General features: G+C 41.5%; 109 protein-coding genes (2 of these 109 cut by a window edge). 44 read left to right on the forward strand and 65 right to left on the reverse strand.

The features are described from left to right. Positions 1 to 111, forward strand: the 3' portion of a protein-coding gene (locus BUC20_RS06450; protein WP_073228839.1) for an aldo/keto reductase. It extends 891 nt beyond the left edge of the window; only the last 111 of its 1002 coding nucleotides appear in the window; its start codon lies beyond the left edge, outside the window; its stop codon occupies positions 109 to 111. A 151-nt stretch (positions 112 to 262) separates the two neighbouring features. On the opposite strand, the gene BUC20_RS06455 is transcribed toward BUC20_RS06450, so the two are convergent. From BUC20_RS06455 to BUC20_RS06470, 4 genes are all read right to left on the reverse strand, one after another. Beyond that, positions 263 to 2002 (reverse strand): thiamine pyrophosphate-dependent enzyme, encoded by a 1740-nt coding sequence (locus BUC20_RS06455; RefSeq protein ID WP_073228841.1) that lies wholly within the window; start codon positions 2000 to 2002, stop codon positions 263 to 265. Between the two features lie 107 nt (positions 2003 to 2109). Beyond that, complete coding sequence (locus tag BUC20_RS06460; RefSeq protein ID WP_084528592.1) at positions 2110 to 2658, reverse strand: lysozyme inhibitor LprI family protein; 549 nt, start codon at positions 2656 to 2658, stop codon at positions 2110 to 2112. A 23-nt stretch (positions 2659 to 2681) separates the two neighbouring features. Beyond that, positions 2682 to 3335: a YceH family protein gene (locus BUC20_RS06465; protein WP_073228846.1), complete on the reverse strand. Its 654-nt coding sequence runs from the start codon at positions 3333 to 3335 to the stop codon at positions 2682 to 2684. A 2-nt stretch (positions 3336 to 3337) separates the two neighbouring features. After that, on the reverse strand, positions 3338 to 3814 hold the full coding sequence (locus BUC20_RS06470) for an Lrp/AsnC family transcriptional regulator (RefSeq protein ID WP_073228848.1): 477 nt from the start codon (positions 3812 to 3814) through the stop codon (positions 3338 to 3340). A gap of 155 nt (positions 3815 to 3969) precedes the next feature. Here BUC20_RS06470 and BUC20_RS06475 point away from each other — a divergent pair, with 155 nt between their 5' ends. Beyond that, positions 3970 to 5112, forward strand: a complete 1143-nt coding sequence (locus tag BUC20_RS06475; protein ID WP_073228851.1) for a histidine decarboxylase — start codon at positions 3970 to 3972, stop codon at positions 5110 to 5112. 58 nt (positions 5113 to 5170) lie between these two features. Here the strand turns inward: BUC20_RS06475 and mgrA are convergent, their stop codons facing one another. The 3 genes from mgrA to def all read right to left on the reverse strand — a co-directional run bounded on the left by mgrA (position 5171) and on the right by def (position 7230). Further along, positions 5171 to 6163 (reverse strand): L-glyceraldehyde 3-phosphate reductase, encoded by a 993-nt coding sequence (mgrA, locus tag BUC20_RS06480; protein WP_073228852.1) that lies wholly within the window; start codon positions 6161 to 6163, stop codon positions 5171 to 5173. A gap of 79 nt (positions 6164 to 6242) precedes the next feature. Beyond that, on the reverse strand, positions 6243 to 6422 hold the full coding sequence (locus tag BUC20_RS06485; protein WP_073228855.1) for a histone H1: 180 nt from the start codon (positions 6420 to 6422) through the stop codon (positions 6243 to 6245). A 151-nt stretch (positions 6423 to 6573) separates the two neighbouring features. Next, positions 6574 to 7230: a peptide deformylase gene (gene def / locus BUC20_RS06490; protein ID WP_084528594.1), complete on the reverse strand. Its 657-nt coding sequence runs from the start codon at positions 7228 to 7230 to the stop codon at positions 6574 to 6576. A gap of 444 nt (positions 7231 to 7674) precedes the next feature. On the opposite strand from def, the gene BUC20_RS06495 reads away from it, so the two are divergent. The 3 genes from BUC20_RS06495 (at position 7675) to BUC20_RS06505 (ending at position 9105) form a co-directional block, all read left to right on the forward strand. Next, complete coding sequence (locus BUC20_RS06495; protein ID WP_073228857.1) at positions 7675 to 8055, forward strand: GreA/GreB family elongation factor; 381 nt, start codon at positions 7675 to 7677, stop codon at positions 8053 to 8055. A gap of 134 nt (positions 8056 to 8189) precedes the next feature. After that, positions 8190 to 8654: a type II RES/Xre toxin-antitoxin system antitoxin gene (gene parS / locus BUC20_RS06500; RefSeq protein WP_084528596.1), complete on the forward strand. Its 465-nt coding sequence runs from the start codon at positions 8190 to 8192 to the stop codon at positions 8652 to 8654. Between the two features lies 1 nt (position 8655). Further along, positions 8656 to 9105, forward strand: a complete 450-nt coding sequence (locus BUC20_RS06505; RefSeq protein ID WP_073228860.1) for an RES family NAD+ phosphorylase — start codon at positions 8656 to 8658, stop codon at positions 9103 to 9105. Positions 9106 to 9128: 23 nt separating this feature from the next. Here the strand turns inward: BUC20_RS06505 and BUC20_RS06510 are convergent, their stop codons facing one another. Next, complete coding sequence (locus tag BUC20_RS06510; RefSeq protein ID WP_073228862.1) at positions 9129 to 9896, reverse strand: queuosine precursor transporter; 768 nt, start codon at positions 9894 to 9896, stop codon at positions 9129 to 9131. 67 nt (positions 9897 to 9963) lie between these two features. Here BUC20_RS06510 and BUC20_RS06515 point away from each other — a divergent pair, with 67 nt between their 5' ends. The 7 genes from BUC20_RS06515 to BUC20_RS06545 are packed head-to-tail and all read left to right on the forward strand — an operon-like array spanning position 9964 to position 19447. Continuing rightward, on the forward strand, positions 9964 to 11109 hold the full coding sequence (locus BUC20_RS06515; protein WP_073228864.1) for a methionine aminotransferase: 1146 nt from the start codon (positions 9964 to 9966) through the stop codon (positions 11107 to 11109). Between the two features lie 24 nt (positions 11110 to 11133). Beyond that, positions 11134 to 11937 carry a nitrilase family protein gene (locus tag BUC20_RS06520; protein ID WP_200800892.1) on the forward strand — a complete coding sequence of 268 codons (804 nt, stop codon included), beginning with the start codon at positions 11134 to 11136 and terminating at the stop codon, positions 11935 to 11937. A gap of 26 nt (positions 11938 to 11963) precedes the next feature. After that, positions 11964 to 12998 carry a glycosylasparaginase gene (locus BUC20_RS06525; protein ID WP_073228867.1) on the forward strand — a complete coding sequence of 345 codons (1035 nt, stop codon included), beginning with the start codon at positions 11964 to 11966 and terminating at the stop codon, positions 12996 to 12998. Positions 12999 to 13028: 30 nt separating this feature from the next. Continuing rightward, the gene (locus tag BUC20_RS06530; RefSeq protein ID WP_234994458.1) at positions 13029 to 13760 is read left to right on the forward strand and encodes a copper homeostasis protein CutC; all 732 of its coding nucleotides are present in this window, start codon (positions 13029 to 13031) and stop codon (positions 13758 to 13760) included. Then, entirely contained in the window at positions 13760 to 16693 is a 2934-nt protein-coding gene (locus tag BUC20_RS06535; protein ID WP_073228872.1) for a GH92 family glycosyl hydrolase, read from the forward strand. The genes BUC20_RS06530 and BUC20_RS06535 overlap by 1 nt, the downstream gene beginning before the upstream one ends. A 30-nt stretch (positions 16694 to 16723) precedes the next feature. Next, on the forward strand, positions 16724 to 18511 hold the full coding sequence (gene lepA, locus BUC20_RS06540; protein WP_073228875.1) for a translation elongation factor 4: 1788 nt from the start codon (positions 16724 to 16726) through the stop codon (positions 18509 to 18511). A 54-nt stretch (positions 18512 to 18565) separates the two neighbouring features. Beyond that, positions 18566 to 19447, forward strand: a complete 882-nt coding sequence (locus BUC20_RS06545; RefSeq protein ID WP_073228878.1) for a bifunctional 5,10-methylenetetrahydrofolate dehydrogenase/5,10-methenyltetrahydrofolate cyclohydrolase — start codon at positions 18566 to 18568, stop codon at positions 19445 to 19447. A 77-nt stretch (positions 19448 to 19524) separates the two neighbouring features. Here BUC20_RS06545 and BUC20_RS06550 read toward each other — a convergent pair whose 3' ends face one another. Beyond that, positions 19525 to 19857, reverse strand: coding sequence for a Rieske (2Fe-2S) protein (locus BUC20_RS06550; protein WP_073228880.1), 333 nt, complete (start codon positions 19855 to 19857; stop codon positions 19525 to 19527). A 102-nt stretch (positions 19858 to 19959) separates the two neighbouring features. Between BUC20_RS06550 and BUC20_RS06555 the strand changes: the two genes are divergently transcribed. Further along, complete coding sequence (locus BUC20_RS06555) at positions 19960 to 20583, forward strand: 7-carboxy-7-deazaguanine synthase QueE (RefSeq protein WP_073228883.1); 624 nt, start codon at positions 19960 to 19962, stop codon at positions 20581 to 20583. Positions 20584 to 20636: 53 nt separating this feature from the next. After that, a complete protein-coding gene (locus tag BUC20_RS06560; protein WP_073228885.1) occupies positions 20637 to 22532 on the forward strand; it encodes an OmpA family protein in 1896 nt (631 codons plus the stop codon). On the opposite strand, the gene BUC20_RS06565 is transcribed toward BUC20_RS06560, so the two are convergent. From BUC20_RS06565 to recQ, 4 genes are read right to left on the reverse strand one after another with little or no spacing between them, the layout of a single operon-like run. Next, on the reverse strand, positions 22529 to 23116 hold the full coding sequence (locus BUC20_RS06565; protein ID WP_073228887.1) for a hypothetical protein: 588 nt from the start codon (positions 23114 to 23116) through the stop codon (positions 22529 to 22531). The two genes, BUC20_RS06560 and BUC20_RS06565, sit on opposite strands and share 4 nt — an antisense overlap. 54 nt (positions 23117 to 23170) lie before the next feature. Continuing rightward, positions 23171 to 23545, reverse strand: a complete 375-nt coding sequence (locus tag BUC20_RS06570; protein WP_073228890.1) for a hypothetical protein — start codon at positions 23543 to 23545, stop codon at positions 23171 to 23173. Between the two features lie 40 nt (positions 23546 to 23585). Further along, positions 23586 to 24401: a 3-deoxy-8-phosphooctulonate synthase gene (gene kdsA / locus BUC20_RS06575; RefSeq protein ID WP_073228893.1), complete on the reverse strand. Its 816-nt coding sequence runs from the start codon at positions 24399 to 24401 to the stop codon at positions 23586 to 23588. Positions 24402 to 24416: 15 nt separating this feature from the next. Next, complete coding sequence (gene recQ / locus BUC20_RS06580) at positions 24417 to 26606, reverse strand: DNA helicase RecQ (RefSeq protein WP_073228895.1); 2190 nt, start codon at positions 26604 to 26606, stop codon at positions 24417 to 24419. 89 nt (positions 26607 to 26695) lie between these two features. On the opposite strand from recQ, the gene BUC20_RS06585 reads away from it, so the two are divergent. From BUC20_RS06585 to BUC20_RS06595, 3 genes are all read left to right on the forward strand, one after another. Further along, a complete protein-coding gene (locus tag BUC20_RS06585) occupies positions 26696 to 27661 on the forward strand; it encodes a KpsF/GutQ family sugar-phosphate isomerase (protein ID WP_073228897.1) in 966 nt (321 codons plus the stop codon). Positions 27662 to 27675: 14 nt separating this feature from the next. Beyond that, positions 27676 to 28767, forward strand: coding sequence for a mannose-1-phosphate guanylyltransferase (locus tag BUC20_RS06590; protein WP_073228900.1), 1092 nt, complete (start codon positions 27676 to 27678; stop codon positions 28765 to 28767). Positions 28768 to 28867: 100 nt separating this feature from the next. Continuing rightward, the gene (locus tag BUC20_RS06595) at positions 28868 to 30139 is read left to right on the forward strand and encodes an Hsp70 family protein (protein ID WP_073228902.1); all 1272 of its coding nucleotides are present in this window, start codon (positions 28868 to 28870) and stop codon (positions 30137 to 30139) included. 76 nt (positions 30140 to 30215) lie between these two features. On the opposite strand, the gene rlmB is transcribed toward BUC20_RS06595, so the two are convergent. After that, the gene (gene rlmB, locus BUC20_RS06600) at positions 30216 to 30983 is read right to left on the reverse strand and encodes a 23S rRNA (guanosine(2251)-2'-O)-methyltransferase RlmB (protein WP_073228905.1); all 768 of its coding nucleotides are present in this window, start codon (positions 30981 to 30983) and stop codon (positions 30216 to 30218) included. A gap of 210 nt (positions 30984 to 31193) precedes the next feature. Here rlmB and dnaB point away from each other — a divergent pair, with 210 nt between their 5' ends. Continuing rightward, positions 31194 to 32762, forward strand: coding sequence for a replicative DNA helicase (dnaB, locus tag BUC20_RS06605; protein WP_073228906.1), 1569 nt, complete (start codon positions 31194 to 31196; stop codon positions 32760 to 32762). An 8-nt stretch (positions 32763 to 32770) separates the two neighbouring features. On the opposite strand, the gene chrA is transcribed toward dnaB, so the two are convergent. Together chrA and BUC20_RS06615 are read right to left on the reverse strand one after the other, a co-directional pair. Further along, entirely contained in the window at positions 32771 to 33970 is a 1200-nt protein-coding gene (gene chrA / locus BUC20_RS06610) for a chromate efflux transporter (protein WP_073228908.1), read from the reverse strand. Positions 33971 to 33981: 11 nt separating this feature from the next. Beyond that, entirely contained in the window at positions 33982 to 34317 is a 336-nt protein-coding gene (locus BUC20_RS06615; protein ID WP_073228911.1) for a tetratricopeptide repeat protein, read from the reverse strand. 45 nt (positions 34318 to 34362) lie between these two features. On the opposite strand from BUC20_RS06615, the gene BUC20_RS06620 reads away from it, so the two are divergent. The 5 genes from BUC20_RS06620 (at position 34363) to BUC20_RS06640 (ending at position 39195) form a co-directional block, all read left to right on the forward strand. Next, positions 34363 to 35100: an electron transfer flavoprotein subunit beta/FixA family protein gene (locus tag BUC20_RS06620; RefSeq protein ID WP_073228914.1), complete on the forward strand. Its 738-nt coding sequence runs from the start codon at positions 34363 to 34365 to the stop codon at positions 35098 to 35100. Positions 35101 to 35144: 44 nt separating this feature from the next. Continuing rightward, positions 35145 to 36116: an electron transfer flavoprotein subunit alpha/FixB family protein gene (locus BUC20_RS06625; protein WP_073228917.1), complete on the forward strand. Its 972-nt coding sequence runs from the start codon at positions 35145 to 35147 to the stop codon at positions 36114 to 36116. 46 nt (positions 36117 to 36162) lie between these two features. Continuing rightward, a complete protein-coding gene (locus tag BUC20_RS06630; RefSeq protein WP_073228920.1) occupies positions 36163 to 36780 on the forward strand; it encodes a bifunctional nuclease family protein in 618 nt (205 codons plus the stop codon). Positions 36781 to 36852: 72 nt separating this feature from the next. After that, a complete protein-coding gene (locus tag BUC20_RS06635; protein WP_073228923.1) occupies positions 36853 to 38118 on the forward strand; it encodes a NupC/NupG family nucleoside CNT transporter in 1266 nt (421 codons plus the stop codon). A gap of 3 nt (positions 38119 to 38121) precedes the next feature. Further along, positions 38122 to 39195 (forward strand): DUF3667 domain-containing protein, encoded by a 1074-nt coding sequence (locus BUC20_RS06640; protein ID WP_073228925.1) that lies wholly within the window; start codon positions 38122 to 38124, stop codon positions 39193 to 39195. 77 nt (positions 39196 to 39272) lie between these two features. Here the strand turns inward: BUC20_RS06640 and BUC20_RS06645 are convergent, their stop codons facing one another. The 14 genes from BUC20_RS06645 to BUC20_RS06710 all read right to left on the reverse strand — a co-directional run bounded on the left by BUC20_RS06645 (position 39273) and on the right by BUC20_RS06710 (position 53043). Beyond that, positions 39273 to 40559 (reverse strand): citrate synthase, encoded by a 1287-nt coding sequence (locus tag BUC20_RS06645; RefSeq protein ID WP_073228928.1) that lies wholly within the window; start codon positions 40557 to 40559, stop codon positions 39273 to 39275. Between the two features lie 125 nt (positions 40560 to 40684). After that, the gene (locus BUC20_RS06650) at positions 40685 to 41224 is read right to left on the reverse strand and encodes a DUF3347 domain-containing protein (RefSeq protein WP_073228930.1); all 540 of its coding nucleotides are present in this window, start codon (positions 41222 to 41224) and stop codon (positions 40685 to 40687) included. A 134-nt stretch (positions 41225 to 41358) separates the two neighbouring features. Further along, entirely contained in the window at positions 41359 to 41862 is a 504-nt protein-coding gene (locus tag BUC20_RS06655; RefSeq protein ID WP_073228932.1) for a hypothetical protein, read from the reverse strand. A gap of 45 nt (positions 41863 to 41907) precedes the next feature. After that, on the reverse strand, positions 41908 to 42843 hold the full coding sequence (gene miaA, locus BUC20_RS06660; protein ID WP_073228934.1) for a tRNA (adenosine(37)-N6)-dimethylallyltransferase MiaA: 936 nt from the start codon (positions 42841 to 42843) through the stop codon (positions 41908 to 41910). Next, complete coding sequence (locus tag BUC20_RS06665; protein WP_143166721.1) at positions 42844 to 43701, reverse strand: hypothetical protein; 858 nt, start codon at positions 43699 to 43701, stop codon at positions 42844 to 42846. It lies immediately after the preceding gene. After that, positions 43689 to 44069 carry a DUF1801 domain-containing protein gene (locus BUC20_RS06670; protein ID WP_143166722.1) on the reverse strand — a complete coding sequence of 127 codons (381 nt, stop codon included), beginning with the start codon at positions 44067 to 44069 and terminating at the stop codon, positions 43689 to 43691. Before BUC20_RS06670 ends, BUC20_RS06665 begins: the two co-directional genes overlap by 13 nt. A 311-nt stretch (positions 44070 to 44380) precedes the next feature. Then, positions 44381 to 45457 carry an MBL fold metallo-hydrolase gene (locus BUC20_RS06675; protein ID WP_073228939.1) on the reverse strand — a complete coding sequence of 359 codons (1077 nt, stop codon included), beginning with the start codon at positions 45455 to 45457 and terminating at the stop codon, positions 44381 to 44383. Between the two features lie 18 nt (positions 45458 to 45475). Continuing rightward, a complete protein-coding gene (locus BUC20_RS06680) occupies positions 45476 to 47359 on the reverse strand; it encodes a DNA topoisomerase 3 (RefSeq protein WP_073228941.1) in 1884 nt (627 codons plus the stop codon). Positions 47360 to 47361: 2 nt separating this feature from the next. After that, positions 47362 to 48261, reverse strand: a complete 900-nt coding sequence (locus tag BUC20_RS06685) for a histone deacetylase family protein (RefSeq protein WP_073228943.1) — start codon at positions 48259 to 48261, stop codon at positions 47362 to 47364. Then, positions 48262 to 49122, reverse strand: coding sequence for a bestrophin family protein (locus tag BUC20_RS06690; protein ID WP_073228946.1), 861 nt, complete (start codon positions 49120 to 49122; stop codon positions 48262 to 48264). Continuing rightward, entirely contained in the window at positions 49119 to 50408 is a 1290-nt protein-coding gene (gene kynU / locus BUC20_RS06695; protein WP_073229571.1) for a kynureninase, read from the reverse strand. The genes BUC20_RS06690 and kynU overlap by 4 nt, the downstream gene beginning before the upstream one ends. Before the next feature lie 134 nt (positions 50409 to 50542). Further along, positions 50543 to 51661: a peptide-N-glycosidase F-related protein gene (locus BUC20_RS06700; RefSeq protein WP_200800893.1), complete on the reverse strand. Its 1119-nt coding sequence runs from the start codon at positions 51659 to 51661 to the stop codon at positions 50543 to 50545. A gap of 307 nt (positions 51662 to 51968) precedes the next feature. Continuing rightward, positions 51969 to 52574 carry a DNA-3-methyladenine glycosylase gene (locus BUC20_RS06705; RefSeq protein WP_073228949.1) on the reverse strand — a complete coding sequence of 202 codons (606 nt, stop codon included), beginning with the start codon at positions 52572 to 52574 and terminating at the stop codon, positions 51969 to 51971. Next, positions 52567 to 53043, reverse strand: a complete 477-nt coding sequence (locus tag BUC20_RS06710) for a GAF domain-containing protein (protein ID WP_073228950.1) — start codon at positions 53041 to 53043, stop codon at positions 52567 to 52569. The genes BUC20_RS06705 and BUC20_RS06710 overlap by 8 nt, the downstream gene beginning before the upstream one ends. Before the next feature lie 106 nt (positions 53044 to 53149). Here BUC20_RS06710 and BUC20_RS06715 point away from each other — a divergent pair, with 106 nt between their 5' ends. The 3 genes from BUC20_RS06715 to BUC20_RS06725 all read left to right on the forward strand — a co-directional run bounded on the left by BUC20_RS06715 (position 53150) and on the right by BUC20_RS06725 (position 56580). Further along, complete coding sequence (locus BUC20_RS06715) at positions 53150 to 55318, forward strand: S46 family peptidase (RefSeq protein WP_073228953.1); 2169 nt, start codon at positions 53150 to 53152, stop codon at positions 55316 to 55318. A gap of 66 nt (positions 55319 to 55384) precedes the next feature. Next, positions 55385 to 55636 carry a hypothetical protein gene (locus BUC20_RS06720; RefSeq protein WP_073228955.1) on the forward strand — a complete coding sequence of 84 codons (252 nt, stop codon included), beginning with the start codon at positions 55385 to 55387 and terminating at the stop codon, positions 55634 to 55636. A 338-nt stretch (positions 55637 to 55974) separates the two neighbouring features. Further along, positions 55975 to 56580, forward strand: a complete 606-nt coding sequence (locus BUC20_RS06725; RefSeq protein WP_143166723.1) for a hypothetical protein — start codon at positions 55975 to 55977, stop codon at positions 56578 to 56580. A 70-nt stretch (positions 56581 to 56650) separates the two neighbouring features. On the opposite strand, the gene BUC20_RS06730 is transcribed toward BUC20_RS06725, so the two are convergent. Continuing rightward, entirely contained in the window at positions 56651 to 56875 is a 225-nt protein-coding gene (locus tag BUC20_RS06730; protein ID WP_073228968.1) for a CDGSH iron-sulfur domain-containing protein, read from the reverse strand. Between the two features lie 413 nt (positions 56876 to 57288). On the opposite strand from BUC20_RS06730, the gene BUC20_RS06735 reads away from it, so the two are divergent. The 4 genes from BUC20_RS06735 to BUC20_RS06750 all read left to right on the forward strand — a co-directional run bounded on the left by BUC20_RS06735 (position 57289) and on the right by BUC20_RS06750 (position 70532). Further along, positions 57289 to 57450: a hypothetical protein gene (locus tag BUC20_RS06735; RefSeq protein WP_233602992.1), complete on the forward strand. Its 162-nt coding sequence runs from the start codon at positions 57289 to 57291 to the stop codon at positions 57448 to 57450. Between the two features lie 518 nt (positions 57451 to 57968). Next, positions 57969 to 64574, forward strand: a complete 6606-nt coding sequence (locus BUC20_RS06740; protein ID WP_073228969.1) for a type I polyketide synthase — start codon at positions 57969 to 57971, stop codon at positions 64572 to 64574. A gap of 2 nt (positions 64575 to 64576) precedes the next feature. Further along, a complete protein-coding gene (locus BUC20_RS06745; RefSeq protein ID WP_073228972.1) occupies positions 64577 to 69811 on the forward strand; it encodes a non-ribosomal peptide synthetase in 5235 nt (1744 codons plus the stop codon). A gap of 16 nt (positions 69812 to 69827) precedes the next feature. Continuing rightward, positions 69828 to 70532 carry a 4'-phosphopantetheinyl transferase family protein gene (locus tag BUC20_RS06750; protein ID WP_143166724.1) on the forward strand — a complete coding sequence of 235 codons (705 nt, stop codon included), beginning with the start codon at positions 69828 to 69830 and terminating at the stop codon, positions 70530 to 70532. 12 nt (positions 70533 to 70544) lie between these two features. Here the strand turns inward: BUC20_RS06750 and BUC20_RS06755 are convergent, their stop codons facing one another. Together BUC20_RS06755 and BUC20_RS06760 are read right to left on the reverse strand one after the other, a co-directional pair. After that, the gene (locus BUC20_RS06755) at positions 70545 to 71711 is read right to left on the reverse strand and encodes a glycosyltransferase family 2 protein (protein ID WP_073228976.1); all 1167 of its coding nucleotides are present in this window, start codon (positions 71709 to 71711) and stop codon (positions 70545 to 70547) included. A 9-nt stretch (positions 71712 to 71720) separates the two neighbouring features. After that, positions 71721 to 72632 (reverse strand): glycosyltransferase family 2 protein, encoded by a 912-nt coding sequence (locus BUC20_RS06760; RefSeq protein WP_073228979.1) that lies wholly within the window; start codon positions 72630 to 72632, stop codon positions 71721 to 71723. A gap of 280 nt (positions 72633 to 72912) precedes the next feature. Here BUC20_RS06760 and BUC20_RS06765 point away from each other — a divergent pair, with 280 nt between their 5' ends. Genes BUC20_RS06765 through BUC20_RS06780 form a run of 4 tightly spaced genes read left to right on the forward strand, consistent with a single transcriptional unit; the run spans position 72913 to position 76050 of the window. Continuing rightward, positions 72913 to 73794 (forward strand): beta-1,6-N-acetylglucosaminyltransferase, encoded by an 882-nt coding sequence (locus tag BUC20_RS06765; protein ID WP_073228982.1) that lies wholly within the window; start codon positions 72913 to 72915, stop codon positions 73792 to 73794. After that, the gene (locus tag BUC20_RS06770; protein ID WP_073228985.1) at positions 73773 to 74147 is read left to right on the forward strand and encodes a sugar 3,4-ketoisomerase; all 375 of its coding nucleotides are present in this window, start codon (positions 73773 to 73775) and stop codon (positions 74145 to 74147) included. Before BUC20_RS06765 ends, BUC20_RS06770 begins: the two co-directional genes overlap by 22 nt. Beyond that, positions 74122 to 75219: a DegT/DnrJ/EryC1/StrS family aminotransferase gene (locus BUC20_RS06775; protein WP_073228988.1), complete on the forward strand. Its 1098-nt coding sequence runs from the start codon at positions 74122 to 74124 to the stop codon at positions 75217 to 75219. Before BUC20_RS06770 ends, BUC20_RS06775 begins: the two co-directional genes overlap by 26 nt. Before the next feature lie 12 nt (positions 75220 to 75231). After that, the gene (locus tag BUC20_RS06780) at positions 75232 to 76050 is read left to right on the forward strand and encodes a methyltransferase, TIGR04325 family (protein ID WP_073228991.1); all 819 of its coding nucleotides are present in this window, start codon (positions 75232 to 75234) and stop codon (positions 76048 to 76050) included. Positions 76051 to 76068: 18 nt separating this feature from the next. Here the strand turns inward: BUC20_RS06780 and BUC20_RS06785 are convergent, their stop codons facing one another. Beyond that, positions 76069 to 77769, reverse strand: coding sequence for a hypothetical protein (locus BUC20_RS06785; RefSeq protein WP_143166725.1), 1701 nt, complete (start codon positions 77767 to 77769; stop codon positions 76069 to 76071). 263 nt (positions 77770 to 78032) lie between these two features. Here BUC20_RS06785 and BUC20_RS06790 point away from each other — a divergent pair, with 263 nt between their 5' ends. The 3 genes from BUC20_RS06790 (at position 78033) to BUC20_RS06800 (ending at position 81513) form a co-directional block, all read left to right on the forward strand. Further along, on the forward strand, positions 78033 to 78896 hold the full coding sequence (locus tag BUC20_RS06790; protein ID WP_073228996.1) for a beta-1,6-N-acetylglucosaminyltransferase: 864 nt from the start codon (positions 78033 to 78035) through the stop codon (positions 78894 to 78896). Positions 78897 to 79006: 110 nt separating this feature from the next. Further along, positions 79007 to 79753 (forward strand): class I SAM-dependent methyltransferase, encoded by a 747-nt coding sequence (locus BUC20_RS06795; RefSeq protein WP_073228999.1) that lies wholly within the window; start codon positions 79007 to 79009, stop codon positions 79751 to 79753. 353 nt (positions 79754 to 80106) lie between these two features. Beyond that, a complete protein-coding gene (locus BUC20_RS06800; RefSeq protein WP_073229002.1) occupies positions 80107 to 81513 on the forward strand; it encodes a hypothetical protein in 1407 nt (468 codons plus the stop codon). Positions 81514 to 81540: 27 nt separating this feature from the next. On the opposite strand, the gene BUC20_RS06805 is transcribed toward BUC20_RS06800, so the two are convergent. The 15 genes from BUC20_RS06805 to BUC20_RS06875 form a co-directional block, all read right to left on the reverse strand. Next, entirely contained in the window at positions 81541 to 82890 is a 1350-nt protein-coding gene (locus BUC20_RS06805) for a lipopolysaccharide biosynthesis protein (protein ID WP_073229005.1), read from the reverse strand. 25 nt (positions 82891 to 82915) lie between these two features. Beyond that, the gene (locus BUC20_RS06810) at positions 82916 to 83755 is read right to left on the reverse strand and encodes a glycosyltransferase family 2 protein (protein ID WP_073229007.1); all 840 of its coding nucleotides are present in this window, start codon (positions 83753 to 83755) and stop codon (positions 82916 to 82918) included. 8 nt (positions 83756 to 83763) lie between these two features. Then, positions 83764 to 85455: a GMC oxidoreductase gene (locus BUC20_RS06815; protein ID WP_073229009.1), complete on the reverse strand. Its 1692-nt coding sequence runs from the start codon at positions 85453 to 85455 to the stop codon at positions 83764 to 83766. Positions 85456 to 85461: 6 nt separating this feature from the next. Beyond that, positions 85462 to 86037: a gluconate 2-dehydrogenase subunit 3 family protein gene (locus BUC20_RS06820; RefSeq protein ID WP_073229012.1), complete on the reverse strand. Its 576-nt coding sequence runs from the start codon at positions 86035 to 86037 to the stop codon at positions 85462 to 85464. 31 nt (positions 86038 to 86068) lie between these two features. Continuing rightward, the gene (locus BUC20_RS06825) at positions 86069 to 86683 is read right to left on the reverse strand and encodes an acyltransferase (RefSeq protein ID WP_073229015.1); all 615 of its coding nucleotides are present in this window, start codon (positions 86681 to 86683) and stop codon (positions 86069 to 86071) included. A gap of 8 nt (positions 86684 to 86691) precedes the next feature. Then, the gene (locus tag BUC20_RS06830) at positions 86692 to 87894 is read right to left on the reverse strand and encodes a glycosyltransferase (RefSeq protein WP_073229017.1); all 1203 of its coding nucleotides are present in this window, start codon (positions 87892 to 87894) and stop codon (positions 86692 to 86694) included. A gap of 10 nt (positions 87895 to 87904) precedes the next feature. Continuing rightward, the gene (locus BUC20_RS06835; RefSeq protein ID WP_073229020.1) at positions 87905 to 89059 is read right to left on the reverse strand and encodes a glycosyltransferase; all 1155 of its coding nucleotides are present in this window, start codon (positions 89057 to 89059) and stop codon (positions 87905 to 87907) included. A 156-nt stretch (positions 89060 to 89215) separates the two neighbouring features. Beyond that, a complete protein-coding gene (locus tag BUC20_RS06840; protein ID WP_073229021.1) occupies positions 89216 to 90667 on the reverse strand; it encodes an O-antigen ligase family protein in 1452 nt (483 codons plus the stop codon). A gap of 85 nt (positions 90668 to 90752) precedes the next feature. Beyond that, positions 90753 to 92921 (reverse strand): GumC family protein, encoded by a 2169-nt coding sequence (locus BUC20_RS06845; RefSeq protein WP_073229024.1) that lies wholly within the window; start codon positions 92919 to 92921, stop codon positions 90753 to 90755. 22 nt (positions 92922 to 92943) lie between these two features. Then, positions 92944 to 93624 (reverse strand): TolC family protein, encoded by a 681-nt coding sequence (locus BUC20_RS06850; RefSeq protein ID WP_073229026.1) that lies wholly within the window; start codon positions 93622 to 93624, stop codon positions 92944 to 92946. Positions 93625 to 93689: 65 nt separating this feature from the next. Beyond that, positions 93690 to 94766, reverse strand: coding sequence for a sugar transferase (locus BUC20_RS06855; protein ID WP_073229029.1), 1077 nt, complete (start codon positions 94764 to 94766; stop codon positions 93690 to 93692). Next, entirely contained in the window at positions 94766 to 95269 is a 504-nt protein-coding gene (locus BUC20_RS06860; protein WP_234994461.1) for a response regulator, read from the reverse strand. The genes BUC20_RS06855 and BUC20_RS06860 overlap by 1 nt, the downstream gene beginning before the upstream one ends. A 51-nt stretch (positions 95270 to 95320) precedes the next feature. Next, positions 95321 to 95692: a hypothetical protein gene (locus BUC20_RS06865; RefSeq protein ID WP_073229031.1), complete on the reverse strand. Its 372-nt coding sequence runs from the start codon at positions 95690 to 95692 to the stop codon at positions 95321 to 95323. A 459-nt stretch (positions 95693 to 96151) separates the two neighbouring features. Further along, a complete protein-coding gene (locus BUC20_RS06870) occupies positions 96152 to 96634 on the reverse strand; it encodes a YMGG-like glycine zipper-containing protein (protein WP_073229578.1) in 483 nt (160 codons plus the stop codon). A 128-nt stretch (positions 96635 to 96762) separates the two neighbouring features. Beyond that, on the reverse strand, positions 96763 to 96969 hold the full coding sequence (locus tag BUC20_RS06875) for a hypothetical protein (RefSeq protein ID WP_073229034.1): 207 nt from the start codon (positions 96967 to 96969) through the stop codon (positions 96763 to 96765). Between the two features lie 175 nt (positions 96970 to 97144). On the opposite strand from BUC20_RS06875, the gene BUC20_RS06880 reads away from it, so the two are divergent. The 4 genes from BUC20_RS06880 (at position 97145) to BUC20_RS06895 (ending at position 101322) form a co-directional block, all read left to right on the forward strand. Continuing rightward, on the forward strand, positions 97145 to 97351 hold the full coding sequence (locus BUC20_RS06880) for a cold-shock protein (protein WP_062548063.1): 207 nt from the start codon (positions 97145 to 97147) through the stop codon (positions 97349 to 97351). A gap of 86 nt (positions 97352 to 97437) precedes the next feature. Then, positions 97438 to 98283 carry an SDR family oxidoreductase gene (locus BUC20_RS06885; protein WP_073229037.1) on the forward strand — a complete coding sequence of 282 codons (846 nt, stop codon included), beginning with the start codon at positions 97438 to 97440 and terminating at the stop codon, positions 98281 to 98283. Positions 98284 to 98321: 38 nt separating this feature from the next. Then, on the forward strand, positions 98322 to 99719 hold the full coding sequence (locus BUC20_RS06890; protein ID WP_073229039.1) for an MBL fold metallo-hydrolase: 1398 nt from the start codon (positions 98322 to 98324) through the stop codon (positions 99717 to 99719). Positions 99720 to 99969: 250 nt separating this feature from the next. Then, positions 99970 to 101322, forward strand: coding sequence for an OmpA family protein (locus BUC20_RS06895; RefSeq protein WP_073229042.1), 1353 nt, complete (start codon positions 99970 to 99972; stop codon positions 101320 to 101322). A gap of 121 nt (positions 101323 to 101443) precedes the next feature. Here the strand turns inward: BUC20_RS06895 and BUC20_RS06900 are convergent, their stop codons facing one another. The 9 genes from BUC20_RS06900 to BUC20_RS06940 form a co-directional block, all read right to left on the reverse strand. Continuing rightward, positions 101444 to 101806, reverse strand: coding sequence for a hypothetical protein (locus BUC20_RS06900; RefSeq protein ID WP_073229045.1), 363 nt, complete (start codon positions 101804 to 101806; stop codon positions 101444 to 101446). Positions 101807 to 101888: 82 nt separating this feature from the next. Then, entirely contained in the window at positions 101889 to 102893 is a 1005-nt protein-coding gene (locus tag BUC20_RS06905) for a TerC/Alx family metal homeostasis membrane protein (RefSeq protein ID WP_073229048.1), read from the reverse strand. 45 nt (positions 102894 to 102938) lie between these two features. Beyond that, positions 102939 to 103901 carry a hypothetical protein gene (locus BUC20_RS06910; RefSeq protein WP_073229050.1) on the reverse strand — a complete coding sequence of 321 codons (963 nt, stop codon included), beginning with the start codon at positions 103899 to 103901 and terminating at the stop codon, positions 102939 to 102941. A gap of 9 nt (positions 103902 to 103910) precedes the next feature. Beyond that, a complete protein-coding gene (locus BUC20_RS06915; RefSeq protein WP_073229053.1) occupies positions 103911 to 105008 on the reverse strand; it encodes a toxic anion resistance protein in 1098 nt (365 codons plus the stop codon). A gap of 32 nt (positions 105009 to 105040) precedes the next feature. Next, positions 105041 to 105655, reverse strand: coding sequence for a TerD family protein (locus BUC20_RS06920; protein WP_073229056.1), 615 nt, complete (start codon positions 105653 to 105655; stop codon positions 105041 to 105043). A 6-nt stretch (positions 105656 to 105661) separates the two neighbouring features. Continuing rightward, positions 105662 to 106216: a TerD family protein gene (locus tag BUC20_RS06925; protein ID WP_073229058.1), complete on the reverse strand. Its 555-nt coding sequence runs from the start codon at positions 106214 to 106216 to the stop codon at positions 105662 to 105664. Position 106217: 1 nt separating this feature from the next. Further along, a complete protein-coding gene (locus BUC20_RS06930; protein WP_073229060.1) occupies positions 106218 to 107054 on the reverse strand; it encodes a phosphoribosyltransferase family protein in 837 nt (278 codons plus the stop codon). Next, positions 107051 to 107746, reverse strand: a complete 696-nt coding sequence (locus BUC20_RS06935) for an HAD family hydrolase (protein WP_073229063.1) — start codon at positions 107744 to 107746, stop codon at positions 107051 to 107053. The genes BUC20_RS06930 and BUC20_RS06935 overlap by 4 nt, the downstream gene beginning before the upstream one ends. A gap of 129 nt (positions 107747 to 107875) precedes the next feature. Next, complete coding sequence (locus BUC20_RS06940) at positions 107876 to 108442, reverse strand: helix-turn-helix domain-containing protein (RefSeq protein ID WP_073229066.1); 567 nt, start codon at positions 108440 to 108442, stop codon at positions 107876 to 107878. Positions 108443 to 108632: 190 nt separating this feature from the next. On the opposite strand from BUC20_RS06940, the gene BUC20_RS06945 reads away from it, so the two are divergent. Beyond that, positions 108633 to 109859, forward strand: a complete 1227-nt coding sequence (locus BUC20_RS06945) for a multidrug effflux MFS transporter (protein WP_073229068.1) — start codon at positions 108633 to 108635, stop codon at positions 109857 to 109859. A 132-nt stretch (positions 109860 to 109991) separates the two neighbouring features. On the opposite strand, the gene BUC20_RS06950 is transcribed toward BUC20_RS06945, so the two are convergent. From BUC20_RS06950 to BUC20_RS06960, 3 genes are all read right to left on the reverse strand, one after another. Then, complete coding sequence (locus tag BUC20_RS06950) at positions 109992 to 110324, reverse strand: hypothetical protein (protein ID WP_073229071.1); 333 nt, start codon at positions 110322 to 110324, stop codon at positions 109992 to 109994. Positions 110325 to 110332: 8 nt separating this feature from the next. Continuing rightward, positions 110333 to 110722, reverse strand: a complete 390-nt coding sequence (locus tag BUC20_RS06955; RefSeq protein WP_073229074.1) for a hypothetical protein — start codon at positions 110720 to 110722, stop codon at positions 110333 to 110335. Between the two features lie 155 nt (positions 110723 to 110877). Continuing rightward, positions 110878 to 111081 (reverse strand): ORF6N domain-containing protein, encoded by a 204-nt coding sequence (locus tag BUC20_RS06960; protein WP_200800894.1) that lies wholly within the window; start codon positions 111079 to 111081, stop codon positions 110878 to 110880. On the opposite strand from BUC20_RS06960, the gene BUC20_RS06965 reads away from it, so the two are divergent. Beyond that, positions 111080 to 111955, forward strand: a complete 876-nt coding sequence (locus BUC20_RS06965; RefSeq protein ID WP_159441063.1) for an alpha/beta fold hydrolase — start codon at positions 111080 to 111082, stop codon at positions 111953 to 111955. The two genes, BUC20_RS06960 and BUC20_RS06965, sit on opposite strands and share 2 nt — an antisense overlap. Positions 111956 to 112096: 141 nt before the next feature. Here BUC20_RS06965 and BUC20_RS06970 read toward each other — a convergent pair whose 3' ends face one another. Together BUC20_RS06970 and BUC20_RS06975 are read right to left on the reverse strand one after the other, a co-directional pair. Further along, on the reverse strand, positions 112097 to 112633 hold the full coding sequence (locus tag BUC20_RS06970) for a tetratricopeptide repeat protein (protein ID WP_073229079.1): 537 nt from the start codon (positions 112631 to 112633) through the stop codon (positions 112097 to 112099). Between the two features lie 72 nt (positions 112634 to 112705). Further along, the gene (locus BUC20_RS06975) at positions 112706 to 113023 is read right to left on the reverse strand and encodes a hypothetical protein (protein ID WP_073229082.1); all 318 of its coding nucleotides are present in this window, start codon (positions 113021 to 113023) and stop codon (positions 112706 to 112708) included. 197 nt (positions 113024 to 113220) lie between these two features. On the opposite strand from BUC20_RS06975, the gene BUC20_RS06980 reads away from it, so the two are divergent. After that, positions 113221 to 113820 carry a hypothetical protein gene (locus tag BUC20_RS06980; protein ID WP_073229085.1) on the forward strand — a complete coding sequence of 200 codons (600 nt, stop codon included), beginning with the start codon at positions 113221 to 113223 and terminating at the stop codon, positions 113818 to 113820. Positions 113821 to 113946: 126 nt separating this feature from the next. Here the strand turns inward: BUC20_RS06980 and BUC20_RS06985 are convergent, their stop codons facing one another. Beyond that, positions 113947 to 114978, reverse strand: a complete 1032-nt coding sequence (locus tag BUC20_RS06985; RefSeq protein ID WP_073229088.1) for a GNAT family N-acetyltransferase — start codon at positions 114976 to 114978, stop codon at positions 113947 to 113949. A gap of 307 nt (positions 114979 to 115285) precedes the next feature. Continuing rightward, positions 115286 to 115343: the 3' portion of a DUF6624 domain-containing protein gene (locus tag BUC20_RS06990; protein ID WP_073229090.1), read on the reverse strand. The gene runs 1229 nt beyond the window's last position; 58 of the gene's 1287 nt are visible here — the last part of the coding sequence; its start codon lies beyond the right edge, outside the window; its stop codon occupies positions 115286 to 115288.

Raw genomic sequence — 115343 nt, forward strand, 5'->3', positions numbered from 1 at the left:
GATGTACAACTTTCTGAAGCTGATTTACGGGCGATTTCGAAAGTGATCGAACAGTATCCGAATACAGGTGCACGTTATAGTGAAGGTGCCTTGAAAATGGTCAACAACTAGTTCCTGTTGTTGATCCTATAGCATACTATAAAATCCTACGGGATATCATACAAATCTGCAGAGATACTTTATAAATCTGCTTGGATACTATATCAAATAATAAGGCCGGGAAGATGCGCTTCCCGGCCTTATTATTGATATCAAGATATCTTTAATCAATGATACTTTTGAGGTGTTTGTAATTGGATTTCACCGTATCCAGCACTTCATCAAACTTCCCTCCTAACATGAGCTTAGTCATGGAAAGCGCCATTCCTTTCATCATTTTAAATTCTATTTTTGGTGGCATCGCCAGGGCATTGGGATCCGTCATGACATTGACCAATACTGGGCCATTGTGTAAAAATGCTTCTTTTAACAACAACTCCAGATGATCAGGATCACTGATGGTAATGCCTTTAATCCCCATCGCCTCTGCAACCAATGCAAAGTCCGGGTTTACCATATCCGTTTCCGCATCAGGTAATCCTGCCACTTCCATTTCGAGTTTCACCATGCCCAAAGAGCGGTTGTTAAATACAACCAGCTTAATTGGCAGGTTGTATTGTTTAATCGTTGCCAGATCTCCCAGTAACATAGAGATCCCTCCATCCCCACAAAGCGCAACCACCTGCCTGTCCGGGCTGGAAAGTGCGGCACCTATGGCATGAGGCATGGCATTCGCCATTGAACCATGATTAAAGGAGCCCAGCATAGACCGCTTACCTGTCGCATGAATATACCTGGAACCCCAGACGCAACACATTCCGGTATCTACGGTAAAGATGGCATCATCAGTTGCCAGTTTATTGATTTCAAAAGCAACTGCCTCCGGATGGATGGCGTCGGCTTTGCCTTTATCTTCTACATAGGTATGGAGGTGTTCTTTTACTTTTTCATAAACTTTCAGTTGTGCATTCAGAAAACTATCATCTTCATTGGCATCCAGCAACGGAATCAATGCCGCTAAACTGGTTTTGATATCGCCATGTAAACCCATTTCCAGCTTTGCACGTCTGCCCAGGCGCTCTGGTTTGGTATCAATCTGAACCAATACCTTATCCTGCGGAATAAAAGGAACATAAGGAAAATCTGTACCTAACAAAATCACCAGGTCACTTTCGTGCATGCTATGATAGGCTGAAGGTAAACCCAGCAAACCCGTCATTCCCACTTCATAAGGGTTATCATATTGAATGCTCATTTTGCCCCGGAAGGAATAACCAACAGGTGCTTTCAGCATGGCTGCAAGTTTAACCACCTCATCATGTGCTTCTGCAGCACCAACACCGCAAAATATCGCAATCTTTTTATGGCTGTTGATGAGTTTTGATAAGGCCAGCAATTCCTCATCTGCCGGACGGATGACTGCTTTGGAAAAATACGTCCTGTCTGCCGACATGTTCTCCACCGCTTCCATACTGCTTACATCTCCGGGCAAGCCCAATACAGAGACCCCTTTATGATGAAAAGCATGTTGCAATGCTGCCTGTGCCATTCTTGGCAACTGAGCTGGTGTGGTTGCGATCTGGTTATAATGACTGCAATCGTCAAAAAGCTTGGTGGTATTCGTTTCCTGGAAATAACCGGAACCAAATTCTGCGGTAGCACAAGTGGAGGCAATGGCCAGCACCGCAGCGCCTGCACGATGTGCATCATAAAGGCCATTGATCAGATGGACATGCCCCGGCCCGCTGCTACCTGCACAACAAGCCAAACCATGAAGCTCTGCTTCCGCTGCCGCGGCATAAGCACCTGCTTCTTCATGCCTGACGTGTATCCACTGGATATCAGGACTTCGCCTTACGGCATCATTTAATTCATTCAGACTATCGCCTGTTACGGCATAAATACGCTTAATACCTGATTGAATCAGCATATCGACCAATTGCTCTGCAACTTTCTTTGACATATCTCAATTTTTAATGTTTTAAATAAAATCGCAGATCTCAGAAAATAAGATGGATGTTATCGTAAATACAACACCCATCCACAGGCTATGGTTTTAGCTAAAAGCGTTTATATCCGGCTCAGGTAGTCCCGGAGTTCCAAAACACGTTTTTTAGTGAGCTCAAGATAGGCAGAAGCATAGATGATCCTTTGCATGGTTCCGCCACCTGAATATTTATCCTCGGTCAGGAGTCCGTTCATTTTCCTTTCTGAATCTCTGTATTTTAACCAGTTTTTCTGTACTTCTACCAGCAAGGGTTTATCTTTAGCCTCCAGGGTTTTGAGCAGCTGCTGATAATACTTGTTCAGCAAAAGATCATATTCCTTTTCTGCATCATAGCTGGCCTCTACCATTCCAGCAGTAGAATAGTCAATGGCAAGGCGCTGCTTCATGAATTGCTCAATCTTGGTCGTATCTGTTTTAAACTCCAGAAAATCTTTAGACTCATAGTCGTCCTTCTCAGGTTTTGCAATCCATTTTTTCAGCTGCTCATCTGCTGCTTTATGGATTTTCAGCTTCATCCGGGCCAGGTCCTGCTCATTGATTTGTTTTGGCAACTGGGCCATTCCTGTACTGAACGAGAACAGGCCCACGGCCAATAGTAAAGGTAATTTCATTTGTATTTTTCTTAGGATAAGTATTAACCCATCAGTTCTTTCATCAGCTTATCAAAAGCTTCTTTCATTTCTGCCAGTTCCTGTTCAACTTTTGCCAGGCGGCTTTCAATTTCGCTTGCGGGTCTGCTGTAATGTTCCTCTGTCTGTTCCTCCTGACTAAGATCTGGGGTTCCGGCAAGTAAATGCGTATACCTCATCTCCTTTTGTCCGGCTTTCCGCGGCAATTGCAAAATATAAGGCTGTTCTGCATCTGAAAGGCGCTCCAAGACCGATTGCACTTCTTCCAAAGACTCAAATTCGTATAAGCGTCCGGAATTGGTATTCAATTCACCAGGAGTCTGAGGGCCTCTGAGTATCAGCAAACAAAGAATCGCCACCTCTTGCGGGGTAACAGGAAAGACAATGGCAAAATTATGTTTGTATTTGATGCTACGGCTTGATCCACCGGTAGCAGTAGAGATCAGTCCTTTTCTTTTGAGTACATCCAGGGTCAATACAACGGTCTGTTCATCGTACTGAACAACAGGTTTGCGGGAAGTTTTTTGATTACAGGCCGCAGTAATCCCATTGATGGTCATTGGGTAATACTCCGGTGTCGTTTTAGATTTCTCCATCAATACGCCAAGAACACGAAGCTCTTCTGCGTTTAATACGGGCAAAGTTTGTGTAGATTCCATGCCTAAAGATAAAAATTAAGGTGGAATGCCGTTTCTCTTTTGATTTCTTTTAAGACAAAACTACTGCTCAGCGTGGAAATATTTGATAAGGACGACAAATGGGTGACCACAAAGGTGTGGTAGTCGTCCACATCATCCACCACAATCTTCAGCAGATAATCCTGTCCGCCGGCAATACACAATACTTCCAGCACCTCTTTAAACTGCGTAACCGATTCCTCAAAGTTTTTCAGGGTTTCAATAGATTGCTCTTTGAGCGTTACGGTACACAAGACCAATAAGTGTTTCCCTAGTTTTTCCCGGTTCACCAGGGCCACATATTTCTCAATATATCCTTCCGACTTGAGCCTTTTGATGCGTTCGTGGGTGGGCGAAACACTCAAACCAATCTGCTCTGCGATGTCTTTAGTACTCAATGAAGCATCTTTTTGCAGGATATTCAGAATCCGGGTGTCCAGTTTATCTAATTTATAAATCATTGCATTTTGCTGAAATGGGATTCAGCAGGATACAAATATGGCGCTTTTTACTGTCTGATCAGGACAATTCAGGATATTTTATTGAATATCAATTAATCAAAGGAAAATATATGGTGCTTATCTAATTTTGAAGAATTAAATACCAGCACATCACCATGAAAACACAATTAAACTCCAGCGATAACGAGCGTTTAAGTACGTATATGAAGTTAGCCGAGGAACGTTCAAAATATTTTATCGGCTATCCGATCGCCCAGGATTTCGATTATTCGGAGCTCTACCCTCTTTTAAAATTACCCTTAAATAATGTTGGGGATCCATGGGTGGAATCTACCTACGACCTCAATTCCCGTTCCCTCGAGCTGGAAGTACTGGAATTCTTTGCTGACCTCTTCAATGCCCCTGAAAAAAACTGGTGGGGATATGTAACCAACGGAGGTTCTGAAGGAAATTTATATGGGCTTTATGTAGCCAGGGAATTGTATCCTAACGGAATTGTGTATTACTCAGAAGCCACACATTATAGTGTTCAAAAGAACATTCAGCTGCTCAATCTGCGAAGCATCGTCATCAGAACACAGAAAAACGGAGAAATGGACTATGATGACCTGAACGAAATGGTTCAGATGCACCGTGATCAACCCGTAATCATTCTGGCAAATATCGGCACGACCATGATGGAAGCAAAAGACGATTTGCAGCAAATCCAGGCTATCCTCCGCAGACAGGCCATTAAAAACCATTATATCCATTGTGATGCCGCGCTTGCAGGCACCTACAGCGCCTTGCTGGATTTGAAACCTGGTTTTGATTTTCAGCATGGCACAGACAGTATGGCCATCAGTGGTCATAAATTTATCGGTTCTCCGATTCCCTGCGGATTGGTGCTGGTTAAAAAGAACTATAAAGACAGAATTGGCAAGGCCATTCCTTATATCGGTACAGTAGATACCACCATTACCGGAAGCAGAAATGGACATAGTCCTGTTTTCATGTGGTATGCATTGAAGAAATTAGGAAGAGAAGGATTGAAACAAAGGGCTTTGGAATGCCTCGAAATTGCGGCTTATACCGTAAAAAGCATGAATGACATTGGTATTCCGGCATGGACAAACCCTTCGGCATTAACGGTTGTATTTCCTGCACCATCCCTCGCATTGAGACAAAAATGGCAGATTGCAACAGAAGATGGCAATAGCCACGTCATCTGTATGCCTGGAGTCAGCAAAGCACAGATTGACCACTTTGTAGAAGATCTGAAAGCAGAAATGGCTCTTGCAACAGCGGTTGCGGTATAAAAACCCGGAGAAGGCAAGGGATTTATTCTTTGCCTTTTTTTATGCTGGTTATATCGGATTAAGCGGATAGGATCTGATCGATCTTTTGAAGTTCATCCGCACTGAAAACTATATTATTCAGGCACTTAAGTGAATCAGCCAGTTGTTCAGGTTTGCTTGCGCCTACCAATACAGAAGTGACCCGTTCGTCCCTCAGAATCCATGAAAGCGCCATGTGCGCCAACTTCTGGCCACGTCCTTCAGCAATTTTATTCAGTTCATTGAGTTGTTTGATCCGTTCCGGGGTGATCTGGTCCTGTTGTAATGCGCCATGAGATTTTGCAGCCCTGGAATCCGATGGAATGTCTTTCAGGTACTTGTCGGTCAGCATTCCCTGTGCCAATGGTGAGAAAGGAATACAACCCACTCCTTCATTGCCCAGCAAATCCAGTAACCCGCCTTCAATCCAGCGTTCATACATAGAATATTTAGGCTGATGGATTAAACACGGTGTTCCCAGGTCTTTAAGGATCTGAATGGCTTTTGCCGCTTCTTCCGCTTTATAATTGGAAATCCCTACATACAATGCTTTACCCTGGCGTACAATCAGGTCCAGTGCAGCCATGGTTTCTTCAAGTGGTGTTTCCGGATCCGGGCGATGGTGATAGAAGATGTCTACATAATCCAGTCCCATGCGCTTTAAGCTTTGGTCCAGGCTCGAAACAAGGTATTTCTTCGAACCCCAGTCTCCATAAGGTCCATCCCACATGGTATATCCCGCTTTAGAAGAAATGATCAGCTCATCTCTGTATCCTTCGAAATCTCTTTTCAGTAACCTTCCGAAGTTTTCTTCTGCAGATCCCGGAGGAGGTCCGTAGTTGTTGGCAAGATCGAAATGGGTAATCCCATTGTCAAAAGCAAGCTTTAAAATATTGCTGCAATTCTCCAGCTGATCTACATGTCCGAAATTATGCCATAAACCGAGCGAAATTGCCGGTAGTTTTAATCCGCTTTTGCCGCATCTGCGGTATTGCATTTGAGAATATCTGTTTGGAGCTGCTGTATAAGACATCGCTGGAAGGGGAAATGGGGAGGGTAATAAGCATCATTAGCCGTCCGTAAACGGCTAATGATGTTCGAATAATTCGATATTATTTATCGCTGTTCTTTTTCTCTGTAACTTCAGTACGGATTTCTTGTGCAAGAACTTTTAAATCCTGCATAGCTTTACGTACTCTTGTTCCTGCTGCACTGTTTCCTGCATTATAAAACTTCTCTGCATCAGCCTCAACAGAAGCTAGTAATTCTTTAACTTTTGAAAATTTTTCCATGTTTTGATTATTTAATTTATAGCCAAATATATATTATTTTGGAAATAAACGTACATAACTTGGCTTCTATTGCACTTTTTATGCGAAATCTTTGCTTTTTTCTTGTTTTTGAGCCTCATTCCGGCTTCGCTGAGGCCCCTTCAGGAGCGTTTCAGGGCCGCGCATAGAACTTCTCTACCATGAAATCCAGCCTTCCCGCAAGGGAATTATAGACCTTTCTTTCCTGCTCTTTCAGGCGTTCTGTGAACAATATTCCATTCAGGTGATCCGTTTCATGCTGAAAGATCACCGCAGTAAATCCTTCAATAATTTCTTCCTTTGAGCTGCCCGACTGGTCGTCGTATTTCAACTTTATGGCATGATGACGGACCACATCACCGATCACATCAGGGATAGACAAACACCCTTCTCTTCCTTTACGCAGCAGCTCCGATCTCCAGCTGATCTTTGGGTTCAGGTACAGCTCGAAAGGCTCCCCTTCCTTATCATACCGCTTTACCCAGATGATGTTGCGGTTGATGCCTACCTGTGGCCCGGCAATCCCTATTCCAGGTCTGGTTACATCCCGCATGGCGAGGTACATCCGTTGTGCCAGAACTTTGATTAAAGGATCTTTCGGGTCAATATCAGCAGAGGCCGTAGTCAGCACTTTCAGTTCCGGTGCTTCCGTAATCTGAGTGACCCTTAACATGGTTGCCGTATCACCGGAAAGGATAATTGATTTCTCCTTAGCCGTAAAACCCTGTGCAAAGCCAGCGTCTGGGTTAAAAACCAGGAGGCCTAATAACGCGATGAGGAATGTTTTCATATAATACCGATAGTCTGACTAAGGTAATGATTTAAAATAAAACGTCTTTTACTTTGAATTTGCCAAAAAGCTACCGAGATTAGCAAAAATGAAACAAAAAAGTGGTCTATATAAAGCAACGTTAATGACTTATAATAAAAGTCAGTTGCAGGTGTATGCCCTTTTCAAAAGGTTTTTCAGGGAGAACTATCCCTTTGGCTTTACTTATCAGATCACGAGTAAAGACTTTATTAATTAAGCCCCGAATCACTTCGTATTAACATCGGTTCAGGGGCCTTCTTCTTCTGGTCAATTTTGCTGTTTTATTTTTTTAAGCAATGGGTTCCTGCGGTTTCGCTGGCGCTCTGTTACACCCGATTGACCTTTTACGCGATAATTCTGTTGCGTTGCCCCTTATTTTATCATAAGCAATTAACTTATTTTTTTATATCAAGACATGATCACATGGAAACAAAATCATTATCACTATCAAAAAGCGATTTAAAACTGCTAAAAGAACATTTAGATAAATCCAATATGAGTCCTTATAATAAGGAAAAACTGAGACAGGAAATCAAAGAAGCGACCATTTACGCGGATCAGGACCTTCCTGGCGATGTCGTGTGTCTGAAATCTGAGGCCAGAATCGCCAATACGAAGACCGGAAAAGAATTTACCTTCAGGATTGTGACGCCCGAAGAAGCCAATATCAAGCTGCAGAAAGTATCTGTTTTTGCGCCGATCAGCATTGCGTTGTTTGGATACAGAACCGGCGACATCATCAACTGGGAGATGCCCGATGGCATCCAGGAGTTTAAAATACTGGAAGTAAAGAAGATTTCCTAGCCCTCCTTCCCTCTTCAAAGCCGCATTCCATGCCCTTCAAATGCCGGGATTGTCAGGAATGCGTCTTTGTTTGGAAAATATTCTAAAAACCACAGAAAATATTCCTACATTTGAAATAGCAAAAAAGAAGTATTATGGCAAACACTCCAAAACCCTATAAAACTAAAGCTAAAGTATCTGTAGTTGCCGAGGCTGCACTAATCGCACCTTATCAATCCCTATACACCAATTCGATCAGCGTACTGACCAGCTCTAAAAACGGCTTATCAGCAAAGGCAGCATTGGATTTCCTGAGCCTTTCCGGTTTTACCCGCGAAGAATTTCAGGACACCTTTAAAACAAATGTAAAAACCATCGAGAATTACGTTTCCAATGCTTCAAAGCTGGATGCCGCTTTAAGTGAAAAGCTATTGAAATCCTTCTCACTCTTTGAAAAAGGGATAGAAATTTTTGGAACAGCCAAAGCCTTTCATTTATGGTTGAATACCCCTTCTTATGGCCTGGGAAACCAGATTCCTTTTGATCTGATGGATACCATTACCGGGATTTCACTGATCGAAGAAGAACTCATCCGGATAGAATATGGTGATTTAGCCTAATATGCAGGTATTTCGTATCGCCCTCGCAAAATATGCAGGCGCTCTGGTCGCCTCAGGAAGAGCTGCACGCTGGAATCCGAATGAAGTGGATGTTATTTATGCTGCAGGTTCACGTTCTCTGGCCTGTCTTGAGAATGTAGTGCACAGAAATCAGATCGGACTCAACAACGCTTTCCAGGTGATGACCATTGAGATCCCTGATGACATCACAGTACTGACCATTGAACTGAAAAAACTACCTTCAGATTGGGTGGAGTTTGAAAACATGCCCCTCACTCAGGAAATGGGTGAAAGCTGGATCCTGGAAGGAAAATCTGCCGTATTAAAAGTCCCCTCTTCCATCATTCCTGCAGAATACAATTACCTGATCAACCCGAAACACCCCGACTTTAAATTGATTAAACTGCTGAAATCAGAGTCCTTCGTCTTTGACAAAAGAATCAAATTATAATTTGATGACCTGCATAATTTGATTTACCTACCGGCCATTTTGATCATGCGCTGCGCCAGGTCTTTCCCCAGGTAACCATCGATGATGCCGTGGACAAGGTATAATATAGGTGTCATCAGAATCGCAACGACGAACTTGTAGGTATAGTTCACCAGGCCAATCGCAGCGACCATTTGCCAGCTCCAGTTGTACTGAGGATTGAGGTAAAAAGCGATAAAGATCACCACAAAACTATCAATACACTGGGAAACTACCGTGGAACCCGTTGCCCTTAACCAAAGTGCCTTATCACCTGTCACCTTCTTGATCTTATGAAAAATGAGCACATCGGCAATCTGCCCCACCAGGAAAGCGATGATAGAGCCTACTATGATCCACATCCCCTGTCCGAATATCCCCGCAAAAGCCGCATTCATATTGAGCTGATGCCCCTGAATGTTTTGGTTTACCCAAAAATCTGATGGCGTAAGCTTCATTGCTGCCCCCACAATGACAAAGGCATAAGAGATCAATACGGCCGTTAAAATCGAAAGGAACCTCACCTGCCGGACACCAAAATATTCATTGATGATGTCTGTCATGATAAAGATCAGCGGCCAGGTCAATACGCCTGCCGACATGTTAAAAGAAAGGTTGGGCACCCCCAATAAATTAATGTCAAATTGTTTGATACCGAGTGTTCCTTCGACTGTAAATATCTTTACACCGATAAATTCTGAAAGAATGGCATTGGCCACGAAAAAAGAGCCTAAAACGAGCAGCAACCTGCTTTCTTTTGTTTTAAAAGTCATAGCAGGATGAAATTATTAAATAAATCTGATATAAGGGGATAAATATTATTTCTATTTTCGTTGCCACATGATATCTACACAATCAAAATTACCTGGAACAGGCACGAACATTTTTTCGGTCATGTCCAAATTAGCTGAAGAACACAAAGCAATTAATCTTTCTCAGGGATTTCCTGATTACGAATGCGATCCAAAACTAATTGAATATGTAGCGGATGCAATGAAACAGGGATTCAATCAATATGCCCCGATGACCGGCCTTCCGGTCCTGAGGGAATTGATTTCTGAAAAGATGAACAGTCTTTATGGAGCAGAATACCATCCCGAGACGGAGGTTACCATTACCGCCGGAGGTACACAAGGCATTTTTACAGCTTTGAACGCCTATATCAATGCAGGTGATGAAGTCATCATCTTTGAGCCTGCGTACGACTGCTATGCCCCAACGATTAAAATGCTTGGCGGCCTGGTGAAGCCTTATCAGCTTGCCCCTCCCAACTACGAAATTGATTGGGAGATGGTGAAGAAGTTGTTCTCTGCCAATACCAAAATGATCATATTAAACAGCCCGCAAAACCCAACAGGTTGTGTTTTGTCCGAAAAAGACATTAAGGCCTTGATCAAACTGACCAAAAATACCGACATCATGATTTTGAGTGATGAGGTTTATGAACACATTATTTTTGACGGGAAAAAGCACCAGAGCGTAGCCTTATATCCTGAGCTTCGGGAAAGGAGCTTTATTGTCGCCTCTTTTGGCAAGTTACTACACACTACCGGCTGGAAATTAGGCTATTGCCTTGCCCCTGAACCCTTGATGAAAGAGTTCAGAAAAGTACACCAGTTCAATGTATTTAGTGTGAACACCCCGATGCAGGTAGGCATAGCAAAATACCTGAAAGATCCACAGACCTATCTGGGATTATCGGCTTTCTTCCAGCAAAAACGCGATTTGTTCCGTTCCCTGATGGCCGAAACCAAGTTTAAATTATTACCTTGCAATGGTTCTTATTTCCAATGCGTTAGCTATGAGCACCTCAGCGATGAAAAAGATGTCGCTATGGCCGAAAGGTTAATTAAGGAGTATGGCGTAGCCTCTATCCCGGTTTCTGCCTTCTATATCCGGAATACGGACCACCATGTTTTACGTTTTTGTTTTGCTAAAAAGCAAGAAACCTTGGAAAAAGCCGTTGAAAGATTAGTTAAATTATAATTTACAGTCCCTTAAATTAGAATAATGGAAAATCCAGATTACCTGAATATTAAAAACCTGAAGATCACTATTTTTCAGGCCTACCTATTTTGGGAAAATATTGATAAGAATCTTCAAAACTTATCCCTGAGGTTATCGTCGGGTGTTAAAGAAAAAACAGACCTGATTATTCTTCCTGAAATGTTCAATACAGGTTTCAGCATGAATGCAGAAGCTCTTGCTGAAGAAATGGGTGGAAAAACCATGCAATGGATGAACGAAATTGCACAGAAATATGAGTGTGTGGTTACCGGAAGCCTGATCATCAAAGAAAACGGAAATTACTATAACCGCCTGGTCTGGATGCTTCCTGACGGCGGATACAGTCATTACGACAAAAGGCACCTCTTTGGTTTAGGTGAGGAAGACAAAACCTACACCCCTGGAAATGAAAACGTTATTGTAGAATTGAAAGGCTGGAAAATCCGCCTTGCCATCTGCTACGACCTTCGTTTTCCAGTCTGGTTGCGTAATAAGAATGAAGAATATGACATCCTCTTGTTTGTGGCCAGCTGGCCGGACAAACGTGCCATACACTGGAATGCGTTGATTCCAGCGCGCGCAATTGAGAATCAAAGTTATGTGATTGCGGCCAACCGCGTAGGTCATGATGGAAAAGAGGTGTACCATAGCGGCCACTCTCAATGTATAGACCCTATGGGTAAAACCGTATACTATAAACCTGAAGATGAAGATTTATATACCTTCAGCATCGGTTATGAAGAACTTGTAAAAACCCGTCAGGCTTTTCCTTTCTTAAAGGATGCCGACAATTTTAATATCATTTAACCAAACAAAGATTACTAAACCAAACCATGTTTAACCGTAGAAAATTCATAAAAGCATCTGCGCTTTCCGCTTCGTTATTGGCCATTGACAGAACAAGTGCAGCAGCAATGATCCCTGCCCCTTCTTCCCATGAACCCGTAAAACCAATCGTGATCTCTACCTGGGATTTCGGTATTGCAGCCAATCAGGCCGCATGGAAAGTACTCTCTACCGGAGGCAGGGCCTTAGATGCAGTGGAGAAAGGTGTTCATGTTCCGGAGGCGGACCCTAAAAATCAGTCTGTAGGATATGGTGGATTGCCGGATAGAGATGGACATGTGACCCTGGATGCCTGTATCATGGATGATTTAGGTAATTGTGGTGCAGTAGCTGGTTTAGAACATATTATGCACCCGATATCTGTCGCCAGACTGGTAATGGAAAAAACACCGCACGTGATGCTTGTAGGTGATGGTGCGCTTCAGTTTGCACTGGAGAACGGCTTTAAAAAAGAAAACCTGCTCACCAAAGAAAGTGAAAAAGCATGGAAAGAATGGCTTAAAACGGCCAAGTATGCGCCGGTAATGAACATTGAGAACAAGCTTTATGATAAAGCAGCTCCTACTAAATTACCAGGAAATCAATACAACCATGATACCATTGGAATGCTGGCTATTGATGCCAAAGGAAACATTTCAGGTGCCTGTACCACCAGCGGAATGGCTTATAAGCTTCATGGACGTGTGGGTGACAGCCCGATTATTGGTGCCGGTTTATATGTAGACAATGAAGTTGGCGGTGCCACTTCAACCGGAGTTGGAGAAGAAGTGATCCGTAATGTGGGTAGCTTCCTTGTTGTAGAACTCATGCGACAAGGATATGCTCCTGAAGATGCCTGCAAAGAAGCGGTAATGAGGATCATCAAGAAAAAACCGGAAATTGCAAAAGGCATTCAGGTGGGTTTCCTGGCCTTGAATAAAAAAGGAGAATACGGTGCTTATGCCATTCAAAAAGGCTTCAGCTATGCGGTATGTACCAGTCAGAAGGACGATTTACTGATCCCGGGAAAAAGCTATTATTAATTCATATTTTCTTTATATAAAATGATTCAAATGGAAGTTTGCGCCAACTCCCTTACCTCGGCCTTTGCAGCTCAGGAAGGTGGCGCAGTGAGGGTGGAATTTTGTGACAACCTGCATGAGGGGGGGACCACTCCCAGTTATGCTCAGCTTAAACTGGCGAAGGAACTCCTGAAAATTCAGGTTTATCCCATCATCCGGCCCAGAGGTGGAGATTTTTTATACTCCGACCTGGAGTTCCGCATCATGAAAGAAGACATCAACATCTGTAAATCACTAAATTGTGATGGTGTGGTGATCGGGATTCTCAAAACTGATGGCAGTATTGATAAAGAACGTTGTGCAGAACTGATTGAGCTGGCAAGGCCCATGAAAGTAACTTTCCACCGGGCTTTTGACATGTGTAATGACCTGGAAAAAGCTTTGGAAGAACTCATCGAAATGGGTTGTGAACGGGTATTGACTTCCGGAGGAGCGATATCGGCAATTCAGGGTGCAGAAAAGTTAAAAGCACTGATCATACAAGCTGCCGGAAGGATCAGCATTATGCCCGGAGCAGGTGTCAAAACAGAAAACATTGCAGAAATCATCCGGATCACCGGAGCAAAAGAATTCCATGCCTCTGCAAAACATGCCATAAAAAGCGAAATGGAGTACAGAAAACCGGAATTGAGTATGGGTACATCAGCCGACGAATTCAGCTTTGACCTGACGGATACTGCCACGGTCAAAAAACTGATTGAACTGGCCAACAGCAACAAATAATGACACAAAAACTGACCAGCACGATCTTTTTTGTTGCCCTGTCCTTTTCCATCAGCTTTGCTCAAACTAAAAAAGATTACACCCAATATGTAAATCCCTTTATCGGAACAGGAGGCCACGGACATACCTATCCCGGCCCTTCAATGCCCTTTGGCATGATCCAGCCAGGCCCTGATACCCGTTTAACCGGATGGGATGGCTGCTCCGGTTACCATGATACCGATACTGTAGTTTACGGTTTCTCTCATACCCACCTGAGTGGGGTTGGCATCCCCGATTACGGGGATGTATTGTTTATGCCTACCATAGGGAAACCTGAGTTCAACAATACTGCTTACTCCTCTCCTTTTCAAAAGAAAAATGAAAAGGCCAGTGTGGGATATTACGCGACTAAACTCGATAAATATGGCATTGATGTAGCCCTGACCAGCACCAGAAGAGTTGCGCTACACCAATATACCTTTCCTGCTTCAAATCAATCCAACATCATCATTGATTTAAAGCACAGAGACCGGGTATTGGACTCCTGGATTGAGATCGTCAGCCCGACAGAGATTCGCGGCTTCAGAAGGTCTAAAGCCTGGGCAAAAGACCAGCCTGTTTATTTCTTCGCTAAATTCAGCAAACCTTTCAAATCTTATGGTATTGCACTGGATGATATCGTACAGAAAGGTTTGAAAAAAGCTTCCGGTAAAAACATCAAATTATTTATTCAGTTTGATACCAAAGCCGGCGAAAATGTACTTTCCAAAGTGGCCATCTCTGCAGTAAGTGCAGAAGGCGCCTTAAAAAATCTGAATGCAGAGCTGAAAGACTATGATTTCAAAGGCACAGTTGCGAAAGCTAAAAAGACCTGGAACACAGAACTTTCTAAAGTGGAAGCAGAAAGTGACGATCAGAAGCAACTCCGCACCTATTATACCGCATTATACCACAGCTTCTTAAACCCTAATCTGTTTATGGATGTGGATGGGCAGTATCTGGGTTTGGATAAAAAGGTCCATAAAGCCGATGGCTTTGAATATTTTACGGTGTTCTCTTTATGGGATACCCACCGTACCGAACATCCATTACTAGCCTTAACCGACAGAAAGAGAACGCTTGATTTTATCAAGACCTTCCTGGCGATGTACGATCAGGGGAAATTACTACCAGTTTGGGAACTGGCTTCGAATGAAACCTTTTGCATGATCGGCAATCATGCCATTCCTGTTATCGTAGATGCTTATGCTAAAGGAATCCGAGATTTCGATACGGCAAAAGCACTGGAAGCCATGAAAGTCTCCGTGAACAGGAAACAATTTGGTCTTGACCTCTATGCTGCCGAAGGTGCAGTTCCTTCCGACAAAGAGGAAGAATCAGCTTCTAAAACGGTAGAATATGCTTATGACGACTGGTGCATCTCGGAATTCGCCCGCCTGTTGGGTAAAAAAGAAGACCAGGAACATTATAGCCGCAGGGCACAATACTGGAAAAACCTGTACGATCCGGAAACCGGATTTATCCGTGCCCGCCAGAACGGAGGTTTTTATAAGCCTTTCGAACCTACAGAAGTAAACAGCAATTATACAGAAGGAAATTCCTGGCATTACTCTTTCAGCACGCAACAGGACATCAATACCCATATGGAATTTATGGGCGGAGCGCCTGCATATCAGGAAAAACTGAATGAATTGTTTACGACAAAAAAAGGATTAACGGGCCGGGCCCAGGATGATATTGCCGGATTAATCGGGCAGTATGCACATGGAAACGAACCAAGTCACCATATGTCTTACCTGTTCAATTACACCAGCCATCCGGAAAAGACCGCGCATTACCTCCAAAGAATCTACAGGGAGCAATACCACGATCAGCCTGATGGTTTGTCCGGGAATGAGGATTGCGGCCAGATGAGCGCCTGGTTGGTGATGAGTGCAATGGGTTGGTACCCGGTATCCCCTGGCAATAACATTTACAACATTGGTAGCCCATGGTTCAAAAAACTAACCGTTCATCTGGAAAATGGCAAAAAGATCATTGTAAATGCACCTTCATTGGATAAAGACCGCTATTATACCTCGGGATTAAAATTAAATGGCAAGCCTCATCAGAAACTGTTTTTAAATTACGAAGACCTGTCCAACGGAGCAAGGCTAGATTTTGAGTTTTCCGAAAAGCCTGATATGGATTACCTGAACAGCCTGGAAAAACCAGTCATGAGGATCAGCGAACAACTCATTACCCCTAACCCATCGATCAATGGGCCATCGGCTATTTTCAAAGGAAAACATAGTGTCAGCATCAGCAATCCTTTAAAAGATGTTCAAATCTATTATACCACAGACGGTTCTGCTCCTTCCAAAGCTTCGCTTCTTTACACCCGGCCTTTTGAAATCGACAAAAGTCTTCAGATAAAAGCCATTGCCTACAAAGAGGGTTATGTTAACAGCTTCCCTGTTGAAGCTTCCTACAAAATTGCAGATCAACATTATACCATACAGGTTAAAACCCCGATCAATCCTACTTTCACAGGTGGGGGTGACAATGCTCTGATTGATGGGATCCGGGGAACGGCTAATTATAAGATCGGAGACATCTGGCAAGGCTTCCGTAGTCCGGAAATTGAAGCGGTTGTAGACCTTGGTTTGAAGAAGAAAGTAAACACTGTAAGCATCGGAGCTTTACAAGATGCCGATGCCTGGATCATCATTCCTGCAGAAGTTAGCTTTTATGCTTCTCCAGACAACATTCATTTTACAGAAATCGGTAAGGTAAAATCAAGCGTTGATCCTAAGGATGAACGCAGGCAAATTCAGGAGTTTAGTGCCAAAGCAGGCATAGAATGCAGGTATATCAAGGTAGTAGTCAAGGCCTATGGCATTCTCGGCGACTGGCATGATGGTTCAGGTGAGCTCGCCCATTCTTTCTTTGATGAAATTACGATAAATTAATCGACTCAAAATCCTATATTTGCGCCACTGATGAAGCACATACGTAATTTTTGCATAATTGCACATATTGACCACGGGAAAAGTACCCTGGCCGACCGTTTACTGGAATATACTAAAACCATTACCCAACGTGAGTCTCAGGCTCAGTTGCTGGATAATATGGATTTGGAACGTGAACGTGGTATCACGATAAAAAGCCACGCCATTCAAATGAATTATACAGTGGACGGACAGGAATATATATTAAACCTGATCGATACGCCCGGACACGTAGATTTTTCTTATGAAGTTTCCCGTTCTATCGCTGCCTGTGAAGGTGCTTTATTAATCGTTGATGCTTCTCAGGGGATTCAGGCACAAACCATTTCCAACTTATATCTTGCTTTAGAGCATGACCTGGAAATCATCCCGATCCTGAATAAAATGGATTTACCAGGTGCCATGCCTGAAGAGGTTAAAGATCAGATCATCGACCTGATTGGTTGTAAACGCGAAGAAATCATTCCTGCATCCGGAAAAACCGGACTGGGGGTAATGGAAATCCTTCAGGCGATTATAGACCGCGTACCTGCTCCGGTTGGAGAACCAGAGGCACCATTACAAGCCTTAATCTTTGACTCTGTATTTAACTCTTTCAGAGGGATCATCGCTTACTACAAAGTAGTGAATGGTGAAATCAGAAAAGGTGATAAAGTAAAGTTCATCAATACCGGCAAAGAATACCTTGCGGATGAGGTGGGTGTACTAAAATTAAACATGTTGCCTAAGGATGTGGTGAAAACCGGAGACGTAGGTTATATTATATCAGGGATTAAAGAAGCGCGTGAGGTAAAGGTTGGAGATACGATTACCAACGTTGCCAGACCTTCCTTAGATTCCATTCAAGGATTTGAAGAGGTAAAACCAATGGTATTTGCGGGGATCTATCCTGTAGATACGGATGAGTTTGAAGAACTTCGTGAGGCCATGCATAAATTGCAGCTGAACGATGCTTCGATCGTATTTGAACCGGAAAGCTCTGCAGCTTTAGGTTTCGGATTCCGTTGCGGGTTCCTTGGAATGTTGCACATGGAGATCATCCAGGAGCGTCTGGAACGCGAATTTGACATGACGGTAATTACTACTGTTCCCAACGTGTCTTATATCGCCCATACGACCAAAGGTGATGAAATCATCGTGAACAACCCTTCAGACCTTCCTGATCCAAGTAAACTGGATTTTGTGGAAGAGCCTTTCATCAAAGCAAACATCATTACCAAAGCTGAATTTGTTGGTCCCGTAATGTCTCTTTGTATTCAGAAAAGAGGAACGATCATCAATCAGTCGTACCTGACTTCAGACCGCGTTGAACTGGTGTTTGAAATGCCTATGGGTGAGATCGTTTTCGATTTCTACGATAAGCTGAAAACCATCTCTAAAGGATATGCTTCTTTCGATTACCATCAGATCGGTTATAAACAATCTGAACTGGTACGTCTGGACATTCTGTTGAATGGTGAACATGTGGATGCGTTATCATCCTTAATTCACCGCACCAATGCTTATGACTTCGGAAAAAGAATCTGCGAGAAATTGAGGGAATTGATTCCGAGACAACAGTTTGAAATTGTGATCCAGGCTTCTATCGGTGCAAAAATCATTGCCCGTGAGACCGTAAGGGCTTTACGTAAGGATGTAACAGCCAAATGTTATGGTGGTGACATCTCCCGTAAACGTAAACTTTTGGAGAAACAAAAGAAAGGTAAAAAACGGATGCGTCAGGTAGGTAATGTGGAGATTCCACAAACCGCTTTCATGGCCGTACTTAAATTAGATTAATTTCCAGGCAATGCTCCGGCATTGCCTATACATAAACAACATCATTAGGATTACATGCAGTTACTTGACGGAAAATTCGCATCAGAGAAAATAAAACAGGAAATAGCAGCAGAAGCCGCAGCTTTCTTAGCAGAGAGTGGCAGAAAGCCACACTTAATTGCAATCCTGGTTGGAAATGATGGTGGCAGCGAAACCTATGTTGCCAGTAAAATGAAAAACTGTGAAAAGGTAGGTTTTCAATCTTCCCTGATCAGATATGATGTCACAGTTACTGAAGCAGAATTGCTTCAGAAGATCGAAGAAATCAATCAGGATGCCGGAGTAGACGGTTTAATCGTTCAACTTCCCCTTCCTAAACACATCGATCCTGAAAAAGTAACGGAAACGATCGACTATCGTAAAGATGTAGATGGGTTTCACCCGGTAAACCTGGGACGCATGATGAGAAATCTGCCATGCTTTATTCCTGCAACACCTTATGGAATTCTGTTAATGCTACAGGCTTATCAGATTGATACCACAGGGAAACACTGTGTGGTAGTCGGCAGAAGTAACATTGTCGGAAGTCCGATGAGTATCCTGATGGCCAGAAATGCAAACCCAGGAAACTGTACAGTAACATTGACGCATAGTAAAACAGCGAATTTAAAAGAGCTGGCTTTACAGGCAGATATCATTGTAGCAGCGATTGGCAAGAAGAATTTTGTAACTGCAGATATGGTGAAGCCTGGTGCAATCATCATTGACGTAGGGATCAACAGAGAGACTTCAACAGAAACTAAATCAGGTTATAAGCTGTACGGTGACGTTGATTTTGAAAACGTAGCGCCTAAAGCTTCATGGATCACTCCGGTTCCCGGAGGTGTAGGTCTGATGACGATTGTGGGTTTATTAAAGAACACATTGGCTTCAGCTAAAAAAGAAATCTATCCATAAGAATTCAGGATATCACGATAAAAAGAAAGAGGGTTGATTATTGAATCAACCCTCTTTCTTTTTATACAAATTGTTTTTTATCCAAATAGTTTCTTAATCCAGCTTTCTTTTAAGCCCACGTAAATCCCATCTTCTCTTTCCTCCACCGGATAAATATCGATATAATCCCCCTGCCCCTCTGCTCCCCTTCCTGTCTCCAGACTATACTCATACCGATGAATCGGACAGATCAGATACCCATCTTTACAGCGCCCTCCGCTCAATATCCCTCCGGCATGCGGACAGGTATTCTGAACGACATGAACCTGATGCTGATGCCTCAGCATACATAATTTCTTCCCGTTCACCTTAATTTGTGTGACAAAATCCTGCTCCGGGAAGGTTCCTTCTATTTTATACCACTTCAACATCTCCGGATTCCCTTCTTTTTCATAGATTGGTCATATAAACGTTTTCAATATACATATAATCTCATTTCCCGCGGATATTTTATTTACCTTTGCAGCCTTTATATGGCACATCAAATACCAGCAGACGGCACATTACTTCCTTTAATGGAAGAGTTTTACACCATTCAGGGCGAAGGATTTAACACAGGAAAAGCGGCTTATTTTATTCGTTTGGGAGGTTGCGATGTCGGTTGTCACTGGTGTGACGTGAAAGAAAGCTGGGATGCAGAATTACATCCGCTGACTTTATCAGATGACATTGTCATTAAAGCAGATAGTTTTCCCGGAAAAGCAGTAGTGATCACCGGTGGTGAACCACTGATATACAACCTGGATTACCTGACCCAAAAGTTAAAAGAAAGAAATATCCTGACCTTTATCGAGACTTCTGGTGCTTATCCGCTTTCAGGAACCTGGGATTGGATCTGTCTTTCTCCAAAGAAATTTAAAGCGCCCCGTCCGGACATCACTCCTTTTGCAAATGAGCTGAAAGTAATTGTGTTCAACAAGAGTGATTTCGAATGGGCAGAGAAATACGCAGAAAGCGTTTCTGACTCCTGTAAGTTGTATTTACAACCAGAATGGTCCAAATCAAAAGAGATGACTCCACTGATTATTGACTATGTAATGGCAAACCCTAAATGGGAAATTTCCCTACAGACTCACAAATATTTAAATATCCCTTAATTATATCTTCGGATTTTTCGCTACATTTAATATTATTCATTAACAGTAGCGTTTTGAAAAAAATATCTATTGCCGCTTTCTTAGTTTTTCTAATTCTTGGGGTTAACGCGCAAAACTCTACTGTCAAAAAAGCGACAGCGGATTTTGACAAGGCCCAGGCCTATTTGAATAACAATGAATACGAAGCAGCCATTGCTTCGCTAAAGGATGCTGTGGCAGCTGATGCCAACTTTCAGAACGCCATCATTCAACTTGCAGAACTCAACCGGAGAATCAGATCTTTTGAAGAAGCCAAGTTATATTACAACAAAGCGCTTGCCTTAGGTGCCGGATCGGACGTACGTCTGCATTATGGATTGGCCGAATGTCAGATCAATACCGGTGATTACCAAAGTGCATTGAAAAACATCAATGTCTTTATCGAAAAATATACCGGAAATGACAAGGCCTTTCTTGCCAAAGCAGAGAAATACAGAAAGGACTGTGAGTTTTCCATCCAGGCATTAAAAACACCCCAGAAATACGAACCTGTTAACCTTGGTGCAAAAATCAATTCTAAGCACCGGGATTACTTCCCGGCCATTACTGCCGACAATGAAACCTTAATCTTCAGCAGAAATATCGATGGCAATGAAGACTTTTTTATCTCTAAAAAAGTAGATAAAGAATGGACCGACCCTGTTTCCCTGAGCAGTAATATCAATACTTCCCAATTCAATGAGGGTGCACAATCTATTTCTCCTGATGGGCAATACCTTTTTTTTACGGGTTGCAACAGGCCGAATGGGCTGGGAAGATGTGACATTTATGTCAGTCATAAGGAAGGAAACAACTGGGGACAGCCTTTTAACCTTGGTGCTCCGGTAAATTCTATGTACTGGGAATCGCAACCCGCCATCAGTCCGGATGGAAGTACCTTGTATTTTGTGAGCAACAGACCAGGGGGGATTGGTGGTTATGACATCTGGAAAACCCTGCTCAATGAAGAAGGCGAATGGTCAGTACCGGTCAACCTTGGCCCGGAGATCAATACTCCTTATGATGAAAATACGCCCTTCCTTCATGCCGATGGAAAAACACTGTACTTCTCTTCTGATGGATGGCCAGGCATGGGCAGCAAAGACATTTTCATGAGCCGCATGGACAGTACCAGTCATTGGAGCAAACCTTTAAATATGGGATACCCCATCAATAGTTTTAGTGAAGAAACCGGATTGATTGTGAGCCCCAACGGAACAGAAGCTTTTTTCTCTTCCAATTTAAAAGACGGGCATGGCGACATGGACATTTACCAGTTTAAACTGCCGGAAGATAAAAAACCAATGGCCATTACTTATGTAAAAGGCATTGTCCGGGATAAAGAAACCAGGAAGTTCCTGGAAGCGAGGGTACAGGTGGTCAACCTGGGCAATAAAAAGACTGCTTACAATGATTATACCTCTAAAGACAATGGGGAATTTCTTGCGGTAATGCCTTTCGGTGCTGATTATGCTTTTAACGTCAGTGCAGATGGTTATCTTTTTTATTCTGAAAATTATGAGCTTAAATCCGTCAATGGGAACAAACCCTTTCTTCTGGAGATTGATTTAGAGCGGTTGAAAGTCGGTACAAATATGGTCCTGAAGAACATCTTCTTCGATACGAATGAATATACCCTTCTCCCCGCTTCAGTGACAGAACTTGCAACCCTGAAAGAGCTGTTAAAAAACAACCCGAACATCCACATAGAGGTTCAGGGACATACGGATAATGTAGGGAATGACCTTCAAAACGAGAAACTATCTGTCAACCGTGCCAAAGCGGTATACGATCACCTGATTGAAAGCAAAATTGATGCGGCAAGATTAACTTACAAAGGTTATGGGGAAACCAAGCCAATTGCAGGAAATGAAACGGAAGAAAAGCGGAAAAAGAACAGGAGAACCTCCTTTATCATTACTAAAATCTAGAGCGCCCGGCCGCTCTGGTGCTGTTCAGACAGCTTTGTGCATTTAGCCTCATAATCATCATACACCCCCAGGTCAAATGATTCCAGATTAACGGTTTTAAACTTCATTTTTGTCCTGATCGTTGGAATTTTAACAAGTTTTCCCGATCCCTTATTGGCCGCAGGGTTAAAATAATTCCAATCTCCGATGTAATCATGCGTTAACAGGTTTAAACTGGATTCCCCGCTTCCATCATGGGTAGCACCACCATATGAATACCTGCTTACACCAATCAGCTGTACTTTTTTAGTATCCTTGTTGTACCTGAACTGAGTTTTAAAACCTGTCCGCATCCAGTCATTGAAAAGCTCAAAGCCACTTTTAGTGGCCTTAATTCCGGCGTTATCATCTAGATTTGCCAGTGCCTGGCTTTGAATTTTTGTAAACTTCTGACTGGATAACCGGCATACTATAATAGACTCTTTTCCGGATAAATACACCGTATCCTTTACCCCATCATGATCTAAATCTTTAATGAGTTTCTCCTGCCCGAAAACGAGCATCTGGGATAAGAACAAAACAAATGTCAGGAGCGCTTTTGCCATGATTGGTTCAATTTGATTTTTATCATCAAACTTAATACCAGTATTTTATACTGTCTATACCAAGTCCGGCTTTGGATAGTCCGGAGCTATAAAATCAAGCAGTCGTTTACGGGAAATGATCTGGTTGCCACTAAAAAAATCGCCATCATCCAGACGGGCTAGTGAAGAAGTGGATTGCTGAGCCAGCCAGGCAACAAATAAATCTCTGTTGGGGAAGATTTTCGGTTCGGAAAAAGCGCCGTCCCAGATTTCACCATACAAGAACTCTTTATTTTCATTCATCGCCATCCCCATACCACAATAGTCGCGGTGGCCATATCTGAGTTCAGTTCCTGATTCGAGTTTATCAGTCACCTGAGCAGCCAAAACAGGGCCAAATACCAAGGTATCTGAGGCCAATCTATGCAGTGCTGCTTCATATTCATCCATAACCATAAAATTAATTATGTTATTGCCTAAAGTTAGATCATCAGATCACCGCTTGTCTCAACCTGACCAGTTTTACCAGTAAATCTTCCAGTAAATCCAGGTGTAACATATTTGCACCATCAGACTTTGCATTTGCCGGATCAGGATGTGTTTCAATAAACAAGCCATCCGCACCAACAGCAATTGCTGCTTTGGCAATCGTTTCGATCAGCTCAGGTTTTCCACCCGTTACTCCCGAACTCTGGTTGGGCTGTTGCAGGGAATGTGTGCAATCCATCACTACAGGAACCCCGAAGGCCTGCATTTCAGGTAATCCACGATAATCTACAATCAGGTCCTGATAGCCGAAAGTATTTCCACGATCAGTCAGGATCACCCGGTTATTTCCGGATTCCACGATCTTTTCTACAGCAAATTTCATCGATCCAGCCGATAAAAACTGACCTTTCTTTACATTAACTACTTTTCCTGTATGTGCGGCAGCGATCAGCAAATCTGTCTGGCGACAAAGGAATGCGGGGATCTGCAATACATCCACATAAGCTGCTGCCATTGCAGCTTCTGCGCTTTCATGGATATCAGTAACCGTAGGTACATTAAAAGTTTTACCGATTTTCTCCAGGATTTTCAAAGCTTTCTCATCTCCGATTCCGGTAAATGAGCCTCCTTTTGAGCGGTTCGCTTTGCGGTAAGATCCTTTGAAGATATAAGGGATATTCAGTTTATCAGTGATGGTAATGATTTTCTCAGCAATGCGTAACGCAATGTCCTCTCCTTCAATGGCACATGGTCCGGCCATTAGAAAGAAATTATTGGAATCCTGATGTTTTAAATTATCTAGTGGAAAATTGATCATTTTGTATCTTTTGTATTAATTACCGAATTCAGACATGAATTTAATCCGCATTAACTGGATTTCTTCACGTGAATAGTCTGTCTCCCCCAATTCTTTTAAAGCCTCATCGATAGAGTCATTCTCGGCAGACTGGAAGTAATCAAATACTTCATCCTGACGGTCTTCATCAATCAACTCATCAACAAAATAATTAAGGTTCAGCTTGGTGCCTGAATTTACAATGGCTTCGATTTCTTTTAAGATATCGAAATAAGTGATGCCTTTGGATTTAGCGATATCTTCCAGACCAATCTGTCTGTCGATATTCTGGATAATAGACACTTTAAGCTGCGATTTATTTGCCTGGGTTTTGATGATCAGGTCTATCGGGCGCTCAATGTCATTATCGTCTACATATTTCTTAATCAGCTCAATGAATGGAGAACCAAACTTCATGGCCTTTCCATTTCCTACTCCGGAGATCTGCTTCAACTCATCCATCGCAATCGGATAATGCGTACACATCTCTTCCAATGAAGGGTCCTGGAATACCACAAATGGAGGTACATTCTTTTGCTTGGCGATTTTCTTTCTCAGGTCCTTTAACAGCTGTAACAATTGCGTATCCAGCGTGCCTGTACCATGTTTCACATCATCCTCATCATCGTCCGCAGCACTTTCTATCGGCTCATTGAGCACAAATTTCAGGCTGTATGGGTTTTCAATGAAATCCCTTCCGTTATTGGTCAGTCTTAAAAGACCGTAATTGTCAATATCTTTAGAAAGGAAGTTGTTCAGTACCGACTGGCGGACCAAAGACTTCCAGTAGTTTTCTCCTTCTACGATGCCCAGACCAAACTCCGCAATCTTGCCATGCTCATAAGCAATGGTTTGTGCCGTTTCAGAACCGGTAAAAATATTCAGGATATGTGTATCGTCGAACTTCTCTCCTATGCGTTGCACCAGTTTCAGTAAAACCAGCAGCGATTCTTCTGCATCAAAAAGCGTTTTAGGCTTTTTACAGTTGTCGCACATACAGTTACAGCCTGTTTCGTTGAAGTTCTCTCCAAAGTAATGCAGGATTTGTTTTCTGCGGCAAACACCAGACTCCGCATAGTCGATCACTTCTTTCAGGATCTGTGTCCCGATTTCACGTTCAGACACCGGCTTGTCCTTCATGAACTTGGCCAGCTTATCTACATCTTTCTGTGCGTAAAAAGCAATACATACCCCTTCTCCTCCATCACGGCCAGCCCTGCCAGTTTCCTGATAGTAGCCTTCCATACTCTTCGGAATGTCGTGGTGAATCACGAAACGTACATCCGGTTTATCGATCCCCATACCGAAAGCAATGGTCGCCACAATGACTTCCACATCTTCCATCAGGAATTTATCCTGTGTATCGGCCCTTACCTTAGGCTCTAAACCTGCATGATAAGGCAAAGCCTTGATCCCATTCAGGTTTAAGGCTTCCGCTACTTCCTCCACCTTTTTACGGCTCAGACAGTAGATAATCCCTGATTTTCCGGTATTGTACTTGATGTACCTGATCATTTCCTTGATGACATCTCTTTTGGGGCGGATCTCATAAAACAAGTTCGGCCTGTTAAAGGACGACTTAAACAAGGTGGCATCCGACATCTGCAGGTTCTTAATGATGTCCTGCTGAACTTTCGGAGTAGCCGTTGCCGTTAAAGCTATAATCGGGATCTCATCTCCCAGGCCAGAAATGACCTGTCTGATTTTCCGGTATTCCGGACGGAAGTCATGCCCCCATTCAGAAATACAGTGGGCCTCATCGACCGCCACAAAGGATATCTTAATCAGTTTTAAGAACTCAATATTGTCTTGCTTGGAAAGCGATTCCGGGGCAACGTATAACAATTTGGTTTGTCCGCTGAGCAAGTCGCTTTTTACCTGGGTAATTTCTGCTTTGTTTAAAGAAGAGTTTAAAAAGTGAGCGATGCTGTCGCTTCCGCCGAAAGCCCTCAATTGATCTACCTGATTTTTCATCAGGGCAATCAGGGGCGATATAACAATTGCAGTACCTTCGCTCATTAGCGCCGGTAACTGGTAACATATGGACTTCCCTCCACCTGTAGGCATAATAACAAACGTATTCTTTCCTTCAAGAACATTAGTGATGATAGACTCCTGATCACCTTTAAAATTATTAAAACCAAAAAAGGTTTGTAAGTTATCAAACAACGACTTTTTCACATCCATTACGCGTATAAAATATTCAGTGCTATATTTACTTCAAAATAACATAATTTTGCACTAATTCAAAGCATCAATATACTAATTAATTCTGTTTGAAAAGTAAAAAATCTATTATCGGGGACGCAGTCAACACGTTACAGCTGGAAGCACAGTCTATTTTAGGCTTAATTGAGCATATAAATGATGATTTTATCCGCATTATCGACCATATTCTGCTATGTAAGGGCCGTGTTATTGTTACAGGAATAGGTAAAAGCGCCATTATCGCGCAGAAAATTGTTGCAACTTTCAATTCTACAGGCACTCCGTCGATTTTTATGCATGCTGCAGACGCCGTTCACGGTGACCTCGGAATGATCCAGAAAGACGACATTGTCATCTGTATTTCCAAAAGTGGAAACACCCCTGAAATCAAAGTCCTGGCTCCCCTGCTGAAACAATCAGGAAACCTGATGATCGGCATGGTAGGTCAGCTGAATTCGGAGCTTGCCCAACAGGCTGACCTCATCCTGAATACCACCGTGGCAAAGGAAGCCTGTCCGCATAACCTCGCCCCAACCACCAGCACTACGGCGCAACTGGCCATGGGTGATGCCCTTGCCATTTGTCTGCTGAATGCAAGAAATTTCAATGAAGAAGATTTTGGCAGGTACCATCCCGGAGGTGCATTGGGTAAAAGACTGTACCTGAAAGCCGGAGACATCGCCCTTAAAAACCAAAAACCAAGCATCGCTCCCTCCGCTTCTGTAAAAGATGTCATAATTGAAATTAGTCAAAACCGTTTAGGTGCAGTCGTTGTTGTTGAGGCAGATATGATTTTAGGAATTATTACTGACGGAGATATCAGGAGAATGTTAGAAAAACATACTAATTTAGCCGACATCAGAGCGAGCGACCTGATGAACCCTCATCCTAAAACCATTGAGAAAGAACTTCTGGCAATTAATGCACTGGAGCTGATTAAAGAAAATAACATTACCCAGTTATTGGTTACCGATGCTGGAGCTTATTTTGGGATGATACATTTACACGACCTTCTTCAGGAAGGTATAATTTAAGACTATAGTTTAGCATGAATAAAAATAATTACGCATTAATAATGGCTGGTGGCGTTGGCAGTCGATTTTGGCCGGTTAGCAGAACAGAATATCCCAAACAGTTCATTGATTTTTTTGGCATTGGAAGAACCCTTATCCAGAGTACTTATGAGCGTTTTCTAAAGATCTGTCCGCCAGAGAATATTTTTGTAGTGACGAATGAGATTTATAAAGATATTGTCAAAGAGCAGCTCCCTGAGTTAGCAGAAAACCAGATTCTTGCTGAACCGATCATGCGCAATACCGCACCCTGTGTTTCTTATGGTTCCATGAAAATCCTGAACCTCAACCCGGATGCGACAATTGTAGTAGCCCCATCAGATCATACCATCACCAATCAGGATGCTTTCATTGCAGCGATAGAACAATCTTTAAAAGCTGCAGCTGAGAACGACTGTCTGATTACACTAGGCATTAAACCAAGCAGACCTGATACCGGATATGGCTATATCCAGTATGTAGAAAATACCCTGAAGACAGACGATCATATCCATAAGGTTAAAATCTTTACAGAAAAGCCCAACCTGGAGCTTGCCAAATCTTTTATTCAGAGTGGTGATTTCTTGTGGAATGCAGGGATCTTTATCTGGTCGGCAAAGTCGATCACCGAAGCTTTCGCCAAGCACCTTCCGGAGATGCATGAGATCTTCTTACAGGGAAACCCGGTATACAACACCAGCAATGAAACTGAGTTCATTGGCGTGGCTTATCAGCAATGCACCAATATCTCTATAGATTTCGGAATCATGGAAAAAGCGGACAATGTATATGTACTGCCTGCCGATTTCGGATGGTCAGACCTGGGCACCTGGGCTTCAATTTATGATATTGCAGAACACGATTATGTAGGTAACGCGGTGATCCCGGCAGAGAAAGTGATGATGTTTGATTCCTCAAACTGCATGGTAAACGTCCCTAAAGACAAGCTGGTGATCCTTCAGGGACTCCATGACTACATTGTGGTAGAATCTAACAACACCCTGATGATCTGCCCCAGAACCGAAGAACAAAACATTAAACAGATTGTGGCCGATGTAAAATCTAAATTCGGCACAAAATACATATAACCAAGAGTTTACCTTTTCATAAGTACATCCGGATTTTAGCATTTGCCAGAATCCGGATGTATTGTTTTTAACATTCGTTGCCCCCAAATTTATCTTTACAATGAGTAAGTATTTATACGGAATTGACTTTGGTACCACCAATTCCGCCCTATCCATCTATGATGATGAAAAAAAAGAAATCATCTCTACGATTACCGTTCCCTCCATTTTATATTTCCAGAATGAGCTGAGTGCTGCAGAACCTGTCAGCTATTTTGTGGGTGAAGATGCCATTGCTGCCTACCTGAAAGATGGCATGAAAGGCAGGTTTATGAAATCTATCAAAAGAATTCTGCCAAGAAGCAGCTTTATAGAAACCCGCGTATACAATAAAAAATACAATGCTTCGGACCTGGTTACTTTAATTCTAAAGGACTTAAAACAGAAGGCAGACCTCATTATCGGAGAAGATTGCGGAAAAGCCATCATTGGCAGGCCTGTTTTCTTTGATGACGACAATACTTCAAAAGATGCCCTTGCACAGAAACGTTTAAGTAAAGCTGCAGAAAATGCGGGATTTACCAATATCCGCTTCCAGTTCGAACCGATAGGCGCAGCTTTTGCCTATGAAAAGACCATTACCAAAAAGGAAAAAGTACTCGTTGCCGATTTAGGCGGTGGTACGACAGATTTCACCTACCTCATCCTCGACCCTGCTAAAGTAGGCAGCAAAGACCGCAGGAATGACATCCTGGCCACCGGAGGTATTTATATTGGAGGAGACAGCTTTGATTCTTCTTTTATGTGGGACCGCGGAACGCCCCATTTCGGGAAAGACACCCTTTATGAAGCTGCTCCGGGTAAAATGTTAACCGTTCCCAATTCCTATTTCAGTAACATCTGCTCCTGGGAACAGATGAACTTTTTTAATGGATTAAGGGTAAGAAATGACCTTCAGAACTATTACCATTATTCAAAACAGCATCCGAAACTGAAAAACCTAATCACCCTGACCGACAATAACCTGGGGTATTCTCTTTTCCAGTCCATTGAAAAGACAAAAGTGCAGTTGTCGAAAACCGAAGCATCACCCTTTGTGTATAAAAAGATGGAAATAGAAATTGATGAGCAGGTTTCCATTGAGCAGTACAATACCATTATTCAGAAAGACCTGAGAAAGATCAACATATACCTCGATGAGTTTATCCTTAAACACCAGATCAAACCAGATGAAATCGACAGTTTATTCCTTACCGGAGGAACTTCCCTGGTAGCCGCAGTTAAAAACCTGTTTAACAACAAGTTTCCTGGAGTACCGGTAAATTCAGGAGATAATTTTATCAGTGTTGCCAAAGGATTGGCGTATAGCGGATATCTATTCGAAGAAGCTTAAAATTTTTTGGGGAGCTTCTTCAGGGCTCCCCAATATATCAGGTAATAAATATCAGCTTACAATTAACAGGTTCAGCTTACAACTGACGTTGTCTGATCGCTTCGTATAGAATTACTCCGGCAGAAACCGAAACATTCAATGAGCTGATTTCTCCGATCATCGGAATTTTGGCCAGATGGTTTGCCATTCTCATGATCTCATTAGAAATCCCTTCATCCTCCGCTCCCATTACAATTGCAGTAGGCACGGTATAATCAGGTGCATAAATCAAATCGTTTGTTTTCTCGGTACAGGCTACAATCTGTAAACCACAATCCTGTAAAAACAGGGCGGTTTTATGAAGATTCGGGTGCCTGCAAACCGGAATGGTAAATAAGGCTCCGGCAGAAGTTTTGATCGCATCTGCATTGATCTGAGCCGAGTTTTTTGTAGGTACCACAATCGCATGAACCCCTGCACAGGCAGCAGTTCTGGCAATTGCCCCCATGTTACGCACATCGGTGATGCCGTCCAGGATCAGAATTAAAGGAGTTTCCCCTTTTTCATAAACCGCAGGAATGATGTCTTCAATTTTCTGGAAAGTTATAGAAGAGATCACCGCAATTACACCCTGGTGATTTTTCTGTGTCATCCGGTTTAGTTTCTCTACCGGCACATTGTGAATCGGCGCGTCCACATCCTTCAGAAGGGCTTTCAACTCCAGCATCAACTCTCCTGACAAGCCGCGCTGAACATAAATACTTTCAATATCTTTAGCCGCTTTAATTGCTTCTATTACAGCACGTATACCAAATACGAATTCATTATTTTCTTTCGCTCTCGGGGCTCTCCTGGAATTTTCCATCTTTCTTAAAATTGAAGCGCAAAAATAGCTGAAATATTGCGATTAAAGGAATCCTATTTTTTCATAGCGCTAAGTCCGTCTTATCCACATAGTTCTGTTGGAAAATAAGTTCGATTTGGCAGGGCGATGGTAGAATTCCGGTATTTGTTCTTTTTAAATGTTCATAAAAGAATTAAGCAAAGGACCTAATTTTTCCATATTTTTGTGCCTATGAGTAACGATAACGGAAATCAGGGACAAGACAAAGCAAACTTCACTGCCAGAAAGAACAGGTTGAGCAATTCCATGAACACCATGGGAAAGATACCACCGCAGGCATTAGACCTTGAAGAGGCTGTCCTTGGGGCTTTGATGTTAGAAAAAGATGCCCTTTCTACAGTAATTGACATCTTAAAACCAGAAGTTTTTTATGCAGAAGCGCATAAGAAGATTTTTGAAGCCATTGCCTTATTGTTCCAGAAATCAAAACCCGTAGATATCTTAACGGTAACTTCAGAACTCAGAAACCTTGGGCAACTGGAAATGGTGGGTGGTGCTTATTATATCACCAACCTGACCAATAGAGTTGCTTCGGCAGCAAACATAGAATACCATGCCCGGATCATCTCCCAGAAATACATCCAGCGCGAACTCATCAGGATCTCTTCTGAAATTATTCAGAATGCCTACGAGGACACCACCGATATTTTCGACTTGTTAGACCATGCAGAGAAAAACCTGTTTGACATTGCTCAGAACAACCTCCGCAGGGATACGCAGAAAATGGACGAGATTGTAAAACAATCCCTGGCCACTTTAGAGGAACTTCGTGGAAAGAGCGATGGATTAACCGGTGTACCTTCCGGATTTACTGACCTCGACCGGATTACCGGTGGATGGCAGCCTTCAGATCTGGTGATCATCGCTGCACGTCCGGCGATGGGAAAGACCGCATTCGTACTAACCTGTGCCAGAAATGCCGCCGTAGATTTTAAACGTGCAGTAGTGGTATTCTCCCTGGAGATGTCCTCGGTACAGTTGGTGAATCGTTTGATTTCCGGAGAAACGGAGATTGAACAGGAAAAGATCAGAAAAGGAAATCTGGCTGAATGGGAATGGCAACAGCTCCACAGTAAAATAGGTACCTTAACCGAAGCGCCATTATTAATTGATGATACCCCGGCACTAAATATCTTTGAGTTCAGGGCAAAATGCAGAAGGTTAAAATCACAATACGACTTACAACTGATCATCATCGATTACTTGCAGCTGATGCATGGTAAAGGTGAAGGTGGTGGTGGTAACAGGGAGCAGGAAATTGGTAGTATCTCCAGAGCTTTGAAATCTGTTGCCAAAGAGTTAAACGTTCCCGTACTGGCACTCTCTCAGCTGAGTCGTGCGGTAGAGAGCAGACCCGGACAAAATGGTAAACGCCCGATGCTATCGGATTTACGTGAATCTGGTTCCATTGAGCAGGATGCGGATATGGTGCTCTTCCTGTACAGACCGGAATATTACGGGATTACGGAAGATGAGCAGGGACGTTCACAGGCAGGTATCGGTGAGGTAATTATCGCAAAACACCGTAACGGTGAAACCGGAATTGTACCATTACGCTTTATTGGTAAATACGTTAAGTTTGCGGATCTGGAGGAAAACTTCTCTGCACCTACGTCCTTCTCTATGGAAAGCCCGAGTGCAGGCATGCAGCCTTCTCAGGATTTTGACAGACCAGCAGGAAATGTCATCATCAAGCCTTCCAGAATGGACGACATGAACGATGATGACGCACCGTTCTAATCAGAAGATCAAATGAAATAACCTAATAAGATTCCCGCCAGAACAATTAATGGCGGGCTTATTCTGGTAAAATGAAGCACCAGAAAGGTTCCCGTCATCACGCCTATCCCCATCAGGTTTAAGCCCATTGGTTTCACCAAGAGGATAAATGCGGCAATGATAAAGCCCACGCTCACGGCATTAATACCAGTCATAGAATATTTGATGCGGGAGATCTTTTTAAGGTCCTCCCAAAAGGGAACAATGAACAGGACCAGGATGAGTCCCGGCAGATTGATGCCCATTACGGCGACCAGACCACCCAAAATCTGCCCCGTTAAGCCATAACCAAAAGTTTTCATACTCAGGGCCCCCACATAACTTGTAAAAGAGAAAGTTGGTCCGGGTAAGGCCTGCTGAAGTGCAAATCCTGAGAGGAAGCTCGGGCCGTTCAGGTAATGTTTCATTTCTACGAACTCGGTAAACATTAAAGGCACGAGTACTTGTCCGCCGCCAAAAATAAGGATCCCGTTTCTGTAAAAATTTTCAAACAACCTGATGGGTAAACTAAAAGGCGAAGTCCGGTTGATGATGGCCCCCAGCAAAGAAAACAACAACAATACACTGATAAAATAACTCAGTTTTTTAGGGTTGATGTTGGAGAATAGTTTTACCCGCAGGTCGCTTTCCTCCTTTGGGGTACCAATGGCCGAAGAGATCATCCCTCCTATTAAAATAGCAATGGGAAATACATAAGCATTTCTCAGCACTAATGTCACAATGACCGCAGCAACGGCCAGAAAAATGGTCAACTGGGACACCAGCACCCTTTTGGCGAGGTTAAAAGCACCAAAAGCCACAATCCCAAGGGCGATGGGCTGCATGTATTCCAGGATAGTACTGAATTTTTGCTTCTGGTCCCATTTCGCAAAACTGATGGCTGCAAAGGTCATCACTGCCGCAGAGGGGATGATCCAGATCAGAAAGGTAATAATGGAAAGTTTTAACCCGCCTACCTTATAGGCAATGCCCACCAGTGTTTGTGTGGAGGCCGGCCCGGGCAGGACCTGCGCAAGGGCATTGAGTTCCAGCAATTCCTCTTCAGAAATGTACCTGACATTTTTCACAAAGTACTTTAACAGTAAGGCGAGATGTGCCTGTGCACCGCCAAAGGCAGTAAACGTAAATAAAAACACATCCCTGATAAACAGCAGTTGTCTTTTGCTCAATTGAATAAAGGTTAATCGTCCTCGTAATCTAAACCTGCTGCAGAATTATAAGCCCCCTGTAATTCAGAAAAGGCATGCATGTCTCTTTTGTTTCTGGCCACGGCCATCCCCTTCTGATACACTGGAAGCGCAGTTTCCTTTTGTCCCTGTTTTTCATATAATTTGCCCAAATGGTAATATGTCCCAACATAATCCGGATGGTCATTGGTGAGTTTCAGGTAATATTCAAATGCCTTTTCTGTGTCATTTGAATTGTTGTATTCGGTCGCTAAAGCGTATAGAACGAATGGATCATTAGGATCATTGGATAAAAACTCCAATAACTTTGCTAATCGGGTACTTTGCATTTTAATTCCCTGCTTTTTTAATTAGATTTGCAAAAAGACAATTTTATGAAAATATTAGTTTGTATCAGTAATGTGCCCGACACAACGACAAAAATAACTTTTACTAACGATAATACACAATTCAATACATCAGGAGTCTCATTTATTGTGAATCCATATGATGAAATTGCCTTATCAAGAGCAATTGAGCTGTGTGCCGGTGGTAAAGGAACCGTTACCGTTATCAATGTTGGAGAAAGCGTCACAGAACCAACCATAAGAAAAGCACTGGCTATCGGAGCCGATGATGCGGTCAGAATCAACGCTGACCCGAGAGATGCTTATTTCACTGCTTATCAGATCGCTGAATACGCGAAAACCACTGATTATGACATGATCCTTTGCGGTCGTGAATCTATTGATTACAATGGATCACAGGTGGCGGCAATGGTTGGCGAATTTTTAGACATCCCTTCTATTTCTATCATTAAGAAATTAGATTATGATGGAACTACTGCAACCATCGAACGCGAGATCGAAGGTGGTAAAGAAGTGGTTTCTGTAAGCGGCAAATTCATTGCAAGTTGTGCTGAAGGAACAGCAGTTGCCACCATCCCTAATATGAGAGGCATCATGTCTGCAAGATCTAAACCTCTTCAGGTTGTAGAAGCTAAAGAAATCGCACAAATATCAAAAGTACAACAGTTTGACACTCCTCCTCCGCGTGGTGCCGTTAAATTGGTTCCTGCAGAAGAAACAGAAAAATTAATCGGCCTTCTACATACAGAAGCTAAGGTTATCTAAGCTTTCTATTTCACAGTTTAAAAAATTTATTTAATAAAGATCTTATGTCAGTTTTAGTATATGTAGAACAAGTCGATGGTAAGTTTAAGAAATCTGTTTTCGAAGCAGTATCTTATGCTAAAGCCATTGCAGATATACAAGGAAGTAGTTTAACCGCGATATCTATTGGTAATGTTGGAGAAGCTGAACTTAAGGAGCTTGGTAAATACGGCGCTTCTAAAGTTTTAAATGTTGCTAACGACCAGTTGAAAAACTTCGTTAACCAGGCTTATGCCTCAGTAATCGCTGAAGCAGCAAAGAAAGAAAATGCAGCAGTAGTGGTATTGTCTAACTCTTTCTCCGGAAAAGGTTTGGCTCCACGTATTGCCGTGAAACTGGAAGCAGGATTAGTGGATGGTGCAGTAGAATTGCCAAAATTAGACGGAGGTCAGTTTTTAGTGAAGAAAACAGCTTTCTCAGGTAAAGCTTTTGCCATTACAGAATTGACTTCAGCTGTTAAAGTGATTGCCTTAAACCCAAATGCATTTGGCGTAAAAGAAGCTGCTGTTGAGGCAACAGTTGAGGCTTACAGCCCGGAAATCAAATCAACAGACTTCAGTGCTATTGTTAAAGAAATTGTAAGGGCAACCAACAAAGTTTCTTTACCGGATGCAGAATTGGTAGTTTCAGCAGGAAGGGGTTTAAAAGCTCCGGAAAACTGGGGAATGATCGAAGAGCTGGCTAATTTATTAGGTGCAGCTACTGCTTGTTCTAAACCGGTATCTGATGCAGACTGGAGACCACATTCTGAGCACGTTGGACAAACAGGAATTGCGATCAGTCCAAACCTGTACATTGCGATCGGCATTTCCGGAGCAATCCAGCATTTGGCGGGAGTAAGTTCTTCTAAAGTAATTGTAGTGATCAATATTGATCCTGAAGCACCTTTCTTTAAGGTTGCTGACTACGGAATCGTGGGTGATGCCTTTGTGGTAGTCCCTAAATTAATTGAAGCTTTAAAAGCACATAAAGGTTAATTGAATACCCGGCTGAAGCGCTTGTTTTGGCCGGGTATTATTTAATATGAAAAAAGTAAAACTCGACATTATTGGTTTGTCCTACAGCCAAACCCAATCAGGAGCTTATGCCCTGGTTCTTGGTGAAGTAAATGGCAGAAGACGTTTACCGATTATTATTGGTGCGTTTGAAGCACAGGCTATTGCCATAGAAATTGAGAAAATGGTCCCTAGCCGGCCATTAACTCATGATCTGTTTAAAACCTTCGCTCAGACCTACAACGTACAAATCACAGAAATCCTCATATACAATCTCGTAGAAGGTGTTTTCTTTGCAAAATTAATTTGTACCGACGGCGAAAATATCCAGGAAATTGACGCGAGAACTTCTGATGCCATTGCATTAGCGGTCCGCTTTAATGCCACCATCTACACTTACGAATTTATCCTCTCTTCTGCAGGCATCGTCATTGAAGGCAATGACTTCCTGTTTCTGGAGAACATGGAAAATATTCCCAAAGATCAGGGCTCTGAAGACATAGGTGCTTCTATCCCGGGCGCTAACTATAAATCTCTTAGCATAGAGGAGTTAAATCAAAAACTTCAGGAGGCAATTGCCGAAGAAGCTTATGAGAAAGCGGCAAGAATACGCGATGAACTAAGTAAAAGAAATTCAGACAAATAGTTCATTATTTATAAGTTTATCAGCATATTTATTTTTTAGTTTTTAACTAACCAAACTTTATCCAAACCATTTATGGAGCGTTTCCACGGAGTAATAGGCATCATTCTGATTTTAGCCATTGCTTACCTATTCTCAAACAATAAGAAAAAGATCAATTACAGACTCGTTTTAAGTGGTCTTACCCTCCAGATTCTTATTGCAGTATTAATATTACGCGTTACCGCAGTTCAGCATTTTTTCGAATTCCTTGGTAAAGGGATGCAGAAGATCGAAGAGTTCGCAAAAAAAGGAGTTGATTTCGTATATGGCGGAGTCGCTACCATCGGCTTTGATGGTACTGCCCAGCGATACGAAACGCCACACAGTTTTGTTTTTGCATTTAACGTGACCGCAACCATTATCCTGGTTTGCGTACTCGTAGCTATATTTTATCATTTCGGGATCATGCAGCGTATCGTTGCTGTGATTGCCAAAGGAATGAACTTCATCATGCGTGTGAGCGGTGCTGAAGCCCTGAGCAACGTTGCCAGTGCCTTTGTTGGCCAGGTAGAAGCTCAGGTAATGATCAGACCTTACCTTAAAGGGATGACAAAGAGTGAGCTCCTCGCCTCCATGAGCGGGAGTCTGGCCTGTATTGCCGGTGGAATCCTGATTGTATACGCCAATATGGGTGCACAGGCAGGAATGAACCTGGCCCCAAAACTGATCATGGCCAGCTTAATGGCTGCACCTGGAGCATTGATCATTTCCAAAATTATTTTCCCGGAAACTGAAGTTTCTCAGACCATGGGCAAAGTAAAGCTGGAAGTGAAAAGTGAATATACCAACCTGATTGATGCAATTTCGCATGGTGCAGGTGAAGGTTTCAAGATCGCCATGAACGTGATTGCCATGTTGATCGGCTTTATTGCCCTGATTGCATTGGTAGATTGGACGCTGATCAATATTGGTCATATTTTTAATCCCGACTTCAACCTGTCGCTGGACTGGATCTTTGGTAAATTGTTCTATCCTTTTGCCTGGTCAATGGGAATTCCAAATGAGGATGTCAGCAATGCCGCTACCCTGCTTGGACAAAAATTAACGGTAAACGAATTTTTAGCTTTTAAAAACCTGACCTCTAAAGCAGTGCCTATCGTAACGGATAAAGGATTGCTGATCATCAGTATTGCCATTTGTGGTTTTGCCAACTTTAGCAGTGTCGGCATGCAGATCGGCGGAATTGGTGCCCTTGCCCCGGAACGTCGTGCAGATTTAGCCAAACTGGGTGTAAAAGCCTTATTATGTGGAACATTAGCCTCTTACTTATCAGCGTCTATCGCTGGAATTTTAATGTAATATATGTCTGGAAGATATCGTAAGGAAAAAAACTGTTTAAATTGCGGTCATACTGTTGAAGATCATTTCTGTCCGCATTGCGGACAGGAAAACATCATCGTAGAAGAAGATGCTTTACACATGATCGTTCATGCGACAGCCGATTATTTTCATTTTGAGTCGAAGTTCTTCGGTACGATAAAACCGCTGTTAGTAAAACCAGGCTGGCTTACACAACAATATGTAGCCGGTAAAAGGGTTTCTTTCATCCACCCGATCCGCTTATATATTTTTGTGAGTATTGTTTTCTTTCTGGTCATCCTTAGTGGTGGGCATAAAGCAGAGAAGCATATAAAAGAGGCTCCGGAAGCAAAGACGGAAAAACAGAAAAAAGACAGCCTTCCAAAAGATGGCCTGACGATATTTAAAGAAGGCATGTCCCGTGTGCCAATGCCCGGAAAACTGAGGGACAGCGTCATTAGCAACATCAACAAAAACGCAGGTAACCGCGAGAAAGAAAAAGAATCTGACATCGCATACTTTGACATCGACGACATGGTTCGCTCCAACGAATTTGCCACTCCTGAGGAATATGACAAGTATCAGAAAACCTTACCTAAAGAAAAAAGGGATGGTTTCATTGAGAACTATTTCAAAAAAAGAGGAATAGAGCTTCAGGATTATCCCGGAGATGTTGGTAAAAAGATGGTAGAAGATTTTGTTCATAACCTTCCAAAGATGATGTTCCTGCTGCTTCCTTTGTTTGCAATCCTTTTAAAATTGGTATACATCCGTAAAAAGAAGTATTATTATGAACACCTGATTTACTCCTTTCACCTTCATTCCGCCTTATTCCTGAGTGTATTGATCACCTTGTTACTGAGCTGGGTCACAGGCTTCCTGTTTGATTCCGGTCTATTCTTTCAATGGGTATGTTTCTTTTACATCATGTGGTACATCTACAGGTCTTTACGCACTTTTTATGGAAGTAAACGCTGGGTAACTGCATTTAAGATCTTCTTCCTTTTTATTGGGTACACCATCCTGGTAAGCATCACCTCCCTGATCGGAATTGCCTTATCAGTAGTACTGATGTAAGAAAATCAAAATATTAGTTATAAAAAAACCGCTGACCATATTGATCAGCGGTTTTTTTGTGCTCCTGAATCAGGAGACTATCTGTTTTTAATATCTGTAAAGTCTCTGTTGGTATGACCTACATAGATCTGACGTGGACGACCGATAGGTTCTTTGTTCTCATGCATCTCTTTCCATTGTGCAATCCATCCCGGTAAGCGGCCTAAGGCAAACAATACCGTGAACATATCTGTAGGGAAGCCTAAAGCTCTGTAAATGATTCCTGAGTAGAAATCTACGTTAGGATACAGTTTACGTTCTACAAAATAAGAATCGTTTAATGCAGCTTCTTCCAGTTTCTTGGCAATTTCTAGAACAGGATCATTGATGCCTAATTTCTCCAGGATTTCATCACATGCTTTTTTGATGATTTTAGCTCTTGGATCAAAGTTTTTGTAAACCCTGTGGCCAAAGCCCATCATACGGAAAGGATCGTTTTTATCTTTTGCTTTGTTGATCCATTTTTCTGTATCTCCACCATCTTCTTTAATTCTTTCCAGCATCTCGATCACCGCCTGGTTTGCACCACCGTGAAGCGGGCCCCATAATGCAGCGATACCAGCAGATACAGAAGCATAAAGGTTACAGTCTGATGAACCTACCATTCTTACTGTCGAAGCAGAGCAGTTCTGCTCATGATCAGCATGAAGGATCAATAAAGTGTTCATTGCTTTTACCACTACCGGATCAATTTCCACCTCTTCAGTACGCTGACCGAAGATCATGTTTAAGAAATTGCTTACGTAATCGTATTTATTTTTAGGATAGATCAGCGGATGACCTAAAGATTTTTTATAAATGAAAGATACGATGGTCGGGAACTTTGCCAGTAATTTGATCATGGTCAGGTCCATCGTTTCCGGATCAGAGTTTGCATTTAAAGATTCCGGATAGAAGGTAGACAATGAGCACACCAAAGATGCCAGTTGTGCCATTGGATGAGATTTCGAAGGATATCCATCCAAAAACTTCTTCATGTCTTCATGAATCAGTGTATGACGGCTGATCGAAGCCTGAAAATCATCCAGTTGTTTTTGATTGGGTAAATCGCCATATATAAGCAGGTAGGCCACTTCCAGGAAAGTTGATTTTTCTGCAAGCTCCTCGATTGGATAACCGCGGTATTTTAAAATTCCCTGTTCACCGTCTAAAAAGGTAATTGCACTTTTCGTGGATCCCGTGTTCTTGTAACCCAGGTCTAAGGTAATGTAACCTGTTAAATCTCTAAGCTTTGAAATATCTATAGACTTCTCCCCTTCGGTACCTGTAATAACGGGAAATTCATAGACTTTTCCGTCAATCTTAATTTCTGCAATATCTGACATATATATATCTTAAATTTATAATAAACAAAACTAGCTAATCCTTTTTGATTAGCATTTAATCAGCTATAACAAAGCTGTTAAATAATTATTAAATGTGAGTCAAATCCAAGTAAGAATCCGAGATTCTATTTGGCGGGTTTAAGTTCTTCAAGAACAGCACCACACTCCATCATTTCATCCCCATAATATGGATTCTGGATTTTCTTTTCTGAAGCCAGCCAATCGCCTCCATCTCCGTTATTTGCCATTGGGCAATGTTGAACGTAAATAGATCCTTTTTCGATGTCCGCATGTTTAAACATGGCGATCAGATCGGCACTAAGGGCAGTAAAGTCTTTTCTTTGGGCAGCAAGATCTTTGGCACCTGCGATTTTTTCTGCAGTAAGGGCAGTATTCTCACATCCTTTATGCGCGGATAGCTTTGTTTTCAGCTCAGCCGCTGTTTTCTTTGCATCTTCAAACTTGGAGCTGACGAGTGCATTCTTTAAAGAGAGGTAACCATTGTAAATGGCCTGTACATTGGCATCTTTTAACTGAACACTAACTGTTGCAGTTTCTGTTTCTTTGCTTGTAGCAGTACTGTCAGCACTTAAAGCCACTTTTTGGTTAGTGTTTGTACAGGATGTAGCAATCATAATTGCCGCTACAGCGAGGTATCTTTTCATATAAGTGTATTAGTTTTTATGAATAACAGATCTATGATATTCTGTTTTTTGGTTAAATTACCATTTTAAATTTAAATAAGTAAAAAAGCCCCCGAAAAAATCGGAGGCTTAGTGTAATTAAGTCTTTTACAGACCTATAATTTAAAGCCATAAGCCACACGTAATGCGACCTGACCAGTGTTCAGACCGTCCTTAGGCAAACCTTCATACTTTACACCAAGATCAAGGCCATTACTCCATGCATAACCTATTGCTGGAGAATAAAGGAAGGAAGTTCCTGAGTTTTTGGTCACCCCAAAGGCGGCACCGACCTCCCCCATACCATAAAGACCAGATCCACTGGGATCAAAAAATACTTTGATACCAGCTTTCAATGGAATATATCCATAATCAGGGATATCTATATTGTTAATTGTTTTGCCAATAAAATGGGTATAACCTGTTGTTACAGGAATAGACACTTGTTTGGAAACGTCAAATTGCATTCTTGCATCGGCACCAATTGCGAAACTGTAACCATCGCTGGTTGGAATACCTAAATTAACACCTACACCAAGTTTTTGCGCATTAACATCCGTACTTAAAAATAAGGCTACTGCAGCTACTGCTGAAGCCATAAAGGTGGTAGACTTTTTCATACCATAGCCTTTGCAAAATGCATGCCACCCACCCATTTACGCCCTTTAAACGGCCTTATGCTGCATATAGGCATCCAGCACCTGCGCAAATAACTGATCGGGATCCTGATCAGTATCGAACCAGTGAATGTCCACCCCATCCTTTTCCATCTTCCTGAAAAAGGTCATCTGGCGTTTTGCAAACTGGCATATCGCTGTTCCAAGTTGCAATTTCAGTTCTGCCTCATTTAAGGTTCCCGACAGATAAGCGACGATAAACTTATACTCCAGTCCATAAAAAGTAAGCACTTCCGGATCTACTCCTTTTTCCAGAAGCCCTTTTACTTCCTCCACCATCCCCTCTTTCAGCCGGTCGTCCAGCCTGCGAAGGATCTTTTTTCTGCGAAGACCGACTTCAGAAGTAAGCCCAACGACAAAAGGTTGGATCGATGGCCTTTTGACCGCAACCAGTTCATGATGACTTAAATATTCTGCGATCTCTATTGCCCTGATCAGTCTCTTAAAAGAAGACAGGTCCGCATGACGGGTCAATTCAGGAGGATAAGTTTTTAGCAGGGTTCTTAATCCTTCAATATCTTTTAACCTTAATTCTGCCCGAAGGGCTTCATTTACGGGAATTGCCGTATACTCATGGTCCTGGAAAATGCTGTGCATGTACATTCCTGTCCCCCCACATAGGATGGGCAGGATTTTTTTTGCAGTCAGCGTTTCAAAAATCTGGTAAAAATCTTCTTTGAATTCATTGACATTATACTTGCCACCAGCTTCCCTGATGTTGATGAGGTGATAAGGTATCTGTTTGCCGTTGATCTGGTATTCCTCCAGGTCTTTTCCTGTACCAATGTCCATATCTTTGAACACCTGCCTGCTGTCGGCACTGATCAGTTCGCCCTGAAGCGCATCGGCCAGCCTTACCGCCAGTTTCGTTTTTCCGGAAGCTGTTGGGCCTAATACGACCAATAGTGGGTGCTGCTGCTCCATTTATAAGTATAAGATGTATTTTAAGTTTCCGGTATTGAAGACCCGGACGTAATCATTTTCTAAAAGATATTGTTGTTGTTCCTGCAAACTGAGTTCTTTTAAATCAGCTTGCAAAGCAGCCGGTAACCGATGACTAAAACTTCTTTTAAAGTCTTTTCTATTTAACCAGATGGCCACAGCCGGAGATTCCTTCACGAGCTTAAAACCGGATAAATCATAGGCATTACCCAAAGACCAGTCTTTATCGGCATAGCTCATGAGGTCGTTCGGTTGCACCAGGTTGATAAAATGCTTTAACAATTTACTGAAGCCTCCGGTAACGGTAAACCCAATGAGGCTCGCAAAACGGATCAGTTCGTAAGAACGGTAATCCGGAGCAATCCTGTTCATCGGCCTGCCCCCGCTAAATAAAGCCACTGCAACCATCTCCCCATCGATGCTCAGCGCAAATTTATATTTAGCTTTCGCTGATGCCTGTAAATGGTTCTCTTTTAAAAAGTCATCGGCCTCTGCCTGATTGATCACCAGGACTTTTGCTTTGCGCCCATGAAGGGTTTTATTTAAGCCCAGGATAGAGCCTATCCTGCCCAGGACCTGCATACTCCTGGTTTTCCAGATGTCTTCCCATAAATGAACGAGGTAAATGTTTTTCTTTTGATAATCTGCCTGAAGACGGATCAGGTTTTCCGGATCAACCTCAGTTTGTAAAGATACCATATTGATGACCACCTGTCCTTTATCCAGTAAAATCAAGGAAGACTGCTCTTCTTTAAAGGCAATGTCTTCTTTACAGGCAATGCCCCTTTCCTTTAATGCGGCAATAAAATCTAATTGCCATTCTGTTGTTATGCTACCCAATCCTTTTCCTTATATAATCTATACCCCTCGGCCAATGCACTTTCAATCATCGACAGGAGTTCTTCATCCAGCTGTTTGATATGAAAGCAGGACTTTCCTTTTAACAATTTCAACAGTTTCGGATCAAAAACAGCCTTCATCTCCGGCTCGGCATACACCGGCATATAATAAAACCCTACATGGTTCTTTTGAATCACCACACTGGCAAAAAACACTTCTGTTCTTTTCCGGCCCTCAATCACTACATTCTTATCACTCCACAATTCATATACAGTTTCACTATTTACGCGGTTACTGAACCCTAAGGTAGCGTAAGGCTGTAATGCAGCCCTGATCGTTTGAAATATTTCTACAAAATCTGTTTTCATGAGCATAAGGTTTATTTCAATAACAGGTTTTCTCAGATATTGTTTATCACTCCTCAACAGAAAAATAAAATCAGGGCAGCCCATGAAGCAACAGGTAAAAATACAGAAAATAAGGGAAAGATAAAGATAGCATAGCGCAGCCTCCTTCGGTCCTCCTTCGATCACAACAGTTAACTGGAACGTCCCCCGGATGTATCCGGAACGTACCTGAAACGTCTAAACATCCCCCAGGACGTTCCTGGTATATGTCAGGCATATCCATTGAATGTTACAATTAACTGTTATATAGCAAGGAAGATACCAGGAAAAGACTAATCGAGGTACCATTTCGTGGCCGGATAGGATTTATCCAGAACCAAAGGCTCTCCCAGCATGGGTGTGGTCAGCTGGAACCCTTCTTCTTCCGCTTTCTTAACGGCCCTCATAATGGGTTCATTCCAATCATGAGTCGCCAGTGTAAACTTACCCCAATGTACCGGAAGAAGAACTTTTGCTTTCAGATCTATTGCTGCCTGTACCGTTTGTTCCGGAAACATGTGAATCAGTGGCCAATTTGCATTGTACTGTCCGCATTCCAGAATCGCAAGATCAAAAGGGCCATATTGTTCCCCATCTTCTTTAAAATGGGTATCATACCCTGAATCTCCACCCAAATATAATTTATGCTGAGCGGTTTGCAAAATAAAAGCAGACCATAGCGACTGGTTCCGCTTAAACTTCCTTCCCGAAAAATGACGGGCAGTTCTTGCCAGAAACTTCAGTCCGCTGATCTCCTTTTCTTCACCCCAGGCCAGCTCGGTTATTTTATCTGCAGGAACACCCCAGCGTTCCAGATGTGCACCTACCCCTATAGAGGTGATGAAATGTCTGGTTTTATTTTTTAGCTTCAGAATACTTTGGTAGTCCAGGTGGTCATAATGGTCATGGCTGATCAGGATCAGGTCCAGTTCCGAAAAATCCTCAGCTTTGATAAAGCCTGTACCTTCAAAATTCTTTGTTCCGATAAAAGAGAAAGGGGAAGTTCTGGCACTGAATACCGGATCTACCAGGATCTTAATCCCATCTACCTGCAACAGGTAAGAAGAATGCCCGAACCAGGTAATCTTTATCCCTTCAACCGCCGAAAAATCAGGATTCTGAAAAGGAAGTGCTTTTGCAGGTCTTGCCTTTTTATTTCCTTTGAGCATGCCAAGGATGATGTCCAGGTAACTGACCCCCTCCGGTAATGTTGGCGTTAAGGAGCGGTTCATTAACTCTCCCTCTCCGTAGTTTTGAAGGGTTTTAATTTTAGTCAGCCGTTCCTGCTCCGGCAAACTTCCAAAAACCGGCAGGTTTAGCGTCCATATGCTAAACCCAATCAGTACCACAATAACGATCAGCACATACATAGGTCCTTATATTAAATTTTATGATGCTGCAGGTGTCTCTGCAGGTTTTTCTTCTTTCGGTTCTTCTTTCGGCGGACTTAACTTCGCAGCCAGGCCATTTCCTGCCAGCAACATCTCATGCGTAATCGCCTTGGTATATTCCGTAATCTCTGCTTTAAAATCTGCCACTGAAGCTCCGGAACGGATTTCTTCCAGTCGTTTCTCCCATTGTCCGGTAAGTTCTGCCTGTGCAATTTTCTGGTCTTTTACCACATCGTATACGGCAAGTCCTTTCGGAGTTGGCACAAGATTTCTCTTTTCGCGGAGGATGTACTCTCTGTTGATCAGCGTCTCGATAATAGAAGCCCTTGTTGCCGGAGTTCCCAATCCACTATCCTTCATCGCATAGCGCAATTCCTCATCCTCAATATCCTTTCCTGAGGTTTCCAGTGCTTTCAGCAGGGAGGCTTCATTGTACATCGGTTTTGGCTTGGTCTGTTTTTCCATGAAGGCTTTATTGACCACAGGCAATTCCTCTCCTGCTTTTACCTTAGGTAAAGAAGGGTTTTCCTCATCTTTTTTCTCTTCGTCATTTTCGTTGAAAACCGAACGCCAGCCTGCAGAGCGGATGACCGTTCCGTTGGCTATGAATAAAGAGCCTGATTCTACTGATATTTTGGTGATCTCTTTCACACATTCCTGATGGAAGGCTTCCAGCATCCGCCCCACTACCATATCGTAAATCGCCTGTTTATCCCCACTCAGCTGATAAGCCGATTCGCCTGTAGGCAGAATGGCATGGTGATCCGTTACCTTTTTGGCATTTACGCTTCGTTTGCTCAGCTTTGCAGTACTCAGGAACTCTGCCTGTTTACCAAAATCTTTATGATCCTTTAATTTATCAATCAGGTTGGGTACTCCTGCAAAAACATCATCCCCTATGTACCGGCTCCCGGTACGGGGATAAGTTACCAGCTTACTCTCATACAAGCCCTGTAACAAGCTAAGTGTCTGATCCGCGGTAAAACCCTTGCGTTTATTTGCTTCCTGCTGTAAACTACTTAAATCGTGTAGTAGCGGAGGCGGTTCTTTTCTTGGCTTGGCTTCCACACTGAGGATCTTTCCTCCGTTAGGAAAACCACCGGCCACATCCTGAATCTGATCAAATAAACCCTGTGCTTCTTCTTTATTGTTAAAGTTATTGACAGAAATGGCCTTAAAAAGTTGTCCGTCCTTATCCAGTTGTATCGCCAGCTGGTAATACGTTTGGGGAACAAAATTCTTAATTTCCAGAAAGCGGGAGCAGATCATGGCCAGTGTAGGAGTTTGTACCCTACCCAAAGACAATACAGAGCGATTGCCCGCAGATATGCTCAGGGCCTGTGTCGCATTCATTCCTACCAGCCAGTCGGATTCAGACCTGCAATGTGCCGAGTTAAATAAAGTATCGTAATCTGTGCCCGGTTTAAGGTTGCGGAACCCTTCTTTAATCGCTTCATCAGTCTGGGAAGAGATCCAAAGCCGCTTGAAAGGTTTTTTACATTTCAGGAAATAATAGATATAACGGAAAATCAGTTCACCTTCCCTCCCGGCATCCGTCGCTACAATGATCTCCGTAGCTTCATCAAAGAGCATTTTAATGGTATCCAGTTGTTTTCTTACCCCCGGATCTTCTATCAAACCGTCTTTGGTTTTGATTTTACGGATGGCCAGTTTGAATTTCTTGGGCAGCATCGGCAAATGTTGCCTCCTCCAGCCTATAAAACCGTATTCCTGTGGTGGAGCCAATTGAAGCAAATGCCCGAAAGCCCAGGTAAAAGAATACCCGTTTCCTTCAATATATCCATCTTTTCTTGTTGTAGCACCGAAGACTTTCGCCAACTCACGCCCTACAGAGGGCTTTTCTGCAATTACAATCTTCATAATTATTCAAAAATATCTAAACCAATTTTAAATGTATTACAATGCGCATCCACAATGTCTCTGATGTTTGGAGAATAGCCCCCACCCATACTTACCTGTACCGGTAATCCATTGTCTTTGCAAAACTGCAATACTTTCCTGTCGCGCGCTGCACAACCTTCTTTTGACAAAGCCAGTTTTCCAAGCTTGTCACTTTCCAATACATCTACCCCCGACAGGTAAAACACAAAATCGGGTTGATGTGACAGCAATGTTGGAAGTGTTTCTTCCAGTTTTTTTAAAAACTGCTCATCTGTGACCCCATCTTCCAAAGGAATATCCAGATCGGATGTTTCCTTTCTGAAGGGAAAATTCTTATCCCCATGCATAGAAAACGTAAACACCCTGGGTTCATTATAAAAAATTTCTGCCGTTCCATTTCCCTGATGAACATCTAAATCTATGATTAAGATCCGGGAAGCCAAGCCCTTTTTCAACAAGTAATTTGCGGCAATCGCCTGATCATTCAGCAAACAAAATCCTTCGCCCCAGTTACTCCCTGCATGATGCGTCCCTCCGGCCACATTAAAGGCAATCCCATTGGCTTTCGCATAGACCGCCCCATCAATCGTTCCCTGGGCAATCCTCGTTTCCCTTTCCAGCAATTGTGCCGTTAAGGGGAAGCCAATACGTCTTTGTTCCCTTGGCGGAAGCGTTAAATCTCTCAGTTGCGCCCAGTATCCTTTATCATGACTCCACAGGATCACCTCTTCAGCAACTTCCTCAGGAGCAAATAAGCTGGCTCCTGTGATGACACCTTCATGCATCAGCTGCTCAGGAATCAATTCATACTTGAGCATCGGAAAACGATGCCCTTCAGGCAAAGGATGTGCAAATAAGTGATGCCAGGCAATCTTTACCATTTATTTCAAGATCTCCCCTACGTGTTTTTCGATGTTGTTACAGATCTCATCCACCGGCAAATCATTTGCATCCAGGCCAAAGGGATCCTCAATCTCTTCTGCAATCAGCTCTAAACTCGCCAGTACATACAGGATAAAAGGCACAATCGGAACTACAAAATAACCCAGACTGAACACCCATCCAAAAGGAAGGGTAATCACATAAATGAAAAGAAATTTCTTAATAAAAGCACTGTAAGAATAAGGAATCGGCGTCCGCTTAATACGCTCACATCCACCACAGATATCAGTGAATTGCTGAACATCTGCATTAAGTATAATCAATTGCTCCTGACTGATCTTTCCTGAGGCCTGAAGGTCAAAAATTCTCGTGGAAATGCTCGTGGCCACCTGATTTGGAATGTGCTTTCCCCCATCCACTTCAATCAGCAAACTATTTTTGCCAAAGTACTGTTTCTCTCTTAAATGTTCCTTTAAAGCGAAGGCATATTTCGGAATGGCATAGTCAAAAAACTCATTGTCCTCCTGGCTCATTCTTAAGGCTTTGATCTTGATGGCAAAGTTCCGGCTCACATTGGTCAATGCACCGAGCAACCTGCGGCCTTCCCACCACCTGTCGTAAGAGGTGTTGGTACGGAATACCAGCAACATGGAAATCACAAAGCCCAGCAGGCTATGCATCATTCCAATGTTCTTCACATAAGAACTCTCTGCAAGCTTCAGGTAATTGAGTTCCAGGTAAGCGATCGCACCTGAAAATATAGCCACACTGATCATCAGCGGCCATAGTTTCCTGAAGGTATCGGCCTTGTCGAAATGAAAAATAAAGGTGACCCAGTCTTTGGGATTATAATTGATCATCGTCGTAATTCTTTACTTATTTTAAGCATCAGTTCTGCGCAAAGGAATACATCCTCAAAAGAATTGTACATTGGAACAGGACTTAAGCGGATCACATTCGGTTCCCTCCAGTCGCCAAGCACATTGTGTGCCACCAATTGCTGAAAAACCGCTTTACCATCCTGCTTTGCAATGATGGATACCTGAGCACCACGGTCTTTTTCATCTGCAGGTGTAATGACCTTGAACTGCTCTTCACCTAATGCCGTATTCACTTCATTTATAAGGTAAATCAGGTAAGAAGTTAAAGTTTTACTTTTAGTTCTCAGCGGCTCAATAAATCCTGCTTTTTCAAAATTCAGTAAGGAGGCATGGTATAGTGCCATAGGCATGACCTGTGTACAACTGATCTGCCAGCCATCTGCTCCGGCTTCAGGAATAAATCCTTTTTCCATTTTAAACCGTTGTTGTTCCTGATAGCCCCACCATCCGGCAAAGCGGTTGAGTGTGGTGTCTCCGAAATGTTTGTCATGAACAAAGATCCCACTGATGCCTCCAGGACCCGAGTTCTGGTATTTATAGGAACACCAGCAGGCAAAATCAATGTTCCAATCGTGCAGTTGCAAAGGTACATTTCCTGCTGCATGGGCCAGATCGAAACCAACGATCGCACCTGCAGCATGACCTGCCTTAGTGATCGCTTCCATATCAAACCATTGTCCGGTAAAATAATTCACTCCACCAAACAATACCAGGGCAATTTCTTCCCCATTTGCTGCGATCTCTGCAAGAATATCTTCTGTTCTTAAGGTATATTCCCCTGCTTTCGGGCTCACTTCAATGATGGCTTCTTTCGGATCAAATCCATGAAAACGAACCTGGCTTTCTATGGCATACTGATCTGAAGGAAAGGCTCCGGCTTCCATAATGATTTTGAACCGGCGGCCTGCAGGTTTATAAAAGCTGACCATCAAAAGATGGAGATTTACCGTCAGGGTATTCATCGGACAAACCTCCAATGGAGATGCGCCAACGATGGGTGCCATCAGTTTTTTGAGTTCTTTATGGTAGAACATCCAGGGGCTGCTTCCTTCGAACCAACCTTCCACAGCCAGGTTTTCCCAGTTGCTCAACTGCTGTTCCAGTACTTCACGTGCTGCTTTAGGCTGCAAGCCTAAAGAGTTGCCACATAGATATATAAATGGTTTTCCATTTTGTTGAGGAAACAAGAAATCGTTTCTCCTGTCTGAAAGCGGATCTGCCTGATCCAGGCTTTGCGCAAAAGCTAAAGTGTTCTCAAATTTCATTGTTTCAAATATCAATAAAAAAGGCAGATAAATAAACCTGATGCCCTTTTTGTTATCCACAATCCGGTAAGCAAGACACAAAAAGGGCAGACAATAAAATTGTCTGCCCCTCAATTTAACTTCAATCCAATTGATTATTTGGTTCCCTGCAGGTACACCGACAGTGGAATATATCCTTGTTTATCTTTGAAAACGGCATCCGGAACTTCAATCTTAAAAGTATGGTTTCCGGCAGCCAGCGCCCCAAGGTCAATCACCCGTATCGGAATCACATCACCCGGACACCAGTTGCTCCAGGAAGACCAGTTACTGGCCGACTTGGGTGCGGATCCATAAATGCCATTCCCCTGGGTATTGTAAGTCCGGTAAGGTTCACAAGACTTGCCTCCCGGTTTGTAGCTCAGCTTCTGTACCCCATCAAAATAAACAAAATGATCCCTTCGCACGTATTCCTCTCCTCCTGAGTTTGCTCCATGGTTAGAAGTAATCAGATACAGCTTTGCTGTTTTTAAAGCCTTAGGCACATTAAAAGTGGTTGTTTTTACAGTTTTACCAGCCACATCAGTATTGTCGTAATTATTGAAATATTTATGGAAATACAGAGGAGCAAGATAAACAGAATCCGTTACCGCTGTTCCGGCTGATTTACCGGTAAACTCAATGGTACCATAAAAAGTATCGTTACGGCCTGCACAACCTGCAATCTGTGTATTCGCTGCGTAAGGAACGCCAAATACCATAAACTCCACATAAATATCATAGGTAGCCCGGATCGCCGCATCTTTGAATATCGAAGAGACATTATCGATACTAAACAGATAGGGAACCTGATCCGGTTGCTTGTTCTTATCCATAAATGGCGTAATGAAACGTCCGATCTCCAGGTGCCGTCCTCCGGTCTCGCTATACACAGAATCTTTTTTGACCAGGGCAATACCCACATAACCAATGCGATCATAATTGTCGCAAGCGGCTCTGATGGTTACTTTGAGGTCCATCGAATTTCCAGCACTGTTTAACTGTTCGGTGGATAGCTTTTTGATGTATTTTGAGTTACTGATCCTGGTTACCCCGGCCGGAACCGGTTCAGAAACGGGAGCAGCATATCCGTCGTAAAACAGAATGGCATCAAAAACCTTAAAGGAAGCAGGCACATCTGCTGCAATGGCAGAAGGCTCCGGCGTACCGGCAAAACGTTCGCAACTGCTCAGGACAACAGTTACTGCTAATAACATAAAAAATAGTTTTTTCATTTGGGATGAGTTTAATTTCAAGGCTGCTTTGACCTCAGCCTTAGCACATAAGTAGATTAATATAGAAGGATTGAAGTTAAATTTCCAGACATAGTTCAACCTGAGGCTTCGGTAAAGAAGCCACAAAATTTCAACAATTAAAGTATCGGTTAAATCAATTTAGCATTGATCTCATAAATCCGGCGGGATTCGGGAAAATGTATTTGCATATTTGGTTAGCTTTGTTTTTCAGTATGATAGATAAACTAAAGATAGATTTTACAACACAAAAATCCAAGCCCCAAAAAACGAAAGAAACAAAATGGCATTAAGTTCGGGGTTTACTGACATAGGGGTTCCCCCTGAAGTAATATCTCCAGGGCAACAAAGCATGGTCACCGGCATAATCTACCCCTATCCGCGGGCCTGCCATGACTTCAGAAAACACCTGGCCCGGCATCTCCTCTTCAATCCAGATCTCTTCTCCGCCAAGGTCTTTCGCATTCAGCAGGCGGTCAATCCCCATGGCTTTGGCAAGCGCACCGGGCCCGGCAGTAATATTGGGTTTTAAGACAGACATCCCTCTTCTTTCCAGCATCAGATCCAGACCTTCCAGAGGCTCAAGACCCCGGATCAGCACCGCGTGCGGTGTACCTTTACCCGCCGTCACGACATTAAACAGATGATGGATTCCATAACAGAGATACACGTAAGACAGACCGCCAGTTTCATACATCACCTTAGTTCTGTCGGTATAACGGCCACCATAAGCATGGGATGCTTTATCCTCTACTCCTTTATAAGCTTCGGTTTCGACGATCATTCCAGCAGTTAGCTTTCCATCTATCCGCGTAAACAAACGCTTACCCAGCAAGCGTACTGCCAGCTCATTTACATCCTCATTCTGATAAAAAGAGAAAGGCAGTTTAGGCATCTAACAAATCAATTACTTCCTTCAGATACTTAGCATCAACTTCATCGAAATGAGCAAGATATTCACTATCCACATCCAACACGCCGATCACTTCAGCTCCTTTAAATAAGGGCAGCACAATTTCGGAACGGGATGCTGCAGCACAGGCAATATGTCCTGGAAATTCCTCCACATCAGGCACGATTAAAGTTTCTGCCTGCAACCATGAAGCTCCACAAACCCCTTTTCCTTTTTTAATTCTGGTACAGGCAACGGGTCCCTGAAACGGACCTAAAACCAGCTCTCCATCCTTCACCAGATAAAAACCCACCCAAAACCAGCCAAACTGCTCTTTCAATGCCGCAGCGATATTTGCCAGGTTTGCAATCTGATCCGGCTCTCCGGTAATTAAAGCTTTAATCTGAGGAATCAGGGAACGATACTGCTCCTCTTTACTGGTATCTGTGATAATCTTTAAGTCTTCCGCCATGTCGTATTTCGTTAGCAATTGTAAGCCAAAGATACAAAAGACCAATCCTAAATCTTGCCGAAATTTTATCTAAGTTTGGGGTTTCATAAATAAACACACCATCGAAATGAATAAGAAAACCTTATTATTTACTTCACTATTAGCACTTGGAATCATCCAGTCGGGGCATAAACCCTGGGATGAGGGAATGTTCCCTTTAAGTGAAATTCATAAACTAGACCTGAAGAAAGCAGGCTTAAAGATAGACCAGAATGAAATCTATAATCCTAAAGGCACCAGCCTTGTGGATGCCCTTGTTAACGTAGGCGGATGCACAGGATCTTTTGTCTCAAACGAAGGTCTGATCATCACCAATCACCACTGTGCATTCAGCGCTGTACAACTGGCCAGCACACCAGAACACGATTACCTGACCAATGGTTTTGTGGCTAAATCACATGAACAGGAAATTGAGGCAAAAGGGTTAACCTGCCGCATCACTGACAGTTATGAAGATGTATCAGATAGAGTCCTGGGTGCTGTGGCTCAGATCGAAGATCCGGCTTCCAGACTAAAACTCATCAACGATGCCATGCAAAACATTGCAGAGGAAGCAGAGAAAAAAGATTCGAGCATCAAAGCAGAAGTATCGGAAATGTTCATAGGAAAGACCTATGTATTGTTTCGCTATAAGACCATTCAGGATGTCAGACTGGTATATGTTCCCAACCGTCAGGTCGGCGAATACGGAGGCGAAACTGACAACTGGGTATGGCCACGCCATACCGGAGATTTCTCCTTCATGCGCGCTTACGTGGCAAAAGACGGTTCTCCTGCAAAATACTCAAAAGACAATGTTCCATACACACCTAAGAAATTCTTAAAAGTAAACCCGAATGGAACGAACGAAGAAGATTTTGTCTTCATTTTAGGTTATCCGGGAAAGACTTTCCGCCACCGCCCTGCTGAATTCATCCAGTACCAGCAACAATATGTGCTGCCATATGTATCTGAATTGTACGACTTCCAGAATACCACAATGGAAAATGTAGGAAAGAAAAGCAAAACTACAGAAATCAAACTAGCCACCAGGATCAAAAGAAACGCCAATGTATTGAAGAACTACAGAGGTAAACTTCAGGGATTAAAAGGCATTGATCTCATTTCACAAAAGAAACAGGAAGACGCCTCGCTTGCACAGTTCATCAACAATAACGTCGATGTAAAAGCAAAATACGGCAGCCTGATGACTGATATCGATAATCTATATAAACTCATCAATGGGGATGCGCAGAGAGACTTATGGTTTTCTCAGATCTACAACTCCACCAGCTTATTGTCTGTATCAAAAAACATCAATAATTTCAAAGCAGCACTTGATGCACAACCTGCAGCTCAGAAGCAAGGCTTCTTCGACCAGAATATCAGCGCCCTGAAACAATCATTAAGCAACACTTACGGCGCTTATGAATTAGAGGCAGACCGGAAAATTTTCAAAAGAATGTTAACCGATGCCGCAGCGTTTAACCCCAACCAAAAGGTAAATGCAGTAAACAAGGTGAGCAGTAAAGGAGCAACCAGCAATGCTGTAATCGACCAGTTTATTGAAAACACCCTGGATTTAAGTAAACTTAAAGACGAGTCCTATGTCATGAATACGCTTTTAAAATCACCAAAGGCCATTGCAGACTACAATGACGGCCTGCTCTTATTTGAAAAAGACATCGCCAGACAAATTGCAGAGCTAAAACCGGAAAAAGACCGCAGAGAAGGCTTGCTGAACAAGCTAATGGGTGATTACGTCAATGTAAAAGAGAAATTCAAGAAAAAGGATTTCATCCCTGATGCCAACAGCACTTTACGCCTTACTTACGGCTACGTTAGAGGCTACTGGCCTGCAGATGCCTCTTACATGAGGCCTTATACCACGATTAAAGGCATTCTTGAAAAAGGAACCACCGGAAACCCTGAATTTGACTATCCTGCACAAATCAAGGCCTTATGGGAAGCCAAAGACTTTGGCCCCTATGCAAAAAAGGACCTGAATGATGTTCCGGTATCTTTCCTTTACAATATGGATACTACAGGCGGAAACTCCGGCTCTCCGATCATGAATGCCAAAGGTGAGCTGATTGGTGTCAACTTCGACCGTGCTTATGGAGCCACGATCAATGATTATGCATGGAATGAAAGCTATAGCAGATCAATTGGCGTAGACATCCGTTACGTGTTATGGGTAGCTTCAAAAATCGACAAAGCTGATTTCCTGATCAGGGAAATGGGCGTTAAACTATAATTAAGATCAATTGGAAAAGCCGTCTTTCATCATTTGAAACGACGGCTTTTTATTAAGAAAAAAAACATGAGAGTAATAGCAGAATTACCACACCCGGAATGCAAGATCACTTTGTTCAACATGAACCAAAAGTACATTGTAAAGTTTGAGCAGGGAACCCTTGAACAGAGTTATAAATTATCCGAATTAGACCTGAGTGGAGGAGGGGCAAATGAGATTTTTCAGATGCTGGACGAAGCATTTATTGCCACCGTAGTGGAGCGGTTCAAGAGCATGAGAACCGATTTTTCGGCAGCCTACAACAGACAGCAATATTAGTTGACAGAAGTACACACAACCAACTGTAATACAGATGCTTTACAAAGAAAACAGAATTTTATTCTGTCATAAACAACAAAAAAGAATCTCCTGAAAGCCAGAATCTACAGTTATAGATTAACTGAATTAAAATAACCACACTGAAAACAAGATATTTAACAAATCACACAAAACATTATATGGGGCTTATTTTTCGCCAAATATCATAAAGGTTTTGGGTTTTAAGGAGAAAAAACAGCAGGGAGAGCTGCATAATCAAAACTAACCATTTTCCTTTAAAAAGTTAATATGTACTTTTACACCGGTCATTTTTAATGGTCAGCATTATTAGAACAATCATGAGAACGAACTTACTCTTCATAGCAGCCTCACTCCTACTCGCTTTTTCCGCGTGCAACAAAGTCAGTGAAAGCCTGCAGCGAGACACCATCATCAGACCAGACACCATTCTTTTTGACATCCCTGTGATCACAAATGTAGTGAGCCCCAACGAGAGCATAACTAACCTCGCAACCCAAATAAACCTGGCAGAAAGAATTAATAGTATAGGAGGTTTCGAACTAAAAGACATTGTCAGCATTAAGTTATCCGGTATCACATTGACCCTGTCTGAAAGCACCTTCCTAACTCCGGATGGAAACACTCCGCCTGGATTGAAGGAAACCGTTGGTATTGACCCGGCAAACAACTTTGCAAACATTGGCAGCATGAAGGTAAATGTCACCAGTGGCACTAAAGTAGACAGCCTGGCCAAAGTACTCAATCCCAGTGAGACCAAAAATTCAAAACTAAGCCTTACACCAATCATATCTCCGGATTCATTAAAGGCTTTCGTCAATGCCGGCAACATGAAATACAACGTCATTCTTCAAATGAAAACACCAACAACAGCAGTGATGAAGGCAAAAATGTTCACCAGCTATACCCTTACGTTGCGCAAGTAACATCAAAAGGCATAAGAAAGCCCTGATACCAAACGGCATCAGGGCTTTCTTATGATAAAACAGATAATTTTTATGCCTTTTTCGGAGGAAGCTCAAATGCGATGGCATCATGTTCAAAATGCCCACGGTGCGCACCATCGCAAAAAGGTTTATTTGCCGACAAGCCGCAACGACAGATAGACAATGCGGTCCTCCCCTGTAAACCATATTCATTCCCTTGCGCATCGACAATTTCGAAATCGCCTTCAATCTTCACAGAACCGTTGTTATTTATTGTTAGTTTGGTTTTTGACATGTTTATTTTTTTTTGACAAAAATAGAGATTGAATCTGCAAGCAAAACAGCTCTTTGCAATTTAGATTCATTCACATTAAGGATGCTCAAACCATTTAAACAAAGAATCAATCCCTTTCACATGATTTAAAACTACATCAGAATTGATTATGAACTTAAAATTGCTTATATTTGCATGAAACGGGATATCATTACAACTATTCTCTTACTACTTACTTACTAATCAATCCATTTGATTAGGTTTCAATTTCTCCAGGTTGCTGATCCGTTGCCTCCCGAGAATTAAATTACATTCTAGCCAGATTGATCTATAATGGAATCAACGAAAGCGGGCTATAGAATAGGTAAAACCAGAGGAGAGAGTTATTTTTTAACTAATACATTGAATTTATGGCTAAATCTCAGGCTACCTTCATGAAGAAGCAACTAGAAAAAAACAGGCAGAAGAAAAAAGAAGATAAAGAACAGCGCAAGCAAGAACGTCAGCAGAATTCTACAGGCGGAGATCTGGAAAGCATGATGGCTTATGTGAATGAATTTGGAGAGATCGTATCCACTCCACCTGAAAAAAAATAGATCAACAAGAGAAGCTGCTTTTTAAGCGGCTTTTTTTATGCCCTCCCCATACTGTGTAAATATCACCTCAATACCGGACAACCTGTCCAATTTTACCTCCATTAATCCCCTGAGTACCTTAGGGCGTAAAAACTATTTTACAGAAAAAAAACACCGTAATTCTGTCGCTTTTACAACCGCTGGTTTTAGAAGAAAACTTAGAGAAGCAGCGACACGGCAGCGTAAACAGCTAATAAAAAGACAGTTAACACACATACCATCTTTAAGATTTCATTATTAGACAGTTTTTTTCCATTCAAAGCCCACCTTATTTTAGTAATTTAGAAAAATGTATAATTAGATTATAATGAAACTACTCAAATAAGGAGTGCTATTTGAAATAGCTTAGCTAAAGTTTCTATACTTATCTGTAGAAACCTATAAATAACAAGCATTTTTCATTATTAAAATAACAGTTCGAAGATCATCATTTTCTGATAGCCTTAAGTTGATATGCCAAATGTTCAATTCTCCCCCTTATGTCTATAACACAGTTCACATTAAGCCAAACCGAAGAAGCCACTGTCCAGCAGCTATTTGAAATTGCTGCATTGCAATACCCTGAACTTCAGGCGGTCGTTTTTGAAGAGCAATCGTTAACCTATCATGAACTGAACTTAGCTGCCAGCCATCTGGCAAACCAGATCTTAAACAAAGCAGAAGGGGAAGAAATTATCGGGATCAGTACCACCCGTTCATTAGAAATGGTGATCGCCTTACTGGCGATTCTCAAATCGGGAAAAGCTTACCTCCCACTTGACCCTGCCTATCCCCTGCAGCGTCTTCAACAGATCAGAGACGATTCAGGAGTTAAAACCTGTATTTCATTAACTCAGGAGACAACCTTCTTTGCTCAGCTCGGGCTTCAGCCGCTAAGCTCAGATGAGCGGACTCCATACGATAAAATCACTTCCTTTGTACAAGGCAAGAACGGATGTGTCCTTTATACATCCGGCTCAACAGGTAAACCTAAAGGAGTATGCCTGGGACATCGCAGCCTGGTTAATTTTCTAAACTGGCAAAAAGAACACGCACTTAGCGGAGCAGGTGTCAGATCCTTACAATTTTGTCACCTGAGCTTTGATGCCTCCTTTCAGGAGATCTTTGTTCCCTTAACTACCGGTGGAACAGTTTACCTTATTACAGATGATTACCGCCTGGATGGGGGCCGTTTACTGCAGTTCTTAACCGACCACAGCATCAGTAAGGCTTTTTTCCCTTATGTAACCCTGCAATACCTCACAGAAGCTGCAGTAGCAGAAAAACAGTTCCCTGTTGATCTGAAAGAGGTAACTACCGGCGGAGAACTACTCAAAATAACACCTGCCATCAGGCAATTTTTCGCTGCGATCCCCGACAGTGTACTCCTGAATATTTATGGACCAACAGAAGCGACGGTTTGTGTCACCACACTTCGGCTCTCCGGAGATCCGCAACAATGGGATGCCATCCCTACCATTGGCTCTGAAATGGCCGGAACCAGGATATACCTGCTGAATGATCAGATGGAACTGGCAGAACAGGGTGCATCTGCTGAACTTTGTATCTCCGGTGTTTGCCTGGCAAATGGTTATTTAAATCAGCCGGAGCTGACCGCAGAGAAATTTATGACCTGGAATCACCCTGATCAGGGGCCAATCAGAATTTACAGAACAGGGGATCAGGGCAGATACCTGGACAATGGAGAAATAGAATTTGGAGGAAGGATAGACAGTCAGGTCAAAATCCGCGGAAACCGGGTAGAACCTGGCGAAATCGAAGTTATCCTTCTTCAACAGAAATATATAGAGCAGGCGGTAGTGATCCTGAGAGAAGATCAGCCGGGCAGAAAAAACCTTGTGGCCTATGTGGTAGGCAATAAAGCGCAGTTCAATGCCCTGCTCCTGCGCGATGCCATCAGGGATTCTTTACCCGATTACATGATTCCTTCGAACTTCGTTCATTTGGAAAGTCTCCCTAAAACGGTGAGTGGAAAAGTAGATAAATCTGCTTTACCAAAACCAGATGCAAAACGGCCTGATTTAAACGTACTGTACCGGAAAGCGGGAACTCCTCTTGAGCAGGAGCTTTGCCATTTAATTGCAGACCTGTTGCTTTATGATAAAATAGGTATTGATGATAATTTCTTTGAGCTCGGAGGCAATTCCTTACTGGCGCAAAAAATGGTGTCCCTTATTAAATACCAGTTCAACCTATCCCTTCCGATCACCAAGCTCTATCAGTTTCCAACGGTAGCAGCTATGGCTGGATTCCTGGATAAAAGCAATCAAAAAGCCCGGGAAACAGTGAAAAAACAAGATAGAACAGCAGGTTCAGATGCCATTGCCATCATCAGCATGGCAGGCAGGTTCCCCGGAGCTGAAAACATCTCTTCACTCTGGAAATTGTTGCTGGAAGGGAAAGAGACCACCACGTTCTTCAAGGAGGAAGAATTGGATGAAACCATTGCCCCTGCTTTAAAAAACGACCCTTCTTATGTCAGGGCAAGAGGAATTATAAAAAATGCAGATCAGTTTGATCCCTCATTTTTCGGGATTAACCCCAAATTAGCGGAACTGATGGATCCACAACAAAGGGTATTTCTTGAAATTGCCCGGGAAGCGCTGGAACAAAGTGGCTACCTATCCTCAAAGTCAGGCTCAAAGATTGGTGTTTTTGCCGGAACAGGCAATAATACGTATTACGAATACAACGTTTTGGGACATCCTCAACTCATAGAGAACCAGGGGAAACTTCAGGTACTCACTGTTAATGAAAAAGATTATGTAGCCTCACGTACGGCTTACCATTTAAACCTGAAAGGGCCCGCAGTGAGTGTAAACTCTGCATGCTCGACTTCTTTACTCGCCATTGCGCAAGCCGTAGGCAGCCTACGTTCCGGCCAGTGTGATGCCGCATTAGCTGGTGGGGCAAGTATTACCGCCCCAATCAATAGCGGACATTTGTACCAGGAAGGGAGTATGTTAAGTGCCGACGGACACTGCCGCCCTTTTGATGATGATGCTACAGGTACCGTATTCAGCGATGGAGCAGGTGTGGTACTGCTGAAAAGACTAAATGATGCCATTGCCGACGGCGACCAGATCTATGGAGTGATCAAAGGCATCGGGATCAATAATGATGGTTCAGGAAAAGGGAGTTTTACGGCCCCAAGTACCGAAGGGCAATGCGATGCCATTGTACAGGCCATTCAGGATGCAGGGATTGAAGCTTCCGCAATAAGTTATGTAGAAACTCATGGAACGGGTACTCCTATTGGAGATCCTATAGAATTTGAAGGACTTAAAGAAGCATTCGGAGAACAGGCCAAAACGCAATTTTGTGCGATTGGCTCAGTAAAAAGCAATTTTGGGCATTTGACACAGGCAGCCGGGGTAACCGGGCTGATTAAAACCTGTCTTGCCCTCCATCATAAAAAAATCCCTGCTTCTCTTGGCTATAAACGTCCGAACCGGAATATCGACTTTGCCAACAGTCCTTTTTATGTCAATGATAAATTAAGCGACTGGAACACCGAAGAAAAAAGAATTGCAGGTGTGAGCTCCTTTGGGGTCGGAGGAACAAATGTCCATGTGATTCTGGAAGAATATGAGCAAACACCGCTCCCCTCTGCTCCGTCCCGTTCCCCGGAACTGATCACCTGGTCTGCACAGACAGAGAAAAGCAGGGAAGATTATGCCCTGGCCCTGTCTCACTATGTTAAAGAAAATGAAACTGTAAATCTTTCTGATCTGGGCAGCTCGCTTCGCCGGTCAAGAGAAGATTTCCAGTTCAGGAGGTTTGCTGTAGTCCGTTCCGAAGCAGCACTCCTCTCCCATCTTTCGAATGACAAGCCAGTTCCTGCGGAGGTAAACCACCTGAAGGAAGTGCCACAGGAAATTATATTTACCTTTCCGGGCCAGGGTGCCCAGTATTTAAATATGGCCCATGGCTTGTATCAAAACGAACCTGTTTATAAAAAATCAATAGACCTTTGTGCCAGCATACTGGAACCTATTATTCAACTGGATATCCGGAGCATCATTTTTCCGGAAGTATTGGATGAGAACGCAGATGCACGGTTAAAGGATACGAGATATACACAACCTGCCTTATTTGTAACAGAATATGCACTGGCAAAATTATGGATGCATTGGGGAATTGTCCCAACCTTATTCTGCGGGCACAGTATCGGAGAATATGTGGCGGCTCATTTATCTGGTGTATTTTCTTTGGAAGATGGACTCAGGTTAATTGCAACCAGAGGAGCGATGGTCAGCGAACTTCCTTCGGGATCCATGTTGTCCGTAAGGACAGAAGCCGGCAATTTAGATGGCCTGCTCACCAAAGGGCTTTCCATTGCAGCGATCAATAGTCCAAAACTATGTGTCGTTGCCGGGCCTGATCAGGAGATCGAAGCCTTCTCTGCCCTGTTGGATACCAAAGAGATTGCGAACAAACTGTTGTACACCAGCCACGCCTTCCACTCGGCAATGATGGATCCCATCGTAGCAGATTTTAAAATAGTCGTAGCTGAGGTGACGCTTCATCCTCCCGGAATCCCCATTATATCTACAGTAACCGGAAAAACCCTGACTCCCGAAGAAGCCGTAAATCCGGATTATTGGGCCAGACACCTTAGAAACACGGTAAAGTTTGCTGACGCAATAGAGACCATTCTCAACTACGATCAGCCCCTTTTCCTTGAAGTTGGCCCCGGAACAGTAACCACAACGCTCGTAAAACAGATTGCGGCATTAAGATCAGTTCCGGTAAAAGCCATTGCCAGTCTCTACAACAAGGAAGATGACCATACCGCAATTCTCACTGCCCTTGGACAGTTATGGAACGCAGGCTTAACACCAGACTGGGAGCAATACAACGGCCCTGGAAACCGCAATTTCCTGAGCTTACCAACTTATCAGTTTGACAGAAACAAATATTGGGTTCCTGCTGTTGCAATAAACAACACTTCTACCCTGCTAAACGAAATAAATCCTCCATTGAATAACCGAGACTTTAACCCTCTGATCATGCGAAAAAACAACTTAACCTCAAAAATCAAACAAGTATTAGAAGATGCCTCCGGAATCGAAATGGCAGGCGTTGAATCCGACAGAAACTTCCTTGAAATAGGCCTGGATTCACTATTACTTACCCAGGTTGCCATTTCCTTAAAAAGAGAATTTAATCTGCCCATCACTTTTAGAAAATTAAATGAGGAGTATGCTACCATTGCCGCATTGGTCACTTACCTTGATGAAAACACTCCTCCTGATCCACAGGAAACGGTTGTTCAGCAGGCGAGCATTTCCGTCCCAATCCAGGCGGCCAACTCCTTCCCTATAAACACGGCCCCTGCAAACGACAGTGCATTGGGACTGATTGCCCAGCAACTGGAAATTTTATCCAAACAAGTCATGCTGATGCAAGGCAGCAGCCCTGTACTTAGCCCGGTTGCCACAGCTCCCTTAGCTCAAAAGCAAGCAGCTACCCCGGCACCGGCATTAGATAAAGAACTCAGCTTGCAGGAAAAAGCAGAGATACAAAAACCATTTGGTGCAACGCCAAAAATAGAACGTCATTCTTCAGACCTGAACCCTAAACAACAGGAATTCCTTGGAGAGCTGACCATTCGTTACAATCAAAGAACCGCAAAGAGCAAAGCATATGCTGCAGAGAGCAGGACTTATATGGCCGATCCGCGGGTCGTATCCGGATTTAAGCCTCAGACCAAAGACCTCATCTATCCAATCGTCATCAATAAATCAAGTGGCAGTAAAATGTGGGATCTTGATGGAAACGAATATATTGATGTACTGAATGGCTTTGGTTCAAATATGCTGGGTTATCAGCCTGAGGTGATCAAAAAAGCCATGCATCAGCAAATAGAGAATGGCTATGAAGTAGGACCTCAGCATGAGCTGGCAGCTGAAGTAAGCAAACTGGTTTGTGAGTTTACAGGATTCGACCGTTCTGCATTGTGCAGTACAGGGTCGGAGGCTGTTCTGGGCTGTATCCGTATCGCCAGGACCGTTACCGGACGTTCTTTAATTGTGGCCTTTACAGGTTCGTATCATGGAATCATTGATGAAGTGCTGGTACGCGGCACGAAAAAGTTAAAATCCTTCCCTGCAGCGGCCGGAATTATGCCGGAAGCGGTTCAGAACATCCTGGTATTGGACTATGGAACGGATGAAGCACTGGCCATCATCAAAGAAAGGGCCGATGAAATTGCCGCAGTATTGATTGAACCGATCCAAAGCAGAAGACCTGAGTTTGTGCCGGTAGATTTCTTGAAAGAAGTCAGGGCCATCACTGAAGCATCAGGATCAGCCCTGATCTTTGATGAAGTAATCACCGGGTTCAGAATGCATCCTGGTGGTGCGCAGGCTTTATTTAACGTCCGCGCAGACCTCGCTTCCTATGGAAAGGTGGTAGGTGCAGGAATTCCAATCGGTGTGATTGCAGGAAAGAAAATTTTCATGGATGCCCTTGACGGCGGAACATGGCAATATGGTGATGCCTCCTTCCCGGAAGTTGGGGTCACTTACTTTGCCGGAACATTTGTCCGCCACCCACTCGCCCTGGCATCGGCAAAAGCTTCACTGGACTACATGAAAGAAAAAGGTCCGGGATTACAGCAGAGTTTAAACGATAAAGGCAATTACATTGCCGGCAATCTTAATAAAGAGATAGAAAAGAGAAACCTTCCTTTCTTCGTGGCCAACTATGGCTCGTTATGGAAAGTGAAGTTCAATGAAGAGCTGCCCTATAGTGAACTGATGTTTGCTTTAATGAGGGAGAAAGGAATCCACATCCTGGATGGTTTCCCTTGTTTTATTACTGAAGCAACTTCGGATGCCGATATCGCCAGGATCATCAGCTGCTTTACAGAAAGTATGGATGAGATGATTACTGCAGGTTTTTTTCCATCACCAAAAACCCTGAACACCGGATTTAATCCGGATGCCATTGTCATCAATGCAGATAACCCTCCGGTAAAAGGGGCCCGACTGGGTAAAGATCAGGAAGGTAATCCTGCATGGTTCATCAGCGATCCTGAACAGGAAGGCAAATTCCTTAAAGTTGAAATTAACGCCTAGTCATGACTGAACCAAATTCAATGCTCAGCTTTACAGAGATTAATTTTAATCCTTTTGAGGACCTTAAACAAATTGAAAAAACTGTAGTCATCAATGAATCCCAACGGGAAATCTGGCTTTCCTGCATCATCGGTGGTGATGAGGCCAGTCTGGCTTACAATGAATCGATCTCTTTAGATTTAAAAGGGCCTTTTGATTTTGATCATTTTAAGGCGGCTTTTGAAAAGGTGGTCAGACGACATGAGGCTTTAAGGTCCTCCATTAGTGCAAATGGAGAAAACCTGATCATTTATAAAGACTTCCAGCCGGAACTCTCTCTCGAAGACCTGAGTAAACAGGACAGCATTACTCAAAAAGACCTGCTGGATGAATTTATAAAGGCAGAAATGATCCGTCCTTTTGATTTGCAAAATGGCCCTTTATTAAGAGTCTTTGTTCATAAACTGACGGAACAACACCACTATTTCAGCCTGGTCATTCACCACCTGATTGGAGATGGCTGGTCTTTTGGAATTATCCTCGAGGACCTGAGTAAACTATACAATGCAGCTATAAAAGGTCTGCCACTGGCATTAGACAATGGTCCTCAGATCAGTACCTACGCACAGGAGCAATCAGACTTTCTGCAAACTGAGGAATTTGGTAAAATTGAACAATTCTGGCTGAATCTCTACAAAGACAATGTTCCGGAGCTCGATCTGCCCATTGATTACACCAGACCTGCAACCCGTACTTATAAGGCCAGCCGGACAGATCATCCACTTCCGATCGCATTGATCAATCAATTGAAAGAAAGCGGAGCTAAAGCAGGCAGCAGTCTGGTCAATACCCTGCTCAGTGCTTTTGAAATTTACCTGTATCAGTTAACCGGACAACCTGAAATCGTAGTGGGCCTTCCTACAGCAGGGCAATCGGCAACAGAGAACTTTGAACTGGTAGGACATTGTGTCAACCTCTTACCTTTAAAGAGCCATATTGATCCTTCTATTTCTTTTATTCAATATTTAAAATACCGGAAAACCGCCTTTTTTGATGCATATGAGCATCAGCAACTGAGCTTTGGACAGCTCTTAAAAAAACTAAACGTAAAAAGAGATCAGTCCAGAGTTCCATTGGTACCGGTAGTTTTCAATATAGATATGGGGATGGACAGTGCCGTTTCATTTGAAGGCATTAGTCACCAGCTCATTTCCAATCCAAGAGCTTATGAAACTTTTGAAATCTTCCTGAATGCAACCGGATCAAAGGAGCATTTTACACTGGAATGGACTTACAACACGCAGCTGTTTAAGGATTCCAGTATCAAGGAAATGACAAACTCATTCGAGCGCTTGTTAACCATCCTTGCCAATGATCCTGAAACTGCTTTAAATGATTTATTGCAGCACCATCAGCCGGTAACTGAGCCCAGCTCACTTCCTGCAATGACCTGGCCGGAAAAACAGACCCTGGAATTGTTATATCACGCTGCCGGTCAATATGCAAATAAGACAGCCATTAGTTTTAAAAATACCCGGCTCACTTATGATGATCTGAACAAAAAATCTAATCAGCTTGCTGCTTTTTTAATAGAACAGGGCATACAAACGGGTGATCTGATCGGTTTGTCCGTAGACCGGTCTATAGAAATGGTGGTCGCCTTGCTTGGTATTATGAAATCCGGAGCGGTATATCTCCCTCTGGATCCTGAATTTCCAAGAGAGCGGATATCATTTATGCTAAAAGACGCATCTGCGAAATTGCTCCTGGCATCAAAACGCCAGAAAGGTAAATACCTGACACCGGCGAAAGAAATTCTTATGGAAGAATTATGGCCACAGCTCGATCAGTATTCACAAGAAGCTCCGGAAAAAATCATTACTGATACCGACCTGTGTTATATCCTCTACACCTCAGGATCTACCGGCAAACCAAAAGGCGTGAAAATCAGTCATGGAAACTTATTGAACTTCCTCAAAAGCATGCAACTGAGACCGGGAATTACAGAAAATGACCGTTTACTCGCAATTACTACCATTTCATTTGACATTGCCGGTCTGGAGCTTTTCCTTCCCCTGATCTCTGGTGCAGAAGTAGTTCTTGCCGATTCAGAATCGGCAAGGGATGGCAGATTGCTGCTCAGCATGATCGAAGAAAAGGGAATCACCATGATGCAGGCTACTCCATCAACCTGGAGAATGATGATTGATTCGGGCTGGGAAAGGCGTTTTGCGCTTAAAGCACTTTCTGGTGGTGAAGCTTTACCTAAAGAATTATCCAGCCTGCTGCTGACAAGAGTTTCAGAACTGTGGAACATGTATGGCCCAACTGAAACCACCATCTGGTCTACACTGAAACAGCTGACAGAAAAAGACAAAGTATTGAGTATTGGTACTGCGATCCATAATACACAAATTTACCTGATGGACGAGAATGGCCGGCCTGTGCCTCCTCATGCCACAGGAGAAATATATATTGGCGGTGACGGCGTTGCCCAGGGTTACCTGAACAGAACGGAGCTCAGTGCCGAAAAATTTGCCGATGACCAGTTTTCGAAAGTCCCGGGTGCAAAATTCTATAAAACAGGAGATATCGGGAAATTATTAGAGAATGGAGAATACCAATGTCTGGGACGTATCGATCAACAGGTGAAGATTCGCGGTCACCGGATAGAACTGGGAGAGATCGAAAATATCATCTCCACACAGGAAGGGGTTAAACAAGCGGTCGTTCTGGCGAGAGGTGAAACTGCTGCAGACAGAAGGCTCATCGCCTATGTCCTTCTGGATCAGGAAGACCATAAGGAAGAAGAGCAGCTGGCCTGGAAAGACAGATGGGATACCCTCTATGATATGGGTACAGCTTCTAAACAGAATATCGCTTTAGCAGATCAAAAACTGGACGACACCTTACTTGAGCATTACGACAACCGGGATGATCTGGCGCTGCAAGCTGCAGAATGGCTCAATGCTTCCGTAGAAAGAATAAAAGAAATTGGTGCAAAAACAATATATGAGATCGGAAGTGGTGCCGGACAACTGTTGTTCGAACTCGCTCCGGAAACAGATTATTATATTGCTACAGATTATGCACAAACGGCGATTCACAGCTTAAATGAAAAGCTAAAAGCCAGGCCGGAGCACTGGGCACACGTAAAAGCAAAAGTAGCTGCTGCTGATGATTTTGAATCCATTGTCCAGCATTCATTTGACCTGATACTGATTCATAGCGTTGCGCAATATTTTCCGAATGCGGAGTACCTGATCCGGGTCATTCAGGAATCGGTAAAATCCGTAAAAACCGGGGGATGTATCTTCATTGGAGATATGCAGGGGAAAAACTCACTGGAAATGTGCCATGCCATGGACCACCTCTCCCACTCTCCGGATTCTGCCACACTGGCCTCTTTTAAGGAGACAGTAAGTAACCGGGTGAGAATTGAGGATGAACTGGTAGCTGATCCTGGATTCTTTTATAAGTTACCAGAACTAATCCCGGAAATTACAGGTGTAAATATACAGCTCCGCAAAGGAAAGGCTTTAAATGAAACCACAAAATACCATTATGATGTATGGCTTTATACGGGTACAGCACCGCAAAACGTCAGACCTGAACTTGATTTAGACTGGAAAGACCTCGGTTCAATACCGGCATTAGAAACCATGATGACCGAAAAACCAGGAAAGACCTTTGCCTTAAAAAACATCATAAATGCCAGAACGGCAAAAGACCACCACCTGCTTCAGCTAATGAAAAACGCCGCTCCCGACCTTTCTTTAAAAAGCGTTAAGGCAGAAGTAGAAGAGGTAACAACAGGTGTTCATCCGGATCTTTTCCATGAGCTGGCCCAACGTTTTAACTATCATCCGCACATCAGGTGGACAACCGACGGGACAGATGGACTATTTGAAGTCATATTCCTGCCGGAAAGCTTAGGGCTGGCATTGCCACCTCCTCCCTTTGAAGCTGATCCTCATCAGGACATCCGTCATTTCTCAAGAATCCCTTTTTCAAAAAAAGAAGTGGCCATTCCTGCGAAAACCGTTCAAAAGTGGAAGGAAAATCTCTGGAAAACACTCCCGGCTTATATGGTTCCGGAAGAATTCGTCGCATTAAAGGAGTTTCCTTTAACTCCAAATGCGAAAATAGACAGAAATGCATTCCCAAAACCAAATCCTAAAAAGGCTTCAGCAAATGTTAAGAATGCTTTGCCAGGAACAAAAAATGAGCAGCTGATCTCCAGCATATGGTCAAATGCTCTGGGACTTGAAGATCTCAAAACGGATGACGACTTCTTTGAGCTTGGAGGACACTCCCTTCTGGCAGTAAAGGTAATGGTGGCGATCGAGAAAGAAACCGGAAAACGTCTTCCTTTATCAACTCTTTTTGAAAACTCAACCATTGAGAAATTAGCAAAACAACTCGTTGTAAATCAGCCGGAAGAGAGCTGGGCTTCACTTGTCCCAATCCGTACCACAGGTACAAAAACGCCGCTGTTCCTTATTCATGGCGGGGGACTTAACATTCTCTTGTTTAAATCAATAAGTCAATACCTGAATGACGACCAACCTGTTTATGGCATACAGGCACTGGGACTGAATAAGGCAATGGAAATTCCGACAAGCTTAAAGGAAATTGCAAAAATACATGTCAGTGAAATTATAAAAGCCGATCCGGAAGGTCCTTACTCAATTGCAGGATACTCCCTGGGTGGCTTTATCGCTTTTGAAATTGCAAGGCAGTTGAAGGAAATGGGGAAAGAAATCAAAATGCTGGGAGTAATGGATACCAATGCCACTTCAACCCTGTCCGCAGATGCCTCAAAAGAAGGAATAGGAAAAAAAATACGAAGACAGTTCTGTAAAATTCCATTTATCATAAAATCCTTTATTAAGCACCCTGCTGAAACCATAACTTACCAATCGGGTGTAATCAAGCGAAAATTAAAAGGAGGTTACGATTCAGATCAGGGACTGGAAAATTACGTATTTACCCCTTATGAACTGGAAATCTACAAAGTATACGACAAAATACTGGATGATTATACCTTGATGCCCTTTGATGTGAAGGTGACCCTGTTCAGAGTTGAAAAACGCCTTTATTACCTTGATGATCAGGTTTATTTAGGCTGGGATAAATTTGCACAAAAAGGGGTGGAAATACATTCCGTTCCCGGAGACCATAAAACCTTCCTTTATCCTCCTTACGACAAGAAATTTGCCGGGATTCTCCAGGGGGCGCTTGATCAAAAAATATAAGATAGAAACGATAAAAATGACGCAATCCTTAATTCATGAACAACATTCCTGGTTAGCTTTTTCTAAAGAGCTAACCATAGAGCCCCTGAAAACCTATGTATTCAATATTCAGATCAACCGGAATTATCAGGCTATAAAGGAAATTTATACTCAGGTACTTTCGGAGGAAGAACTGAAGCGATCCCTCCGTTTCTTCCATAAGGAAGACCGCGAACGCTACATTTCCTCTAAATTCTTTCTTAGAACCCTGCTTTCTGAATTTTTAACCCTACCTCCTTCCGCATTGAGGTACCATACTACCGCAAATAAAAAACCAGCGATTGAGGGAATATCCTTTAATGTGAGCCACAGTGGCAACCACATCCTGATCGCAATCGGCCCGGCCCCTGTAGGAATAGACCTGGAACGCATCAACAGGGACTTTAATTTTGAATCTGTATTGGATTCCAGCTTTAGTCAGAAAGAGATCGGTTACATTAAAAATGAAGACTATCTTTTAAATTTCTTTACCCTCTGGACGAGGAAAGAAGCACTGCTTAAAGCATCGGGAGAAGGCCTGACCGATAAACTGGATCTGGTACCTTCTCTTCATCAACTGGTAGAACGAGGGGCATTATCTTTCCAGGTGAACAGTTTTAAAATGGCAGATGATTACGTGTTTAGTCTGGCCTTAGCCGCTGATCAACCGGAACCTGTTTACCTCAGCTATGACCATTCCTAAAACCTGCTGGTCCTATTTTCTTTTTGATTTCTCCCAGGCAGCACTCTGGCTTTTCCTGAAATAACGGACTATGCCTGCAATAACGGCATAGTTCATTACACAAAAATAGTACGGGATAAAGAACGCCTTGATCCTTACATTTCTACTTTCAAAAAACCAGCCTGCAAGACTAAGTATGTAAAAAACAAGTTGTGCAGCAAATAGAACTTTATAAACAACAGGCCCATCCTGGTAGGCTATTCTTCCATTTAAAAAAAATACTAAAATCAGGAGGAAAGGTGTAATTGTCCAACGCAAGACCCGATGACTGATATACTGAAAGGTCAGCACGGGAAAACAAAATGGGTTCGCCGCCTTTTTTAACCGGAATATGGATTGAATTCCCCCTGCAGCAATTCTTATCTTTCTTTTTAACTCCTCTGCAGTATTTGCAGATGCAGTTTCCATTGCATAGGCATTAGGCTCGTAAGCAATTAAAAAACCTTTTTCTGCAATTCTCATGGCAATCATATGGTCGTCAATGATCGTATCAGATTCTACCGGCTGGTATAACCGGGTTCTGATGCTAAACAATTCTCCGGCAGCACCCACATTTGAATACAGCTCATAATCCCATTTTTTTAACAGGGATTCATATTTCCAATAAAAACCCTCACCAGCTGAACTCGCATCCGCGGCCTCCTCCACAAGGATTCTTTTTTCGCCGGCCACTGCGCCCACCTTTTCGTTTCTATAGTGCTTCACCAGCTCTCTGACCGCCACTTTATTTAAAAAAGTATTCGCATCTGTAAATACAATAATTTCTCCTTCAATAAATGGAATTGCCCGCTTTATCGCTGCCATTTTACCTGCACGTATATCTTCATGGAGCAACAGCAAATCCGGATACTGTCCGGCTTTTTCCGCAGTGCGGTCTGTAGAACCATCGGTAATCACGATCAGCTGAATCTTTTCTTTTGGATAGTCGAGACCAAATGTGTTCTCTATTTTTTCGGAAATGATATCCTCTTCATTATAGGCTGCAACGAGAATGGTAACCGAAGGTAATTCTCCCTCAAGAGGCAGTACGTATGCTTTCCTGAAGATTCGTTTTAAACGAACAAGGATAAAGAGTAAAAAACCATACCCGATGAATGTATAAATGATAACGAAAAGGCAAAGCCAGAAAAATACAATCATATATGATCTTTAAATTTTAAATCCTAATTTTTTACTGTTTTTAGCATTGCTGAGGTTCCAGATGATCCCCTTGAATACCCATTTAATCAAATCGTAACGTCCCTTAATCAGATACATCAGCACCTGTTTGCTACAGGCAATGAAGATAAAGTAAATGCTGAACAAAAATATATTCCCGCTTCCGGTATTACGCCTGATAAAAAGCATTCTGTTCCGGGTCATAAAATAGGTTTTGATGTTACTCTCTTTCCCTACACTCATTGACTCTTTATGATAGATTTTGGTTTTACCCGTAAACCAGATCTTTTTACCGGCCTTCCTGAACTTTTCACACCAATCCAGTTCTTCATAATAGAGGAAAAACTCTTCTGCCATCAGGCCTGCTTCTTCCAGATCTTTCCTCCTGCAGATCATTGCTGCCCCATGACAAAACCCGGTCTCCCTGCTATCCAGATCGTACTGTCCTTTGTTCTGTTCCATCGCTCCGATACCTTCGTTCCGGCAGGTCAGGTAATTCATCTCTGTAAAACCGGCATACTGAATGATTTCAGGCTGCTCAAAATACAGAATCAATGGGGAAAGCAAACCAATATCGGGGTTAGCATCCAGTTCAGCAGATAAAGTTTCAATCAGATTACCAGAAATTTCTGTGTCATTGTTCAACAGTAACAAATGCTCCCCCTTAGCTACTTGTATCCCCAGGTTATTGCCCCCGGCAAAACCGAGATTTTTTTCTGAACGAATATAAACCAGCTCAGGGTAGGCTAACCTGTAACTTTCTTCATGATCTTCCCTGCTCCCATTGTCTACCAAAATAACCTCAACATTCTGATCTTTGGTGTTTTCTCTTACGGACTTCAGAAAGTCCAGCGTTACTGCTGGCTGGTTAAAATTTACGGTAATAATTGAACAAAGTTTCATGGGCTGTAAAAGTAACCATTATGTCTTGATAATTTTCAAGATTTTCTTCGCTATTTGCCCTCTTAAGTATCTTATATGCAAGAAATTCTATCAACAAGGCTGCTTGAAAAACGATCATTTATTTAAAGAAGGTGAAAGTGTCATTCTAAGGAAATAATCCCCTAATTATAGTTAAAAATAGGCAGGAAACAGGGCACAATTATAGAATTTTTAATACATTGTACCATCAGTAAATCATTTCTGTTTTTCCAGTGAAAAATATTCAAATATTTCGACGTACATGCGCATTGCCCACCTTATTTTAACTTATACAAATCCAAAACAAACAGAGAGAATGATTAAAAACATGGTCCATGAGGATTTTGATTTTTACATTCATGTGGATAAGAAATTTGATATCAATCCACATTTATTTCTAAAGTCATTACCCAATGTTTATTTTATTAATAATAGAGTTGATGTAAAATGGGCGGGATTTGACACTGTTAAAGCAACATTTGAGTCGATCAAAGAAATAGTTGCGACGGGAATTAAATATGACTTTATCAATCTGTTAAGCGGTCAGGATTATCCGCTACAATCTGCAAATGCGATGGCCGGCTTTTTCAGCGAGAATATGGGTAAGGAATTCATGAGTTTTCGTGACTACAAGAACGACTGGAAAGAAGGACTGATCAGAATGGAGCGGTATTTCCTTTCCAATCACAACTTTAAAGGCAAGAATACAATAGAAAATGCACTCAATTATATCCTGCCTAAAAGAAAGCTCCCCTATCATATGCACCCGTATGGAAAATCAATGTTTTGGATGTTGAGCCCTGAAGCGGCAATGTATGTAGTCAATAAAGTAGAGGGAGATAAAAAACTATCCAATTTCTTTTCTCTCTGCTGGGGAAGCGATGAGTTTGTCTTCCAAACCATATTGATGAATTCTCCTCTCAAGGATCGGATTGTAAATGACAATTACCGGTATATAGATTGGTCAGGCGGAGGACCAAATCCTAAAGTATTGGATGAGCATGACTTCGAACCGATAGAAAAATCCGGGATGTTGTTTGCAAGAAAACTGGAAATGCTGAAAAGCGCAAAATTAATGAACCTGATCGATACCAAACTTCTAATTTTATATAGCACAATTACATGGCCCATATCATTAATCTAAAGACCTTTAAAGATACCCGGGGAATTCTTACCGTATTAGACAGAGTGGTTGATTTTGAAATCAAACGGTTATTCTATATCTATGCCGTTGATGATTCAGACCGTGGTGGACACAGGCATCACAATACCCATCAGGCAGCGATCTGCATACAAGGATCCTGCAAAATTACAAATAACGATAGCAAAAAGACCGAAATCTTTGAGTTAGACACACCGGATAAATGTTTGATTTTAGAGCCGGAAGACTGGCATGTCATGCATGATTTTTCTCAGGATGCCATTTTACTCGTTTTGGCCTCCACTGCTTTTGATCCCAAAGATTACATTTATGAGCCTTATGCCAATTCCATATGAAAACTTAAAAAGGCTTAATCAGCCTTTTGAAACCTTATTTACGAAAAAATTTGAAGACTTCCTGGCTAAGGGCTGGTACATTCTGGGAGAAGAGGTTTCCTCATTTGAAAAGGAGTTTGCAGCGTATCACCAGGAAAAACATGTTGCCGGTGTTGCAAACGGTCTTGATGCACTTATTCTTTCTTTAAAGTGCTGTAATTTCAAAAAAGGTGATGAAGTAATCGTTCCCTCCAATACTTATATCGCAACCATTCTGGCGATTTTACATTGCGACCTTACCCCTGTATTTGTTGAGCCAGACATCCGGACCTATAACATTGACCCTGAATTGATTCCGGCTGCAATCACCTCCCGGACCGTAGCCATCATGGTGGTTCATTTATATGGACAATGCTGCGAAATGGACCCGATCCTTTCCATTGTGAAAGATCATCAGCTAAAATTGATAGAAGATTGCGCCCAGGCGCATGGGGCAACCTATAAAGGAAAGCTTGCAGGAACTTTCGGAGATTTTGGTGCTTTTAGTTTCTATCCTACAAAAAACCTGGGTGCACTTGGGGATGCCGGAGCCGTGATCTGTCGGGCAGAAGCAGATGATGTTCAGATCAGACAATTCAGAAATTACGGCTCGAAGAAAAAATACCACAATGATGTGGTGGGTTATAATTCCAGGCTGGATGAACTTCAGGCTGCTTTTTTAAGGATCAAACTGCCCCACTTGGATGAGATCAATTCACATAAGAAAAAACTGGCCTCCTTATACCTGGAACATTTGGACGGGCAGTACATCAAACCACTGGTCTTAGCAGATTTTGATCCTGTTTATCATATCTTCAACATCAGACATCCGGAGCGCAACAGGCTCAAAGAATACTTATCTTCACATCAGATCACCACCGAAATTCATTACCCTGTACCTCCTCATGAACAAAAGGCTTTAGCGGCAATGAACCACTTATCTTACCCGGTCTCTACAGAAATTCACCAGACCACACTAAGTCTTCCATGCTCCTATGCCCATACCACAGAAGAGATCATGCAGGTAATCGATGTGTTAAATCAATTTAAGTAAACCCGGCTGCCTATGCATTATTTAATTAAAGAACTTGTTCCCCCGATATTTCATAGCCTTAGATGGTATAGCTTTAAATATGGCTGGAAAGGAAATTATGGGACGTACGAAGAAGCTAAAAAACACTGCAAAGGTTACGACCAGGAACATATCCTTTCGAGGATTGCAGAAACCACTAAAAAGGTAAAAAATAAAGAAGCGGCCTATGAACGTGATGGCATTCTTTACGATCAGGTTGAACTCAATTTCAATTTACTGAATGCGCTTTTACTGGTTTCTGCAAGAAACAACAACAAACTCACCTTGATTGATTTTGGCGGCTCACTTGGCACTTCCTATTATCAGAACATTTCCTACTTATCACATCTGACAGAATTAAACTGGTGTATCATAGAACAACCAAATTATGTGGCTGCAGGAAAAGCATCTTTTGAAAACGAACATGTCCGTTTCTACCCCGATATCGAAGCCTGTATGGCAGATCACCCGGAACCGGATATGTTATTAATTTCAAGCGTCTTACAATACATAGACAAGCCTTACGAGTTATTGAAAAAATTACAATCTGTCGGGATTCCTTATCTGATGCTGGATTTAGTAGGATACAATGACAAAGACACAGACCGCGTCACCATACAACATGTCCCACCGGTATTTTACGGAATTGAGGCCTCCTATCCCTGCACCTTTTTTAACCGGAAGAAACTGGAAAATCAGCTGGAAGAAAATTACAGCCAGCTCTTCAATTTCCTCTCTGAAGACAAAAAATACTACCTGCAGCTTAGGCCATTTAAATACGAAGGCTCATTCTGGGAATTGAAAAACCAGTAAATATCCGCTACACAGACCTTAACTTCCCTGGACAAATACAGGAGTCTCTGAAACCAATATTTTCAGCTTTCCGTTCTGTGTCTTTTTCTGGCGCACTTCCATTTGGTCTGAGCCTGGTTTCAGGTAATATATGGTTGCTGTTTTAGCTCCATTCATATTCAGTTCATAAGCTTCTTTTCTGTCTTTTTCATCAGGCACAACCAAAATATACATTGATTTTTTGCCCATCTGATAGACATCCACTACCGGATCTTCATTTATAGTGCGGCTGTAACGATACTCACCCATTAACTTCCGAACCTGTAAAAGATAATCTGCTGCTGACCTGCGTTTAGCCAATGTAACCAGTCCGGAGGCACCAAATGTTTCACCTGCATTTAATTTGGCATCCTTATCATCAAACATCTGATAGAAAAACACCCTGTCCAGGCCATGTCTTGCATACATTAAAGAAGTACGTAAAATCCAGTCTGCCTGAGTCAATTCCAATGATTTCGATCCTATAGCAATGACTTTCTGTACACTTTTAGGATGAAGGTCATAACCTGTTTCTGTGGTCCATACTTCCATTCCATGCCCCAATTCCCTGGCGAGTTTCACAAATCCATCAGCAATCTCTCCCATATCATTGGTTTCAGGAGCAACACCACGTTTTTTACTTTTAAATTTAGCAAACCAACCTGTATAATCATTGGAATACATGTGGAAGTTGATCACATCAAAACACAAATTGACGCTTCCATCTGGTCGGTACCCTCTGTTCTCCTTGCACCATTCAATCATTTCCCTTACAAATTTGATATCAGGACGGGCTATCCCACCCATCACTACCTTCATCGAAGGATCAGCCGTCTTTACCCCAACATTTTTTCCCATTGTTCCTTTATGCCCATCGTAGAATGCAGACAGGTTTGCGGCATATTGCCGGCCATTCTGCTGAGAGTTTTTCCCAAGCCACCATTTATCCGGTTCATTTCCACATTCTACATACCTGACATAATTAAGTCCGATTTTAACGGTATTCACAAGGTCTGTTGACCATCTTGGTTCTTTATATACCTTAACAAGGCCCGAGTCTATATTTTTATTCGCTCCATATCTGGCGGCAAACTGAAAGCCTAACTTGGCCTGGGCCAGGTATGATGTTGGTTTTTCAGTATCTGATCCATATGGTGCCGGAATGTTTGAAAAAGTTCTTTCCTTTGCCGGATATGTGGCCGATAACCAGGGCGGAGCATTTTGAAAACAGCTCAACACAGGTATTCCTTCTTTTTTAAAACGCTCATACATAACATCGAAATACCAGCCACCACCATTTGTCGGGTTAAAGGTATACTGACCTGGTTTATGTTCCAGCCTTTCCCAATCAATATAATGCCTTACTCCTCCAAATGATTTCGCCAAAGCCATTTTAGGCTCATAAATCCGGCTTCCATCCGCAGGATCTTTGGGATTTTGTAATAAATCCCATTCAAAAGCATTAATCCCGGTAAGGTCTGCCATCTTAGCACCAGATTTAGCTGCTACCGGAAGCGTCTCTGCTATTGATGAGGTATCTGCCTTTGATGAAACAGGAGGATGACTTCCATCTTCATGAATACTGTCGTTTACAATTTCACCAATCTCTGTTTGATGATTAACCTTATCAGAATGACAACCCATTATAAGGGCCGAAGTCACGATTAGAAAATAAAGAGGAAGCGTAAAGAGGTTTTTCATAATTACGATAAGAGTACAATATCATGCCAAAACAAGATAAGCAAGTAATTTCACAAAGACACCTGAAAATTTTCAGGTGTAGCCGGGCTAATTAAGAAAACAAAACCCCAAAACGGGTAAATTTCAACATTATCCCAGCCCCCCTAAGGTCTCATCTGATCCTGAACAAAAAAAACAATATGATATCATTGAATTATACGTTTATTAGTAAAACTATTTACTAGCTAACACCGCCCAACGGGGATTACATTTTAAATTCAATTATGCGCATTGCCCATATCATCATAGCCCATACCAACCCAAATCAGCTCAGTAGATTAATCAACAGATTACAACATCCTGAGGCAGATTTTTACTTACATATAGACCTTAAAGTTGACATTGCTGCTTTTAAATCGCTCCTGGACATACCAAACGTGACTTTTATCAAAAACAGGATCAACTGTAACTGGGGCGGCAACAGCCTGTTCATCGGAATCATCAGCGCATTGAAAGAAGTGCTTTCTCTAAATCAGAACCATGACTATATCAACCTCCTCAGCGGACAGGATTACCCCCTGGTCCCTCCCGGTGAATTTCATGATTACCTTAAAAAAAATGCAGGCACCAGCTTTATTTCCTATGAAACCGCAGCTGATTCTGCCTGGCTAAAAGAGGCGCTGCACAGATATGAAAAATATCACCTCACCGATCTGAACTTTAAATGGAAATATACCCTTCAAAAGATCATGAATGCCGTATTACCCCTAAGAAAGTTTCCCATCAAAGGGCAATTCTATGGAGGCAATAAGGCGACCTGGTGGACCGTAACCACAGCAGCAGCCAGATACGTGGTTGAACAGCTTCAGCAATCAGAAAGGCTGACCCGGTCGTTAAAATACTCCTGGGGAACCGACGAATTTGTCTTCAGCTCTCTCCTGATGAATTCCCCTTTTAAAGATCAGGTACTGAATAATAATTTGCGCTATATTGATTGGTCTGAGGGAAAGGTTAACCCCAAATTACTCCGTATTGCTGATTTTGAAAGCCTTAAACAGTCGGAGATGATGTTTGCCAGAAAATTCGATATGCTTAAAGATGGGGAAATACTTGATAAAATAGACAGCGACTGCCTGGGATGGAGCTAATGCCCAACTGTGGAATACTTTTTGACAGAGGTCTTTCAATTACCACCACACAAATACGCAGTAAACACAGACAGAAATCATGTTAAAACCGAAACAACCAAGTTAGCTATATGAAGTTTAGCAATCCTAAAACCCGGAACCACCTCTCCATAAAAAAAGCCTACCATGTTTTAGAAATTGGGGGTGGCAACTATCCCCATCCGAGAGCGAATGTAGTTGTAGACAAATATGTAGATTCCAATTACCACAGAAGCGGGAATATCAAAGTTTACCCACATCAAAAATTCGTACTTGCTGAGGGGGAGTCTCTTCCTTTCGAAGATCAATCTTTTGATTATATCATTTGCTGCCATGTGCTGGAACATGTAGATGATCCTATTGCCTTTCTGAAAGAACAAACAAGGGTGGCCTCAAGAGGTTATATCGAAACGCCTTCTATTATTGGTGAATATTTAATGCCAAAAGAATCTCACAAATGGCTGATTCAGGAAATAGACGGAAAAATCATCATGTATGATAAAGAGACTATCGGATTTGTGGCCTGGCAGGATTTCGGAAATGTATTTCTGGAATACCTCCCAAAACAATCAGTCGGTTATAAAATCATGCAACGCACCCATAATAACTTAACCAATATGGTTTATGAATGGTCCTCTGAAATTGAAGTACTGGTTAATCCTGAAAGCAGCTATTACAGGGATTTCTTTACAAAACCATGGGATGTAGCTACCTGCAATAAATTATTACACCAAAATTCCTTCAAATCTGAAGCAAAATCCTCTATGGGAGCCATCATCAATATTGTCAAAACGTTTTTCAGCAACAAAGAAAAAAGCTTAAGAGACCCCGTGATTTAAGCCTGGGGCTACTCATAAACCTGCAACTCCTTTATCCGGTATCAACAGATACTACCGGATAAAGGAGTTTTTTTTTAAAGAAATACCAGAATCTACAAACCTGCTCCAGCCCCCTCAACCTTCCGGTTTAAACCAAAAACTGGGGATTTTTTTTCACAAAATACCCCAATTATGCCGTTTTTTTTCACAAAAATTTTGCAAAACGCAGTTTGTAAGTAATATTTTGACTATAATTGCATCGAATTCCAGCTGGATAAACGCTTAACTACCAAAAGGATGACATCATTTTCAGTATTAGAAATATAGGGATTTCGATATTGCTTTGATATTAAAAATTTAATTAAGACAACTTTATGAGATTAAAAATAATCGCGCTCTTATCTTTAACCGCTCTCTTCATTACCTTCTGTTCCTGCAAAAAAAGCGTTATAGGAGTCGAAACTCCCCCGGTAGTTGAAGTTCCTGATCCTCCTGTTGTTACCCCACCAAACCCCGAAGTAAAGCCCGATACCGTTATTGAACTCGGTACTGGTTCCGGTAACCTGACCATCGAAGGAACCAAGTGGTCTTCTATGGGAAATATCCTGATTAAAATAAAAAGCGGCTCTTACTCCAGTATAAATCTCAAAAACCTCAAAATTCCTGAGGGCAAAAGAATGACCATCAAAAACACGGCAGATGGCGTGGTCTATGTGAAAGAAGAAATCAGCCTGACAAATGTAAAAAACCTGACGATTTCAGGTAATGGATCAAAAGATAAATATGGCTTTCAATTGTTAAGCGTTCCTTACAGATGCATCCGCATAAACGACTATTGGGCGGGTGTAGAAATCAGCAGAATGAGGTTTACCAATAATCCTGATTATTGTATTTCCATAGAAAACAGCATTTCCGGAAAAACATATACCAGTTCTGAAGAAAGCAGATCTGACAACATAAAGATCCTTGATTGTGAATTTGACAATGCAGGCACTGTATATTTCGGTGGAGAGATCAATAAAGATACTGGTATTGACAAAGGTTTTGTAAAGGGATTGGAAATTGCCTATTGTGTTTTCAAGAACAGTTCTCCGGGCGATTGTATTAAAGTTGGAAACGTACAGGATTATAACATCCATCACAATACCTTTAATAACATCAATAGTGATTCTCAAATTCATAACGGAATTGTTTTCGTAGCGGGCAATGGTCATGTTCACCATAACAAATGCACCAATCATCAGGGCAATTTTGTAAGGGCATGGATCTATTCCAGAGGAACAGCAACAACCTCAACTGCCTATGACAACATCATTTACAATTCCCGTAAATACTCAGCCTTTGAATATCAGGGCTATGCAAGACACATGTGGTCTGGTAAAACTACTTATTCCAATGCCATCTGTTACAATAACACAGTTGGAAAGATGAATACCAGTCAGGATTGGATTGGTACTGTAATTGACATTTATGATCTGTTTGGTGGTACTATGCAGGTATACAATAATGTAGGAATTAACTTTGCTCATCCTCAGGGATTTGATAAACCAGCCGGACAACAAAGCTATATCAACAACATTCAGGCAAATCAGGCGGTAACAGAGTCCAATAACCTTTACTTCAGCTCCCTTCAGGAAGCAGGAATTATGAACGAATCAGACTTTAAATTAAACGGAAATTCGGCATTGAAATCCAAAGGAAAGAGCCTCAGCTGGTTAACTGATGATTACTACGATACCAAACGTAACAGCAGTACACCTTCTATTGGCGCTGTCGAATAGATCATATCAGGAAATCAAGGGATTAAATCAGCCCAGGAACTTTGCTTTATTGGTCCGGATTAATTCCTTGATTTCCCTGTAACCATACTGATAGATATTCCAGAACGGGAATTTCTCATAATAAGCATTCAATGCAAAATAGCCAATCAGCAAACCGGTCAGCAAGCTGAAAATGGAAGCACCAACAACTCCATAAATACTGTGTGTATAATAAATCGCAATCAGATCGGTAACCGCCACTACGATAAACATGATAAATACTTTAATGAAGTTGATTTTTGGAAGGTGAATCACATCCAGCGTTAACGCAAAAAATCTTTCTGCAGGATAGAGCGCAGCCAGCATCATATAGATGCGAAGTATATTTGGCGCCTCAGTCTGTACATATTTGCCCCCACCCAACAACAAAATTGCATACTCTGCAAAGATAAAGGTCAGAATAATGACGGGTAACATCGCAATGGTAAAAATACCTATGTATTTTTTCATGACCACAATCACCTCCGATTTTTTTCCGCTATTGTAATTTTCAGATAAAGCAGGCATCGCAGTATACACAAAACTCCGCATCGGAATTTCTATGATCTGAGTAAGCTTTGTTCCGGCATTATAAATCGCAAGCGCGGCCGGGCCCAGAAAAAAGTTAATGATAAAGCTATCTGTAGTGCTCAATAAAGTAGAGCTGATACTTGTTCCGACCGTGAATTTCCCAAAATCGAACATTTCTCTTGTCACCTTAGGCGATCTGTGTTTGAACTTTCTAAACTCCGACCAACCCATAATCAAAGCAAGGGAACTGGATAAAAGATTAGAAAGCAGGTAGACAAATATTACCGTAGTGATCTCAATCCTTCCAATGAAGATCAGGATGAGAATAAAGAAAAGGAAAGACCCCTGATTACTGAAATTCAGGATCAACAGGCGGTCATACCTTTGTTTGGCCTGCAACACACAATTGGCCACAAAAAATGGAAGCGACAATACGTAGTTGAGACCAAAGAATTTCAGAAACAAAGTGACACTCTGGTTTTCAACATATAAAGAAGCAAAATATGCCGGAATATTCACCAGAATAAAGACCAGGGTAATACAACCTGCAATGAACCAGGTAGAACCGACCACCTCAATTTTACGCTCATCAGTAGAGCCTGAGTAAAACTTCACTACTGTAGTTGCCAGAAAACCAGACCTTAAGGTGTCGACCAGCAATAATATAGTCAAAAAGAAGCCCCAGACCCCCATATCATGGATGGAAAGCATCCTCAATAATACAGAGATGGTCACCATACCAATAATGGCATTGGTTCCGTTGCTCAGCAGAGATAAGAAATATTTACTTTTAACAATATTAAGTAAGGCTAGTAGTTTTGATTTCATGTATAGGTAAATGTGAAGCCTGGGCTCAATTTGTTTTTTTTCGGGAAATGAAGTTGTACTTAAAGCGTCTGATCTCTTCAGAGATCCTTTTGAAAATTACCGTCATAAAGCTTCCATCCTGCTGTAAAGTACGAACTCCTGTCCATACCCTCGCCTTGTCTGCCTTTACCTGTCGGATTTTTCCGTATTGCATCAGGTCCATGCACAATTGCCCGTCCTCGCCCCGTCTGTTAATGGTGATAAAACCGATTTTCAGACCATAGGATTTGACATAGCCCATACTGATTCCAAAAGTATTGAAATAGGGTTGTTTTGCATGTCTCATCGCTGCTGCGATATCCTTCATCTTTTCCATCATAAAGAGTTTCCATCGTGGAAAGCCGGGTTCACTGATAAATGCATACCGTCCGTATATACAAACCACATCTTTTTGCTGCAGGACTGTAGTCATCTCATCAATCCAGCAATCAGGATAAAAACAATCTGCATCTGCCGTCAGGATATACTTTCCAAGTGCATTCTCCTGCCCTTTTTGTCTGGCAGGCCCTGCTCCCTGTTTCAGTTCAATAAAAGATTTTATATGTAAACGGTCCAGGATCGCCTGGGTTTTATCTGTAGAATTATTGTTAACCACAATAATTTCAAACGGAATGTTTGTCCGCATTTTAGATAAAGTAGCCACACAGCGCAGGATATTTTCCTCTTCATTCCAGGCAATGACCACCACACTAACCAGGGGCTCTTTACTTTGTACCCGATCCAGATCAGTATTGATCTGATCAAAAAGCAAAGGATCAATCTCCCCGTAGCTTTTAAACGAGTACTGGAACTGATCTAACCATTCTGGATTTTTAAAAATATTCATACAACAAGTTATATATTTCCCATTTTTAATTCATTAACTGCATACTCACATGCTCTGGCAGTGAGTGCCATATACGTAAGAGAAGGATTCTGACAAGCCGAAGAGGTCATACAACTCCCATCGGTAATAAACACATTCTTAACAGCATGCATTTGGTTATGTCCATTCAATACAGAGGTTTTTGGATCATGTCCCATCCTTACCGTCCCCATTTCGTGTACAGTTTGCCCTCCGGGTTGATGGTAATTAAATGGCTCGACATCTCTGAATCCGGCTTTCTCCAACATCTCTGCACAGCTATTCTGAATGTCTTCCATCATTTTCTTTTCATTCTCCTTAAAGGAGAAATTGATACTCACCAGAGGTAATCCCCAGGAATCTCTTTGCTCCCGGTTCAGGCTGATCGCATTTTCATAATAAGGCAGGCATTCCCCCCATCCGGCCATCCATATCGTCCAGGGACCAGGTGTAGTGAGCTGCTGTTTAAAATCAGCGCCAAAGCCAGGTAAAACCCTGGACCGGTCTCTCCATTCCATACGCTCGCCATGCCCATGAACTGCATAGCCCCTCTTAAAACCAGTTTTCTCATTCTGCGTTAAGTTACGGTATCTTGGAATAAGAAAACCACAAGGCCGCCTTCCTTTATAATAGGTATCCTGAAATCCATCGTGCACCCCATATGCACCAGCTGAAGAATGATGATCCATCAGGTTATGTCCTACCTGTTCGCTATCGTTTCCGAGTCCTTTTGGAAAGCGGTTAGAAACAGAGTTCAGCAGAATAGCTGCAGTGGCAATGGTAGAGGCATTTAAGAAAATGAGCTTTGCATAAAACTCCATGACTTCATGAGTAACCGTATCAATCACCCGGACTCCGCTGGCCTTTTGCGATTGTTCATCATACATGATTTCTTTTACAATTGAAAACGGCCTGAGGGTTAAGTTACCTGTGGCCATGGCTGCAGGGATAGTGGAACTGTTGCTGCTGAAATAACCACCAAAGGGACATCCCCTGAGGCAAAGATTCCTGTTCATACAAGGGCCACGGTTATCCCATCCCCTGGTCAGGTTTGCAATCCTGGCAATAGTCAGCACCTGATCGTCTTTCTTGATCGTACCTTTTAAGTGTTTTTCAATGCAATTCAGCTCCATCGGGCTGATGTATTTACCATCGGGCAATTGAGGCAGGTTTTCCGCCTGTCCACTTACGCCAATATACGATTCCACATAATCGTACCATTTTTCAAGATCTTTATAACGGATCGGCCAGTCTATGGCGATGCCTTCCTTTTTGTTGGATTCAAAATCAAGATCACTCAACCGGTAGCATTGCCTGCCCCAGGTCAGTGAACGTCCGCCCACCTGATACCCTCTTGACCAGTGAAAGGGTTGTTCCTGAATATATGGATGTTCTTTATCATTGACAAAAAAGTGACGGTCTGCTTCATCTGCAAGGAAACTTCTCAAGGGATTCTCCTGTTGTTCCCTGAGCGAGTTATTGATCCGATATTTAAAATCCCATGGATTATACGTTGCTGTTGGATAATCTTTGATGTGTTCTACATTTCGCCCGCGATCTAACAATAACGTTTTCAACCCTTTCTTGCAGAGCTCCATTGCTGCCCATCCCCCACTAATTCCTGATCCGATTACAATAGCATCAAATTTTTGTCCTTCGCTTTCTTTTGCTGTTAAGTTCATGATCTGTTATTTAGTTGCCCAGGATTTTTGATGTTTCAGTAATGGTATACAAGGTTCATAAGTTATTGGCATATAGTCATAGGCAAGCCCCTTTTTACAACCAATCTCAGAAGTGCAATACCCAATTACGGTAAGCTCTTTCAACTGGTTAAAAAAGGTTCTTCCGAATACTTTAACCCTCACCTTATTGATGAACGGGTGCCAGTTTGAGCTTTTACTCTCGAAGTGCTGCAAGATCGCCACTTTTTCCTGTGACCCGCATTTTTCGAAGGGAAGCCGATATTTTTTATAAGCGAAAGCTTCAACCTCAGTCAACCCTTTAAGAAAGCTGTTCTGCTCCTTGCTATCTTCACAATCCGAAATAAAAAGGACAATAAAGTCTTCTACCTTAGCTGATTTTGCACCCGGAGTATCCGTTTCAGGTATAATTGTTTCAGCGAGTTCTGCTATCAATGCTTTATAAGATGGCAATACCCTTAAATCCGGTTTTTTTTTCAGATCATACCATTCATATCCAATAATAGCTGCAAAGGCAGTCCCCCCGATAAAGAAAATGTTGGCTATAGCCTGCCGCCTTTTCATTTGTATTTGTTCATATTAGCCCCCTAATAATTTAAATTTTCTCCCAGATTTTACTCAGGTTATTATATTTTTTCACCACCCTTGCCGGGTTTCCTACGGCAACTGAATATTCAGGAATATCTTTGGTCACGACACTTCCCGCACCAACTACAGCATGTTTTCCAATGGTTACCCCAGCTGTAATGACACAATTGGCCCCAATCCAGACTTCATCAGCAATGGTGATTTTTTTTGTGATCACCTTTTGTTCGGCCGGAGACAGCTCAATTGATTCATAACCATGATTCAAGCCCGAAATTACAATATTTTGAGCCAGCATCACCTGGTTTCCGATTTCTACCGGACCAATTACCGTACAGCCTATTCCAATAATCGAGCGCTCACCAATCCTGACTGCTCCTACTCCGTTATTTATCGTAGAGAAATCCTCAATAATGCTATGTGCACCAAGTTCGAAATGATTAAATGGAAATACGTCCATCCTGGTTCTCCACCGGATCATTGCCCCCTTCCCTTTTTTGTGCTTAAAAGGATTAATGAATGTCCTCACCCACCACCTCGGCTTGAAGTCGTTGGAAGGAATCAGCATCCAATGTGCTATTTTTTTTAAGAATGGATTTGCCTTTATTTTTTCTGATATAGACATACTAGTGTTTAAATAACATTATTAATGGCTTTATACAGTTCATTCACGCTATTTTCCCAGGTATGGGAACTGGCAACCGATTGCCGGTATGCTGCTCTTTCTTTAGAATTTTCGGCAATTGCCTTTTTTATCAGTGTTACAAATTCTTCCTTATGCTCAGACAAATATACGCAGTCTTTAAAAATGTTCACTGCCTGTGTCAGTGTTGCCACAACCGGCTTCCCTGTCGCTAAATATTCATCGATTTTTCTGGGATAATTTCCAATGGTCACTTCATTGATCAATTGCGGGTTGATACAAACATCAAATGAATTGATATATTTCGGAAGGTGTTCAGGCTTCTGACTTCCCAAAAAATACACATTAGAAAGCCCATGTAACGCACTGCTCCTGAAAACTTCATCCTCAGGACCGACCAGGACAATACTCCAGTCGGGGTTGTGCTGCGCCAGATAAGAAAGAAGGTCTATATCCAATCGGATATGCTGCAATGCACCTACATATCCCACCTTTATTCCTGGCAATTCCATAATTTCAGGGACAACGTCCTGATCACTTAAACCTGAAAAGAGTTCCAGATCACAACCCTGCCCTATATAATGAGAGTTCGCATTGTATTGTTTACAATAATCTGTTAAGTAAGTAGAATTTGCAACACATACATCACTTTTAGCAATCAGCAAAGGTTCAATTCTTGTTCCGTGTTTTTTCCAGTAATCCACCGCCAGCATATAATCCCTGGAATAGTAAACGCTTTGTTCAACAGCAAGCAGCTCCGGAAGATAAAAACTCCTGAACATATCATTATCATTAAACAAGATCACTGTTTTGAAATCCAGTACCTGCATCGCCTTAAGTATGGATCCAGCAAGCAATTTATTATTTCTCTTATTTAAGTAATCAAATATCCCTTCCTGAGAGATCCAGTTTATTGATTCGACCAGAACATCAGGAAAAAGATTCCACAAATTGGTAGAAACGGGGATTAAACCATCTTCCTTACCTTTGATCACATTGCGTCGTTTCATGACCTTAGGATCTTTGGCATTCTTCATTAAAGTAATGCGGTCCAGGGCCTGATTCACATACAAAACCCGATTGTATTTACTCAGTTCAATTGCGATATTCTTGCAATTGCTTCCGATTTCAACGTCCCAGGGCTGCTGGCCTACGATTACAATGTCTCTTCCCCTTATAGTTTCTGTATTCACCTTACTTAAATTAGTTATTTACCTCATGTCTGGTTGCTACCGACCTTTGGTTTGCTTTCTTTGCATAAACCAGAGAAATCACCTGATAAAATATAAACTTTGGAATATTGATCAGCGACTGGTATATCCTTTTATCTGTTGGATACGACATTAGGGCAATAAGAAAGCCAAGTATAAATAACAGGAAAGCAATCAGCCAGCTCAATGCCATAAAAGGGGCAATAAATGCAGTCCCTACCATACACAGAAAAGAAAGAATAAGAAAAATAAACAACGGCGGTCTCAACAATATGATCCCGAATAGAAACTGGTTGATACTCGCATTCTTTATTCCTTTAAACAGAATATCAAAACCGAGTATAAAATATTTAAACCAGGTATTTATCCATCTGGAACGTTGTTTCACCAACTGATCAGAATTGCTGGTTTTTTCATCATACACCACTGCATCCCCGGCAAAAGCAATCCGTTTATTCATTTTCAGAATCTGTGCCTGCAATACTTTGTCAAAACCTGCACCCTGAACATCAAGGCCACTTAGGGCATCTTTATACAAAGAAGTTCTAAAGGCCATTCCGGATCCTGAAAGCGTGGCCGATGAGCCCAATGCAAATAACAGCTTTGCATCGTAAAAGTGATAATAAATATCTCTTGCGGCATCCAGACAGGCAAAGGTAGAATTCAGATTTTTCGCAGCGCGGGTTCCCTGAACAGCATCAAATCCCTGATCAAAATAAACATTCAGTTCATGAATGTATTCCGGATCTACCAGGTTGTCACTATCAATGATCGTTAAAATTTCATGATTTCTTTTAAAATGATCAATCGCGTAAAAATGAGAACGCGTATTACTTGCCAGCACCTGCTCAGGGCGGAGTTGGATCACATTCGGATGGTCAATACCGATGTCTTCGGGTCCGCAGTTGTCCAGCACCACATAAATTAAATAATGGTCATAATTCAATTTTAGCAGGGAAGCAATCACAGCAGGTAAAAGTGTGGTTTGTTCATAAGCAGTAACAATGATCGCATAATCATAAGGTTTACCGCTCATCGCAACTGGTTTAGTTTTTTTTCCAAACAAAAGATAACAGAGGTAGAGTACAACCGGAAGCACCAGATTATACCCAAGCAATGCCTGAAGTAAAGAAGCTATAAATTCCATTTCAATAATATCAGGTTATCGTTATTTAATCTTTTCATCATTCTGATCATTCATCCAGGACCAATATTTTTGTCCTCTGAAAAAGCCATAAATCAAACAAAGCAATCCTGGTATAATAAATATTTCAAAAGGCATGATTACAATTTTAAAATTATACTAAACGGTTATTTCTTTCATTTTCTTTGCAGTAATGGCGGCATCCATTTTTGGGGAAAGATAAATAAATACCAGGGATAAACACACGACAATAGAAGAAGGCATGTTATTAATGATCTCATTTCCATAACTACAGAAGAATACCCCTGCCGCCCCCGACATCAGTGCAATCAGTTTCACCCTCAGTTTATCATCCTTTGTTTTCCAGATGATTCCCGCGCATTTTCCAAACAGGTACATCATCATACAAAACCAGATGACAAACCCTACAATGCCATACATTACCCAAACCTTCACCCAATAACTATCCGGCTCAACTGTAGAAAGAAATTTATCTTTATTGTATTCCTTACCCCATACCCCAATTACGCCAAGGCCTCCTCCAAAGGGTTTCGACTGCAGGTATTCTGCCAGTATCTTTTGATTCATAAACCGGAGGTTCAGCGAAGGATCTTTTGGGTCCAGTGCCGTTCTTAAGCGGTAAACTTCGTAGTAATTATTACCAATGTTCGTGTATTTCAATCCCGCCAGGAACACCATTGCAATCGTTCCTCCAATGATCAGTACTTTAAAATTCTTGCTTAAAAATATCGCCATAAACATTCCAACCACCAATACAAACAAGGCTCCCCTTGTTCCCGAAATGATCATTCCATAGAAGAAAATAAGGGTTAAAATTAAGAATACGATCTTTTTCCAGGGCTTAAAAGGACCGAATGCCAAAGTGATGGCAATAATTACAAACTGCGCCTGGGAAGCTCCAAACTGAGCGGCATCATAAAAGGAGAATATCCTCAGCTTACCCGACACGATGTGCGTAATCGCACCACCATCATCCAGAAACTTCTGATCTCCGGGAGATAAACCAATATGAAGCTGTTTAATTCCATTCAGCGCGCTGACCAGGGCCAGTCCGATGATGATCAGCAAAAATACATTCAGGTCTTTTTCTGTTCTAAAGATCACCAGGCCAATAATCACGATCAGTAAAGGATATAGCGCCACACTTCTGATCTCATGGAACCAACCATTTATACTTGCCCCTGCAGGGTTGATTACCTCAAAAAAACTAATCAGAAACCAAAGGAGAAAAAGCTTGAATAAGTCATTCTGACAATTTGCCCAATCCTTTTTCGCATAAAAAAAAAGAGCAGCAAATAAAGTCAGGATCAGAATCACTTCTATGCCTATTCCATAAGGAATTCCAGGGAGTTCGCGTCCGAGGAAAAACATCATAAAACAGTAAAAAATAAGGGTGATCAGGCCGTTACGGGGATTTTTAAAAACAAATATGGTAAAAACGATCGCCAGACAAACGGCAACTAATACCAGTGGTCCGATGGCTTCGAATTTTATAGTCAGCAGACTCACCAATACCGCAATCAGAATCCCCACCAGCAGGACGATAACTTTATGCTTAACTATAGGAGATGATAAAAAAAACTGCTTCATGCGATTTAAGCGTAAAAATTTATCCAATCAGCAGGTATTAAATACCACCGATTGGATCTTATGGATTCCTGTAAAAATGCGGTGATTAAGCCGCCTCTCCTTTTTTTATCTTATTCGGCCTTGTCTTATTCAAGACCCATCCCACAAAATCAGATTGGCCTTTGATGTACTCAATAAGCTCTTTATCTTCATCGTTAATCACCTGGCCCGCTTCAAAAACAGCGATCTTTTTCTCTGCAAAAAGCAACCATTCTTTAGCAATATTCAACTCCTTCAAGCTGTTCACATCAATGATAATGATATCAAACTCCTTACGAAGCACATCAAAACCTGCTTTCAGGCTTTTAAGGTTCTGAAGTTCCAACAATGAGCTGTTGTTCGTGTTTTTATTCAGTACCGTAATGAGGTCTTCAACCTGAATCTCTCTTTTGATCAAAAAGGTTTCAAAATTCTGACTTGTGGCCAGTTCTTTTGAATTGCTCTTTGCCACCTGAACATCACCACCGATCAGCAACACTTTCTTACCAATCATGGCAAAGGCATAAGCAAGGCTGGAAGCAATAAAGCTTTTCCCCTCCCCTTCGGTAAGACTGGTAATGCCCAGTATTTTACTTTCGTCCTGTCCCATAACTGTACTGATTTCAAAACGCAGGGAACGCAACAGATCCTTATACATATTGAAATTTACATTGTTGCTTTTATCGTTCCAGATGTTCCGGACGGTATGGTCACTTTCGGTTAATAAATTGAGGTTCCCCAATACCGGAGCTCCGGTTGCCGAAGCCAGTTGTTTTGAAGTATGGATGGTATGGTCCAGCAGGAATAAAACCAGCAGTGCAGTAATACAAATGAAGAAACTTGAAATTCCGGCCAGGGCCACATACAATATCCCTTTCGAAGGAAGCGGCAATCCTGGTAATCCGACCTGGGCAATCTGAAGTTTCAAGGCTACATTTTGCTCTGTTCTGGTCTGATTATAGGTGTCCAGTGAAGTCATATAATCTTTCGTGGCCAGTTCGGCATCGCGTTCATAATTCTGAATTCCTGCATCAAAAGGAACCATGGTATTGTATTTACCTTTCAGGACAGCAAGTTCCCTGTCAATAGACTGGATACTTCCTTTCGCCTGACTAACTACGGTTTCCAATGCCAGCTTTTGTTGAATCAAGGCTTGTTTTGAAGCCTGAGGATTGGTTACATTATCATCCGACATTCTGTTGCTCAAACGGTCAATCAGCCTGCTCAAAGAATCCATTTTCAACTTATCCACCATTCTGAACCCACCGTCAATATAAGCATCATTCGCTACTTTTAACTGACCTTTCAGGTTTAATACCGCTTTATTATCTACTCCGGAATTCCCGCCTGAAAAAGCATCACCCCTACCTTTTAACTTAGATTCAATATCTGCAATAGCCCTTTGATTCGATTGGATATCACGTAAAGCCTGTGCTTTACGCTCTTCGTTCTGGGAAATCTGGGTATAGACAATCTCTGATTGTTTATCCAGGTTCAGCACCCCATTTTTCATCTTAAATGCCTTTAACGCAGCATTTTTCTGGTCCATCGCAGATTCTTTCTTTTTCAGTAAAGAATCCAGAAGTTGAATTGAATTAGTCTGGTTAGTGCTTACATCCTGTCCATAGTTATTGATAAATTCAGTAGTAAGTACATTCACCACAAATGAAGAAAGGTTTGGATTTTCTGATACGTAATCCACGTTGATAAAATCACTATTATCAGGTCTGTAAATACTTAGTTTTTTTTCAATATCTTCTTTATGGTATCCCATAGACCCGATGATATCATAAAGTCTGTATTTGCCCTTATTATCATCAACAGCAATCACCTCTTTATTCAGTAATTTCTGTCTGTAAAGTGTGATTACTTCTTTCACACCATCACTGTTAAGGGAATCCAGTTTTTTGCTGTAAGGCTTAAAAGATTCTTTAGGCTTTTCCAGATCATGAAGAATCAGGTTGTAAGAAAGGATGCTCATCACCTTTCTCATTTTTATTCTTTCAATGATATTGGAGAACTGCTGGCTGGTTTTAAAGAAATCGGCACTTTGCGTCCCTGTAGTAGCGACCTGTTTCGACTGATCGATCAGTCCGGTGGCAATCTGTGCTTCTGAACTATATTGCTTCGGGAGATTCTTTACGAGAAAAAAAGTGATTACCGCTGCAACAACGGGTACTGCAATCAGCACCCATTTGTATCTGTATAAAATTTTTAAGAAAGCTTTAATGTCCATTATTGAGTTCTATCAGCAAATATTATTTAACGTCAGCAAGCTTCATTCCAATCATTTCCTCTAACGCATCTTTAGCAGTCAACAGCGCTACTTCAGCTTGAATCTGTGAGGTTTGCGCATTGGTAAAGTTTATTCTGGACTGGTTATAATTGTCCATTGTTGTTTCACCTTTTGCAAATCTGTATTTCAGATTATCAGCAGTATTTTTATTGTCCTGAACACTTTCTGTATAAATTTTCAATTGATTAATCGATTGAATATACGCATAATATCTCTTTTTAACTTCAACTACCAAAGCCAGATCATATTCCTCTGCCTGAGCCTCAGCAATTTTCAATTCTGCTTTCGCTTTTTTTGCAGTGAATGGTTTCTGAAGGAAGGTACCAAGGTTCACATTGATTCCGAATTGAAATCCATTTACGTTATATGGGTTGATGGGATCCAGTACAGATTTTTTTTCAGGTCTGTAAAAATAAGAGCCATTGAAAATATCAAGATAGGACAATTTAGTAATCGGCAATTCAGCTTTAGCCTTTTGAACACCTTGGTCAAAAGCTTTTCTTCTTGGATAGTTTTGTTTTGCCAAAGCAATATATTTTTCCAGATCAGCGTATTTAATGCTGCTGATGATGGATTCCTGGGCATAAGTATCCAGGCTTAAAAGCATTAGAAATGCTATGGTAATTTTTAATAGATTTTTCATAATGAGTGATATCTTTTAATATTAAGATTGTTAATTTTTGGTTGTTTCTTGTTTTATTTGTCTTCCTACACTTCTTCTTTTTGAATTAAAGCAGGTATGGTTTTGAGGATAATTTTCAGATCCAGGAATATGGAATAGTTGGTCGCATAGTAGTTGTCCAGCTCCTTACGTTCGGTTTCTGACATGTCTTTTTTACCACGTTTGCTGATCTGCCATAAACCGGTTAAACCCGCAGGTCCCAGAAATCTTGTAGACCATTCATTTGTGGTTAACTGTTCAGCTTCGTATAATGGCAAAGGTCTGTTTCCTACAAGGGACATATCCCCGATAAAAACATTGATCAGCTGAGGAAGTTCATCTATACTCGTTTTCCTTAAAAAGGAGCCCAGTCTGGTGATGCGCGGGTCATCTTTAAATTTAACAAATGCAGCTTTCCCGTTTTTAGCATCAGACTCATTGGCATACTGATTCATTCCTGCCATAGACTCTACCATCTTGTCAGCGTCACTCCTCATCGAGCGGAATTTATAAAAATCAAATATTTTATATCCGGCTCCCACCCGCTTGCTCTTATAAATCACTGCACCTTTCGATTCCAGCTTGATGAGAATTGCCACTATGATAAAGATCGGAAACAGGAATAAAAGCGCCATTCCGGATGCAACGAGATCAAATGCACGTTTGGTCCAGGGAATCTGATATTCCATATCCACTTTTTGAGCAAGTTCCAATAGTTTCGGTTTAATCAACTTAAATTTAACTAAAAAATTAAGTCTTTCACTGAAGTCTTCCAAAGGAAAAGGATAGGTATAATAGTCATTCACTTTCAGGTCCAGTGCCATCTTTCTCCAGGATTTGTCTTCTTTGATCCCCAACAGAACGATGATCAGTCCTTGTAAGAGCGGATTCTTTTTAATCTCTTTGATTTGATCGAAACAATGCTTATTGTCATCTACCTCAATTAAAATGATATCGGGTAAAGTCAATAGAGACTGCTGATCGAGATACCTTTTAAAATCCTTCGGATCATCCATCTGGTCCACATTGGCATCAAACTCCTCCATGATCACTCCTTTCAAAAGTTTTCCAAAATGCACAATTTTTGCATTTATCTGAGGCCGGTTAATTGTAGAGGTTGTCATTATTTTATGAGTTGAGCGATTTGAGATTTCAGAATTGCGGGATTAAAAGGTTTCTCCAGGTAGCTGTCTATTTTAAAAGGCATCTGCTTCACCTTATCGGCTAAGTCTTCTGCTCCTGACAACAGGATTACCGGGGTATTTCTATAAAAACCGCTTACTTTGAGGTTTCTGATTAATGTGCTTCCATCAAAGTAGGGCATCATCAGATCTGAGATGATCAAATCCGGATCGTTTCCTTCTTCCAGCCAGGCGATGGCTTCGATCCCGCTCTTTTTGATGATCAGGTCATAATCGGCAGCTAAAATGAAACTTAGCAATTTCAGAATACTCAGTTCGTCATCTACAATCAGGATACTTTTTTTATCATCTGGTTTAATTTCCATGTACTCGTTACGCTGATTTTTACTTGAATTCCATAGCAAAAACCTATCCACATAAGGCATATTCCCTATTTTAGGAGCTTTGCTGCCTGTGCTGTTGTTACTGGTTCTTTGTGTAAACATAATACTTTTTCTATTGATCCCCCTTATTCAATTTAATCAGTATAGATTAAACTATTTAATACTGATTTCGAATGTCCTTTTACGCGTTTCCCCCGCATTCCAGTCATTCAGTTCATTAGATACAATCCGGCCAAATGAATCGATCACTACCAGTCTGATCTTTTGTTGTTTTTTTGACAACACCTCAGTCTTCAGGTCAAAATCACCAGCATAGAAAAAAGAGATATCGTTACTTCCTTTATCAATCCCCACATTGAACTCCTTGGTATAAACCTGATAATTAACTTCACAATCATTGCACTCTACTCTCAAAAGACCTTCTCTCTTCAGAATCACATTGGATAAATTATCCAGCGAGGTGTCTTTTTTACAACTGAACAAAGACACCAAAAGAAACAACAATAATGTATATTGAATTCTCATTTTAGGTTGTGGTTACGATTGGATAAAGGAAAAAACCACGCCAATAAGAAAAAAGACAAACTTGGACAAGGGCATCCGGCTTAAAAACAAAGATTAGGGCCAATGAGGACCGCTTTTCCCTTATCATTTAATTTTCAGCTATTCCACAAATGATCTTTTCCGGGTAGTTTATTTACCCAAAACCTACCCCATTGTGGGCATTTTTCTACAATTTACAAAAATGGGAATTGGGGAATTCGATGGCCAAAATTGTGTTTTCAACCATTTATTTATTTCAGTTGACGGAATTGTCCGGCTACCGAACATTTTCTGATTGTTCCGTTCAAAATAAAGCACAGAAATCTATCAATTTGACAAAAGAAGGAAGAGAGATTTTTATGATTTCAAGAGAAAAGCCAGATAAAAAACCTGTATACAGGTTTTTTATCTGGCTTTTCAGAAAAACGGGTAATTTTATAATTAATTCTTCGGCTGTACTCTTCCTGATTTCCTATCCTGGGCTCTACCAATCACATAACCGGTACCAGCACCCACAACTCCACCGATAATTGCACCTCTACCATCTTTTTTGTCAATCAGAATACCTCCCAAAGCTCCTGCCCCGGCACCAATAACGGCACCTTTTGCAGCCTGGCTCCAGCCTTTTTTCTTTGCAGGTACGGCAGCTTCATTATGGGAAGAAGAACTATTGCTGGTTCTTGCCGATGCTGCTTCATTTCTTTCTGCAAGCAAAAGCGTTCTTTTTTCCTGTTTAGCTTTTTCTTCTTTCACGATTGCTACCCTTTCTTTTTCCCGGGCATCTGCTCTTTTAAAACTATCCAATTTCAGACTATCTTTTACGGCAACAATTGCTTGTTGTCTGATCATCGCTTCTTGCTTCGCATTATTTGAACATGCTGATAATATGATCGCCAATGCTGCTACTGAAAATATCTTTTTCATGGGAATTTGTTTTTTGGTGATGATTGACCATAACATTTATTGCGGTTTCTGAGCAATAGGTTTACGATCATTTCATAAAATATATATTTGTTTTACATGGGTATACTGTAAAAATGATGCCAAACTACTCATTTGTCCATCAAAGGAGTATAAGTAACTGGCCCTATTGCATTATGATTATCGTCTTCACCGTCTGGATTTCCAGAAATACGGTCATTGTCTGTATTCAAATGACTATAATAAGAGAAGCTTTCTGAGGACTGATCTGCATCCAGTCCGAGGTTGTCCGGCTCTTCATAAGTCCTCTTTTTAGGTCTTTTCATCTCTTTATCCATTTTATCAGTTTTAAATTTCTACAGGGAAGCTGATCTCTTTACCTTAACAATCTATCTCTAAATAGGTTTTAACAACATTAAATGCCTTTTATTTAAATTGTTTCAAGCCCTGTTTAAACATTTTGATATTAATATTCTATTCATTATTTTCACATCGAAATATATATATAATAATATGCGTACAACAGGAAAAGTTAAATGGTTTAATTCTGCAAAAGGATTTGGATTTATAACTCCAGAAGATGGAGGAAAAGATATTTTCGTACATTTTTCTGCGATTGCAGGAGATTCATTCAGAGAGTTGAATGAAGGAGACAGCGTAGAATTCGAATTGAATGAAGGAAAAAAAGGTCCTGAAGCGTCAAACGTAACAGTTCTTTAGTCTCAATTCAATTTATAAAAGAGGGGTATGTTTAGGCATTACCCCTTTTTTATTGCTTCGCCACCATTCCGGAAATACAAAATAAAATGCCAACAACTCCTCCTACCCCGATCACCACCATCAGCATCCTTGGCTGTGGCTGGTATGGCTTAGAGCTTGCCAAAAATCTAATCGCAGCGGGTTATACCATAAAAGGGTCCAGTACCACAACAGAGAAACTGCAAACACTTTCTGATGCAGGCATTCAACCTTACCTCATCGATTTTCAACAGGACCAGCAACATTACGATCCTGATTTTTTTGAGACAAACCTCTTACTGATCAGCATTCCTCCAAAAAGAAGCAGTCAGGAGCAACATACTTTCTGTCAAAAGATTGCGGGTATCGCCGCTATTGCAGAACAGCATTATGTAAAACAGGTCATATTTATCAGCTCCACAGCTGTGTATGGAGATCATAATATGGAAATCAACAGTTCCAGTCCTGCCTCCCCCGACACCCCATCCGGCAAAGCCATGCTGGAAGCAGAAAAGCTATTGAGCACCCAAAGAAGCTTTACAACCACCATCTTTCGTTTCAGCGGACTAATTGGCCCTGGCAGAAATCCCGGAAGGTTCTTTGCCGGAAAACAAAACATCCCCAACGGACAGGCCCCTGTTAATCTGGTACACCTTAAAGACTGTGTTGGCTTCAGCATGGCAGTCCTCAAAAACCAATCGTTCGGACATATATATAATGTATGTTCACCCGATCATCCCAGCAGACAGGAATTCTATGTTAAAGCCGCTCAGGTTTCCGGCCTTCCGCTTCCTGGCTTTATAGATGAACTACAGCAATGGAAGAGGATATCCAGTGAAAATCCTTCGGCTGATCTTAATTATCAATACCAGATCAGCAATTTTTCAACATGGATGGATGCGGATAAATTATAAAAAATGATAACTTGGCTCCAATAAGGAATACCACAACTATGAAATTGACCATTTGGGGAGCAGCAAGACAGGTAACAGGGAGTATGCATCTGCTGCAATTAGAAGATTATAATATATTGGTTGATTGTGGTCTCGATTATGAGAAAGACACCTATCAGGAAGAGAATCAATATTTTCCTTTTGATCCCTCCGATATTGACGTGGTTATCCTGACCCATGCACACATTGACCATTCCGGGAATTTACCCACTTTAATTAGAATGGGCTTTGAAGGACAAATCCTTTGCACTCCCCCAACAGCAGACCTTACGGAATTGCTCTTACTGGATTCTGTTCAGATTTTCCTCAGCAAGCAACACAAATCAAAATCGAAAGGCCGCCGTGGAAGAGGTTCTGGCACCGGCCCGCAGCCTTTATACCTTCAAAAGCACGTCATGGATACCGTAGAAAGGTTTGTGACCATCGGCTTTCATAGAGATTTTCGTTTAAACGGTAACGTTTCTTTAACATTCATCCCCGTTGGCCATTTGTTGGGAGCAGCAGCAGTAGTGTTGACCGTTCAGGACCAGGGCCGGGAAAAGAAAATTGCGTTTACAGGAGATATCGGAAGAAACAATTATCCGGTACTGGTAAATCCGGAACCTATCCCACAAGTAGATTACCTCGTTTCAGAATCCACTTATGGGGGCAAAATCCACAGCTCGGATGTCAGTCTGGAGCAAAAATTAGTAGAAACCATTAATGAATCCTGTGTTAAATTTCCCGGCCGGTTGATCATTCCGGCTTTTAGTATTGGCCGGACCCAGTCTTTGGTCTATGCCTTAAACCAGATTTTCAGTAAAGGCTTGCTCCCACCGGTTAAAATTTTCGTAGACAGTCCGATGGCAGAAATTGCAACGGACATTTACCGCAGACACCATGATCTGGTAAATGATGAGGCTAAAGAATTCTACAAACAGAAAGGTGATGAATTTGAATTTGAAGAGCTTTCCTATGTAAATGATAAAAAAGAAAGTTTATCCATTTCAAATTACCATGAACCCTGTATCATTATTTCTTCAGCCGGAATGCTCGAAGGCGGAAGAATACAGGACCACCTTTATTATAACATTCAGAACTACTATTGTACGATATTGTTTATTGGGTATTGTGCAAAAGGCACCTTAGGCAACCGTCTTTTACGCGGAGATCCAATCATCAGACTCAGAAACCGCGACCTTATGGTTTATGCAACCATCCAGCAAACAGATCTGTTGAGTGGACATGGTGATCACAACGACCTTGTCAATATGGTGAAACATCAGGACCCCGCACAATTAAAAAGAGTATTTCTCGTTCATGGAGAAGACAAGAGCACCCAAAGCTTGTCGGAAGCCCTCAGCGAAATTGGCTACCAGGTCAGCATTCCGGAAAAGGGAGAAGTCTTTGAGTTATAGTCTTCTTCCCCTCTTTTAACTTTCGATTTCTTTCTAAAAAAAGAGGAATTGTAGCAAATACTATACAAAAAAACACCGCATTTATCAAAAAGGATATATTTTATTAATATCCCGACAAAGACATTAACAAGCTGACTATAAGCTTATTTCAATTTATTTTCCATCAAAAATAGCTTTGGCAAGGTTATTACAAGGAGGTTAGCAGTTCAGCATAAAAACTGGATGCACATATATCTAATTGAAAAAGAAAATGAAATCTAACATTACAAAAGCCGCAATGGTAGTTGCCCTATTGGGAGTATCATCGCAATTATTCGCTCAAGATACAGCGCCTGAAACTACAGGACGCTTTGGAAAAAAAGAATTCCGTACCTGGTCAATCGGTGGACATGCAGGTGTGTTGAGTTCCAACACCATCTTTAATGGCCCGCAACGCGATTTCGAGGCTGCTAAAGAAAGCCTGGGTTATGGTGGTTACATCAAGAAACAAATCTTGCCTTCTTTAGGTTTACAACTTGACGTTTTAGCTGGTAAAGTTAAAGGCTTAAGAGCTTTTGATACTTTTGATGCTAATGACAGACCAGTTTACCATGCAAACACAAGCTTTGAAACAAGCTTAGAATGGTCGGCAGCCTTAAACGCTGTTTACAATGTAGCAAACATCAGCATTAACAGAGAAAATGCAGTTTTAATCCCTTACGTAAAAGCGGGTGTGGGTTATATGTCATCTGGTGCGAGAGTAACTGATGGTGCTATTACTGAGAGCAGAGGTTTCAAAGACGGATATTTTATCCCGGTAGGTGCTGGTTTTAAATTAGGTATCGCCAAAGGTATCAATTTAGACTTTGGTTATGATGTTAACTTTACTAAAACAGCTGAATTTGACGGTTATAACTCTGGTAATGGTAAATTCGATAAATTCTCTTACGGACACGCAGGTTTAGAATTTGCTTTGGGTAGCAAATCAAAACCACAGTTACAAAACTACAGCTCATTGGCTAACTTACGTAACCAAAGTGCAGAAGAAAGTGCTGACCTGAGAAGAGCTTTATCTACAGCAGAGCAAAATGCTAAAAGAGATAAAGAAGCAATGGAAGCTAAATATGCGCAGGAAATGGGTGATGATGATGGTGATGGTGTAGCTAACAAATTTGACAAATGCCCAGGTACTCCTTCTGGAACTATCGTTGACGGTGCAGGTTGTACATTAAAAGCAGCTCCAGCAATTATCAGAGAAAAAATCATCGTTACTGAAGCTGACAAAAAAGTAGTGAACGAAGCGATCAGAGATTTAGAATTTGATTTAGGAAAAGCGACTATCCGTGCTAAATCTTACCCTACATTAAACCGTGTTGCTGCGCTACTAGTAGAGAAAAACTTCAGCTTAAAATTAGCTGGACACACAGATAACACTGGTAAAATGGCTTTAAACTTACGCTTATCGAAAGACAGAGCTGAGGCAATCAAAGCTTATTTAGTATCACAAGGTGCAAATGCTTCACGTATCGAAGCTACAGGTTACGGACCTAACCAACCAATAGCAACTAACAAAACTGCTGCTGGTCGTCAGAAAAACCGTAGAGTTGAATTTAGTTTGTTCTAGTTTAATCAATTAATAATGAAAGGCCGGCAAGAAATTGCTGGCTTTTTTTATGCACTGAAATTCCGGATACCATAAAAACAGAGGAGCTTAATTCAGGAGGAAGTTGAGGAAGATTATGCTGTTATAAAGAATCAGGCTCCCGTTCCGGCAAATCAATTCCCTTTACTTCCATCGCAGTTCCTTCGCTCAGCAAAGAAACCGTCAACGGCATACTTTCTGAATCCACCTGATCAATGGCACTACATACACTGTATTCTTCGATTACATAGTTTGCTTTAAGACGGTACTCATTTGTAGCGAGCAACTGCAGGGTCGAATCGTCAAAGCTGACCGTTCTCACTTTTTCTCGGGAATGGTAGCCCTGAAGCATCAGTTCAATCTGCACAGCGCCAGCATTTAAGGTATCCAGGACCGCAGCAGAAGGATCATTTGACCATAAAGGTTTACTTTCAGGAGTGACAGGAAGAATAACAGAATGTTGCATAATAATCGTTTGTCTAAAGGTAAAAAAAAGACCCGAACAGTATTTCTGTTCAGGTCTTTTAAGGTGATAAAACCTTTAAAATCTATTTTGGTTCTTCTATTGCTTCCTTTTCTTTAGGAACGAAAATCAGTGAGGCAATTACCGACAGTATCAATACCCCTCCTACTATCGCCAGAGAAACCGGAGAAGAGATGTGATAAACTGGTGCAATCACCATTTTTACTCCGATAAACGACAGAATGATTGCCAAGCCATATTTCAGTAAGCTGAACATGTGAATGAAATTGGCCAGAAGGAAATATAAAGCCCTTAAACCCAATATGGCAAAAATGTTGGAAGTATATAAAATCAGCGGATCATCCGGAGCAATCGCGAAAATCGCAGGGATCGAATCAACGGCAAAAATTAAATCTGTGAACTCAATTACTGCTACTACAACCAATAATGGCGTAGCCAGCTTAATACCATTCTCTACAGTAAAGAACTTAGCACCATCAAACTCTTTACTTACTTTAAAGAATTTGTAAACCAGACGTGCACCTGCACTTTGGCTGAAATCTTTCTCTTCATCATCGTCATCACTTGCCACCCATGATTTGATCCCTGCATAAACCAGGAACAGACCGAAAATTGACAAAATCACATTGATCCTTACTACTTCACCAAAAATTGTCATTTCAGGAAGATAAGTCAGGTTAATCAGTCCTACACCGGCAAAAATGAAAATTGCGCGGAACACTAAGGCACCGATAATTCCCCAAAAAAGCACTTTATGGTGCAACTCTTTAGGCACCTTAAAGAATCCAAATACCAGGATAAACACAAAGAGGTTATCTACAGATAAGGCCTTTTCAATCCAGTAAGCCGATTGAAACTGTGTAAATTTCTCAAAACCGGAGGTTGCGTAAATTACACCACTGAAAGCCATGGATAGTGTGATCCATACAATAGACCATATTGCGGCCTCTTTACTGGTTACTGCATGCACCTTTTTATTAAAAACGCCCAAATCTAACAGCAACATCACGAGGATCAGCACTGCGAACCCGATCAGTACACCGGGATGATTAATTAAATTATTATCCATTTTTTACTTTATAGTTTTAATTTACTTGTATTTGCCTTAAAAATGCTAAAAAAGATCGGTTTTAAGCATTGCTTTTAAAATATTTGCCTGCACATCAAAGTTATTCAGATGGTCAAGGAAATTGATATCAGATATTTTCAGGTAGTTCTCTTCTAAAAGATCGATAATTTCTTTAGGAATATAGGATTTAAGTGCTGCTGCACTGCTCTCCAGCTTGTCGTTTTTATAGGAAAGCTCCTGAATGATCTTTTCCTTTTCGCTCAGGTTTGTAGACCAGTCTACCTCTTTCAACACATTCAGATCACAAAACAGGAACAGGTTCCTGCTTGGGAAGAAAAGAAAATGCCGGTCTACATCAATGAACTTATACACTTCAATGATCAATTGCCCGGATTTCAACCCATAGAAAAATTCCGTTTTGAAATCATACTTACACAGCAGGCCCATTAGTTTCTTCTGGATGCTGGCATTAACGTCAATATACATTTCCTTCGGATCATAATCAATCAGCTGACTCAACTGATCCGGACTGATGTTATAGAAGAAATCCTTGGCATACCTGGAACTAAAGGAATTGATGTTCCTTGAAAAGGGGAATTCGGTACTCAGCTCCGACAACACCTGGAATAACTTTCTTAAAGACAAATTGATCTTTAAAGCCTGTTTCTGTTTATCCAGGTTGAAATTCTTGTCGGTAAACACCGTATTGTTCATCCGCTCCATCAATTCCTCATTCAGATGAATTTCGTCATAGAGCAGACTTACATTCTTTTCATTGTTTTTCTTAATCTTTCTGAGCAGCTCAATCACGCTTGAGGTAAACTGAACATGAAAAAGCTCCAGTTTATCAATATCCAGATCTTCATTGTTCTCAAACAGCTGATGGATCACCTGACTGCGCAAGTATATTTTATAGACAGACTCCTCCTCAAAAAACACAGAGAGCAGCTGTAAGCGGCTGATCTCTGTGCGGGATTCCTTTAAAATATAAACACGACGTTCATCCATTGATTAATTTTAATTAACGCGGGTAACGTTTTTCTTCAGTTCTGTTTCCAGAGTTTTTAGTTCTCCATCCAGCACCCTTCTGCTTTGAGCACCTTCTTCATGAATTTTCTTCACCTCATTTAAGGTTTCGATCAATGAATTGGTGGTCATCTTCAAGGTTTCAAGAGACACTACTGTTTTCTCATTTTCTTTAGCTACATCGATACTGTTTTGTTTCAGCATTTCCGCATTCTTCTGTAAAATGGTATTCGTGGTATCCGAAATCTTTTTCTGCATTTCCACATTGGCTTTTTGCCTTTGCAGTGCTACAGCAATCGTCAGCTGATTTTTCCATACCGGAATGGTGGTGGATACAATTGACTGTGCTTTTTCGGCAATAGAAGTATTGTTGTTCTGAACCACACGGATCTGTGCCAGCGACTGCAACATGATAAAGCGGACAATTTTCATATCTGCCAGTCTCTTGTCCAGTCTGCTGATGTAATCCCTTAAATCAGCAATCTCATAATCCTGATAATCTGCAGGTCTGCCTTCCATCTCTGCCAGCTTTATGCCTAACTCGTTATATTTAAGCTGTCCGGAGATGATCAGTTCTTCCATTTGATGGATATACGTCACATTGCTATCAAACATCGTTTGAAGCGAGCTGTTGTCTTTAATCGAATTTAAACGTCCTGCTTTGATCTTATTGGTGATCTTGTCAATATTGTTCACCACTACATCGTACTTCTGGAAGAGTTTCTTCACGTCTACCACCAGGTTTTTCAGGAATGGGATTTTTGAAATAAAAGATTTAAAACCACCTTGTTCCAATTCAGAAACATCGATATAATTCAGTTCCGTCAGCAATTCGTTGATTAATCCTCCAACCTCACCACTGTTATAGGTCCGTACAGATGATAAAAAATCATTACTGTATTTCTCCATAGAGTTCTGTGCCTCTACACCGTAATTCAGGATAGAGTTCACATCCGAAGGTTCCAATGATTTACTAATCTCATTGTATTTCCTGGTTTCCTCAGGAGTAATGGTCGTCAGATCAACATTTCCGTCCTTATCCAGTTTTACAGGAGTAAGGTTTTGGGTATTACTTGGGTTTGTTTCCATAATTTAATAAAATGATCATCAACCTTTAGAGCTTATAAATAGCTTTGTGTTACGGTATTTACCGTTTCTTCTAATTTTTTATCTTTTGTAGGCTCTCCGATTGCGTTGAATTTCCATTCTCCGTTTTTCTTGTAGAATACACCCATTACCATAGATACATGGCCGGCAAAGTTCGAACCATTTGCAATGTCGTAAGTTGCAAACACTTCATTTACACGTTTAGGGGTTCCTTCGTAAATGCGGATCGAAGCAAATGGAATCGTTCCGAAATCATGCCCTCTGAAACTGTTTAATACGAAAGCCACATAGTTCACTGCAGGGTTCAGCTGAGCAAAATCCAAAGTGATCACCTCGTTATCCAGACCATCATCACCGCCCATATCACCAGTTAAATCATCACCACTGTGTCTTACTGCGCCATCTTTAGATTTCAAGCTGCCAAAATAAACCACATCCAGCAATTGTTTGCTTTCACTGAATAAGGCACAGCTTGCATCTAAATCCACTGCTTCTTTATTCTTACCAAAACCGAACATGCCTTTTTTCTCAATGGCACCCCAGTTGATTCCTACACAAATATTTTGAAGTTTACTTCCGTTGCTTTTTTCAAGACTGATACGTTGTCCTTTTTGAAGATTGATTGCCATAATTTCTTATTGATATTTGTTTAAATAATCTTGTAAACCACCTTTCATTCCCATTCCTACTGCTTCGAATTTCCATTTGTCTTCACGTTTGTAGATTCTTCCGAATTCCACAGCTGTTTCGATAGAGAAATCTTCTTCCAGTTCATACTTTAGGATCACCTCATTGGTGGAAGCATCAAAAATACGGATAAAAGAGTTTCTTACCTGTCCAAAATTCTGTCTTCTTGCTTCTGCATCATGAATCGTTACCACGATACAAATTTCGGCAACTTTTGAATCAACATTGGTCAGGTCTATTTTGATTTGCTCATCATCGCCATCGCCATCTCCGGTCAGGTTATCGCCAGAATGCTCTACCGCTCCGTCAGGTGATTTCAGGTTATTGTAAAATACAAGGTGTTGATCTGATACTAATTTCTTCTGATCATCTAATATAAAAATAGAGGCATCTAAATCGAATGCGGTTCCTGTAGAAGAGCTATTGGTATCCCATCCCAGACCGATTGAAAATTTAGGGGCATTAATGTTTTCTCTTTGCCCTTTTTGCAAGTTAATCGCCATATTAAATCAATTTATAATTGTTATTATGTATGTAATTCTTTAAATAATTTAAGTTTTCCGAATAGGATTCTATCGTATGGTAGCTGTTGCCCAAAGACAAATCGTACAGACTATTGATAAAATCTGTGCTTTGGCGCTCCAAAAAGATAGAGAAACTATTAAAATCGCAATTTAGGATATATTTAACAATCCGCGTATTAATACAGAAATTTCCTCCCTGAATGATTTCTTCCAGGTCAAATATGGATTTGATCTGATGGTAGTTCAGGTGATTTTCCACATTGGGATGAATGTCTTTGTTCATCAGCTCCGCAAAATAAAGCATGTGGATATCGTTTTTCAATCCGTATTCTTTCACCATTTTCAGGATCATGCGTTCATGACTGCCGGTTATTTTAATGTCATCCAGGAACAGTAAGGTCTTCCCCTCCAGAAAGTCCTTATCGATGTGAAAGGAATCATTTCCGATCAGCGTCATGCGGTCTTCTGCACTCAGCGCCCCATAATCTTCTTTATAAGTAATGGTCCGGTGTACCTTTGCTTCCTGCACGGCCAATCCCCCATGTTCTACCAGCCAGCGGTTCAGTTGCGAAACGAAATAGTTCTTCATCGCAAAAGTCGCCGTTGGAATAAAACAATACGGGCTGGAGATCACTACAATCTGTCCGGTAATGAAATTTTCTGTCAGGTAATACCTGATGAATCCATCCGCCAGGTCTTTACCAAAAGATTTGGCCACCTGTGCATCGCCGAACTTAAACCGGCTGTAATCATCAGGCTCAAAGCCAAAATGATCCGTGTTGTGGATTTTATGTAAGGAATAGGTGTATGGAATCATGAAAGTAAGTTTGAAATAGATAGATGGTTTGAATTGATGAGCAGGCTGTTGATGCCGATGGCTTCGGCCCCTCTGACATCTGCTATAGGATTATCTCCGATATGAATGATCTCTTTTAAGTCTATTTGTAAATGTTTTTTCCGGTCAATATGATCCAGCATCAGCTGAAAAAACTGAGGGTTTGGTTTGGACAGACGGAATTCATCCGAATACAACTGAAAATCTAACAGGCTATCCAAATTTAAATGTTTTAATACTTTTCTTAATGTTACTCCCTTAATGAATCCGGTATTGCTTAAAATACTTACCGTACTTAAACCAGATTCTTTCAATTGACTTAAAACGTCAATACATTCAGAACAATACAACAGGGGCATATGTTTTAACAATAATGCTTCCATTTCCAGATATAATCCTTCGAGATCAATATCCTGAAAGGCGGTAGAATAGTTGTTGATGATACTGATCACCATCAGGTACATCTCATCAGAATCGATATTCTTTCCTGTTTTTTCGTTCATGGCGTTCACCATCAGGTCTACATGCCTGAAAATCAGCGCAACTTCTTCTATTGTTTTTTTTGTTGAATTAAAATTGGCCTGAAAGTATTTTGTTCTTTCCGTTTTAAAGGCTGGATCTGACTTGATTAAAGTTAACCAAAGATCAAAGGAATAGTGTTTATAAAAAGGCATCTTAAGGGGATATTTTCCAGTCTGTATTTATTTAGCACCATAATGTTACAAATTTTGGGCTATAGTTCGAAATTAAATTTACCAATCTGAGAATAAACACAGGTTAGTATTTCTGATGATCAGCGGTGGTTATTTCAGCTTATCCAGTGGTTTTCTGTGGATTGGGCCGGCATTTTTATACTTGCTTGGGCTCAGGCCGGTGAGCGATTTAAATTGAGCAGATAAGTGGGCGCTGCTGCTATATCCCATCTTATAGGAAATTTCGTTCAGGTTCAGTTCTCCGTATTCCAGGAGCTCTTTTACCTTCTCTATTTTCTGCTGGATGATGAACTTTTCAATGGTAATTCCTTCCACATCAGAAAACAAACGGCTTAAATAAGCATAGTCTTTATCTAAACGATCTGCGATCAGCTGCATAAGGCTTTGGTGGATTTCGTTCAGGTCGGAATAGTGAACCAGTTCGATCACTTTATTCTTAATCTGCTCTACCAGCTGATCCTTCTCTTTATCAATCAGTTCAAAACCTAGAATCTGGAAGGACGAAGCGATGTCCTGAAGCTGATGTGCATCAGGCTCCGGTGATACCTCTACCTTTCCAAGGGAAATGTCTTTGACTTCAAAGTGAAGGTTCTCCAATTGCTGGCGAACGATCATCACGCAACGATCACAAACCATGTTTTTAACATATAACGTCATATTTCCAGGTATTCTTCAGTTAAAACTATTTATTTAATCTACAAAAATAATACCTTTTATTTCCCACCTACTTATATAATCCTGCGTAAAACTTACATAATTAGAAGAATGTTGGTTGGATGTTATCTTTTTTACTTTATAACCAGAATCGGCAACGGGAAAATTACAATTCCTATATTTGTCTTCTCAGATGACAAAGCAAAAATACTTCTTACTGATCCTTTTACTGGGATCATTAACAGCCCTTGGTCCTTTTTCTATAGACATGTACCTTCCGGGATTTCCGGCGATTGCGAAAGATCTCCATACAACAGTCCTTCGGGTATCCTTATCCTTGTCCAGCTTTTTTATTGGCATTTCTGCCGGACAATTGCTTTATGGCCCTTTATTAGACCGTTTTGGAAGAAAAAAGCCATTATATATTGGTCTGACTGCCTATATTCTTGCCTCAGCAGGATGTGTATTTGCCACAAGTCTGGATGCCCTGATTGTGCTTCGCTTTATGCAGGCCATCGGGAGTTGTGCCGCAGCGGTAGCTTCTATTGCAATGGTGAGGGATCTGTTTCCAGTCAATGAAAATGCGAAAGTTTTCGCCTTGCTGATGTTGGTGGTAGGTGTTTCGCCTATGGTTGCTCCTACAATTGGTGGTTATGTGACTGTAGCACTGGGATGGCATGCCGTATTTATTATCCTGATGGCCTTGGGTTTGCTCAACCTGATTGCCAGCTGGCTTTGGCTGCCGGATAGCTTTAAACCGGATACCAGCTTGTCGTTAAAACCGGTTCCCATTATCAAAAACTTCTTATCCGTACTCAAAGAACCTCAGTTTTACACTTATGCGTTTACAGGTGCACTGGCCTTTTCCGGGTTGTTTGCCTATATCTCAGGTTCCCCTTTGATTTTCATTGATATTTTCAAAGTTTCTGAAGAAGGTTACGGATGGATTTTCGCTTTACTATCTGTAGGATTAATTGGCTCCAGCCAGGTAAACACCCTGATGTTAAGAAAATATAAAAGCGAACAATTGATCATGGTTGCTTTAAGTACACAGGTGGTGATTGTCTTGTTTTTCCTGCTGGGAAGCATCAACAATTGGTTTGGACTGGTAGAAACGATTGTTTTGTTGTTTCTGTTTTTATGTTGCCTTGGCTTTACCAACCCCAATACTTCTGCGTTATCCCTTGCCCCTTTCAGCAGAAATGCAGGAAGTGCATCCGCATTGATGGGCGCAGTACAGATGGGATTGGGCGCACTGGCTTCGTTTGGGGTGAGTATGTTTGAGGTTAAATCGGCAGTGCCAATGGTGGCAATCATGACAGGATCAACGATCATTGCATTGTTAATCCTTGTAATTGGCAGAAAAAACATAAAAGTTCAGGTACAGGCAGATAAGGATAGTGGGATTGTGATTCATTAAATAAATATATTGAAAAACTAGTTGAAGTAATTTATCTGATTGACAATACCCAATCGGTCACTTACATCTGGAATTCAACGATTTTATCCGCATGGCCATTGATTTGCTTTCCTTTTTATCAAAAAAATGTCCTCAGCAAATTATATAATTACCATCATTAGTATTGTAGTCCCCAAAATCGGCAAGGTGGTTGACATACTTAATTATATCTTTTTCGATGAAAATGTCATATTCATATGGGAACAGATTCCTACAAGTTGGACATTTATCCAAGTCCGAGACACCATAAACTTTGACTTTATCAAGTCCAGGAATTCCAATATCTGCACCACCCCACATTACTTTCTCACCAATAAGATACTGATGTTGCCAGGTATCGGCAAACTTGAATTGTATATTAACCACGCATGTTGCATTGCAATACTTGCAATTGATGTTCATTTTCAAAATATTGTATGCTCCCATGTTAAATTCTACCAGCTCAATATTTCAGAGTTACCCAAATTTTTTCTAATATTTTCAAACGCTAAAGAATCGACCGGTCCAAATAATCCGCTACTTTTCATTTGACTTGGATCACTGGCATAACTTAGTTTATTAATATAAAAATATAGGTATTTTGAATGATCTACTTCAGTAGTATTTTTAAATAAACACCCCCGAACAAGAATTTTATCCTTATTATAAATAACCATATTGACACTCAAATTATCGAATACACCTTGATTCTTGTAATATATATTTCGATTATTTTGGATATCAACGTATGAGACTTCGTAATCATCGCCAATGTGATCAGTATCTGAACATCCAACAGTTAAAATTAAAAGAAAGAGAAATCCGGTTAAAAGTATATTCTTCATCTATTAAAAAATCAATTTTGATCATCAAAATCAATATAATCGCCGCCATTTTATCATTTGATTCTCCCACACTTACATAATTGTAAAAACACTTGTATCACGAGGCAGGACAGCATTAGTACGCCGTGCTCAGTAAAAGCATTAGGTAGTTTTCTTCAGCCTCCCCAACTTGATGTCGCATTTTGCGACTTCAAGTCTGGAAACTCATCCTCAGTCAAAGTAAACATAAAGTCTTCCGGGAAACGATCTTTATTACGTTTAACCTGCTCATTTAACCGACGGGTTTCTACACCATACGACTCGGCCAGATCTTCATCCAACATCACTTTCTGATCACGGATCATATAAATTTTGCTCATGACCACCTCATCGGGTATAGTAACATTCTTTAACGGGCTCATCGTACGAATATATACAGATATTGGTTTACGCTGGTTATTCTTTAAGAAAGTATTTTCTGCATCTTTATCCAACATTCAAGACGTAAATATGTATTTTAAATTCACTATACTATTTCTGCTGATATTTACAGCAGGCAGCACAACATTTGCTCAAAAAACCTCAATCAAGCCTATTGAACCAGATACCTCGACTTTGACAGATGCTAAGCGGAATCGATTGGTTCCAATTGCAATTTATGTTCCTGGTATCGAAACTCAGAAGAAACCCATTCCGGTAATTCTAAGCCCCGGATACCCGGGAAAAAATATACATTATAGATATATTGCTCAAAACCTTGCTGAAAAGGGATATTTGGTAGTAACCATCCAACACGATCTCCCCAGCGACTCCCCTATTCCAACAGGAGAGAATTTATACCAAAGAAGGTTACCATTTTGGGAAACAGGAGTAGCAAACATCCTTTTTGTTATTGAAAAACTAAAGAAGAAATACCCAAATGCAGAGTACAGGCATCTGGTGCTTATTGGCCATTCCAATGGAGGAGATATCTCTATGCTAATGACATCAAAGTATCCTGATATGGTGAGTAAAGTTATTTCATTAGATAACCGAAGGGCACCTTTTCCCCGAATAAAAAGCCCAAGGCTTTATTCTATCCGGTCAAAGGATCAGATCGCAGATCCGGGAGTAATCCCTTCAACAGCTGAAATTAAAAAATATGCGATGACCATTGTTAAGACGGAAACAAATCATGATGATATGGGTGGAGCCGCTACTAAGGCACAACTAGATGAGATTAATTCATTAATAGAAAGCTTTCTTCATAAATGAGATATCAGCAATTTCTATGGTGTCAACCATGACTGGATCAACGATCATTGCTTCATTAATGTACCAGGTAGAAAAAACATCAAGGCTCAATTACCGTCGGATAAGGATAGTGGGATTGTGATAAGACCTGAACTACATTGATCATATACCCACTTTTTCTAAATATAGCAAGGCATCTTCCCTGGTATAAATACTTTTCAGAGCACTTTCCCGGTTAGACAAATAATTCGATAAAAAAATCTTCGATAAAGCATCTTCGCAAATCAAATAATAAGCCTTACCAATTAGGAAATTAGCATCGTTTTTAAGAGATTTCATCCATTTCACATCAGGATCCATAAAGCCATGTTCTGTTAAATCATTGGACATATTTTGTATGCGTTTTAATAGTTCTATAGCATTCCTTTCTTTTTTAAGCATAATTAATACTCCAGCATAATCCCATAATACTAAAGGAGAATCAGGGTTTAATTTATATGCTTTTTTTGCATAAAACAATGCCATTTCATAATCCTTAAGTTCGTAGTGACATGAGCTTAATCTGGAATAAATCCAAAAATCTTCCTCTTCTTCTTTCAAAAGAATACCATTCAATAGTAAAACAGCCTCTTTATAGTTGCTATTATGATACTCTATATAAAATTTGCTAAGCAATTTCTTAACAGTTTCTTTCTCCATTTTTAATCAGATTTCGATTCGGTACACCTAAAGTCTTTAGAAGTCCACAAACCATCAACTTAAATCAGAATACTAAATACGCTTAGCTTTCTGAACGCTTATTTTATCTGCAATTTTACTTTCCGTTTCAGCTTGTATAACGTTTAATATAAGATTAGGATCAACATTAAAAATATATGCTAATCTGAGAATTTCAGATACTGTAAATTTCTCAGGGTCGGCTAATTTAACGGAATAGCGTTCCGAATTGATCCCTAACAATTTTATGATCTTCGTAGGGTATAATTCAGAAATATCATACATCTTTCTAATTTTATTTGTCTCAAACAATGCTCCTATTGATAAAAGATCCTTTTCAGGGTCGTTAATCATAAACTTCCAATCACCCATAATATAATATTTATGGCTAAAGTCGCTAATAGAAAACTATTCATACGCAAAAAAGAACTATTAGTATTTTTAAAAACACTAATAGTTTGTTTATATTTTACATAATTGTTATATTAGTATCTCAAAAAGATAATATCTATCTCTATAAACCAAAGTTATTAAATAGAATAGTAAAGTGTACTTATCAGTTTTCCATTATGAGCAACAAAGACCAACTCCGCTACAACCAACTCAGTAAACAACAAATTTCAAATCCTCATTTGTTTCTGGAATCTTTTTGCAGATTCGATACTGATATCGAATCCTTCCGAATTGAAACCCTTCATTTAATCCGATCTTCATGTTCTTCCAATAAATATGGAAATCCGGAAGATTACCATTATCATTACACCTGTCTTCTTAAACTTTTAGAAGCTGCTCATATATTCTATAGAAAAGGCAAGAAATTCTCTATTGCATCAAACCTTACGCTTTGTACTCCATGCACAGTAGATCTGTCCAAATATTACCATAACCTGATCACTACCCATTTCAGGAATCTTTCTCATGAGGAAATCAGAAACACCAATTGCTTCTTTAATGATTTCTTTAGTTATAAAACACTAAACGATTGGCGGCGAATGTTCAGTCGGATTGTGGAATATGCATATCGTACCCAGACTATTGATGACGTACTTGAAGATGGGACTGAGATGGTCATCATCAAAGAATATATTGAAAAACTGATTGAAGTGATTTATCTGATTGACAATACCCAATCGGTGATTTATATCCGGAATGCAACAACAGTAAACTAAGCTATGGGTATTGAGGATAACTGGTTACCGAAAGTCGACTCACAGGAATTCCATCCAGGGTAGATCATGAAACCTTCTGGTATATAAAAACACGCAAAAAAGAATAGAAATTCCTTTGCTAAAGCATTAGTTCAACAGCTCCCATTCCGACTTTAAAATGGCAAATTGATATTCATTGATCCATTTGCCATTTACAAACCGGTTTTCAATAAAATAGCCTTCCTTTCTAAAACCCAGATCTTTTAATAAGCTGATCATTTCCTTGTTTCCTGTGTTTATACACACAACAAGCCGGTTAATCTTTGTTTTTTTAAATAAAAGAGACAGCGTTTCTTTTATTTCCACTTGTTCGTTAGCAGAAGAGTTGATCCTGAGTTCTGCAATCCGGGCATCGTTCTGACTAAGTTTTAACTCCCAGTCTGCGCTTGCTTTTTGTTTTAGTTCATCCTGTAGTTGAAGGACAAATTCAGAACTGTCTTTAGTTTCCAGCGTACTATCGCCTGCAATTTCTACTTTGCGATCTAAGTTCAAAGAGCCCACATGCACGCTATTGGAGACTTCTCTGCCATCCTGTCTGGCAAAAGAGATATAGGCTTCCATGCGTTTGTTTATATGCGCCGGATCGATAAGAAGTACATCTTTACCCTCCACTCTTTTTGCCCCGATTAATTGGTAACAGGTCTCTTTTAAATCAGGAAAATAGATCACCAGCATCGCCCGGTCATTATGATACTGACTCATCGGAATGTCCGATATGTCCCAGTTAAAGGTGATTTTCTCTTCATTCTGGCTGATCGAAGCATTCACCACCACAGGCAGCGTTCCCATGCTCATCAATACTTTGCTGTAGTCCAGACTGATGTTTGGATATTCACCCTGCAGGGCATTCTTTTTATTGTAAGAAACGGCTTCATTGTATTCGTTTCTGTCCGTTCCGGCAACTGCAAGGCGGAATCCTGCACGGATCGCATAAATTGAAGGCTTGAGGATCTCGTTGACCACTGTCATCTTCTGGCAATTTGCTTTCCTTGCCGGAGTAAGTGGTTTTTCACTTCGGCCGATCATTCTGATGACATGTTTGCCCTTCAAGGTATAACCTACCAGGTTGCCGACTCTACCATGGAATCCGCCAAATAACCCATTTATTAATGTTCCCATTTTTAATTTATTTATTAAGTGATTGAATTGATTAAAAACAATTTACGAAATGTTTTTCACATCGTATTCATATGCGTTATCCTAAAATAAACGGTCATTTGATTTCGAAAACATGGTTAAAAGGTCTGTCAGACCAATCATGGACCTATCAACCTCCTTTTATTGGTTAAATGATGGTCAATTGGAGGATAACGGATATGGAACACATTTAAAACGGATCTAAACAAGATTTTTTGACTTAAATTCAATTGAATGGTCTCATTCGCAAACGGAGCGTTAATGATAGCAATTAACAATTGTGAATAAACTAATTTTGGTAGGGATTTGCCAAAAATAAATCTTTCCAGCGTGGTTCCTCCTGAAGC

Source organism: Pedobacter caeni, from assembly GCF_900129215.1.
GTDB classification, from domain to species: domain Bacteria; phylum Bacteroidota; class Bacteroidia; order Sphingobacteriales; family Sphingobacteriaceae; genus Pedobacter; species Pedobacter caeni.

Bases quoted from the DNA above. Each gene is read 5' to 3' on its own strand.
- BUC20_RS06455 (WP_073228841.1), bottom strand. From the start codon at position 2,002: ATGTCAAAGAAAGTTGCAGAGCAATTGGTCGATATGCTGATTCAATCA.
- BUC20_RS06460 (WP_084528592.1), bottom strand. From the start codon at position 2,658: ATGAAATTACCTTTACTATTGGCCGTGGGCCTGTTCTCGTTCAGTACA.
- BUC20_RS06465 (WP_073228846.1), bottom strand. From the start codon at position 3,335: ATGGAATCTACACAAACTTTGCCCGTATTAAACGCAGAAGAGCTTCGT.
- BUC20_RS06470 (WP_073228848.1), bottom strand. From the start codon at position 3,814: ATGATTTATAAATTAGATAAACTGGACACCCGGATTCTGAATATCCTG.
- BUC20_RS06475 (WP_073228851.1), top strand. From the start codon at position 3,970: ATGAAAACACAATTAAACTCCAGCGATAACGAGCGTTTAAGTACGTAT.
- mgrA (WP_073228852.1), bottom strand. From the start codon at position 6,163: ATGTCTTATACAGCAGCTCCAAACAGATATTCTCAAATGCAATACCGC.
- BUC20_RS06485 (WP_073228855.1), bottom strand. From the start codon at position 6,422: ATGGAAAAATTTTCAAAAGTTAAAGAATTACTAGCTTCTGTTGAGGCT.
- def (WP_084528594.1), bottom strand. From the start codon at position 7,230: ATGAAAACATTCCTCATCGCGTTATTAGGCCTCCTGGTTTTTAACCCA.
- BUC20_RS06495 (WP_073228857.1), top strand. From the start codon at position 7,675: ATGGAAACAAAATCATTATCACTATCAAAAAGCGATTTAAAACTGCTA.
- parS (WP_084528596.1), top strand. From the start codon at position 8,190: ATGGCAAACACTCCAAAACCCTATAAAACTAAAGCTAAAGTATCTGTA.
- BUC20_RS06505 (WP_073228860.1), top strand. From the start codon at position 8,656: ATGCAGGTATTTCGTATCGCCCTCGCAAAATATGCAGGCGCTCTGGTC.
- BUC20_RS06510 (WP_073228862.1), bottom strand. From the start codon at position 9,896: ATGACTTTTAAAACAAAAGAAAGCAGGTTGCTGCTCGTTTTAGGCTCT.
- BUC20_RS06515 (WP_073228864.1), top strand. From the start codon at position 9,964: ATGATATCTACACAATCAAAATTACCTGGAACAGGCACGAACATTTTT.
- BUC20_RS06520 (WP_200800892.1), top strand. From the start codon at position 11,134: ATGGAAAATCCAGATTACCTGAATATTAAAAACCTGAAGATCACTATT.
- BUC20_RS06525 (WP_073228867.1), top strand. From the start codon at position 11,964: ATGTTTAACCGTAGAAAATTCATAAAAGCATCTGCGCTTTCCGCTTCG.
- BUC20_RS06530 (WP_234994458.1), top strand. From the start codon at position 13,029: ATGGAAGTTTGCGCCAACTCCCTTACCTCGGCCTTTGCAGCTCAGGAA.
- BUC20_RS06535 (WP_073228872.1), top strand. From the start codon at position 13,760: ATGACACAAAAACTGACCAGCACGATCTTTTTTGTTGCCCTGTCCTTT.
- lepA (WP_073228875.1), top strand. From the start codon at position 16,724: ATGAAGCACATACGTAATTTTTGCATAATTGCACATATTGACCACGGG.
- BUC20_RS06545 (WP_073228878.1), top strand. From the start codon at position 18,566: ATGCAGTTACTTGACGGAAAATTCGCATCAGAGAAAATAAAACAGGAA.
- BUC20_RS06550 (WP_073228880.1), bottom strand. From the start codon at position 19,857: ATGTTGAAGTGGTATAAAATAGAAGGAACCTTCCCGGAGCAGGATTTT.
- BUC20_RS06555 (WP_073228883.1), top strand. From the start codon at position 19,960: ATGGCACATCAAATACCAGCAGACGGCACATTACTTCCTTTAATGGAA.
- BUC20_RS06565 (WP_073228887.1), bottom strand. From the start codon at position 23,116: ATGGCAAAAGCGCTCCTGACATTTGTTTTGTTCTTATCCCAGATGCTC.
- BUC20_RS06570 (WP_073228890.1), bottom strand. From the start codon at position 23,545: ATGGATGAATATGAAGCAGCACTGCATAGATTGGCCTCAGATACCTTG.
- kdsA (WP_073228893.1), bottom strand. From the start codon at position 24,401: ATGATCAATTTTCCACTAGATAATTTAAAACATCAGGATTCCAATAAT.
- recQ (WP_073228895.1), bottom strand. From the start codon at position 26,606: ATGGATGTGAAAAAGTCGTTGTTTGATAACTTACAAACCTTTTTTGGT.
- BUC20_RS06590 (WP_073228900.1), top strand. From the start codon at position 27,676: ATGAATAAAAATAATTACGCATTAATAATGGCTGGTGGCGTTGGCAGT.
- BUC20_RS06595 (WP_073228902.1), top strand. From the start codon at position 28,868: ATGAGTAAGTATTTATACGGAATTGACTTTGGTACCACCAATTCCGCC.
- rlmB (WP_073228905.1), bottom strand. From the start codon at position 30,983: ATGGAAAATTCCAGGAGAGCCCCGAGAGCGAAAGAAAATAATGAATTC.
- dnaB (WP_073228906.1), top strand. From the start codon at position 31,194: ATGAGTAACGATAACGGAAATCAGGGACAAGACAAAGCAAACTTCACT.
- BUC20_RS06615 (WP_073228911.1), bottom strand. From the start codon at position 34,317: ATGCAAAGTACCCGATTAGCAAAGTTATTGGAGTTTTTATCCAATGAT.
- BUC20_RS06620 (WP_073228914.1), top strand. From the start codon at position 34,363: ATGAAAATATTAGTTTGTATCAGTAATGTGCCCGACACAACGACAAAA.
- BUC20_RS06625 (WP_073228917.1), top strand. From the start codon at position 35,145: ATGTCAGTTTTAGTATATGTAGAACAAGTCGATGGTAAGTTTAAGAAA.
- BUC20_RS06630 (WP_073228920.1), top strand. From the start codon at position 36,163: ATGAAAAAAGTAAAACTCGACATTATTGGTTTGTCCTACAGCCAAACC.
- BUC20_RS06635 (WP_073228923.1), top strand. From the start codon at position 36,853: ATGGAGCGTTTCCACGGAGTAATAGGCATCATTCTGATTTTAGCCATT.
- BUC20_RS06640 (WP_073228925.1), top strand. From the start codon at position 38,122: ATGTCTGGAAGATATCGTAAGGAAAAAAACTGTTTAAATTGCGGTCAT.
- BUC20_RS06645 (WP_073228928.1), bottom strand. From the start codon at position 40,559: ATGTCAGATATTGCAGAAATTAAGATTGACGGAAAAGTCTATGAATTT.
- BUC20_RS06650 (WP_073228930.1), bottom strand. From the start codon at position 41,224: ATGAAAAGATACCTCGCTGTAGCGGCAATTATGATTGCTACATCCTGT.
- BUC20_RS06655 (WP_073228932.1), bottom strand. From the start codon at position 41,862: ATGAAAAAGTCTACCACCTTTATGGCTTCAGCAGTAGCTGCAGTAGCC.
- miaA (WP_073228934.1), bottom strand. From the start codon at position 42,843: ATGGAGCAGCAGCACCCACTATTGGTCGTATTAGGCCCAACAGCTTCC.
- BUC20_RS06670 (WP_143166722.1), bottom strand. From the start codon at position 44,069: ATGAAAACAGATTTTGTAGAAATATTTCAAACGATCAGGGCTGCATTA.
- BUC20_RS06675 (WP_073228939.1), bottom strand. From the start codon at position 45,457: ATGTATGTGCTGATCGTTATTGTGGTACTGATTGGGTTTAGCATATGG.
- BUC20_RS06680 (WP_073228941.1), bottom strand. From the start codon at position 47,359: ATGAAGATTGTAATTGCAGAAAAGCCCTCTGTAGGGCGTGAGTTGGCG.
- BUC20_RS06685 (WP_073228943.1), bottom strand. From the start codon at position 48,261: ATGGTAAAGATTGCCTGGCATCACTTATTTGCACATCCTTTGCCTGAA.
- BUC20_RS06690 (WP_073228946.1), bottom strand. From the start codon at position 49,122: ATGATCAATTATAATCCCAAAGACTGGGTCACCTTTATTTTTCATTTC.
- kynU (WP_073229571.1), bottom strand. From the start codon at position 50,408: ATGAAATTTGAGAACACTTTAGCTTTTGCGCAAAGCCTGGATCAGGCA.
- BUC20_RS06700 (WP_200800893.1), bottom strand. From the start codon at position 51,661: ATGAAAAAACTATTTTTTATGTTATTAGCAGTAACTGTTGTCCTGAGC.
- BUC20_RS06705 (WP_073228949.1), bottom strand. From the start codon at position 52,574: ATGCCTAAACTGCCTTTCTCTTTTTATCAGAATGAGGATGTAAATGAG.
- BUC20_RS06710 (WP_073228950.1), bottom strand. From the start codon at position 53,043: ATGGCGGAAGACTTAAAGATTATCACAGATACCAGTAAAGAGGAGCAG.
- BUC20_RS06715 (WP_073228953.1), top strand. From the start codon at position 53,150: ATGAATAAGAAAACCTTATTATTTACTTCACTATTAGCACTTGGAATC.
- BUC20_RS06720 (WP_073228955.1), top strand. From the start codon at position 55,385: ATGAGAGTAATAGCAGAATTACCACACCCGGAATGCAAGATCACTTTG.
- BUC20_RS06725 (WP_143166723.1), top strand. From the start codon at position 55,975: ATGAGAACGAACTTACTCTTCATAGCAGCCTCACTCCTACTCGCTTTT.
- BUC20_RS06730 (WP_073228968.1), bottom strand. From the start codon at position 56,875: ATGTCAAAAACCAAACTAACAATAAATAACAACGGTTCTGTGAAGATT.
- BUC20_RS06735 (WP_233602992.1), top strand. From the start codon at position 57,289: ATGAAGAAGCAACTAGAAAAAAACAGGCAGAAGAAAAAAGAAGATAAA.
- BUC20_RS06740 (WP_073228969.1), top strand. From the start codon at position 57,969: ATGTCTATAACACAGTTCACATTAAGCCAAACCGAAGAAGCCACTGTC.
- BUC20_RS06745 (WP_073228972.1), top strand. From the start codon at position 64,577: ATGACTGAACCAAATTCAATGCTCAGCTTTACAGAGATTAATTTTAAT.
- BUC20_RS06750 (WP_143166724.1), top strand. From the start codon at position 69,828: ATGACGCAATCCTTAATTCATGAACAACATTCCTGGTTAGCTTTTTCT.
- BUC20_RS06755 (WP_073228976.1), bottom strand. From the start codon at position 71,711: ATGATTGTATTTTTCTGGCTTTGCCTTTTCGTTATCATTTATACATTC.
- BUC20_RS06760 (WP_073228979.1), bottom strand. From the start codon at position 72,632: ATGAAACTTTGTTCAATTATTACCGTAAATTTTAACCAGCCAGCAGTA.
- BUC20_RS06765 (WP_073228982.1), top strand. From the start codon at position 72,913: ATGCGCATTGCCCACCTTATTTTAACTTATACAAATCCAAAACAAACA.
- BUC20_RS06770 (WP_073228985.1), top strand. From the start codon at position 73,773: ATGGCCCATATCATTAATCTAAAGACCTTTAAAGATACCCGGGGAATT.
- BUC20_RS06775 (WP_073228988.1), top strand. From the start codon at position 74,122: ATGAGCCTTATGCCAATTCCATATGAAAACTTAAAAAGGCTTAATCAG.
- BUC20_RS06780 (WP_073228991.1), top strand. From the start codon at position 75,232: ATGCATTATTTAATTAAAGAACTTGTTCCCCCGATATTTCATAGCCTT.
- BUC20_RS06785 (WP_143166725.1), bottom strand. From the start codon at position 77,769: ATGAAAAACCTCTTTACGCTTCCTCTTTATTTTCTAATCGTGACTTCG.
- BUC20_RS06790 (WP_073228996.1), top strand. From the start codon at position 78,033: ATGCGCATTGCCCATATCATCATAGCCCATACCAACCCAAATCAGCTC.
- BUC20_RS06795 (WP_073228999.1), top strand. From the start codon at position 79,007: ATGAAGTTTAGCAATCCTAAAACCCGGAACCACCTCTCCATAAAAAAA.
- BUC20_RS06800 (WP_073229002.1), top strand. From the start codon at position 80,107: ATGAGATTAAAAATAATCGCGCTCTTATCTTTAACCGCTCTCTTCATT.
- BUC20_RS06805 (WP_073229005.1), bottom strand. From the start codon at position 82,890: ATGAAATCAAAACTACTAGCCTTACTTAATATTGTTAAAAGTAAATAT.
- BUC20_RS06810 (WP_073229007.1), bottom strand. From the start codon at position 83,755: ATGAATATTTTTAAAAATCCAGAATGGTTAGATCAGTTCCAGTACTCG.
- BUC20_RS06815 (WP_073229009.1), bottom strand. From the start codon at position 85,455: ATGAACTTAACAGCAAAAGAAAGCGAAGGACAAAAATTTGATGCTATT.
- BUC20_RS06820 (WP_073229012.1), bottom strand. From the start codon at position 86,037: ATGAAAAGGCGGCAGGCTATAGCCAACATTTTCTTTATCGGGGGGACT.
- BUC20_RS06825 (WP_073229015.1), bottom strand. From the start codon at position 86,683: ATGTCTATATCAGAAAAAATAAAGGCAAATCCATTCTTAAAAAAAATA.
- BUC20_RS06835 (WP_073229020.1), bottom strand. From the start codon at position 89,059: ATGGAATTTATAGCTTCTTTACTTCAGGCATTGCTTGGGTATAATCTG.
- BUC20_RS06840 (WP_073229021.1), bottom strand. From the start codon at position 90,667: ATGAAGCAGTTTTTTTTATCATCTCCTATAGTTAAGCATAAAGTTATC.
- BUC20_RS06845 (WP_073229024.1), bottom strand. From the start codon at position 92,921: ATGGACATTAAAGCTTTCTTAAAAATTTTATACAGATACAAATGGGTG.
- BUC20_RS06850 (WP_073229026.1), bottom strand. From the start codon at position 93,624: ATGAAAAATCTATTAAAAATTACCATAGCATTTCTAATGCTTTTAAGC.
- BUC20_RS06855 (WP_073229029.1), bottom strand. From the start codon at position 94,766: ATGACAACCTCTACAATTAACCGGCCTCAGATAAATGCAAAAATTGTG.
- BUC20_RS06860 (WP_234994461.1), bottom strand. From the start codon at position 95,269: ATGTTTACACAAAGAACCAGTAACAACAGCACAGGCAGCAAAGCTCCT.
- BUC20_RS06865 (WP_073229031.1), bottom strand. From the start codon at position 95,692: ATGAGAATTCAATATACATTATTGTTGTTTCTTTTGGTGTCTTTGTTC.
- BUC20_RS06870 (WP_073229578.1), bottom strand. From the start codon at position 96,634: ATGAAAAAGATATTTTCAGTAGCAGCATTGGCGATCATATTATCAGCA.
- BUC20_RS06875 (WP_073229034.1), bottom strand. From the start codon at position 96,969: ATGGATAAAGAGATGAAAAGACCTAAAAAGAGGACTTATGAAGAGCCG.
- BUC20_RS06880 (WP_062548063.1), top strand. From the start codon at position 97,145: ATGCGTACAACAGGAAAAGTTAAATGGTTTAATTCTGCAAAAGGATTT.
- BUC20_RS06885 (WP_073229037.1), top strand. From the start codon at position 97,438: ATGCCAACAACTCCTCCTACCCCGATCACCACCATCAGCATCCTTGGC.
- BUC20_RS06890 (WP_073229039.1), top strand. From the start codon at position 98,322: ATGAAATTGACCATTTGGGGAGCAGCAAGACAGGTAACAGGGAGTATG.
- BUC20_RS06895 (WP_073229042.1), top strand. From the start codon at position 99,970: ATGAAATCTAACATTACAAAAGCCGCAATGGTAGTTGCCCTATTGGGA.
- BUC20_RS06900 (WP_073229045.1), bottom strand. From the start codon at position 101,806: ATGCAACATTCTGTTATTCTTCCTGTCACTCCTGAAAGTAAACCTTTA.
- BUC20_RS06905 (WP_073229048.1), bottom strand. From the start codon at position 102,893: ATGGATAATAATTTAATTAATCATCCCGGTGTACTGATCGGGTTCGCA.
- BUC20_RS06910 (WP_073229050.1), bottom strand. From the start codon at position 103,901: ATGGATGAACGTCGTGTTTATATTTTAAAGGAATCCCGCACAGAGATC.
- BUC20_RS06915 (WP_073229053.1), bottom strand. From the start codon at position 105,008: ATGGAAACAAACCCAAGTAATACCCAAAACCTTACTCCTGTAAAACTG.
- BUC20_RS06920 (WP_073229056.1), bottom strand. From the start codon at position 105,655: ATGGCAATCAATCTTCAAAAAGGACAACGTATCAGTCTTGAAAAAAGC.
- BUC20_RS06925 (WP_073229058.1), bottom strand. From the start codon at position 106,216: ATGGCGATTAACTTGCAAAAAGGGCAAAGAGAAAACATTAATGCCCCT.
- BUC20_RS06930 (WP_073229060.1), bottom strand. From the start codon at position 107,054: ATGATTCCATACACCTATTCCTTACATAAAATCCACAACACGGATCAT.
- BUC20_RS06935 (WP_073229063.1), bottom strand. From the start codon at position 107,746: ATGCCTTTTTATAAACACTATTCCTTTGATCTTTGGTTAACTTTAATC.
- BUC20_RS06940 (WP_073229066.1), bottom strand. From the start codon at position 108,442: ATGACGTTATATGTTAAAAACATGGTTTGTGATCGTTGCGTGATGATC.
- BUC20_RS06945 (WP_073229068.1), top strand. From the start codon at position 108,633: ATGACAAAGCAAAAATACTTCTTACTGATCCTTTTACTGGGATCATTA.
- BUC20_RS06950 (WP_073229071.1), bottom strand. From the start codon at position 110,324: ATGGGAGCATACAATATTTTGAAAATGAACATCAATTGCAAGTATTGC.
- BUC20_RS06955 (WP_073229074.1), bottom strand. From the start codon at position 110,722: ATGAAGAATATACTTTTAACCGGATTTCTCTTTCTTTTAATTTTAACT.
- BUC20_RS06965 (WP_159441063.1), top strand. From the start codon at position 111,080: ATGACCACCTCATCGGGTATAGTAACATTCTTTAACGGGCTCATCGTA.
- BUC20_RS06960 (WP_200800894.1), bottom strand. From the start codon at position 111,081: ATGAGCAAAATTTATATGATCCGTGATCAGAAAGTGATGTTGGATGAA.
- BUC20_RS06970 (WP_073229079.1), bottom strand. From the start codon at position 112,633: ATGGAGAAAGAAACTGTTAAGAAATTGCTTAGCAAATTTTATATAGAG.
- BUC20_RS06975 (WP_073229082.1), bottom strand. From the start codon at position 113,023: ATGGGTGATTGGAAGTTTATGATTAACGACCCTGAAAAGGATCTTTTA.
- BUC20_RS06980 (WP_073229085.1), top strand. From the start codon at position 113,221: ATGAGCAACAAAGACCAACTCCGCTACAACCAACTCAGTAAACAACAA.
- BUC20_RS06985 (WP_073229088.1), bottom strand. From the start codon at position 114,978: ATGGGAACATTAATAAATGGGTTATTTGGCGGATTCCATGGTAGAGTC.